The organism is Hafnia paralvei ATCC 29927 (genome assembly GCF_001655005.1).
In the GTDB taxonomy this organism is placed as follows: Bacteria; Pseudomonadota; Gammaproteobacteria; order Enterobacterales; family Enterobacteriaceae; genus Hafnia; species Hafnia paralvei.
Map to the genome: position 1 here is coordinate 57672 of NZ_LXET01000063.1, position 115343 is coordinate 173014.

111 protein-coding genes (2 of these 111 cut by a window edge) are annotated in these 115343 nt (G+C 47.3%); 44 read left to right on the top strand and 67 right to left on the bottom strand.

All coding sequences use genetic code 11. The features are described from left to right. Positions 1-1332 carry the 3' portion of a phosphoethanolamine transferase gene (locus M988_RS20295; protein ID WP_248846527.1) on the top strand. The gene continues 183 nt to the left of window position 1, outside the view, so the window shows 1332 of its 1515 coding nt (coding positions 184-1515); its start codon lies beyond the left edge, outside the window; the stop codon is at positions 1330-1332. A 72-nt stretch (positions 1333-1404) separates the two neighbouring features. Here the strand turns inward: M988_RS20295 and tdh are convergent, their stop codons facing one another. Further along, entirely contained in the window at positions 1405-2430 is a 1026-nt protein-coding gene (gene tdh / locus M988_RS20300) for an L-threonine 3-dehydrogenase (protein ID WP_008815778.1), read from the bottom strand. Positions 2431-2443: 13 nt separating this feature from the next. Continuing rightward, positions 2444-3640, bottom strand: coding sequence for a glycine C-acetyltransferase (gene kbl, locus M988_RS20305; protein ID WP_064575504.1), 1197 nt, complete (start codon positions 3638-3640; stop codon positions 2444-2446). 310 nt (positions 3641-3950) lie between these two features. Here kbl and rfaD point away from each other — a divergent pair, with 310 nt between their 5' ends. The 4 genes from rfaD to rfaL are packed head-to-tail and all read left to right on the top strand — an operon-like array spanning position 3951 to position 8178. Beyond that, positions 3951-4880 carry an ADP-glyceromanno-heptose 6-epimerase gene (gene rfaD, locus M988_RS20310; RefSeq protein ID WP_004094139.1) on the top strand — a complete coding sequence of 310 codons (930 nt, stop codon included), beginning with the start codon at positions 3951-3953 and terminating at the stop codon, positions 4878-4880. 34 nt (positions 4881-4914) lie between these two features. Continuing rightward, complete coding sequence (rfaF, locus tag M988_RS20315; RefSeq protein ID WP_008815776.1) at positions 4915-5964, top strand: ADP-heptose--LPS heptosyltransferase RfaF; 1050 nt, start codon at positions 4915-4917, stop codon at positions 5962-5964. After that, the gene (gene rfaC / locus M988_RS20320; protein ID WP_004094134.1) at positions 5964-6926 is read left to right on the top strand and encodes a lipopolysaccharide heptosyltransferase RfaC; all 963 of its coding nucleotides are present in this window, start codon (positions 5964-5966) and stop codon (positions 6924-6926) included. The genes rfaF and rfaC overlap by 1 nt, the downstream gene beginning before the upstream one ends. A 25-nt stretch (positions 6927-6951) precedes the next feature. Then, positions 6952-8178: an O-antigen ligase RfaL gene (rfaL, locus tag M988_RS20325; protein WP_064575506.1), complete on the top strand. Its 1227-nt coding sequence runs from the start codon at positions 6952-6954 to the stop codon at positions 8176-8178. 29 nt (positions 8179-8207) lie between these two features. Here rfaL and M988_RS20330 read toward each other — a convergent pair whose 3' ends face one another. The 7 genes from M988_RS20330 to rfaQ are packed head-to-tail and all read right to left on the bottom strand — an operon-like array spanning position 8208 to position 14916. Beyond that, positions 8208-9293, bottom strand: a complete 1086-nt coding sequence (locus tag M988_RS20330) for a glycosyltransferase family 9 protein (RefSeq protein ID WP_020303928.1) — start codon at positions 9291-9293, stop codon at positions 8208-8210. A gap of 45 nt (positions 9294-9338) precedes the next feature. Continuing rightward, positions 9339-10118, bottom strand: coding sequence for a 3-deoxy-D-manno-oct-2-ulosonate III transferase WaaZ (gene waaZ / locus M988_RS20335; RefSeq protein ID WP_064575509.1), 780 nt, complete (start codon positions 10116-10118; stop codon positions 9339-9341). 9 nt (positions 10119-10127) lie between these two features. Beyond that, the gene (gene rfaY, locus M988_RS20340) at positions 10128-10853 is read right to left on the bottom strand and encodes a lipopolysaccharide core heptose(II) kinase RfaY (protein WP_064575511.1); all 726 of its coding nucleotides are present in this window, start codon (positions 10851-10853) and stop codon (positions 10128-10130) included. Positions 10854-10881: 28 nt separating this feature from the next. Further along, the gene (waaO, locus tag M988_RS20345) at positions 10882-11889 is read right to left on the bottom strand and encodes a lipopolysaccharide 3-alpha-galactosyltransferase (protein ID WP_008815771.1); all 1008 of its coding nucleotides are present in this window, start codon (positions 11887-11889) and stop codon (positions 10882-10884) included. A gap of 39 nt (positions 11890-11928) precedes the next feature. Next, positions 11929-12726 (bottom strand): lipopolysaccharide core heptose(I) kinase RfaP, encoded by a 798-nt coding sequence (gene rfaP / locus M988_RS20350; RefSeq protein WP_061059363.1) that lies wholly within the window; start codon positions 12724-12726, stop codon positions 11929-11931. Continuing rightward, complete coding sequence (locus M988_RS20355; RefSeq protein ID WP_064575515.1) at positions 12719-13843, bottom strand: glycosyltransferase family 4 protein; 1125 nt, start codon at positions 13841-13843, stop codon at positions 12719-12721. Before M988_RS20355 ends, rfaP begins: the two co-directional genes overlap by 8 nt. Then, positions 13840-14916 (bottom strand): lipopolysaccharide core heptosyltransferase RfaQ, encoded by a 1077-nt coding sequence (gene rfaQ, locus M988_RS20360; RefSeq protein ID WP_074388469.1) that lies wholly within the window; start codon positions 14914-14916, stop codon positions 13840-13842. Before rfaQ ends, M988_RS20355 begins: the two co-directional genes overlap by 4 nt. Positions 14917-15352: 436 nt before the next feature. On the opposite strand from rfaQ, the gene waaA reads away from it, so the two are divergent. Together waaA and coaD are read left to right on the top strand one after the other, a co-directional pair. After that, the gene (gene waaA, locus M988_RS20365) at positions 15353-16630 is read left to right on the top strand and encodes a lipid IV(A) 3-deoxy-D-manno-octulosonic acid transferase (RefSeq protein WP_008815767.1); all 1278 of its coding nucleotides are present in this window, start codon (positions 15353-15355) and stop codon (positions 16628-16630) included. Between the two features lie 11 nt (positions 16631-16641). After that, positions 16642-17121 carry a pantetheine-phosphate adenylyltransferase gene (gene coaD / locus M988_RS20370; protein WP_008815766.1) on the top strand — a complete coding sequence of 160 codons (480 nt, stop codon included), beginning with the start codon at positions 16642-16644 and terminating at the stop codon, positions 17119-17121. 3 nt (positions 17122-17124) lie between these two features. Here coaD and mutM read toward each other — a convergent pair whose 3' ends face one another. From mutM to radC, 4 genes are all read right to left on the bottom strand, one after another. Then, positions 17125-17934 (bottom strand): bifunctional DNA-formamidopyrimidine glycosylase/DNA-(apurinic or apyrimidinic site) lyase, encoded by an 810-nt coding sequence (gene mutM, locus M988_RS20375; protein ID WP_004094113.1) that lies wholly within the window; start codon positions 17932-17934, stop codon positions 17125-17127. 117 nt (positions 17935-18051) lie between these two features. Then, on the bottom strand, positions 18052-18219 hold the full coding sequence (gene rpmG, locus M988_RS20380; protein ID WP_001051798.1) for a 50S ribosomal protein L33: 168 nt from the start codon (positions 18217-18219) through the stop codon (positions 18052-18054). An 11-nt stretch (positions 18220-18230) separates the two neighbouring features. Next, positions 18231-18467 (bottom strand): 50S ribosomal protein L28, encoded by a 237-nt coding sequence (gene rpmB, locus M988_RS20385; RefSeq protein WP_008815765.1) that lies wholly within the window; start codon positions 18465-18467, stop codon positions 18231-18233. A 238-nt stretch (positions 18468-18705) separates the two neighbouring features. After that, the gene (radC, locus tag M988_RS20390; protein WP_371272902.1) at positions 18706-19374 is read right to left on the bottom strand and encodes a RadC family protein; all 669 of its coding nucleotides are present in this window, start codon (positions 19372-19374) and stop codon (positions 18706-18708) included. Positions 19375-19573: 199 nt separating this feature from the next. Between radC and coaBC the strand changes: the two genes are divergently transcribed. From coaBC to slmA, 3 genes are all read left to right on the top strand, one after another. After that, entirely contained in the window at positions 19574-20788 is a 1215-nt protein-coding gene (gene coaBC, locus M988_RS20395; RefSeq protein ID WP_008815763.1) for a bifunctional phosphopantothenoylcysteine decarboxylase/phosphopantothenate--cysteine ligase CoaBC, read from the top strand. Continuing rightward, entirely contained in the window at positions 20766-21224 is a 459-nt protein-coding gene (dut, locus tag M988_RS20400; protein WP_004094096.1) for a dUTP diphosphatase, read from the top strand. The genes coaBC and dut overlap by 23 nt, the downstream gene beginning before the upstream one ends. A 100-nt stretch (positions 21225-21324) precedes the next feature. Then, positions 21325-21921 (top strand): nucleoid occlusion factor SlmA, encoded by a 597-nt coding sequence (slmA, locus tag M988_RS20405; protein ID WP_004094094.1) that lies wholly within the window; start codon positions 21325-21327, stop codon positions 21919-21921. Positions 21922-21985: 64 nt separating this feature from the next. Here the strand turns inward: slmA and pyrE are convergent, their stop codons facing one another. Beyond that, positions 21986-22627 (bottom strand): orotate phosphoribosyltransferase, encoded by a 642-nt coding sequence (gene pyrE / locus M988_RS20410; RefSeq protein ID WP_008815762.1) that lies wholly within the window; start codon positions 22625-22627, stop codon positions 21986-21988. A gap of 110 nt (positions 22628-22737) precedes the next feature. Next, a complete protein-coding gene (gene rph, locus M988_RS20415) occupies positions 22738-23454 on the bottom strand; it encodes a ribonuclease PH (RefSeq protein WP_004094090.1) in 717 nt (238 codons plus the stop codon). Between the two features lie 204 nt (positions 23455-23658). Between rph and M988_RS20420 the strand changes: the two genes are divergently transcribed. Continuing rightward, positions 23659-24522: a YicC/YloC family endoribonuclease gene (locus tag M988_RS20420; RefSeq protein WP_004094088.1), complete on the top strand. Its 864-nt coding sequence runs from the start codon at positions 23659-23661 to the stop codon at positions 24520-24522. An 84-nt stretch (positions 24523-24606) separates the two neighbouring features. Here M988_RS20420 and M988_RS20425 read toward each other — a convergent pair whose 3' ends face one another. Together M988_RS20425 and M988_RS20430 are read right to left on the bottom strand one after the other, a co-directional pair. Continuing rightward, positions 24607-25074, bottom strand: coding sequence for a DMT family transporter (locus tag M988_RS20425; protein WP_064575519.1), 468 nt, complete (start codon positions 25072-25074; stop codon positions 24607-24609). Positions 25075-25077: 3 nt separating this feature from the next. After that, positions 25078-25554 (bottom strand): DMT family transporter, encoded by a 477-nt coding sequence (locus tag M988_RS20430; protein ID WP_064575520.1) that lies wholly within the window; start codon positions 25552-25554, stop codon positions 25078-25080. Positions 25555-25784: 230 nt separating this feature from the next. On the opposite strand from M988_RS20430, the gene M988_RS20435 reads away from it, so the two are divergent. From M988_RS20435 to M988_RS20445, 3 genes are all read left to right on the top strand, one after another. Then, on the top strand, positions 25785-26660 hold the full coding sequence (locus tag M988_RS20435; protein ID WP_064575522.1) for an NAD(P)-dependent oxidoreductase: 876 nt from the start codon (positions 25785-25787) through the stop codon (positions 26658-26660). 114 nt (positions 26661-26774) lie between these two features. Continuing rightward, positions 26775-27707, top strand: coding sequence for a LysR family transcriptional regulator (locus M988_RS20440; protein ID WP_064575524.1), 933 nt, complete (start codon positions 26775-26777; stop codon positions 27705-27707). 200 nt (positions 27708-27907) lie between these two features. Further along, positions 27908-28525 (top strand): trimeric intracellular cation channel family protein, encoded by a 618-nt coding sequence (locus tag M988_RS20445; RefSeq protein ID WP_004094081.1) that lies wholly within the window; start codon positions 27908-27910, stop codon positions 28523-28525. Here the strand turns inward: M988_RS20445 and ligB are convergent. Next, positions 28452-30185, bottom strand: coding sequence for an NAD-dependent DNA ligase LigB (ligB, locus tag M988_RS20450; RefSeq protein WP_064575531.1), 1734 nt, complete (start codon positions 30183-30185; stop codon positions 28452-28454). The two genes, M988_RS20445 and ligB, sit on opposite strands and share 74 nt — an antisense overlap. 271 nt (positions 30186-30456) lie before the next feature. Between ligB and gmk the strand changes: the two genes are divergently transcribed. From gmk to recG, 5 genes are read left to right on the top strand one after another with little or no spacing between them, the layout of a single operon-like run. Then, a complete protein-coding gene (gmk, locus tag M988_RS20455) occupies positions 30457-31080 on the top strand; it encodes a guanylate kinase (protein ID WP_004094079.1) in 624 nt (207 codons plus the stop codon). Positions 31081-31134: 54 nt separating this feature from the next. Beyond that, a complete protein-coding gene (gene rpoZ, locus M988_RS20460; RefSeq protein ID WP_004094076.1) occupies positions 31135-31410 on the top strand; it encodes a DNA-directed RNA polymerase subunit omega in 276 nt (91 codons plus the stop codon). A gap of 19 nt (positions 31411-31429) precedes the next feature. Then, positions 31430-33529 carry a bifunctional GTP diphosphokinase/guanosine-3',5'-bis pyrophosphate 3'-pyrophosphohydrolase gene (gene spoT, locus M988_RS20465; protein WP_004094074.1) on the top strand — a complete coding sequence of 700 codons (2100 nt, stop codon included), beginning with the start codon at positions 31430-31432 and terminating at the stop codon, positions 33527-33529. A 4-nt stretch (positions 33530-33533) separates the two neighbouring features. After that, complete coding sequence (gene trmH / locus M988_RS20470) at positions 33534-34226, top strand: tRNA (guanosine(18)-2'-O)-methyltransferase TrmH (RefSeq protein WP_008815755.1); 693 nt, start codon at positions 33534-33536, stop codon at positions 34224-34226. A gap of 2 nt (positions 34227-34228) precedes the next feature. Then, positions 34229-36310: an ATP-dependent DNA helicase RecG gene (recG, locus tag M988_RS20475; protein ID WP_064575533.1), complete on the top strand. Its 2082-nt coding sequence runs from the start codon at positions 34229-34231 to the stop codon at positions 36308-36310. A 54-nt stretch (positions 36311-36364) separates the two neighbouring features. Here recG and gltS read toward each other — a convergent pair whose 3' ends face one another. Next, on the bottom strand, positions 36365-37579 hold the full coding sequence (gene gltS / locus M988_RS20480; protein ID WP_008815753.1) for a sodium/glutamate symporter: 1215 nt from the start codon (positions 37577-37579) through the stop codon (positions 36365-36367). Positions 37580-37812: 233 nt separating this feature from the next. Between gltS and M988_RS20485 the strand changes: the two genes are divergently transcribed. Both M988_RS20485 and M988_RS20490 read left to right on the top strand, forming a co-directional pair. Continuing rightward, positions 37813-39225 carry a nucleobase:cation symporter-2 family protein gene (locus M988_RS20485; RefSeq protein WP_004094067.1) on the top strand — a complete coding sequence of 471 codons (1413 nt, stop codon included), beginning with the start codon at positions 37813-37815 and terminating at the stop codon, positions 39223-39225. A 136-nt stretch (positions 39226-39361) separates the two neighbouring features. Beyond that, positions 39362-41038: an AsmA family protein gene (locus tag M988_RS20490; RefSeq protein ID WP_064575534.1), complete on the top strand. Its 1677-nt coding sequence runs from the start codon at positions 39362-39364 to the stop codon at positions 41036-41038. A gap of 41 nt (positions 41039-41079) precedes the next feature. Here M988_RS20490 and M988_RS20495 read toward each other — a convergent pair whose 3' ends face one another. The 3 genes from M988_RS20495 to M988_RS20505 form a co-directional block, all read right to left on the bottom strand. Further along, positions 41080-41655, bottom strand: a complete 576-nt coding sequence (locus tag M988_RS20495) for a DcrB family lipoprotein (protein WP_008815751.1) — start codon at positions 41653-41655, stop codon at positions 41080-41082. A 94-nt stretch (positions 41656-41749) separates the two neighbouring features. After that, complete coding sequence (locus M988_RS20500) at positions 41750-42208, bottom strand: GNAT family N-acetyltransferase (RefSeq protein WP_008815750.1); 459 nt, start codon at positions 42206-42208, stop codon at positions 41750-41752. A gap of 70 nt (positions 42209-42278) precedes the next feature. Beyond that, positions 42279-42944 carry a 7-cyano-7-deazaguanine/7-aminomethyl-7-deazaguanine transporter gene (locus M988_RS20505; RefSeq protein WP_008815749.1) on the bottom strand — a complete coding sequence of 222 codons (666 nt, stop codon included), beginning with the start codon at positions 42942-42944 and terminating at the stop codon, positions 42279-42281. Positions 42945-43208: 264 nt separating this feature from the next. Between M988_RS20505 and tusA the strand changes: the two genes are divergently transcribed. Next, the gene (tusA, locus tag M988_RS20510) at positions 43209-43460 is read left to right on the top strand and encodes a sulfurtransferase TusA (RefSeq protein WP_004094061.1); all 252 of its coding nucleotides are present in this window, start codon (positions 43209-43211) and stop codon (positions 43458-43460) included. Here the strand turns inward: tusA and M988_RS20515 are convergent, their stop codons facing one another. The 4 genes from M988_RS20515 to M988_RS20535 all read right to left on the bottom strand — a co-directional run bounded on the left by M988_RS20515 (position 43461) and on the right by M988_RS20535 (position 46495). Next, positions 43461-44480, bottom strand: a complete 1020-nt coding sequence (locus tag M988_RS20515) for a LacI family DNA-binding transcriptional regulator (RefSeq protein ID WP_008815748.1) — start codon at positions 44478-44480, stop codon at positions 43461-43463. Between the two features lie 118 nt (positions 44481-44598). After that, a complete protein-coding gene (locus M988_RS20520) occupies positions 44599-45258 on the bottom strand; it encodes an OmpA family lipoprotein (RefSeq protein ID WP_004094059.1) in 660 nt (219 codons plus the stop codon). Between the two features lie 202 nt (positions 45259-45460). Then, on the bottom strand, positions 45461-45913 hold the full coding sequence (locus tag M988_RS20530; protein WP_008815747.1) for an N-acetyltransferase: 453 nt from the start codon (positions 45911-45913) through the stop codon (positions 45461-45463). Positions 45914-45916: 3 nt separating this feature from the next. Next, positions 45917-46495, bottom strand: a complete 579-nt coding sequence (locus M988_RS20535; protein ID WP_064575536.1) for a DNA-3-methyladenine glycosylase I — start codon at positions 46493-46495, stop codon at positions 45917-45919. A gap of 221 nt (positions 46496-46716) precedes the next feature. Here M988_RS20535 and M988_RS20540 point away from each other — a divergent pair, with 221 nt between their 5' ends. The 8 genes from M988_RS20540 (at position 46717) to M988_RS20575 (ending at position 56209) form a co-directional block, all read left to right on the top strand. Continuing rightward, entirely contained in the window at positions 46717-47244 is a 528-nt protein-coding gene (locus M988_RS20540; protein WP_020303922.1) for an autotransporter domain-containing protein, read from the top strand. 163 nt (positions 47245-47407) lie between these two features. After that, positions 47408-48340: a glycine--tRNA ligase subunit alpha gene (gene glyQ / locus M988_RS20545; protein ID WP_004094047.1), complete on the top strand. Its 933-nt coding sequence runs from the start codon at positions 47408-47410 to the stop codon at positions 48338-48340. A gap of 7 nt (positions 48341-48347) precedes the next feature. Beyond that, complete coding sequence (glyS, locus tag M988_RS20550) at positions 48348-50417, top strand: glycine--tRNA ligase subunit beta (protein ID WP_008815744.1); 2070 nt, start codon at positions 48348-48350, stop codon at positions 50415-50417. Between the two features lie 147 nt (positions 50418-50564). Next, positions 50565-51284 (top strand): DUF3053 domain-containing protein, encoded by a 720-nt coding sequence (locus M988_RS20555; protein ID WP_008815743.1) that lies wholly within the window; start codon positions 50565-50567, stop codon positions 51282-51284. Positions 51285-51742: 458 nt separating this feature from the next. Further along, positions 51743-53728 (top strand): PTS mannitol transporter subunit IICBA, encoded by a 1986-nt coding sequence (locus M988_RS20560; RefSeq protein ID WP_008815742.1) that lies wholly within the window; start codon positions 51743-51745, stop codon positions 53726-53728. A 119-nt stretch (positions 53729-53847) separates the two neighbouring features. Beyond that, the gene (locus M988_RS20565) at positions 53848-55005 is read left to right on the top strand and encodes a mannitol-1-phosphate 5-dehydrogenase (protein WP_008815741.1); all 1158 of its coding nucleotides are present in this window, start codon (positions 53848-53850) and stop codon (positions 55003-55005) included. 165 nt (positions 55006-55170) lie between these two features. Beyond that, positions 55171-55725 carry an MltR family transcriptional regulator gene (locus tag M988_RS20570; RefSeq protein WP_223283597.1) on the top strand — a complete coding sequence of 185 codons (555 nt, stop codon included), beginning with the start codon at positions 55171-55173 and terminating at the stop codon, positions 55723-55725. A 115-nt stretch (positions 55726-55840) separates the two neighbouring features. Next, positions 55841-56209: a YibL family ribosome-associated protein gene (locus tag M988_RS20575; RefSeq protein ID WP_008815739.1), complete on the top strand. Its 369-nt coding sequence runs from the start codon at positions 55841-55843 to the stop codon at positions 56207-56209. Between the two features lie 64 nt (positions 56210-56273). Here M988_RS20575 and M988_RS20580 read toward each other — a convergent pair whose 3' ends face one another. The 3 genes from M988_RS20580 to ibpA form a co-directional block, all read right to left on the bottom strand. Next, a complete protein-coding gene (locus tag M988_RS20580; protein WP_008815738.1) occupies positions 56274-57557 on the bottom strand; it encodes a valine--pyruvate transaminase in 1284 nt (427 codons plus the stop codon). A 181-nt stretch (positions 57558-57738) separates the two neighbouring features. After that, positions 57739-58209 carry a small heat shock chaperone IbpB gene (gene ibpB / locus M988_RS20585; RefSeq protein WP_064575538.1) on the bottom strand — a complete coding sequence of 157 codons (471 nt, stop codon included), beginning with the start codon at positions 58207-58209 and terminating at the stop codon, positions 57739-57741. A 128-nt stretch (positions 58210-58337) separates the two neighbouring features. Continuing rightward, on the bottom strand, positions 58338-58751 hold the full coding sequence (gene ibpA, locus M988_RS20590; protein ID WP_004094024.1) for a small heat shock chaperone IbpA: 414 nt from the start codon (positions 58749-58751) through the stop codon (positions 58338-58340). 352 nt (positions 58752-59103) lie between these two features. Here ibpA and M988_RS20595 point away from each other — a divergent pair, with 352 nt between their 5' ends. Next, positions 59104-59439 carry a YceK/YidQ family lipoprotein gene (locus M988_RS20595; protein ID WP_020303920.1) on the top strand — a complete coding sequence of 112 codons (336 nt, stop codon included), beginning with the start codon at positions 59104-59106 and terminating at the stop codon, positions 59437-59439. A 40-nt stretch (positions 59440-59479) separates the two neighbouring features. On the opposite strand, the gene M988_RS20600 is transcribed toward M988_RS20595, so the two are convergent. The 11 genes from M988_RS20600 to dnaA all read right to left on the bottom strand — a co-directional run bounded on the left by M988_RS20600 (position 59480) and on the right by dnaA (position 73704). Beyond that, a complete protein-coding gene (locus tag M988_RS20600) occupies positions 59480-60763 on the bottom strand; it encodes a YidR family protein (RefSeq protein WP_064575540.1) in 1284 nt (427 codons plus the stop codon). Between the two features lie 186 nt (positions 60764-60949). Next, positions 60950-62242: an MFS transporter gene (locus M988_RS20605; protein ID WP_008815733.1), complete on the bottom strand. Its 1293-nt coding sequence runs from the start codon at positions 62240-62242 to the stop codon at positions 60950-60952. A 232-nt stretch (positions 62243-62474) separates the two neighbouring features. Next, complete coding sequence (gene dgoD / locus M988_RS20610) at positions 62475-63623, bottom strand: galactonate dehydratase (RefSeq protein WP_008815732.1); 1149 nt, start codon at positions 63621-63623, stop codon at positions 62475-62477. Beyond that, a complete protein-coding gene (locus M988_RS20615; RefSeq protein ID WP_008815731.1) occupies positions 63620-64237 on the bottom strand; it encodes a 2-dehydro-3-deoxy-6-phosphogalactonate aldolase in 618 nt (205 codons plus the stop codon). The genes dgoD and M988_RS20615 overlap by 4 nt, the downstream gene beginning before the upstream one ends. After that, positions 64221-65123, bottom strand: coding sequence for a 2-dehydro-3-deoxygalactonokinase (locus M988_RS20620; protein WP_064575542.1), 903 nt, complete (start codon positions 65121-65123; stop codon positions 64221-64223). Before M988_RS20620 ends, M988_RS20615 begins: the two co-directional genes overlap by 17 nt. Continuing rightward, positions 65120-65818 carry a D-galactonate utilization transcriptional regulator DgoR gene (gene dgoR, locus M988_RS20625; protein ID WP_008815729.1) on the bottom strand — a complete coding sequence of 233 codons (699 nt, stop codon included), beginning with the start codon at positions 65816-65818 and terminating at the stop codon, positions 65120-65122. The genes M988_RS20620 and dgoR overlap by 4 nt, the downstream gene beginning before the upstream one ends. A gap of 721 nt (positions 65819-66539) precedes the next feature. Further along, positions 66540-67355 carry a sugar-phosphatase gene (yidA, locus tag M988_RS20635; protein ID WP_064575546.1) on the bottom strand — a complete coding sequence of 272 codons (816 nt, stop codon included), beginning with the start codon at positions 67353-67355 and terminating at the stop codon, positions 66540-66542. Positions 67356-67498: 143 nt separating this feature from the next. Continuing rightward, complete coding sequence (gene gyrB, locus M988_RS20640) at positions 67499-69913, bottom strand: DNA topoisomerase (ATP-hydrolyzing) subunit B (protein WP_061059374.1); 2415 nt, start codon at positions 69911-69913, stop codon at positions 67499-67501. Positions 69914-69943: 30 nt separating this feature from the next. After that, on the bottom strand, positions 69944-71020 hold the full coding sequence (recF, locus tag M988_RS20645) for a DNA replication/repair protein RecF (RefSeq protein ID WP_004093995.1): 1077 nt from the start codon (positions 71018-71020) through the stop codon (positions 69944-69946). Between the two features lie 158 nt (positions 71021-71178). Next, entirely contained in the window at positions 71179-72279 is a 1101-nt protein-coding gene (dnaN, locus tag M988_RS20650; protein ID WP_004093991.1) for a DNA polymerase III subunit beta, read from the bottom strand. 24 nt (positions 72280-72303) lie between these two features. Continuing rightward, positions 72304-73704 carry a chromosomal replication initiator protein DnaA gene (gene dnaA / locus M988_RS20655; RefSeq protein ID WP_008815726.1) on the bottom strand — a complete coding sequence of 467 codons (1401 nt, stop codon included), beginning with the start codon at positions 73702-73704 and terminating at the stop codon, positions 72304-72306. 774 nt (positions 73705-74478) lie between these two features. Here dnaA and rpmH point away from each other — a divergent pair. From rpmH to mnmE, 5 genes are all read left to right on the top strand, one after another. Continuing rightward, positions 74479-74619, top strand: coding sequence for a 50S ribosomal protein L34 (gene rpmH / locus M988_RS20660; protein WP_004093983.1), 141 nt, complete (start codon positions 74479-74481; stop codon positions 74617-74619). Positions 74620-74634: 15 nt separating this feature from the next. Continuing rightward, on the top strand, positions 74635-74994 hold the full coding sequence (gene rnpA / locus M988_RS20665; protein WP_004093963.1) for a ribonuclease P protein component: 360 nt from the start codon (positions 74635-74637) through the stop codon (positions 74992-74994). Then, the gene (gene yidD, locus M988_RS22575; protein WP_008815724.1) at positions 74958-75215 is read left to right on the top strand and encodes a membrane protein insertion efficiency factor YidD; all 258 of its coding nucleotides are present in this window, start codon (positions 74958-74960) and stop codon (positions 75213-75215) included. The genes rnpA and yidD overlap by 37 nt, the downstream gene beginning before the upstream one ends. A gap of 1 nt (position 75216) precedes the next feature. Further along, positions 75217-76851, top strand: coding sequence for a membrane protein insertase YidC (gene yidC, locus M988_RS20670; protein WP_064575548.1), 1635 nt, complete (start codon positions 75217-75219; stop codon positions 76849-76851). Between the two features lie 89 nt (positions 76852-76940). Further along, positions 76941-78305, top strand: coding sequence for a tRNA uridine-5-carboxymethylaminomethyl(34) synthesis GTPase MnmE (gene mnmE, locus M988_RS20675; RefSeq protein WP_008815722.1), 1365 nt, complete (start codon positions 76941-76943; stop codon positions 78303-78305). Positions 78306-78342: 37 nt separating this feature from the next. On the opposite strand, the gene M988_RS20680 is transcribed toward mnmE, so the two are convergent. Then, the gene (locus tag M988_RS20680) at positions 78343-78903 is read right to left on the bottom strand and encodes a TVP38/TMEM64 family protein (RefSeq protein WP_008815721.1); all 561 of its coding nucleotides are present in this window, start codon (positions 78901-78903) and stop codon (positions 78343-78345) included. Between the two features lie 330 nt (positions 78904-79233). On the opposite strand from M988_RS20680, the gene M988_RS20685 reads away from it, so the two are divergent. Together M988_RS20685 and M988_RS20690 are read left to right on the top strand one after the other, a co-directional pair. Next, the gene (locus M988_RS20685) at positions 79234-79965 is read left to right on the top strand and encodes a 4'-phosphopantetheinyl transferase family protein (RefSeq protein WP_008815719.1); all 732 of its coding nucleotides are present in this window, start codon (positions 79234-79236) and stop codon (positions 79963-79965) included. Between the two features lie 100 nt (positions 79966-80065). Then, positions 80066-80632 carry an NADPH-dependent FMN reductase gene (locus tag M988_RS20690; protein WP_064575550.1) on the top strand — a complete coding sequence of 189 codons (567 nt, stop codon included), beginning with the start codon at positions 80066-80068 and terminating at the stop codon, positions 80630-80632. A gap of 45 nt (positions 80633-80677) precedes the next feature. On the opposite strand, the gene M988_RS20695 is transcribed toward M988_RS20690, so the two are convergent. Continuing rightward, a complete protein-coding gene (locus M988_RS20695) occupies positions 80678-82015 on the bottom strand; it encodes an NCS2 family permease (protein WP_008815717.1) in 1338 nt (445 codons plus the stop codon). 219 nt (positions 82016-82234) lie between these two features. On the opposite strand from M988_RS20695, the gene adeD reads away from it, so the two are divergent. Together adeD and yieH are read left to right on the top strand one after the other, a co-directional pair. Beyond that, positions 82235-84010 (top strand): adenine deaminase, encoded by a 1776-nt coding sequence (adeD, locus tag M988_RS20700; protein WP_064575552.1) that lies wholly within the window; start codon positions 82235-82237, stop codon positions 84008-84010. 70 nt (positions 84011-84080) lie between these two features. Continuing rightward, positions 84081-84746 (top strand): 6-phosphogluconate phosphatase, encoded by a 666-nt coding sequence (gene yieH / locus M988_RS20705; RefSeq protein ID WP_008815715.1) that lies wholly within the window; start codon positions 84081-84083, stop codon positions 84744-84746. Positions 84747-84766: 20 nt separating this feature from the next. On the opposite strand, the gene M988_RS20710 is transcribed toward yieH, so the two are convergent. The 23 genes from M988_RS20710 to asnC all read right to left on the bottom strand — a co-directional run bounded on the left by M988_RS20710 (position 84767) and on the right by asnC (position 107657). Beyond that, positions 84767-85501 carry an amino acid ABC transporter permease gene (locus M988_RS20710; protein ID WP_039185082.1) on the bottom strand — a complete coding sequence of 245 codons (735 nt, stop codon included), beginning with the start codon at positions 85499-85501 and terminating at the stop codon, positions 84767-84769. 1 nt (position 85502) lies between these two features. Next, entirely contained in the window at positions 85503-86243 is a 741-nt protein-coding gene (locus M988_RS20715; protein ID WP_008815713.1) for an amino acid ABC transporter permease, read from the bottom strand. A gap of 71 nt (positions 86244-86314) precedes the next feature. Next, complete coding sequence (locus M988_RS20720; RefSeq protein ID WP_064575554.1) at positions 86315-87148, bottom strand: ABC transporter substrate-binding protein; 834 nt, start codon at positions 87146-87148, stop codon at positions 86315-86317. Between the two features lie 417 nt (positions 87149-87565). Continuing rightward, the gene (phoU, locus tag M988_RS20725; RefSeq protein WP_004093937.1) at positions 87566-88294 is read right to left on the bottom strand and encodes a phosphate signaling complex protein PhoU; all 729 of its coding nucleotides are present in this window, start codon (positions 88292-88294) and stop codon (positions 87566-87568) included. A 14-nt stretch (positions 88295-88308) separates the two neighbouring features. Then, a complete protein-coding gene (pstB, locus tag M988_RS20730) occupies positions 88309-89085 on the bottom strand; it encodes a phosphate ABC transporter ATP-binding protein PstB (protein WP_004093921.1) in 777 nt (258 codons plus the stop codon). A 73-nt stretch (positions 89086-89158) separates the two neighbouring features. Next, entirely contained in the window at positions 89159-90046 is an 888-nt protein-coding gene (gene pstA / locus M988_RS20735; protein ID WP_008815711.1) for a phosphate ABC transporter permease PstA, read from the bottom strand. A 1-nt stretch (position 90047) separates the two neighbouring features. Next, positions 90048-91034, bottom strand: a complete 987-nt coding sequence (gene pstC, locus M988_RS20740; RefSeq protein ID WP_004093917.1) for a phosphate ABC transporter permease PstC — start codon at positions 91032-91034, stop codon at positions 90048-90050. A 63-nt stretch (positions 91035-91097) separates the two neighbouring features. Next, a complete protein-coding gene (gene pstS, locus M988_RS20745; protein WP_008815710.1) occupies positions 91098-92135 on the bottom strand; it encodes a phosphate ABC transporter substrate-binding protein PstS in 1038 nt (345 codons plus the stop codon). A 223-nt stretch (positions 92136-92358) separates the two neighbouring features. Beyond that, entirely contained in the window at positions 92359-94191 is a 1833-nt protein-coding gene (gene glmS, locus M988_RS20750; RefSeq protein ID WP_008815709.1) for a glutamine--fructose-6-phosphate transaminase (isomerizing), read from the bottom strand. Between the two features lie 231 nt (positions 94192-94422). After that, positions 94423-95790: a bifunctional UDP-N-acetylglucosamine diphosphorylase/glucosamine-1-phosphate N-acetyltransferase GlmU gene (gene glmU, locus M988_RS20755; RefSeq protein WP_008815708.1), complete on the bottom strand. Its 1368-nt coding sequence runs from the start codon at positions 95788-95790 to the stop codon at positions 94423-94425. 273 nt (positions 95791-96063) lie between these two features. Further along, the gene (locus M988_RS20760) at positions 96064-96483 is read right to left on the bottom strand and encodes a F0F1 ATP synthase subunit epsilon (RefSeq protein WP_004093913.1); all 420 of its coding nucleotides are present in this window, start codon (positions 96481-96483) and stop codon (positions 96064-96066) included. Positions 96484-96503: 20 nt separating this feature from the next. After that, on the bottom strand, positions 96504-97883 hold the full coding sequence (atpD, locus tag M988_RS20765; protein WP_004093912.1) for a F0F1 ATP synthase subunit beta: 1380 nt from the start codon (positions 97881-97883) through the stop codon (positions 96504-96506). 33 nt (positions 97884-97916) lie between these two features. Continuing rightward, the gene (gene atpG, locus M988_RS20770; RefSeq protein ID WP_004093911.1) at positions 97917-98780 is read right to left on the bottom strand and encodes a F0F1 ATP synthase subunit gamma; all 864 of its coding nucleotides are present in this window, start codon (positions 98778-98780) and stop codon (positions 97917-97919) included. 59 nt (positions 98781-98839) lie between these two features. Further along, positions 98840-100381, bottom strand: a complete 1542-nt coding sequence (gene atpA, locus M988_RS20775; protein WP_004093908.1) for a F0F1 ATP synthase subunit alpha — start codon at positions 100379-100381, stop codon at positions 98840-98842. Between the two features lie 12 nt (positions 100382-100393). Beyond that, the gene (gene atpH, locus M988_RS20780; RefSeq protein WP_064575555.1) at positions 100394-100927 is read right to left on the bottom strand and encodes a F0F1 ATP synthase subunit delta; all 534 of its coding nucleotides are present in this window, start codon (positions 100925-100927) and stop codon (positions 100394-100396) included. A 14-nt stretch (positions 100928-100941) separates the two neighbouring features. Beyond that, entirely contained in the window at positions 100942-101412 is a 471-nt protein-coding gene (gene atpF / locus M988_RS20785; protein WP_004093905.1) for a F0F1 ATP synthase subunit B, read from the bottom strand. A 65-nt stretch (positions 101413-101477) separates the two neighbouring features. Beyond that, the gene (atpE, locus tag M988_RS20790) at positions 101478-101717 is read right to left on the bottom strand and encodes a F0F1 ATP synthase subunit C (RefSeq protein WP_004093904.1); all 240 of its coding nucleotides are present in this window, start codon (positions 101715-101717) and stop codon (positions 101478-101480) included. Between the two features lie 50 nt (positions 101718-101767). Next, entirely contained in the window at positions 101768-102547 is a 780-nt protein-coding gene (gene atpB / locus M988_RS20795; protein WP_004093894.1) for a F0F1 ATP synthase subunit A, read from the bottom strand. Between the two features lie 65 nt (positions 102548-102612). Then, the gene (gene atpI / locus M988_RS20800) at positions 102613-102993 is read right to left on the bottom strand and encodes a F0F1 ATP synthase subunit I (RefSeq protein WP_004093893.1); all 381 of its coding nucleotides are present in this window, start codon (positions 102991-102993) and stop codon (positions 102613-102615) included. A gap of 641 nt (positions 102994-103634) precedes the next feature. Beyond that, a complete protein-coding gene (gene rsmG, locus M988_RS20805; RefSeq protein ID WP_039185044.1) occupies positions 103635-104255 on the bottom strand; it encodes a 16S rRNA (guanine(527)-N(7))-methyltransferase RsmG in 621 nt (206 codons plus the stop codon). A gap of 130 nt (positions 104256-104385) precedes the next feature. Beyond that, positions 104386-106275, bottom strand: coding sequence for a tRNA uridine-5-carboxymethylaminomethyl(34) synthesis enzyme MnmG (mnmG, locus tag M988_RS20810; protein WP_008815706.1), 1890 nt, complete (start codon positions 106273-106275; stop codon positions 104386-104388). A gap of 386 nt (positions 106276-106661) precedes the next feature. Then, positions 106662-107105: an FMN-binding protein MioC gene (gene mioC, locus M988_RS20815; RefSeq protein ID WP_008815705.1), complete on the bottom strand. Its 444-nt coding sequence runs from the start codon at positions 107103-107105 to the stop codon at positions 106662-106664. Positions 107106-107195: 90 nt separating this feature from the next. Beyond that, complete coding sequence (asnC, locus tag M988_RS20820; RefSeq protein ID WP_004093884.1) at positions 107196-107657, bottom strand: transcriptional regulator AsnC; 462 nt, start codon at positions 107655-107657, stop codon at positions 107196-107198. A 154-nt stretch (positions 107658-107811) separates the two neighbouring features. Between asnC and asnA the strand changes: the two genes are divergently transcribed. Then, positions 107812-108804 (top strand): aspartate--ammonia ligase, encoded by a 993-nt coding sequence (asnA, locus tag M988_RS20825; RefSeq protein WP_064575557.1) that lies wholly within the window; start codon positions 107812-107814, stop codon positions 108802-108804. A gap of 3 nt (positions 108805-108807) precedes the next feature. Here the strand turns inward: asnA and viaA are convergent, their stop codons facing one another. Together viaA and ravA are read right to left on the bottom strand one after the other, a co-directional pair. Beyond that, positions 108808-110262, bottom strand: a complete 1455-nt coding sequence (gene viaA, locus M988_RS20830; RefSeq protein WP_008815703.1) for an ATPase RavA stimulator ViaA — start codon at positions 110260-110262, stop codon at positions 108808-108810. A 1-nt stretch (position 110263) separates the two neighbouring features. After that, positions 110264-111772: an ATPase RavA gene (ravA, locus tag M988_RS20835; RefSeq protein ID WP_008815702.1), complete on the bottom strand. Its 1509-nt coding sequence runs from the start codon at positions 111770-111772 to the stop codon at positions 110264-110266. 261 nt (positions 111773-112033) lie between these two features. Here ravA and kup point away from each other — a divergent pair, with 261 nt between their 5' ends. From kup to rbsA, 3 genes are all read left to right on the top strand, one after another. Next, positions 112034-113902, top strand: a complete 1869-nt coding sequence (gene kup, locus M988_RS20840) for a low affinity potassium transporter Kup (protein WP_039185034.1) — start codon at positions 112034-112036, stop codon at positions 113900-113902. 278 nt (positions 113903-114180) lie between these two features. Continuing rightward, positions 114181-114600, top strand: coding sequence for a D-ribose pyranase (rbsD, locus tag M988_RS20845; protein WP_008815700.1), 420 nt, complete (start codon positions 114181-114183; stop codon positions 114598-114600). 7 nt (positions 114601-114607) lie between these two features. Beyond that, positions 114608-115343 carry the start of a ribose ABC transporter ATP-binding protein RbsA gene (gene rbsA, locus M988_RS20850; protein ID WP_004093870.1) on the top strand. 770 nt of this gene lie beyond the right edge of the window, so the window shows 736 of its 1506 coding nt (coding positions 1-736); its start codon is at positions 114608-114610; the stop codon falls past the right edge of the window.

Sequence of the window (115343 nt, forward strand, 5' to 3'; positions counted from 1 at the left end):
TTAGAAAGCAACCCAAGTGAAATGATCGCCATGCTGGGCGTGTATCTGCGGTTTGTGATTGTGTGTTTGGCATTGCTCGTTCTCTTTATCTTTGCAGTCAGACCCATTCCTGGAAAAATACCGTCCAAGAAAATAACAGGGACGCTTATTCTCATTATTTGCCTGATCGCGTTAGTTTCCTCACTAAAATTCGTTAAAAAGCGTCCCGTCAATGAAGGAGCGATCTCAGAGCTTAAAGTCGCCGCCCGATTCACAACTTATATGCCATTCTTTAATATCAGCTATTTCCTTACCGCAATGCAGGAGAGCCAGATTTTAAAGAATATTAGCGGCGCCACACCTCATTACACTCTGACCGTAAAAGATACCGGCATAGATACCTATGTTTTGATCATTGGTGAATCAGAACGAGCCAGAAACATGAGTATCTATGGCTATAAAAAACCGACTACCCCACAGCTCGAATCACAGAAACCCTATTTAAAACTGTTTACTCAAGCAATTAGCGGAGTGCCTTTTACATCGGTTGCTGTACCGATGGCGCTTAGCGCAGACAATATCCATAACCATGACCTGAAGAATTATGCCGACAACGTCATTAATCTAGCCAATCAGGCGGGTTTTCACACCACTTGGTTAAGTGCACAGACAGCCTTCGGCAACTATGGCTCCTCTGTGGCTGGTATCGCCATGAATGCTAAAGATAAATTGTATATCAAAGGCTATGACAAAGAGCTGATACCACATCTAAAAACAGCATTAGCTAAGCCGGGCCACGATAAAAAACTCATTATTCTGCATCTCTATGGTAGCCATGAACCAGCATGTGCTAGATATCCGTCGGATGAAGCGATTTTTGATAAAAACGGCGATATAGATGCTTGCTACGACAATTCCGTTCGATATACCGATAGCTTATTTGGTGAAATATTTAGCTTATTAAAGCGGAAAAACGCTTCCGTATTCTATTTCTCAGACCACGCTTTAGAGAGAGATCCTAAGCAAAGCGCCCCTTACTTCCACGGCGGTATAACTCCCAGCCAAGAGGCCTATCATGTTCCTATGTTTATCTGGTATAGCCCAGTATTGGAGCCACGTTACCAGCAGGAGATTGGACAGGTAGATTCCGTATATTCGACCAGTTATAACGATGCCGCAATCGCAACTTGGCTAGGTATTACCGATGCTAGCAGGGGAATATTTTCAAACGTTAACGATGTCGTTAACAAGTTTAAAAATGATTCAACCGTGCTCGATAACCTTTACCAAAAACTGGATTATCACTCTCTGCGCAAAACTGCGCAGGAGCCGCTGCCTGAGTCGTCCAGATAGTAAAAAAGCCCCGACTGAGGGGCTTTCTATTGATTGTCGCTACCCACAAGAGTGGCGTTGTCATGCCGGAAATTAATCCCAGCTTAAAACAACCTTACCTGACTGCCCCGAACGCATGGCGTCAAAGCCTTTTTGGAAATCATCAATCCCAAAACGATGAGTGATAATTGGGCTGAGATCCAAGCCTGATTGCAGCAATGCAGCCATCTTGTACCACGTTTCAAACATCTCACGACCATAGATGCCTTTGATAAACAAACCCTTAAAAATCACCTGATTCCAGTCAATTGCCATATCGGAAGGAGGGATCCCCAGCATGGCAATTTTACCACCGTGATTCATGGTGCTCAGCATCGCGCGGAATGCCGGTGGAGCACCGGACATTTCCAAACCAACGTCGAAACCTTCGGTCATGCCAAGCTCACTCATCACATCAGTCAAATTTTCTTTGCTGACATTCACCGCGCGGGTAACGCCCATTTTACGTGCCAGCTCCAAGCGGTATTCATTCACGTCGGTAATCACGACGTTACGCGCGCCAACGTGTTTGCAGACCGCCGCCGCCATAATACCGATCGGGCCAGCGCCTGAAACCAGCACATCTTCGCCAACCAAATCAAAAGAAAGCGCGGTATGAACAGCATTGCCAAACGGGTCAAAAATCGCCGCTAACTCATCAGAAATATTGTCTGGGATCTTGAACGCGTTAAATGCAGGAATAACGAGGTATTCGGCAAATGCGCCGGTGCGGTTAACACCTACACCCGTGGTGTTACGGCATAGATGCGTTCGCCCACCGCGACAGTTACGGCAATGTCCACAGGTAATATGGCCTTCACCAGAAACTCGTTCACCGATCTTGTAGCCTTTCACTTCCTGTCCAATGGCAACAATTTCACCGACGTATTCATGCCCAACAACCATGGGAACTGGGATCGTTTTTTGCGACCACTCATCCCAATTGTAGATATGAACATCCGTGCCACAAATCGCCGTTTTACGGATTTTAATCATGATGTCGTTGTGCCCAAGCTCTGGCTTAGGTACGTCGGTCATCCAAATACCTTCTTCGGCCTTCAGTTTTGACAATGCTTTCATGATGATGAATTCCTTACGCAATCACACCCAGTTGCTTGCCAATACGAATAAAGGCAGCCACAGCGCGCTCAATTTGTTCTGGAGTATGATCGGCAGACATTTGGGTACGAATGCGTGCCTGACCTTTCGGAACCACAGGGAAGAAGAATCCAGTCACATAGATCCCTTCTTTTAACAGCTCATTGGCAAACTCTTGCGCCAACTTTGCGTCACCCAGCATAACTGGGATAATCGCGTGATCCGCACCAGCCAGAGTGAAACCAGCAGCGCTCATTTTTTCACGGAATAAACGAGCGTTACTCCACAGGCGATTACGCAGCTCATCACCATCAGCCAGTAACTCAAGCACCTTGATTGAGGCTGCTACAATCGCTGGAGCCAAAGAGTTTGAGAACAGATAAGGGCGCGAACGCTGGCGCAACCATTCAATAACCTCTTTACGACCGGCGGTATAGCCACCAGACGCGCCACCGAGAGCTTTACCTAAAGTCCCAGTGATAATGTCAACGCGACCCATTACTTCGCAATATTCATGAGTGCCACGACCATTTTCACCTACAAAGCCGACGGCATGGGAATCATCAACCATAACCAACGCGCCGTATTCATCAGCTAAATCACACACTGACTTCAAGTCCGCGATAACGCCATCCATGGAGAACACACCATCGGTAGCGATCAGGATATGACGTGCTCCATCGGCCTTAGCCATCTCCAACTGCGCCCGCAGTTCGGTCATATCATTATTGGCATAACGATAACGTTTAGCTTTGCATAAGCGGACACCATCAATGATAGACGCATGATTTAGCGCATCCGAAATAATCGCATCTTCTGAGCCCAACAGCGTTTCGAATAAACCACCGTTAGCATCGAAACAAGAAGAATATAAAATCGAGTCTTCCATACCAAGAAACTCAGCTAAACGCTGTTCTAGCTGTTTATGGCTGTCTTGAGTTCCACAAATAAAGCGCACCGATGCCATGCCAAACCCATGGGAATCCATGCCTTTTTTCGCAGCTTCAATAAGTGCAGGGTGATTTGCCAAGCCTAAGTAATTGTTTGCACAGAAATTGATGACATGACGACCATCGGCTACCGCAATATCAGCCTGCTGAGCTGAAGTGATAATACGTTCATTTTTGTACAGACCTTCGGCACGGGTCGTTTCTAATTGCTGAGTCAGCTGCTGGTAAAAATCCGCAGACATGGTGTTATCTCCTGGATGGGCTAGTTCGTGAAACATATTACTGTTTTGTTGCAAATGAAACGAGTTTGTAACTCACAGAATGTGAAAAATGCAGCATATATCACGCTGCTGTAAGATACCGGGAAATAATTAGTTTCAGATATCAATTTAGTCGTCATACGCCCAGCATGAGAGTATTAGTCTTAATACTGAGGTTTTTGATTCAGATTCATACCCTATACGCTGAATGCTTAGGCATGAAATGCTATTATGACGTTATATAACGTGGGGCGTTGTGCGCCACTGTTCCGTTTATTTAAAGGTAAATCTCATGATTATTGTAACCGGCGGCGCTGGAATGATTGGCAGCAACATCGTTAAGGCACTGAATAATATCGGCTATAGCGATATTCTCGTGGTTGATAACCTTAAAGATGGCACCAAATTCGTTAATCTGGTCGATTTGGAAATCACCGACTACATGGATAAAGAAGATTTTATCGCAAGCGTTGTCGCTGGCGATGATTTCGGCGATATCGATGCGGTTTTCCATGAAGGCGCATGCTCATCCACAACAGAATGGGATGGCAAGTACATGATGGATAACAACTATCAGTACTCTAAAGAGCTTTTACATTTCTGTCTGGAACGCCAAATTCCATTCCTGTATGCCTCTTCTGCAGCCACCTACGGTTTAACCGAGCAATTCACTGAAGAACGTGAATTTGAAGGCCCGTTAAACGTCTATGGTTACTCTAAATTCCTGTTTGATCAGTATGTACGTCAGATTCTTCCGCAGGCAGAATCACAAATTTGTGGCTTCCGTTACTTCAACGTTTATGGCCCACGCGAAGGCCATAAAGGCAGCATGGCAAGCGTTGCTTTCCACCTGAATAATCAAATCAACAACGGCGAAGATCCAAAACTATTTGAAGGCAGCGATGGTTTTAAACGTGACTTCATCTACGTAGGCGACGTTGCCGATGTCAACCTATGGTTCTGGCAGAAAGGTATCTCCGGTATCTTCAACTGCGGTACTGGCCGTGCCGAATCCTTCCAAGCCGTTGCCGATGCCGTCGTTGCATATCATCAGAAAGGCAGCATTAGCTACATTCCTTTCCCAGATAAACTGAAAGGTCGCTATCAGGGCTTCACCAAAGCCGACACGACTAAACTGCGCGCTGCTGGCTACGATAAGCCATTCAAAACCGTCGCAGAAGGCGTGAGTGAATATCTTGCATGGCTGAATAAAAAAGCCTAAATACGCGACTTAACAGTAAGGAATGAAGCACGGTATGAAAATACTGGTTATCGGACCTTCATGGGTAGGCGACATGATGATGTCGCAGAGCTTATATCGAACCCTGAAGGCCGAGCATCCTGATGCTAAAATCGACGTGATGGCACCCAACTGGTGCCGTCCATTATTAGCGCGTATGCCTGAAGTTAATGAAGCTATTGCCATGCCTCTAGGACACGGAGCTTTAGCTCTGGGCGAGCGCTATCGTTTGGGGAAAAGCCTACGCGATAGCAACTATGATCGCGCCTATGTGCTGCCAAATTCATTTAAGTCGGCTCTGGTTCCCTTCTTTGCCCGCATTCCCGTCAGAACGGGATGGAAAGGCGAAATGCGCTATGGATTGCTGACTGATGTACGTCAGCTAGACAAAGCCGCATTCCCGCTGATGGTTGAGCGCTACGTTGCGTTAGCCTACCCATCACAGCAGATAAAATCAGCCAAAGATTTGCCTCAGCCTTTGTTGTGGCCTGCGCTCAGCGTAGCCGACGAAGAGATTGCTGAAACCGCTGCGGCATTTAATCTGACAGACCATCGCCCAATCATTGGATTTTGTCCTGGAGCCGAGTTTGGCCCAGCCAAACGTTGGCCGCATTACCACTATGCCGCGTTGGCTCAAAAGCTTATCGACCAGGGATATCAGATCGCGCTCTTTGGCTCAGCCAAAGATCATGAGGCCGGTGAAGAAATTTGCCACGCTCTAACAGAAGACGCTCGTGAATACTGCTTGAATGTTGCAGGGCAAACTAATTTAGATCAGGCAGTTATCTTAATCGCAGCGTGCCAAGCTATCGTTACCAATGATTCTGGTCTAATGCACGTCGCGGCTGCGCTTAACAAACCACTGGTTGCGCTTTATGGTCCAAGCAGCCCAGACTTCACACCGCCGCTATCTGATAAAGCCAAAGTGATCCGCTTGATTACAGGCTATCTAAAAATCCGCAAAGGTGATGCAAATCAGGGATATCACCAGAGTCTAATCGATATTCAGCCTGATGCTGTTATGCAAGCATTGAACGAGTTATTGCCAAAGGATACCCAGCTGTAATGCATGTCTTGATCGTCAAAACCTCATCAATGGGCGATGTTCTTCACACGCTACCAGCACTGACAGATGCCATGCATGCCATTCCAGATATCAAATTTGATTGGGTGGTCGAAGAAGGATTTGCACAAATACCAAGCTGGCATCCAGCCGTTGATCGCGTCATTCCTGTCGCGATTCGCCGTTGGAGGAAAAACTGGTTTGGTGCCGCAACCCGCCAAGAGCGCTGTGATTTCAAAAGAGAAGTTCAACGCCGTACCTACGATGCCGTTATTGACGCTCAAGGCCTGATTAAAAGCGCAGCGCTAATTACACGTATCGCGAAAGGCCCGCGTCACGGACAAGATTGCCAAAGTGCCAGAGAACCTTTTGCTAGCTGGTTTTTTAATCATCGCTACAATATCAGCAAAAAAATGCACGCGGTTGAACGAACCCGCGAGCTGTTTGCCGTCAGTCTAGGTTATACAAAACCACAAAGCAGAGGGAATTACGCTATTGCCCAACGTTTTCTTGAGCATCTGCCAGCAGATCATGGCAGTTATCTGGTTTTCTTACATGCAACCACACGTGACGATAAACACTGGCCAGAAGAGCACTGGCGTGAGCTGATTGCTTTAGTCGAGCCTACAGGCATCAAGATCAAACTTCCTTGGGGAGCAGAACACGAGCACCAACGAGCCCTGCGTCTCGCAGAAGGTTTTGGACATGTGGAAGTTTTACCACGGCTATCGCTTGAACAGGTGGCTGAGGTACTCGCGGGGGCAAAAGCAGTGGTATCGGTAGATACAGGTTTGAGCCATTTAGCCGCCGCGCTTGATCGACCAAATATAACGCTATACGGCCCAACCGATCCTGGGCTTATTGGTGGGTATGGTGAAAATCAGGTGGCGTGTTGTTCGCAGGACAAATCGCTGGCTAATCTAGCAGCTAGTACCGTATTTAGCTCTTTGGCTAAAAATTTATAAGAACAATTTTGTTGTTGGAGCACATATGAGTTTAGCGCTACCACTCCAGAGACGCGATCTCGATTGGCAGTCTATTTGGAATAGAACAATTGTATTTTTGTTTATCACTACATATTTTTTTGATGGCATAAGCCGATACAAACATATGATCAGTGCCGCCATATATATCACGGGGCTGGTTTATATTATCCAACAACGCAAAAAAATATTTAGCATTCTGAAGAACAATCTTTTTCTGTCATTAGCTATTTTTACTGTAGCGATGATATATGCCATAACAATATCCGTTGAGCCATCGCTAAGCTTAAAACGTGCGTCTAATAGTATTTTCGAAAAGCTATTTTTAGTCTCCATTATGATCGCAATGGTTCTCCACCGAGAAGATAACAAAAAAATAGCGCATATGCTGGTGCTCGCTCTTGCTACAACGCTAGTCATTTTGACAGGCACAGAGCTGCATCAGTATATTGAAGAGTATAAAGTAGGGATCATTCCATTCACGAGTTTCGAACATCGTCGAATCTCAGATACATTAATTTTTATATTCCCCGCAATACTCACCCTATGGACAATTCCAGGGGCAAAATATAAAACGATCTTCTTCGTGCTAGCAGCTATCTTCGCCATTCTGATGCTGGGCACTCTGCAACGAGGAACTTGGCTTTCATTACTCGTTCCAGCGCTCATCTGGGCCATAGCAAAACGCGAATGGAAGCTACCTTTACTTGCAGCTCTGGTTATTGGTGTAGGGCTATTTACTGTCCACCAAAAAGATCCACAGCAGGTGAAAACCCTATTCCATAAGCTACAGCAAACCGACAGCAGTGGTCGCTACGAAAACGGTACACAAGGTGCAGCGCTTGATCTCATCCTTGAAAACACGATAAAAGGTTATGGATTTGGTAACGATCTTTACCATCACGTCTACAACAAGCGCTCCCCAAGCTATCCTGACTGGCGCTTTAAAGAGTCTATTGGGCCACATAACCTAACGCTCTCTATTTGGTTTGCTGGCGGCGTTATCGGAGTCGCGGCACTTTATTACTTATTAGTATCAGCACTCGTTTCGAGCATAAAAGGATACCGTGAAAATAACGGTCCAGCACAAGATGCGTTTCTCATCCTGACACTTATATTGATTGGGGACTTTATCGTTAGAGGCGCTTTCGAAACGGTAAGAATTGAGAATATTGCCGTTATCATCGGCATTCTTCTCGCCTTACACGCAAAAAAATACTACGTAGAGAATTAATATAAAAAATGGCCCTGTAGGGCCATTTTTTAATTCCGCATTGAGAGCATGTTCTCTATAGCGCACTTTATTTTATCATCCGGAATGTCTTCAACATTACGTGTATCTGACAATATTTGGATTGCATACTCACTATTCGGCCCCCATGTCGAGGGCTGTGAGTTTATCTGAGTCTTCGACATCGGATAAAAAGCAACGATTGGCTTATTAAAGGCTGTTGCCGCATGCACTATAGATGTATCAACGGAAACTATGTAATCGACTTGCTTTACCAAAGATGTGGCGTGTATATAACGAGTAAAAGGCGTTTTTTCAACACCATCTATCTCTATATGCTTAATCTCAGATTCAAGACCCGAGATTATGATTACAGGGTTTTCGATTTTCTGCTTAATGATATCTACAATTGCATTAATTTTCGCAGTGCTAAACTTTCGGGTTTTGAGAGCACCAAATGGATTTAGCAACACCGTTGTTCTTCCACTAAAGCGCTCTAGATACTGCCTTACAATCGCATCGGCATCTTTTGGAATAGGTAAGTCATATGACATATCCACCTCATCGAGATCAATATTCGGCTTTAGCAACCTCAGTATTGATTTAGTCCTTTCAGAAGTATGGCGATTTAATGATAGATCCTCAGGCAGACTGATATCATATGTCTTATACTTACCCGCTTTATTAAAACCTAATATGTGCTTGGGATTGATAACCTGCATCATCATAATGCTACGATAGCTATGTACTTCGTTGAGAGGATCTATAACTAAATCATACTTCTTCTTTCTCAACTTAAGAGCTAGAGAAAACATATTAAAGAATTTCTCTTTACATACGAAGATGTGCTTAATATTTTTATTTTCTTTTATTAATTCAGCACATACTGCACCTGTAACAACTGAAACCTCAAGCCCTAACCGATGACACTCACGAAAAAGTGGAGTGAAAATGATCATATCTCCAAGCTTATTATTATCTCTCATGATTAATATATTTTTTATTTCACTCGTTTCAAAATTACGTTTTTTAAAACGAAAAAATAAAACCATCATCATGAAGATTTTAAAGTCTTTAATAAAAGCTTTCTTTCTTCTGTGAAAGGAACCTAATTTCACTGATGATACTCCGATAAAATTTCTTGATAAAACAGCTAAAGCTGATTAATTATTCACGTCTAAATACGGTATAATTTTGTAATCAATGGCCGTATTGTTTGATAAATTATATATGTTGATATCTTTAACGTTATCTTTCATAAAAATAAAGAATGGGATAATTTTACCTAGATCTCTGCTAAGCTCTGACGGCATAGACGGCTCACCATTCTTATCATAAAAGCGAGAACACGAATCAACCAAGTCCAAGCCAGAACAAATGATCTTAGTGTAACGCAAACTATAGGCAATCTGGATGGCTGCATAGGCCACGGTATGACAAGAGCAATATCCATCGCTAATGTCTAAGCTGAATCCAACCAATCTTCTTCTTTTAGATACTGGTACGTCAATTAAAATATTTTTATTTCTCATTGACAAAATTTTAAATCGTATCTTTTTTAAGAAACCGCCTTTCTCTCTTTTATAAAGCATCTTCATGATGAAGCAATTTTCTTGTAAAAATCGCTTATCTTCCAAGCTAGCTTTTTCAAATACATCACAATTGACTATAGTATATTGGCTGTTCTTAACGAAAAACTTGAAGTCATCATTTTTTTGGATTAAGAATCGGTCATCTGTTAAAACATAAATAAATGGTTTAATATCATTCTCAATCAAATAACGAGCTGATCCATTCACCGAAATAACATCTGATTCTTTTAACAATGAAATTGGTGTATTAACCGAGGTCGGCCCTGAAAGAAAAATAACAGTACTATCATGTTTCCTCTCATTAATAAGAGAGTCTACATCCTGTCTTGTAATATATTTGAAATCACTCATAGGGTTAACTCAGACTTTACGTTTTTTTAAACCCAGAAACATTTTCACCTTGGCTTTTATAGCTTTTATTTTTTGGCGTAAATTATTTCTATAAACAACAGAGAAATAGGCAAAATCATTAACCGTATTGCGGATATTAAGATGCCTTTCCATATCAATTCTGTCTTTTGCTTTTCGCTTTGCATTGCATGCTTTCCCAGACAGGTCAATAATTCTAACGCCATCTTGAGATAAGATAAAATTCCCTTTGTGAGGATCGCCTGAGACCATATTATGCTGATGCAGTTCGATCATCTTAGACTGAATTTCAGTACGGATATTCTCATCAAAATCCTGAACATCAGAAAGCTCAACGCCATCGACAAACTCAATTAACATGATAAATACGCTAGCATAATTAAATATTTTCTTCTCTGCTAGCAGATAAAAATCATTAGGGAATGTCACCCCCTCATTTCTTACTCTATCCGTTTGAAGTAATAGATTAAGATAATAGTCGCCCTTCACAAAAGATTTAAAAAAACGCTCAGTTTTTTTTTCTTTTGGTGCAAAGACTTTAAATACAAATTTACCGTGAGGGGTATTAATCAGTGATACCTTTGTATCTTCAATACTGCGGAATACTTTGATGACATCAAGATTGTTATTGAGAAAATCTCTGAAAATATTTTCATAAATTTCATTGTTGTCTTTAATGTAGACTTTGAAATTTTTAATGTTTTTACTAACTATCATGAAAAAATCCGAATGTTAATATTATTCTTTATCCAAGCATTTTCTTTATGAAATACATAAAGTAAAAGTAGATGCCCTCAAAGGATTTATGCTGGTTAAACTTATGTTTTGCGCAATAGCGAAATTGACTGCTACTCTTCGGCTTCATCAGCGGCACGGTATCCCACGGGGAGCGTTTCTTAGCTTGATAAAAAGGGGTTGCACTGGGGTATTGAGCCCACTCGTGCCAAGGCTTTGTCGGGCCAATGTAATGGATAAATACTGTGCTTTCCGTTATTGGATTTTCACAGTTCTTTTTAAGCTCATAATTTAAGCTGAACTGTGTGTTATATATCTTATCTAAAAACAATACACGGCCAGCCAAAACCATATTGAGAACATCCTGATCATAATAGGTTAGCTTACTTCTAATATTCTGATCGTTGAGTGATTTCATTGCTAACGTGCTGACATCCAGCCTTTTCCATTCAGGTACATTAATCACTAATACGCCTGTGTTGAAGTACCCATTAGCAATCTGACGGTCCCCTAATGTTTCAGCACGCTGGCGCCACCAACTCTCGTCACGCTCAGTCACCCCTGCAGCAACGACCCCGTCCAGAGAAAGAGTGCTAAGATCACGTATTGAGCCATTACACACGACATCAGAATCAACATAGACAATGCGTTCTAGTTTATCGCTAAAGTAATCTGCAATAATAAATCTGAAATAGATGGCATATGTCCAAAGTTTGTTCTCAGGCAATGACTTGAGATTCGCTGCATTGACTAAGTAAATTGAGATGTTCGTTTTATATTGTTCTGATAAAGCTTTAAATTTCGTCCGATCGTCCTCAGTAAATGAGTCCGTAAAAACATGAAAACTAAAATCTAAATCTTTATTTTCTATTAGTATGGACGTGATTGATACTGCACAACCGAATAGAAAATTCTTATCTGTTCCATATGCAATATTTAGGCTATGACTGTTATCACATCCATTGTTTCCCGAGTACGTTATGACTTCTTTTATGTACTGTTCTTCATTGAAAAACATGGTTTCTCACCTATCCTATCAATACACTAAAAGTGTTGATCATAGCGACTTTCGTATGGTTCGTTCTTTTATTCTCTCAGATTTAACTATCGCCTTTTCTAACAACGCTTTCTCTTGTACCAAGATTGTACGTAAAGGCGCATCAAAATAGATTTTTAGAAAATAAAGAATATCTTTTTTGCTTAGACCAATATTAGAAGATGAAAAATACAGTCCAATCAGATCCTTATCTCTCCAGCGTTTTGGAACGTGTGAACGGATCTGAGAACGATGTAAATCGATAACCGACAGCTTTAGCTGGCTCTCTTCACCGTTGAACGGCAAATGAAGTAAGAAATGGCAAATATAGCAATCCCGATGATTCACGCCACCACGATGCATTTTTCTAACCATCGTCGCAAGTCGTTTTATCAACATACGCTTGATACCGAAATCAGGCGGGTTTAGTGCCCAATCGGCACAATAGTCTTCCAAACTGATTGTTGGAGCCAAATCCTCAGTAATGATGAAAGATTTGCGCGTCAGTGGATTGATCCCTGTTTGACCAAACCCAACCCCAGTCATGGTATCAACATCTAACTGGTATAAACGGTGAATCGCTTTCCATTCACGATCGGCACCTAATACGGGAATGCGGAAGGAGATTAAATTTTTTAAGACTTCTTTTAGCGTTGTGCCATAGTGGATCTTAATAAAATATGATTTATCTGCTAGAGAGAAACGCAATGTACGACGAGTCTCTAAAGCCCGAAATACCTCCCCCTGAAGCTTTTCGACTTCAACAAAAGGATCTTTCCCTTTCCACAAGGTGGTTAAGGGCTCTTTTAACTCAATCATTTTTGCCACCTAAAATGAGATCGGCAGCCCTTTCTGGCAGACTGTACAGATCTTCACTATCTGCATATTTTTTAGCGTGTTCAGACCATGTTGCTCTAAGTTGCTTATTGCCTAATCCACGAGCTAAGGCTCCATTTAAAGCATTTTGTTCAAACGGTTCAGAAATAACGACTCCGCATTCAGCGCTTGCAACATGATGTGCATAACCACAGGTTTCTGTGGTTATTACTGGGAGCCCAGCCGCAATCGCTTCAATTAAAACAATGCCTGCCGACTCCTGATACGCTGGATGCATGAGTATATCTGCCGCAGCCATTAGCTCGGGAATATCATCGCGGCCAGAATAGAATGCCACCTGAGATGCGATACCCAGTTTCTCTGCCAACGCCTGATAGCGTTTCGGCTTATCTTGTCCAACAACGATAAGCTTGGTCTTTGCTTTAATTTCCGCTGGCAAGGCTGAAACGGCACGTAACGTTCTATCAACCCCTTTACGTTTGAAATCAGACCCAACTTGCAAAATCAAAAGCTCATCTTGCTCTGTATGATTTCTCTGCCGAAAATCTTCGCGAGCATTAGCTGGCCGATAATCGTATTTTCTATCTAAAGAAATCCCAGGGGGCACAATGTGAAAACGCTCAGGTTTCGTCTGATAGTGTTTTTTAAAATCAGCGATTTGTTTACCCGTTAACATCAACAATTCAGCGCGACTATCATTGGAAAATACCGCACGCTCAAACTCTGCATAATGCTTGTAACGCGACGTAAGGCGATATAAAAAGCCTTTTTCCTGCTCTACTTTTTCTGCATAGCACACGTCAGCTGCATAGTAATAATCTAGGCCAGGCATCTTATTGAAGCCCACGATGACATCAGCAGGATTACGCTGAAGCTCTTGGCTTACCCAGTCACTGTATTCTTTATTACGCCCATGATTCGTGTGTGCGCTGGTTGGCACCTGTATATACTCAAACTGCTCAGGCCGTTCCCCTTCCCATGACATCGCATAAACACGGATATGATGCCCACGAGCCTGACAGGCCAAAGCAATACGTAAAAAATCACGCTGCAATCCGCCATAGGGAAAATATTTATATAAACAAAACGCAATATTCATAATGAGCCATTCCTAGACATGGATTCATTGGAGCTACTTTTCAGTAGTTTTTCTGTAGCCTCAATGACTTCACTTGCTGGAATACACGATAAGTATTTATGGTGACGATCGAGATCTTCACGTTTAGGCATAGGCTGATAATCGCCAGCCCAAAACATAATAAAGTTATCGCTCCATGGCCGCCAAAATCGATGATCGGTTGCACCAAATAAGCAAATGATCGGCGTTTTTAGCGCTGCAGAAATATGCATCGGCGCAGAATCAACACCGATGAATAATGCCGCATGATCGATCAAAGCCGCGAGCTCAGGAAACGAAGTTTTGCCCGCCAATTCAGTGACTGGCTTATTCTGGCAGTGATTTTTAATTTTACTAACGCAAGTTATATCTCCAGCGCTAGGCCCAGAAGTCAGCACAACTCGATACCCGCGTGCCTCTAATGAGTCAATCACCGCAGAAAATTTCTCTTCATCCCAACATTTAAACACCTGACGTGCGGTTGGTTGAATGACCACATACCGATGGCTATCGACGCCAAGCTCAGAAAGTTTATTTTGGATATTATTCCAATGCTCTGGTTGATAGCCCATCGTGGTTTCGGTCACCACTTTTTTCAAACCGAGGGGAGCGAGCGTGGAAAGATTACGCTCAACAATATGTGACCCCTGCGGAGGAACAGACTCGCGAAAACAGCTTGTCCATAAAACAGAACGACGATGTTGAAACTGGAGGGAAATTTTATTTTTTGTCTGTAAGCATCGCACCAAAAAGGCAACAGGCCATTGATCAGTGAGATTAACGACTAAATCATAGTGATTTTTTCTTAATACGCCTATCGTAGTAAAAACGTTCTTCAATCTTTCGAGCGTCGGCGTCTTTCTGTTTTTGATTCCGTAAAGCGCGTTAATTTCAGGATTCTCTGAAAGAATTGGCATAGTGTCTTCATATAATAAGACATCAATCTGGGCATCTGGATAGTTTTGCTTCAGGGTGCTAATGACAGGTGTCGTCAACAGCATATCGCCGTGAAACCTGAGTTTGATGACTAGTATTCTTTTATATTGTTTATCCACTTGCCGCTCTTACCTATCCGGTTATAAGACACTGTATACGCAATTTTGGGTTTAGGGCTACTCGATCAGACATGCTACCGCCCTTGGCTCTACAGCAACCAATTCACTGATAAAATATTCTGCGTTTATAATTTTCTATTATACCACTAGTTACCGTAGTAGCCGAATCCATTATTTCAGATGTGATTTAAATTACCTCATAAAATCATAAAGATAGGTGAAACTTAAATCGTAAAGAAAAACAGACTCCTCTGAAATTTTATCGATTGCGTTGAAACTCTCAATTAATAATATAACGTTCTAAAAAACCACATTATTAACAATGAGTTGAAGTGGATTTATCAGTTTTTCAGGTAGTTGCAGTCCAAAAATGATGGCTTTGCCCTACTTAAATACTTAGAATCCCAACCAAGTTTCCCTACCATGCAAACCTCTTATGCTTCAAACGCTTTACACCATACTGCTTTACCTAATCCAGCCACTCATTTGGATCAGATTATGGATGCGTGGTCGTAAGGCTCCAGCCTATAGAAAACGTTGGGCGGAGCGCTATGGCTTCTGCTCAAACAAAATGCTCTCAGGCGGGATCATGTTGCATTCGGTCTCGGTCGGAGAAACACTCGCCGCGATCCCTTTAGTTCGAGCATTGCGTCATCGTTACCCAACTCTGCCGATCACGGTCACAACCATGACCCCTACAGGCTCAGAGCGTGTACAGTCGGCGTTTGGTAAAGATGTGCAGCATGTTTACCTACCCTACGACCTACCCGGCTCCATCAATCGTTTTCTGGATCGCGTCAATCCTAAACTCGTTTTGATTATGGAAACCGAGCTATGGCCGAACCTTATTACAGCACTCAACAAGCGCCAAATCCCGCTGGTTATTGCTAATGCACGTTTATCAGCACGTTCAGCCAAAGGCTATGCCAAACTGGGCGGTTTTATACGCGACATCCTGCGCCGTATTACCTTAATCGCCGCTCAGAATCAGGAAGACGGTGAGCGTTTTATCTCTTTAGGTTTGAAACCCTCGCAGTTAGCGGTTACGGGAAGTTTAAAGTTTGATATCTCAGTGACCCCACAACTGGCCGCCAAAGCAGTCACACTACGCCGCCAGTGGGCACCGCATCGCCAGGTATGGATCGCAACTAGCACGCATGAAGGCGAGGAAGATATTTTAATTGAGGCTCATAAACAGCTTTTAAAGCATTTCCCAGAGCTATTACTCATTCTGGTTCCTCGCCATCCTGAACGTTTTAACGATGCGATAGAACTCACCCAACAGGCCGGCCTATCCTATATAACGCGCTCATCGGGTGAAATTCCGTCGACAAAAACACAGGTCGTGATCGGGGATACTATGGGCGAATTGATGTTACTTTACGGGATCGCCGATCTCGCTTTTGTTGGCGGAAGCCTTGTGGAACGCGGTGGTCATAATCCTCTGGAACCTGCTGCGCATGCTATTCCCGTGCTAATGGGGCCGCACACCATCAACTTTAAAGATATATGTGCAAGACTAGAACAAGCCGATGGTTTAATTACCGTGACAGATGCCGCGTCTTTAGTAAAAGAAGTGACCACGCTGCTCACCGATGAAGATTATCGTAATTACTATGGTCGCCACGCCGTTGAGGTGCTTTATCAAAACCAAGGCGCATTGCAGAAGCTGTTACACTTGCTTGAACCCTATCTTCCCGTCAAGACACATTGAGAAGCAAAACCATGGAAAAGCGCGCCATCTACCCCGGCACTTTCGATCCCATGACCAATGGCCACCTGGATTTAGTCACTCGTGCAGCCAGCATGTTTGATCATGTTATCTTAGCGATCGCAGCCAGCCCGAGCAAAAAGCCTATGTTTACTCTGGAAGAGCGAGTGGCCTTAGCAACACAAGTAACGGCTCATCTTCCTAACGTTGAAGTCTTAGGTTTTAGTGAGCTGATGGCACATTTCGCTCAGCACCAGAATGCCCATATTCTGGTACGTGGTTTAAGAGCAGTATCTGATTTCGAATATGAGATGCAGCTCGCAAACATGAACCGCCACTTGATGCCTACGCTTGAAAGCGTCTTTTTGATGCCATCAAAAGAATGGTCGTTTATCTCATCATCGCTTGTCAAAGAAGTCGCTCGTCATGGCGGAGATATCGCGCCATTTGTGCCCGAGCAGATTGCTCAGGCATTAGGTGAAAAACTCGCATAACGGTTATTTCTGGCAGCGAGGGCAAAAGAACGTCGTACGCTGCCCATGTTTTCCACTCAATATTTTCTCGCCACATACCCTGCAGGCTTCTCCAGCGCGGCCATAAACTTGTAGTTCCTGCGCAAAATACCCAGGTTTTCCATCTGACTGCAAAAAGTCTTTTAGCGTTGTACCACCCTGCTCAATAGAACGCAGCAGCACCGCCTTGATCGTCGCGACTAATACTTCGGCATCTGCTTGAGTCAAATCGCCGGCGGGTCTATCGGGGCTGATACGCGCAGTAAATAATGATTCACTGGCGTAGATGTTCCCTACGCCGACAACCACTTTATTATCCATTAGCCACGCCTTCACGGCGGTTTTCTTACTACGCGACTTACGGAACAGATAATCACCGTTAAACTCATCGCTGAGCGGCTCAGGGCCGAGATGGGCAAGGACATTGGATGAATCTAAATCCTTGCACCAAAGCCATGCGCCAAAACGGCGTGGGTCGGTATAGCGCAGCATCATACCGCTCGATAGAATCATATCGACGTGGTCATGCTTTTGGGGAGGCTCATCTGCGGGCAGGATACGTACGCTACCAGACATACCGAGATGAACAATAATCCATCCATCGGCTAGTTCAATCAGCAAATACTTAGCACGACGCTGCACGCTAAGCACAGGCTTATCACTTAATCGAAGTAACTCATCAGAAACCGGCCAACGAAGCTTAGGTTGGCGCACCACAAGATGTTCAATTGAATTACCGACTAAATAGGGCTCAATCCCTCGACGGCTAGTTTCGACTTCTGGTAGTTCTGGCATTTCATTCCCCAGCGTTAAAGACAGTTTGCCATCTTACAATGGCGACTATCACCATGTGGGGGTGTTTTAGAATAAAAAAAACCCAGCCGAAGCTGGGTTTTCTTAAATCCACTAAAATTATTTAATTTTAGCTTCTTTGTAGATCACATGCTGACGTACAACCGGATCAAACTTTTTCAGTTCAAGTTTTTCTGGTTTGGTACGTTTGTTCTTGGTAGTGGTGTAGAAGTGACCAGTACCAGCAGACGAAACCAGCTTGATCTTCTCGCGAATACCTTTAGCCATGATTCAGTTCCTTAATACTTCTCACCGCGGGCGCGAATTTCGGCCAAGACCGTTTCGATACCCTTTTTATCAATAACACGCATACCTTTAGCAGATACACGCAGAGTTACAAAGCGCTTCTCGCCTTCAACCCAAAAGCGGTGTGAATGCAGGTTAGGCAGAAAACGGCGTTTGGTTGCGTTCATCGCGTGGGAACGGTTATTACCGGCCACCGGACGCTTGCCAGTAACTTGGCAGACTCGGGACATGTCTATTCTCCAAAAATCAAATCAGCTCGAGCTTCGTATAGGAAGTAGCCGCCTCGTCAGGCTTTAGAGCCCATCTCAGCAAACTTCACCGAGGAGACTCTGAGTCAGGTCGAAACCTGCTGAGATAGGCTCTTAACGCTACAACCAAGATTCTCAAAGGTGGCGTAGTATACGCTCTGAAGCGTAAGTGCTCAAGACCCGAACAGCAAAGATCCCAAAAGGATCGTGAAAAAAATGACTAAAGCCACCCTCTTTCGGCAAAAGACACGCTTTGGCCATGACCGATCACCATATGATCAAGCACACGGATGTCCAATAACGCGCAAGCTTTCACCACCCTTTCCGTGAGCACACGATCGGCTGCACTAGGCTCTGCTATTCCGGACGGATGATTATGTGCGAGGATTAACGCTACGGCATTAACCTTTAGCGCGCCACGCACAATTTCACGTGGATATACATCCACACAGTTTATAGTACCCGAAAACATCTCCTCAGAGCGAATTACGCGATGCTGGTTGTCCAAAAATAATACAAAGAAGGCCTCGCGTTCGTATCCAGAGAACACATTTTGCAAATATAGCGCCGTTAACTCTGGCCGAGTGATTACACTTTGTTCAGTTAGCTGTCGATGTAAAAAGCGTTTCGACAACTCCATCACGGCCTGAAGCTGGGCATATCTCGATATTCCCAAGCCGGGTTTTGTACAAAAAATGTCATAATCGGCCTGCATCAACGCATAAATTGAACCAAACTCTCGTATAAGTTGTGATGAAAGCGCCATCACATTGGTTCCTTTAATGCCTGTACGTAAAAATATCGCCAGCAACTCCTGATCCGATAGTGATTCTTTCCCTAACGATAATAATTTCTCTCTCGGTGCCAACGCTGAGGGCCAATAAGGCATTTCTACGACTTCATCCATCAACAAAAAATTCCTGTAACCCGCCTTGCCTCATCTTCGCAAATTCAAAAATAGCGTCGAGTACACGTTCTCATTGCTGCGAAACAGTGCGCAAAAAACGATCGCAACGACTGCAACACATGTCATCTTCTCCGCTTATGGTAAAATCACGTCAATTTCTGCCTCGACTGGGACAACAACCATGACTGCACTGACAGGCAAACGTATCGTATTAGGTATCAGCGGGGGCATCGCTGCGTATAAATGCCCAGAAATCGTGCGTCGACTTCGTGAGCGAGGTGCAGAAGTGCGCGTCGTGATGACCAAAGGCGCGGAGGCCTTCATCACGCCGCTGACCCTACAAGCGGTTTCAGGTTATCCCGTTTCGGATGATTTACTGGATCCTGCGGCAGAGGCTTCTATGGGGCATATCGAGCTTGGCAAGTGGGCCGACCTCGTCGTTCTTGCCCCCGCAACGGCTGATCTCATCGCTCGTATTGCCGCAGGCATGGCTAACGACCTTCTAAGCACCGTCTGCTTAGCCACTGCGGCCCCTATTGCGGTGGCTCCCGCGATGAACCAGCAGATGTATCGTGCAGCTGCCACCCAAGAGAACCTAAACACGTTAGAGCGACGAGGGCTTCTTTTATGGGGGCCAGACAGCGGTAGCCAAGCCTGTGGCGATGTTGGCCCGGGTCGGATGCTCGACCCTATGGTTCTTGTTGGGATGATTCAGGAACATTTTGCACAACAACAAGATCTTACCCAATACAGCTTCCTGATTAGCGCTGGGCCAACGCGGGAAGCCTTAGATCCCGTTCGCTTCATCACCAACCATAGTTCAGGAAAAATGGGGTTCTCCATTGCAGCAGCGGCGGCAAAACGTGGAGCAAAAGTGACCCTAGTCAGCGGTCCTGTTAATCAGAAAACACCTGCCGGCGTTGCTCGGATCGACGTAGAAAGTGCGTTAGAGATGAAAAATGCCGTGCTAACACAGGTTCCTGCACATCAGATTTTCATTTCCTGCGCTGCGGTGGCAGACTATCGCGCCGAACAAATTTGCGACGAGAAAATAAAAAAACAGGGCGACGAAATCACACTTAAGCTGGTGAAAAATCCAGATATTGTCGCTAGTGTTGCAGCACTAAAAGAGCATCGCCCCTATGTAGTAGGATTTGCTGCCGAAACCCAGAATGTGGAAGAATACGCGAAGCAAAAGCTTGCACGTAAGAATCTGGATATGATTTGTGCAAACGATGTTTCCCAAGCAGGGCAAGGGTTTAACACCGATACCAATGCCTTACACCTATTTTGGCCACAGGGCGATAAGCCGTTGCCACTCAGCAATAAGTCCTTGTTGGGCCACTATTTAATTGACGAGATTGTCAGCCATTATGAAGAAAAAAATAGACGTTAAAATTTTAGATCCGCGCATCGGTGAACAATTCCCACTCCCGACGTATGCAACGCCGGGTTCGGCGGGTCTAGATCTACGCGCTTGTTTGGATGAAGCCGTCATTTTGGCTCCAGGCGAAACGACTCTGCTGCCAACGGGCCTAGCCATTCACATCGAAGACCCGAGCTTGGCCGCTATCATCCTGCCTCGCTCTGGTCTAGGCCATAAGCACGGGATTGTATTGGGTAATCTGGTCGGCTTGATAGATTCTGATTATCAAGGTCAGTTGATGGTTTCTGTTTGGAACCGTGGCCAAACTACCTTTACTATTGAGCCGGGTGAGCGTGTTGCCCAAATGGTTCTAGTGCCGGTTGTACAGGCAGACTTCAATCTGGTGGAATCTTTCGAAGATAGTGAGCGCGGTGCCGGTGGTTTTGGCCATTCAGGTCGCCAATAAGCCGCTCACAACGCTATAAAAAAACCAAAAAGCCACCGTCTCATGGTGGCTAACTGTTTGGTGTGTCCGTTATCACCGCTTAGCAAGGATCTTGTCTGGCATGGCAGAAAAAGAAAATACGAAAAGGAACCGTCGCGAGGAAATTTTGCAGGCTCTGGCGCAAATGTTGGAGTCCAGCGATGGTAGCCAACGCATTACCACAGCAAAGCTTGCCGCGAACGTGGGTGTTTCAGAAGCTGCACTTTATCGCCATTTTCCAAGTAAAACGCGGATGTTCGATAGTCTTATCGAGTTTATCGAAGATAGCTTAATCACCCGCATTAATCTTATCCTGCAGGATGAAAAGGAAACCTTTAATAGGCTTCGTCTTATTCTGCTTTTGATTCTAGGATTTGCGGAGAGAAATCCAGGGCTAACACGTATCATGACCGGCCACGCGCTGATGTTTGAACAAGATCGCCTTCAGGGGCGCATCAATCAGTTATTTGAACGCATTGAAGCGCAAATCCGACAAGTCTTGAAAGAGAGAAAGATACGCGAAGGTCAAGGCTTTGCTCACGATGAAACGCTGCTAGCAGGACAACTTCTGGCGTTCTGCGAAGGTATGCTGTCGCGTTTTGTACGCTCAGAATTCCGCTATCGTCCAACTCAGGAGTTTGATCTACGTTGGCCATTGCTTGCGAGCCAGCTTCAGTAACAAAGGCACATTAAACAAACGGCCACACTAAGTGGCCGTTTTTATTTGGTACATCATTTGCCTGTTAAACGCCGTATTCTTCGCGATAGGCCTTCACCGATGCCAACGATTTAGCCATATCAGGCTGCTCTTCCAAATAACTGATTAAATCTTTCAGCGTGATAATAGAAATCACCTTACAGCCATAGTCACGCTCAACTTCTTGAATGGCCGAAATTTCCGCACGGCCGCGCTCTTGACGATCGAGAGAAATCAATACGCCTGCCAGTTGAGCATTATGGGCCTGAATAATCTCCATAGATTCGCGAATCGCCGTACCCGCCGTAATAACATCATCGACTAGCATCACTTTGCCAACTAGCGGACTACCGACAAGTGTCCCGCCCTCACCGTGAGATTTCGCTTCTTTACGGTTAAAGCAGTAGGGCAAATCACGATCGTGATGCTCTGCAAGCGCAACCGCCGTAGTTGTCGCAATAGGGATACCTTTGTAAGCAGGGCCAAACAGTAAATCGAATTCAATTCCGCTATCGACTAAGGCTTCCGCATAAAAACGCCCCAACAAGGCCAGATCGCGACCGGTATTAAACAGACCAGCGTTAAAAAAATATGGACTGGTACGGCCTGATTTCAGCGTAAACTCGCCAAACTTCAATACCTGTTTGCTTAACGCGAACTCAATAAACTGGCGCTGATAGGCTTTCATGCATGCATCTCCTACATTGTCGGTAATTAAATGATTCACTTAGTGGTACTGGTTTTTTTCATGCCGAACTGCGGGCAAAAAAAAGGCGACTAACAAGTCGCCTAAAACAATTAATTTTCTAGCGCCGCTTTCTGCGCCTGAATAATTTTATCTATCCCACCTCTGGCTAAAGCCAGAAGCTGTAAAAGCTCTTCATGACTAAATGGTTCGCCTTCTGCGGTCCCCTGCACTTCAATCATGCGACCATCTTCCAGCATCACAACGTTCATGTCTGTTTCTGCTGCAGAGTCTTCAACATATTCCAGATCGCATACGGCTTGACCATCAACGATGCCTACGGATACCGCTGCCACCATACCTTTCATTGGGTTGGCTTTCAGTTTACCCGCAGCAACTAAAGCGTTCAGCGCATCAGCCAACGCAACGCAAGCACCGGTAATGGATGCGGTACGAGTGCCTCCATCAGCCTGAATCACGTCGCAGTCTAGCGTAATCGTGAATTCACCCAGTTTTTTCAAATCAACAGCGGCACGCAGAGAACGCGCAATCAGACGCTGGATCTCCATTGTACGTCCGCCCTGCTTGCCCTTAGCCGCCTCGCGAGCCATACGGCTATGGGTGGAACGTGGCAACATGCCATATTCTGCCGTGACCCAGCCCTGTCCCTGACCTTTTAGAAAGCGCGGAACTCCTTCCTCAACGGTGGCGTTACATAGCACTTTTGTTTCACCAAACTCGACCAGAACAGACCCTTCAGCATGTTTAGTGTAATGACGGGTCAGTTTTAATGGACGGATTTGTTCGGCAGTTCGGCCTTCTGGACGCATACGCTTGTCTCCGGCTAGCAATCAGATTTATTTCAATGTGGCTGCGCATTATACCCAAATTAATCCGAGTTGCAGCAAGCCTACCACCGAAAGGGGTCCGTTAACTCATCGTTGACCAATGTAGACGTTCGTGAGCTTATGCCTATCATGGCAGACGGTGCGGGGCTATAATCCTGACATCATTCATTTTTACAGGTACGCAAAATGATCCGTAGCATGACCGCTTACGCCCGCCGTGAAATTAAAGGCAACTGGGGCAGCGCAGCTTGGGAGCTTCGCTCCGTTAACCAGCGCTATCTTGAGACCTATATTCGCCTGCCGGAGCAGTTCCGCAGCCTTGAGCCGGTGGTGCGTGAAAGACTGCGTACGCGTTTAACTCGCGGGAAAATCGAATGTAACTTACGCTTTGAACTTGACCCAAGCGCACAGAGTTCCATGATCTTGAACGAAAAACTAGCAAAACAGCTGGTTGAAGCCGCAAACTGGGTCAAAATGCAAAGCGATGAAGGTGAGATTAATCCACTAGAAGTATTACGTTGGCCTGGTGTGATGTCTGCCGCAGAGCAAGATTTAGACGTTATCAGCACCGAACTGATGGCTGCTTTAGAACTGGCTATCGATGATTTTATCGACGCGCGCGAACGTGAAGGTAACGCACTAAAAGCAATGATCGAGCAACGCTTAGAAGGTGTTTCTGCCGAAGTTGCCAAAGTTCGCCAGCAGATGCCTGAAATTCTGCAATGGCAGCGTGAGCGTCTGGTCAGCAAGCTGGAAGAAGCTCAAGTTCAGTTGGAAAACAACCGTCTGGAACAAGAACTGGTTCTGATGGCACAACGCGTCGACGTTGCTGAAGAGCTTGATCGTCTGGAAGCACACGTCAAAGAAACCTATGTGATTCTGAAGAAGAAAGAAGCCGTCGGTCGTCGCCTCGACTTTATGATGCAGGAATTCAACCGCGAATCTAACACCTTAGCGTCTAAGTCTATCAACGCAGACGTAACCGCATCCGCTATCGAGCTCAAAGTGCTGATCGAACAGATGCGCGAACAAATCCAGAACATCGAATAATGAACTGCCGATGTTAAACACCCAAAGCCCAGCTTATCTGCTGGGCTTTGGGTTATGGACAAAAACGTCTATGGGCGAAATCCATCAGACCACAGACTGTTCTTCCTCACGATTACTGCGATAAATCAGCACCAGCGCCAGAGCTAAACAGATTAAGGCAGCCATTCGGCTCATAGAAAACCCGATTGCCTGATTACCAAACCATCCAAAGGTATCGATCATCATCCCCATGGAAAGTTGCCCGCAAATCACAGCCACCGTCGCGGTTGCTACTCCAACCTTAGGCACTGATGCAACCATCACCAGCATATAAAACATCCCGAAAAGGGCACCCGCCAATTGCCATTTCGGCACTGTTAGCAATGTTTGCGTATGGGCGGGCTCAAAAAAGAAAATCAACAACCCACTCAGTACGGCACCCACGATGAAAGTTAGCTGGCTGCTACGTATTACACCCACACTTTCCCCTAGGCGCCCATTGATTGCTGCCTGCATACTTAAAACCGCGCCAGCAATGACCACCAGCGCAAGCATCACAATATGGCTAAACATAAATTACGCCCCCTCTGCGATTAAAACTAAAGCAGCAACTATCAACGCTAACGCGAACAGGCGCTGTATGCCGACTCTTTTACGCGGGATGCCAAACCAACCAAAATGGTCAATCAACAAGCTTTTAGCTACCTGTCCAGAAAGAATCGCAATCATCGTCATCGCAACGCCAATGATCGGTGTGGCTAGCGTTAGCATAATGACGTAGACCGGCCCAAGCAGTCCGCCGATCAATTGCCAACGAGGTAATGTACTGAATGGTCGATGCTCGCTTGGTTCCCCAGTTAATAACGATAGGAGGAATAGCAGAGCGGCACCAACACCGAAGATGCTCAATGTTGCCCATAAATGCCCCACTTCCTCTCCCAACGGCCCGAGCAATCCCGCCTCAGCGGAAAGCCCCATTCCAGCCATAATGACCAATGGAATATAGCCCGCACGTTTAATAGAGCCTGGTTCACATAGTCCCGACGCAGTCATCTCTCACCTCTCACCTCATATCACTAAAACGTTCAGCGCAAAACGCTGTTTCTGATAGCGAGCATTATCAATAGTTACCTTCTTTCGAAAAACAGCATGAGTTGCTAAACAGTTTTGCGTATTACGCATAGCATGAAGTCGCTTGGCTCCATTCCTGCCAAGCTCTAGGGTGATAAGACAAATAAAGTAAACCTGCCACCAGATCGGAAGACAATAATCAGGAGTTATCAATGAAAATCGCTTTTCTTGGATTAGGTTCAATGGGGCAACCCATGGTACAAAACCTGCTAAAAGCTGGATATGAAGTCAAAGTGTGGAACCGCAGCGCTGCTGCAGTAGAACCTCTTGTTGCGAACGGGGCATCATCGTGTAAAAACCCTGCAGATATCGCCGAATGCGAAATGGTGATATCCATGTTGGCCGATGACCACATTACCCATGATGTGATGGTGGCTCAGGGGGCACTGAGCGCCCTTGATAAAAATGCGGTGTACATCAATATGGCTACGGTATCTAACGATCTAACGCGCGAAATGACAGCCTACTGTGCTGAGCGAGGGCTTCACTATATTGCTGCCCCCGTGCTAGGACGCGTAGATGTTGCCGCTGCAGGCAATCTCAATATCTTGGCTGCCGGTGAACCAGAGCAGCTAGCGCGAGCGCAACCGCTGTTTGACGTGTTAGGCCAAAAAACATGGCACTTTGGCGATAACCCCGAACAGGCAAGCACAGTGAAACTTGCCGCAAACTTTATGTTAGCCACCGTCATTGAATCGGTGGGCGAATCCGCAGCGCTAGTTAAAGCTCATGGTATTGAGCCTAAAAACTTTATTGATATGCTCACCAGCACGCTATTTTCAGCCCCGGTATACAAAAATTATGGCGGAATGATCGCAGAAGAACGCTATACCCCCGCAGGCTTCAAACTCACTCTTGGTTTAAAAGATGTTCGCTTAGCGCAACAGGCTGCTGAGGAGAAAAACGTACCTATGCCTTTTGCTAGCGTATTGCGCGACAACTTTATTGATGCCATTGCACAAGGTGATGGAAACCTTGACTGGTCCGCGCTAGCTAATGTGTCCGCACGTCGCAGCGGTTTAAAATAACCATCCTCGACGCCCCTCTTCCAAGTGAAGAGGGGAAAGCACCACCGGTGAGCAACTAGAATAATTGAAGACCAAAACGCGCCATAGATAAAATCCTTTACGGAATAAGCAAGTATGCAAGCGTTCAACGAATTAAGTATCAAATCGCTGCGGCTTTTTGTCGCAGTCATCGACTACGGCAGTTTTTCTGCTGTTGCACGTAATGAAGGCATTGCACCATCTTCTATTTCGCGCCAAATGCAGCAGATGGAACAGGCACTTAACCAGCAATTGCTCTATCGTCATACCCGTGCAGTAACCGTAACAGAAAGTGGCCGGCTGCTGGCAACATACGCACGTCGCGTGCTTGAACAACTGGAAGAAGCTGAACAGGCATTACAAGAAAAGAAGCTTGAACCCGCGGGACTAGTTCGTATCAACGCGCCAGTGGTGTTTGGCCGATTACATATTGCGCCATATATTCCTGAACTCTGTCATAAACATCCAAAACTTTGCGTCGAACTTGTGCAAACGGATAATTTTATCGATCCCATGCAGGATGCGTCCGATCTCCTGTTTCGCATTGGGATTTTGTCGGACTCCAATCTGCAAGGCAGAGTTCTCGCTCAGCAAAACTATCGCATCGCGGCAAGCCCTGAATATCTTCGTCGCTTTGGTGTCCCCTCTTCGCCAGAAGAGCTAGAACACCACAACTGTCTGGTATTTAAAGGCTTCGCTGGCGCACAGAGATGGTTTTTCCAATGTAAAAACCAATGGGTTCCATACAACCTACACGGTTCTCTGACTGGAAATAATGCCGATTCGCTGTTAGATGCCGCCATCCAAGGGCTCGGGATTGTCGTGTTCCCAACATGGCTGCTAGGTGACGCCCTGAAGGATGGCCGCCTTGTCAGCCTGATGGAGAAATATCCCGTATCTACCCGACTAGAGCCACAACAGCTAGCGGCGCTTTATCCCCAAAGCCGACGTCTGCCCCTCAAAGTACGCGTTGTCATTGATTTCTTTGTGCAGAAGTTTGGCACACCTGCATATTGGGATAACATTTAGCTTTCAGGTTATAAATTCTAATCAATCATTAAATATGAAAATGAAATAATACTTACTTATTCAGCAATAAATACATTTTTTAGAATACTTAAATTAATCCGAAACCACATCCTTTAGAAAAACTCAGTCGAGATAGTTACATAAAGTCACTAACCTTCCTCCACTGCTATCTCTTTTCAGTTCTCAAAGGTTGTTGTGCCATGTTACTGAGTATTCTGTATATCGTTGGAATCACCGCCGAAGCCATGACTGGGGCATTAGCCGCAGGCCGCCGCCAAATGGATATGTTTGGCGTCATTATCATTGCCTCGGCAACCGCCATTGGCGGCGGTTCAGTACGTGACATGCTATTAGGCCACTACCCGTTAAGCTGGGTTAAACACCCTGAAAATATTGTCATTGTTGCCGTAGCCGCCATCGTCACAACATGGGCTGCACCATTAATGACCCACCTACGTAAGCTCTTTTTAGTCTTGGATGCCGTCGGCTTGGTCGTATTTTCTATTATTGGTGCACAGGTTGCCTTAGAAATGGGTCATGGGCCAATCATTGCCTCTATCGCCGCCGTTGTAACGGGCGTTTTTGGTGGTGTGCTACGTGATTTGTTCTGCAATCGCATCCCATTAGTGTTCCAAAAAGAGCTTTATGCTGGGATCTCGTTTGCTGCTGCGTGGCTATATATGGGACTCCTGTATATTGCTATCCCACAAGACCTGACGGTAATGATTACCTTATTTGCTGGTTTTACCGCTCGTCTACTGGCACTGCGCTTCCGTTTGGGACTACCGGTATTTGACTATCAGCAGCCAGATCACTAACGGAAAATGGGTTAAAGGCAGCGACGCCTTGCAGCCTTAACCTCTTCATTAATCCTAACCATTCTTTGTCCTGCCATATTTGGCGATATTGTTTGTTTTGCGTCACTGATAGTTTGCAACCGGTATATTCCCATCCGCAGTCAGCAAGTGTTGAGGGCATTCCCAATGCCCTCAACCATGCAGCGCTAGGCACAAGTTTTATCCTTTCAATGGCTGCACTAAGCCTTTGCGCTCGATTTATCCCCATTCCCCGACTCACCAAACGGTGTTCCGTGAGAGCCAAGACATCATCTAAATCAGACAACTCCCCGCTCTGTGCCAACTCACGCCAAAAAGCCTCACCGACGCCGGTAATGTCCAAACTTTGAGCCATCCAAACGACACGAGCAATAAACTGCTGTTCACAGCCTGGCGCATAGTGCCAACAGCTCAGAGAATGGTATTTCCCCCGATCTGGTGCATTCACAATGACCCGCTCAGGGCTACGCCAGATAACTTTTTCTAAATGGGGTGTACCCTGTCCAGCAAGCACCACCGAAACCTGATCGTGGGGTTGTACATCCCACTGCTGCCATCGCATAACCGAACCCAAACTCACGCGACTGACCCGCTTATCATCCACGGTTACGGGCTCAAGCAATAAAACCGCGTTAATACGTCCGCTACGACCAATGCTGAATTGCACATCTTTTACCTCTGTCACGGAGGATTTTAAGGGATATTTCCAAGCCGCAGCCCATCCAGGAGGCGAAGGTCGCCATAACACTGATGCTGGCTGCTGCGCCATATGTAGCACTATGCCGTCTGTCACAAATGGCAAAGGTTGCTGATACCAATATTCGCGCCATTTCTCAACATCAACAACATCGGTTACAGCATGAGTGTATTGTTCAGCTAACGGGAATCCCAAACGAGCAAGTTTATTCAGCCTTTGCGGCATTTCGGCGGGGCCATCAGGATAGCCCCAGATAAAAATCTCCAACTGATTCGCCGTTTCAGACGATAAAAATTTTAATCTCATTGCTCCTGCAACTTTTGAACGCGCATTAATGCCGCCGTCTCTTTTTTGTTGATGATCGGTCACTTTCAGAAAGAGCTCTCCCTGAAGCACCGTATATGCCTCATCGTCAGGGATCCTTTTAGGAATGGCACTAATAGAGGCCGATGCTTTAGTCCAATCTTGCCCGATTAAACCGTCGCCACGACTAATCATGCTTTTTAGGCGGCCATGCTGGTAATGAAGCGTAACAGCAACACCATCAATTTTGGGCTGAATCCACACGCTCTCCTTGCCTTTAAGCCAGTCTCTTACAGCCGCTTCATTCTCTAGTTTATTCAGTCCAGTATGCGCCACCGGATGACTTAACGTGTTGCGTGGGCTTGTCGGCTCAAGGGCAGAGTTCGAAGACGAGCTATTGGTTAAAAAACACTGCTTCCATGATTTTAATCGTTGTGCCATTTGATCATATATCTCATCTGGAACAGGTGAAGACCCCTGCAAAAAATAGGCCTCATCCCATTTAGCCATCTGCTGCTGTAGTGCGCTAATTTCATGGGTTGCACGTTCGGCAGCCCAATCAGGACACGGTGGTTGAGCCCAACTCCTACACAGACTTGAAATCAGCCACGCCACAAGCACCATCAATATATTCCATGCCATTTTTCACCTCCTGTTGCGCCAGTAATAGCGCAATGAAAACGGCATTCCATAGGGTGTGCAGATTTCTGCGAAATACATTCAGGAGAGTTTTAACGGTAGACAATGGTTCTTATATTCTTTGCAAAGACGATCGCAATGATGGGACGAGGAGAATAAATTCGCACTTTAGACTGAAAGTGGGCGCTGCATCACGACGAGTAGCCGTGTATACTACGCGGAGTTGTATCTTTCTTTTGTTCTTTTAACACGAACGACATCAATAAGACCCACTATGGTTCAAGGCACGCTTTATATTGTTTCCGCACCGAGCGGAGCAGGAAAATCCAGCCTGATTCAGGCATTGCTGAAAACTCAGCCGCTGTACGATACGCAGGTTTCGATTTCGCACACCACTCGTGCCAAACGTCCCGGTGAAAATCACGCTGAGCATTACTACTTCGTCTCTCATGACGAATTCCGCCAGATGATTGAGGAAGATGCCTTCCTCGAATATGCGGAAGTGTTTGGCAACTATTACGGCACATCGCGTAAAGCGATTGAGCAAATTTTGTCGACCGGCGTGGATGTCTTTCTTGATATCGACTGGCAGGGCGCACAACAGATTCGCAAAAAAATGCCGCAGTCACGCAGCATTTTTATTCTGCCACCATCGAAAGATGAATTAGATCGCCGTTTGCGCGGTCGTGGTCAGGACAGCGATGAAGTCATTGCAAAGCGAATGGCGCAAGCCGTTGCCGAGATGACGCACTATGCCGAATATGATTACCTCATCGTGAATGATGATTTTGATTTAGCGTTATCCGATCTCAAAACCATTATCCGCGCTGAACGCCTGCGTTTAGGTCGCCAGAAAATGCGACATGACGCGTTAATAACCAAATTGTTGGCAGACTGAAGACTCTTTCAGTATCATGCCCAGTCATTTCTTCACCTGTGGAGTAGCACATTTATGGCACGCGTAACTGTTCAAGACGCTGTAGAGAAAATTGGTAACCGTTTTGACCTGGTGTTGGTCGCTGCTCGTCGGGCGCGCCAAATGCAGTCTGGCGGCAAAGATCCGTTAGTACCAGAAGAAAACGATAAGTACACCGTTATCGCTCTGCGCGAAATCGAAGAAGGTTTGATCAATAACCAGATCCTCGATGTCCGTGAGCGCCAAGAGCAGCAAGAGCAGGAAGCCGCAGAGATCCAAGCGGTTACCGCGATTGCTGAAGGCCGTCGTTAATTAACACGAAGAGCTGCCTTTGTATCTGTTTGAAAGCCTGAATCTGCTGATTCAAAAATACCTGCCAGAAGAGCAGATCAAGCGCCTTAAACAGGCATACCTCGTCGCGCGCGATGCGCACGAGGGACAGACACGCTCCAGCGGTGAGCCTTACATTACTCACCCGGTCGCGGTAGCCTGCATTCTTGCAGAAATGCGCCTCGACTATGAAACCTTAATGGCGGCGTTACTGCACGACGTCATTGAGGACACTCCCGCAACCTACCAAGATATGGAACAGTTGTTTGGCAAAAGCGTTGCCGAACTGGTTGAGGGTGTGTCAAAGCTGGATAAGCTGAAATTCCGTGACAAGAAAGAAGCTCAGGCAGAAAACTTCCGTAAGATGATCATGGCGATGGTGCAGGACATCCGCGTGATCTTGATTAAACTCGCCGACCGCACTCATAACATGCGCACGCTGGGTTCTTTGCGCCCAGATAAACGTCGCCGCATTGCTCGTGAAACTCTCGAAATCTATAGCCCTCTGGCGCATCGTTTAGGTATCCATCACCTAAAAACTGAGTTGGAAGAACTGGGTTTTGAAGCTCTTTATCCAAACCGCTATCGCGTTATCAAAGAGGTGGTCAAAGCCGCTCGTGGTAACCGTAAAGAGATGATTCAGAAGATCCTTTCCGAGATTGAAGGTCGTCTTACCGAAGCGGGAATCGAGTGTCACGTTAACGGTCGAGAAAAACATCTGTACTCGATCTACCGCAAAATGCATCTGAAAGAGCAGCGTTTTCACTCCATCATGGACATTTATGCTTTCCGCGTCATCGTCAAGGATGTCGATACCTGCTACCGCGTTTTAGGTCAGGCGCACAGCTTGTATAAGCCGCGTCCAGGTCGCGTTAAAGACTATATCGCCATCCCTAAAGCCAACGGATACCAATCGCTACATACCTCGCTGATTGGCCCGCACGGTGTTCCCGTTGAAGTGCAGATCCGCACAGAAGACATGGACCAGATGGCAGAGATGGGGGTCGCCGCTCACTGGGCGTATAAAGAAGGCGAATCTAGCACCACCGCGCAAATTCGCGCCCAACGCTGGATGCAAAGCCTACTTGAGCTACAGCAAAGCGCTGGGAGTTCATTCGAATTTATCGAGAGCGTTAAATCCGATCTGTTCCCAGACGAAATCTATGTGTTCACGCCGGAAGGTCGCATCGTCGAACTGCCGGCGGGGGCTACACCGGTCGATTTTGCCTACGCAGTCCACACCGATATTGGACATGCCTGTGTGGGTGCTCGTGTTGATAGACAGCCATATCCGCTGTCTCAGGCGTTGCACAGTGGGCAAAATGTCGAGATCATCACCGCTCCGGGGGCTCGCCCAAATGCGGCATGGCTGAATTTTGTCGTTAGCTCAAAAGCACGCGCTAAAATTCGCCAGATGTTGAAAAACCTCAAGCGCGATGACTCTGTTAGCCTTGGTCGTCGTCTGCTTAATCATGCTCTTGGCAACGGACGCAAATTGTCTGATCTGCCACCAGAAAATATCCAGCGTGAACTGGATCGCATGAAACTACACTCGATGGATGACCTACTAGCCGAAGTTGGCTTAGGAAATGCCATGAGTGTGGTCGTGGCGAAAAACCTGCTTGGCGATCCGCAGCAAACCGGTACCAGCACAGGTCGTAAGCTGCCAATAAAAGGCGCCGACGGTGTATTGCTGACCTTCGCCAAATGCTGCCGCCCTATCCCAGGAGATCCGATTATTGCTCACGTGAGCCCAGGCAAAGGCTTGGTCATTCATCACGAATCCTGTCGCAACATTCGCGGTTACCAGAAAGAGCCTGAGAAGTTTATGGCCGTTGAATGGGATAAGGATATTGAGCAAGAGTTCATTGCTGAAATTAAAGTGGATATGTTTAACCATCAGGGCGCGCTAGCGAATCTGACGGCTGCAATCAATGCCACTGCATCAAATATTCAAAGCATGAATACCGAAGAGAAAGATGGCCGGGTTTACAGCGCTTTCATCCGCCTGACCACCCGCGATCGCGTCCATCTGGCGAATATCATGCGTAAAATTCGTATCATGCCGGATGTGATTAAAGTTAACCGCAACCGAAACTAATTCTATGACTCCTCAACGCTATGCGCGGATTTGTCAGATGCTTGCCACTCGACAGCCGGACCTGACCGTATGCATGGAGCAAGTGCACAAACCGCATAACGTTTCTGCCGTAATCCGCACCGCTGACGCCGTGGGTGTTCATCAGGTTCATGCCGTGTGGCCGGGTAAAACCATGCGCACTATGGTATCTACCGCTGCAGGCAGCAACAGCTGGGTATCAGTCAAAACGCATCCAGATATCTCTTCTGCCGTATCAACGCTCAAAGCGGAAGGGATGCAGATTCTGGCAACCAATCTCTCAAGCACCGCCGTTGATTTTCGCGAAATAGACTACACTCGCCCAACCTGCATTCTGATGGGACAGGAAAAATACGGCATTACGGCTGAAGCGCTCGCTTTGGCAGATCAGGACATCATCATTCCAATGATCGGGATGGTGCAATCACTGAATGTTTCCGTCGCTTCGGCGTTAATCCTGTATGAAGCTCAGCGTCAACGCCAAAACGCGGGCATGTACCAACGTGAGCACAGCCCTTTAAGCGACGAAGATCAACAACGTTTGCTGTGGGAGGGGGGCTACCCTGTATTGGCGAACGTTGCCAAGCGTAAAAAACTGCCGCGTCCGCGTATCGATGACGAAGGGCAAATAGATGCTCCTCAAGCATGGTGGGACGCCATGCAAGCAACCAAAGGCTAACGATGAAAGGCCGCTTGCTGGATGCGATTGCGTTAACCTCTTTAGCCGGCGTTGGTGCCAGCCAAGCAGGTAAACTCGCCAAAATCGGTCTCGAGAATATCCAAGATCTTCTGCTTCATTTGCCTTTACGCTATGAAGATCGTACTCGCCTGTATGCCATTAACGACCTTCTGCCTGGCCTCTTTGCTACGGTAGAAGGGGAAGTACTCCGCACCGATATCAGCTTTGGCCGTCGCCGGATGATGACCAGCCAGATTAGCGACGGTACCGGAATGCTGACCATGCGCTTCTTCAACTTTAATGCGGCAATGAAGAATAGCCTGTCACCAGGCAAACATGTCTTGGCCTACGGTGAAATAAAACGCGGAAATCTGGGTGCGGAAATCATACACCCCGAATACAAAATTCAAGGTGAAACAGAAAACGTTGAGTTGCAAGAAGCACTTACGCCTGTTTATCCCACCACTGAAGGTATCCGCCAAGCCACGCTGCGCAAGCTTACCGATCAGGCATTATCCTTACTTGACACCGTTCCTATTGCCGAACTCTTGCCAGATGAGCTACGCCGCGGGCTAATGAGCCTACCAGACGCACTGCGAATGCTGCATCGCCCACCTCCAGATATGCAACTGGCCGATCTCGAGCATGGTAAACATCCGGCACAGCGTCGCTTAATTTTAGAAGAACTACTGGCTCACAACCTCAGCATGCTGGCCGTGCGGGCTGGAGCACAAAGCCATAAAGCGCTATCGCTCTCAGCGGATGACCGCCTCAAAAAACTGATGCTCGCATCCTTGCCGTTCAAACCAACCGCAGCACAAGAACGTGTGGTGGCTGATATCGAAGCGGATATGGCAAAACCAGTACCGATGATGCGTTTAGTTCAGGGCGATGTTGGCTCAGGTAAAACCTTAGTGGCTGCACTCGCTGCGCTGCGTACGATTGCTCATGGGAAACAGGTTGCGCTCATGGCGCCTACCGAACTGCTTGCCGAACAACATGCCAATAACTTCCGCCAGTGGTTCGAGCCTTTGGGGCTAAAAGTGGGTTGGCTCGCGGGCAAGCAAAAAGGCAAAGCACGTCAAACTCAGATGGAGGCGATCGCCAGCGGCGAAGTCGATATGATCGTCGGTACCCATGCAATTTTTCAAGATCAGGTTCAGTTCTCTGGTCTTGCATTGGTTATCATTGACGAACAGCATCGATTTGGCGTGCATCAGCGCCTTGCTCTGTGGGAGAAAGGCGAGGAGCAAGGGTTCCATCCACATCAATTGATTATGACCGCCACGCCCATTCCACGAACGTTGGCGATGACTGCCTATGCCGATCTTGATACGTCTGTCATTGATGAACTTCCACCGGGAAGAACGCCGGTAACTACCGTGGCTATTCCAGACTCACGTCGCACTGACATCATTGAGCGCGTCAAAAATGCCTGCCTTAAAGAAGGGCGACAGGCATATTGGGTATGCACTCTGATTGAAGAGTCAGAGATGTTAGAAGCTCAAGCGGCAGAAGCCACAGCAGAAGAACTCAAACTGCTACTGCCCGAAATCAAAGTCGCGCTGGTTCATGGCCGCATGAAGGCAGCAGAAAAACAAGAAGTGATGCGTGCATTCAAGGCTGGCGAAACTCAGCTTCTTGTTGCCACTACGGTTATAGAAGTCGGCGTGGACGTGCCTAACGCGAGCCTAATGATCATCGAAAACCCTGAGCGCTTAGGCTTGGCTCAGTTGCATCAGTTGCGCGGTCGTGTAGGCCGTGGTGCGGTAGCCTCTCACTGCGTACTCCTATATAAAACACCGCTTAGCCAAACGGCACAAAAGCGTTTACAGGTACTGCGCGATAGCAACGATGGTTTTGTGATTGCTCAGAGAGATTTGGAAATACGCGGGCCTGGTGAACTACTCGGTACTAAGCAGACTGGTAGCGCGGAATTCAAAGTCGCAGATTTGCTACGCGACCAAGCATTGATCCCAGAAGTACAGCGTATCGCACGCCATATACATCAAAACTATCCCAAACATGCGCAGGCGCTGATTGAGCGCTGGTTGCCAGAGCGTAGCCGCTACACCAACGCTTAAAGAGGCATCCCTCTATTTCTCCGCCATGAGAGAAGATAGAGGGATAAACCTAAATTACCCCATCACCGCAGGAAACACCGGCAGCATTAGGTATAGCTTAATCACTATCGCGTTAACGATATCGATAAAGAATGCTCCCACCATCGGTACCACCAAGAAGGCCAAATGCGAGGGACCAAAGCGATCGGTAATTGCCTGCATATTGGCAATAGCAGTTGGTGTTGCACCTAATCCAAAACCACAATGCCCTGCAGCCAATACCGCCGCATCGTAATTTTTGCCCATAACGCGGTAAGTGACAAAAATCGCGTACAGCGCCATAACCAGCGTCTGCGCTAGCAAAATTGCCAGCATAGGCAACGCCAGTGAGGCCAGTTCCCATAGCTTCAAACTCATCAGCGCCATCGCCAAGAACAGAGATAGACTCACGTTCCCCAACACCGATACCGCACGTTCAAACACGCGATAGAAACCAATCGCATGCATGGTGTTGCTCAACACCACCCCGACAAACAGCACACATACAAACGTTGGGAGCTCAAACGAGGTGCCTCGCAGGAAGTCGGCAATAAAATGACCAGCGGTTAAGCAAATGGCGATCATTGCCAGCGTTTCAATTAATACCAACGAAGTGATCATGCGGCCACTGTATGGCTTCTCAAACGCTGTTGGAACCTCAGTATCATCAGGCGTGCCGTTCGGCGTTGAAGAGTGTTTAACCAAATAGCGGGCCACTGGACCGCCAATTAATCCCCCCAGAACCAATCCGAAAGTCGCACAGGCCATCGCTACTTCTGTCGCATTTTCAAATCCATAGCGCTCACTGAAGACCTTACTCCATGCCGCACCGGTACCATGACCGCCGGATAGCGTGATTGAGCCAGCTAAGAGTCCCATCAACGGGTCGAGCCCCAACATTTTAGCCATACCGATACCAATCGCATTTTGTACCAGTAGCAATCCCACAACGACAAAAATGAAAATACTAAGCGCCTTGCCACCTTTTCTGAGACTCGCCAGATTAGCGTTAAGACCAATCGTGGCAAAGAATGCCAGCATTAAAGGGTCTTTAAGCGACATGTCAAAACTGACCTCAAAGCCCATGGTCTGTTTTAACAAGAGAAACCCCAGAGCGACCAGCAAACCACCGGCAACAGGTTCTGGGATAGTATATTTCGTTAAGAAGGGGATTTTCTGTACCATTTGGCGCCCAAGAAGTAGCACCAGGGTCGCCGCGACAAGCGTACCGTAAACGTCCAGATGAATCATTTGATCACTCCATGTAATAATTATTTTAATTTCAAATAGTTATAGTTTTCTCACCGTTATAAAAAAATGATAAGCGATTAATTAGAAAGCAAAACCTAACGTTAGGGCAAGTTTCTTTAGCAAAAAATGCGATGTAAAAGTGTCCCTATTTTTAGGTAATTTTACACGCAACCGATTGCTTTTGTGACCGCTATCATTAAAATGCGTGCATTGTTGCTTCCGGAATATGGATTATGACCACGCCATCCACTGAGTTCGACCAAGTTCACTCTTCAACGGCGAAGCCTGCTACCACCACAGCGCCTGTCAAAAGTGAGCTAATTTATCGTCTCGAAGATCGTCCACCTCTTCCACAAACCCTTTTTGCTGCGTGCCAACATCTGCTGGCAATGTTTGTCGCCGTTATTACTCCCGCCTTACTGATTTGTCAGGCTTTAGGATTACCAGCACAAGATACTCAGCACATTATCAGCATGTCTCTGTTTGCATCAGGTTTAGCATCCATTCTGCAAATTAAAACCTGGGGACCTGTTGGTTCAGGTCTACTATCGATTCAGGGCACCAGCTTTAACTTTGTTAGCCCGTTGATTATGGGAGGCATGGCTTTAAAAAATGGTGGTGCCGATATTCCAACCATGATGGCAACGCTGTTTGGTACGCTAATGTTAGCGTCCTGCACCGAAATCATTCTGTCTCGCTTCCTGCATTTGGCACGCCGCATCATCACGCCGCTGGTTTCCGGTGTGGTCGTGATGATCATTGGTCTATCGTTAATTCAGGTAGGGCTAGTTTCCATCGGTGGTGGATACGGGGCGATGAACGATCACACCTTCGGGGCGCCGAGTAACTTGATGCTGGCAGGTTCCGTACTGGTTGTCATTATTTTGCTTAACCGCCAACGAAATCCTTATCTGCGCGTTTCTTCGCTGGTGATTGCAATGGCCGTGGGCTACGCACTGGCGTGGGCGACAGGTATGCTGCCAGACACTGGCAATATGGAAAAAACCACTTCGCTGCTGATGGTGCCAACACCGCTGTATTATGGATTGGGCATTGATTGGAATCTGTTGATTCCTCTGATGTTGGTCTTTATGGTTACCTCACTGGAAACCATTGGTGATATCACTGCCACCTCAGATGTGTCCGAGCAACCCGTATCTGGCCCACTGTATATGAAACGTCTCAAAGGCGGTGTATTAGCTAACGGCCTGAACTCGATGCTATCTGCGGTATTTAACACCTTTCCAAACTCGTGCTTTGGTCAAAACAACGGCGTCATTCAACTCACCGGCGTCGCCAGCCGCTATGTTGGTTTTGTGGTTGCACTGATGCTCATTGTGCTAGGCCTATTCCCTGCAGTAGCTGGTTTCGTTCAGCATATCCCTGAGCCTGTACTGGGCGGAGCAACCATTGTCATGTTCGGTACTATTGCGGCTTCAGGGGTGCGTATCGTCTCACGTGAGCCGCTTAACCGTCGCGCTATCATGATTATGGCGCTATCGCTGGCCGTTGGTCTTGGCGTTTCCCAGCAGCCGCTGATCTTACAATTTGCGCCTGATTGGATGAAAACCCTGCTGTCCTCTGGAATTGCTGCCGGCGGCATCACCGCGATCGTCCTAAACCTCGTTTTCCCGCACGAAGACTAGCGACGCCATAGCAGTGAAGGAAAGGTCGGATGTATCTGCATTCGGCCTTTTTTATTGCTGTTTACATTTCATCCCTTGAGCCATCCGGTTTAATACGGCATAAACTAAAGTACCTTTGGCCTGAAGGACTAATGCCGTGAAATTTATTGGAAAAATACTATTAACCCTGCTCGCTATCATCATAGCGTTGGTTATTGTGGCTTATGTCATAGCCCAAACGACATGGGGAGCGCGCCAGATCAGCGCTTGGGTAAACGAAAACACCCAATACCGTCTATCGTTGGGAAAAATACATCACGATATCCGCGAACCATCGGAGGTGATATTAAATAACGTCACATTAGCCACCGAAGGTCAGCCACCATTCTTGCGTGCAGAGAAAGTCAGTTTGTCGCTAGGCATACGCCAGTTCACTGCCCCCAAACATTTCGACAGCGTAACGCTGGAAAATGGTTCTCTGTCTCTCTCTGCGCCACCAAAAGCCTTACTGCCGATTCAGGCTGAAAGCCTTCGCCTAGCTAACATGCAGTTACAGCAAAATGATTCCCAGCAGAAACTGAATGCCTCACAGGTGAATGGCTATATCTCACCTTGGCAACCAACGGCAGGACAGATTCTGGGCAATAATAATCAGTTCCAGTTCAGTGCGGGTAAGGTATTGATTAATGACGTCCCAGCGCAAAATGTACTGCTACAGGGCAGCTTCAAACAAGGTTTACTGACAATCAATAGAGCGGGTGCTGATATCGCACAGGGGCAGATGACTAGCGACGGCGTGCGCAAAGCCGATGGCAGTTGGCAGATCAATAACCTGCGCCTAGGTAATATTCACTGGCAGACCAATAAATCCATAGACGCATTCTTTGCACCACTCGAGCAACTGCCGACCGTGACCTTCGGCAAAGTTAGCGTCACCGATGCCAAACTAGAAGGGGCTGGCTGGGCACTCAGCGATCTAGACGCCGAACTGGACGGTATTACATGGAGCAAAGGAGATTGGCAGAGTGAAAAAGGCACTATAGCCTTTAATGCTAACGACATTGTGGTGGGCAATGTGCATTTTGTTGAGCCTATCTTCAGTGCCGACCTCTCAAACGCAGGCGTTGCAATTCGTCAGTTAAGCACCCGTTGGGAAGGTAGCCTGCTGCGCGCAAGCGGTAATTGGCATTGCAATGACAAACGCTTAACCATCGATGATATGACCATTGTGGGCTTGGAATACACTCTGCCTCAAAATTGGCGGGAGATTTGGCAGACACCACTGCCAGCATGGTTGAACGATGTCATAGTGACCAAATTTTCTGGTAGCCGAAACCTGCTTGTTGATATCAATCCAGACTTCCCTTTCCAAATCACCGCACTTGATGGATTTGGCAGCAATATTCGCTTAGTACACAATCGCCTTTTAGGCCTGTGGGATGGACAGGCAACGTTCAACGCCAGCGGAGCAACCTTCAACAAAGTTGATCTCCAACGCCTTTCTATAACGCTAAATGCCAACGATCAGCAGATCGCCGTGAGCGAACTCAGCGCGCTGTCACAAAAGGGAATACTGGAGGCTACCGCGTCGCTCAATCAGACTGGACGTCAGCTAACGCTGGATATGAAGGGGCAAGCGGTTCCAGCTAATCAATTGGTTGAATGGGGTTGGCCTGCTCTCCCGTTAAGCGGGGACGTCAATATGCAGTTAGAGCTGCAAGGCGTACTCACCGGTGAAGCACCGCTGAAACCAAGCGTGAACGCAACGTTGAATGTGCAAAGCGCAAGTGGACAACAGCTCACACAGAAAATGGTGAATGGCGTAGTCAATTAATATGCTAGCCCTCCCTACATAAGGGAGGGCTTCATAACTATTTATTCTTTTATCTTCAAGGTGTTAACTACACCTTTAGCGATACTTGCTGCTTCTTGCTGATTTTCGCCTGGCAGGGCGACCTGCATGGTCATTAGTTGATCGCCTGCTTTGGCCAGTACGATGCTGGAATAGGAGACTTGGCCTTTCGCCGTTTGCACACTATTCACTTCTTGGGCTGGCTGCCCGCTGACTTCAATACTCTTATCAGAAAGCACATTCAGGCTGGGATCGCGCGCTTTCTGTTGCTCTACCAAGCGCCCACTCAGCGTACTCAGGCTGTCAGAAGGTAGCGGAGCCATAATTACAATTACTGCCTGCTGCCCACTCTTATTCGCATAAACGTGCATACTGTTTGACTGAGAGCCTAATTTACCGCTCTGATCGGTCAACCCTGCTGGCAGAGTAAAAGTCACTTTCCCGTCAAGTAGGCTAATATTTTCTCCCGCGGGTACGCTAGCTTCTGCCGAGGTAGAGCCTTTAGCTGCAGAGTTGGCGCTGTCGGTTGATTGACCGTCACAGGCAGCAAGCCCTGCTACTAACAATCCTACTCCCACAAACTTCACTAAATTACGCATGGTAATTCCTTATATTGTCCTAACGTCTCGATTGACCAATAAACGTATCGCACCTTATCAGTGCATTAAATGCAAGTAACATATTGTAGCTTCGCTACTTATTATTGGTTCCGTGCGTTAAGCATTTCACCAGTCGTACTCGGTTGTCGGCTAGATTCTCAGCCTGCTCCAAAGCAGTTAACTGATAGCCATTTTTTATTAGCATAATCAGCATAGCGGGAAAACAGTTTCTCGTTTTCACTTCGATATACTGATACCCATGATTTAAAGCCCAATTTTCCTGTGTATGCAATAGGACTTGGGCTATTCCGTCACGACGATAGTCAGGCAACACGCCGCCTAACCAACTATAGAAAGTGGTGTCATTCAGAGCATAACCCAACTTAAAACCGACAGGTTTTTCCTCTTTATAAGCAACAAGAGCACAAGTTTCTTTATTATTCAGTCGGTTAATTAGGTCTTGTCGGTTATGCAGTGCGGAAAATTCTGGCAACAAACTATAGAGGAAATGAATCTCTTCAATGTTGGAGTGCTTGACGGTAATTGCGGGCATGACATCCTCCGGGGCAGGGATATCAGAGTATACGATACCGAGCAAAAGTACTCGGCATCGTAAGAAGGTATTAATTTAACTGTGGTTGCGGTTCAGAACGATGCGTAGACAAATATTTCAGTACCACGTTGAGCATCACACCGTACATTGGCAAGAAGAAAACTAAACTGATCAGCAGTTTAAATGTGTAATCCACCAATGCAATTTCTACCCAATTGGCCGCCATGAACGGATCGGTACTGTGATAAAAAGCAATAAAGAAGAACGCCAGCGTGTCACTAATATTGCCAAATAGCGTCGATGCCGTTGGTGCAACCCACCATGCACTGCGCTGACGTAGACGGTTAAATACGTGCACATCAAGAATTTGCCCCAGCACATAGGCCATAAAGCTAGCAACAGCGATACGCGCAACCATCACATTAAATGAGCTCAGCGCAGCAAAACCTTGCCACTCTCCTTGGAAAAATAGTGCCGATATGCAGTAAGAAATCAGCAATGCAGGAGCCATCACCGCCAGAATAATTCGGCGAGCCAAAGGCGCACCAAATACACGGACGGTTAAGTCAGTCGCAAGGAAAATAAACGGGAATGTGAATGCGCCCCACGTGGTGTGGAAGCCGAAAATTGAGATCGGCAGTTGCACCAGATAGTTACTGGAAGTAATGATCAGAACATGAAACACCGAAAGCCAACAAAGGGCTTTCATCCGCTGTTGCGGAGTAAAATCAAACATATTTTAGCCTTTTTGGAGATTGGGGTGAGGGAACCCAAGAAAAATAAGTGCATACGAGATGCGGCAGGCATGATACCGCGATAATTTTCATGCGCAATGGTTAATTTTAACGCAAACGTTCACGTCTATTGCAGACTATTTCGCAACAGGTAAACTAGGGCTGTTTTAAACTTCACGACGCCGCAGCCCTTTATTAATACGATTGCGCATCTTTAACATTGAGTAGCGCTCATCGTTTAACAACGCGGCCTTTAGAGAACGACCATGACCGATCTTTTCGCTAATCCGGATAAAACGCTGGATGCTCTTGGGCTTCGTTGCCCTGAGCCTGTAATGATGGTGCGTAAAACTGTGCGCCATATGGATGATGGTCAAACGCTGCTGATTATCGCAGATGACCCAGCAACCACCCGTGATATTCCGGGATTTTGCCGCTTTATGGATCACCAATTGATTGCGCAAGAAACTGAGCAAACGCCCTATCGCTATCTGGTGCGTAAAGGTTCCGCTTCCTGATTAGCGTGATGTTGAACCACGTACAATCAGTTCACCCGGATACTTTTGCTCCACGGTAGGCTGACCATCACCTTGAATACGCTTCACCAAAAGTTCTAACGCAGCATAGCCGATCTGATAGGTCGGCTGCTTAAGCGTTGTTATCCCAACGCCAGCCAACTCTGCCCATTCCAACTCATCAAAGCCAAGTAATCCGATATCACTTCCCCAGTTCAGACCTAGACGCCGTAGGGAACGGGCAACCTGTAAAGTAAGCGCTCCGTTCGCAGACATGATGGCCTTGCGCATACCGCGGTGCTGGTGACAAAACTGAGTTAACGTTTGATCCAGCAACTCGCCTTTATTGAGCACGACTTCGGCATGACAAGCCGTCAATTCTGGATGTTCCTGCATTGCCTTTTGAAAAGCGTGTAAACGCTCAAGACGCGTATTCACTAGGCCAAGGGGCTCGCTTAAGAACATAACGGCTTCAAACCCTTGCTCTAGCAAATGCTGTGTGGCTTCTGTGGCTGCACGGTGGTTATCTAATCCCACCATATCGCAAGAGAAATCCGGAATTTTGCGGTCGATAAGCACCATTGGCAATAAAGATTGTTGCAGTTTAGACAGCGCTTCCTCACGCATACCTACTGCATTCACCACAAGACCTTCAACGCGATAACTGCTTAAAAGCTCAAGATAATGCTGTTCCTGATTAATTTCGTTGTTGGTATTACACACCAGAAGCGTGAAACCTTGCACGCGGCAGGCCTCTTCAACACCGCGCAAAACGTCTACGGAGTAAGGATTGGTGATATCAGCAATGATCATGCCGATGAGCCTTGTTTGCCCACCTTTCAGACTGCGCGCCATTTGACTAGGACGATAATTAAGCCGTTGAATAGCTTGCTCGATTCGCTTTTTGAGATCGTCTGATAGCAGGTGCTGTTCACCATTAAGGTAGCGTGAAACGCTGGTTTTACCGGTTTTAGCGGCCTTGGCGACATCACTAATGGTGGCTCGGGATCCCTGACTGCTCACGATATGCTCCTCACATATTCAACGAATACGCAAATTTAGCATAACCACAGGGGAACTGATGAGATAAGGTTTGCGAAATAGCCTCCCCTATAAACGGGGGAGGCTTAAAGAAAGGGAATTACATCGGGCTCAGCGTAATCTCTACGCGACGGTTCTGAGCTTTGCCTTCCGCCGTGCTGTTGGAGGCAATTGGATTTGCAGGCCCCATGCCCTGAGTACGAACACGGCTAGCTTCGACGCCCTGAACAATCAGCGCGCTTGCAACGCTATCTGCGCGCTGCTGAGACAAACGCATATTCAGATCCTGACTGCCGGTGCTATCGGTGTAACCCACCACGTTAACCGCCGTCTTAGGATATTCCTTAAGTACCATGGCCACGCCGGTCAGCGTATTCGCGCCCGCAGGTTTCAAAGTACTGCTGCTTGAGTCGAACGTCACATTATTTGGCATGTTCAGAATAATATTGTCGCCTTGGCGCGTCACGCTTACGCCCGTACCACGCATTTTGTCACGCAGTTTAGACTCCTGAACATCCATGTAGTAACCCGCACCACCCCCTAATGCAGCACCAGCGGCAGCACCGATCAACGCACCTTTACCACGATCGTGCTTAGAAGAGGACAGTACGCCAACGCCCGCACCAACTAACGCACCTAACCCAGCACCAACGCCAGCCTTACCCGCTTCAGACTCGCCGGTATATGGGTTCGTTGTACAACCAGACAGCAACAACGCTGCACATACTGCGCCAGCAATGCATAAACGGCTTTTACTCATTATGGAACCTCATCTTGCACAGAGCCTAATCGCTCAAATCATTTGCTGTAAAAAGGCTGGTAATACGCCAACCCAAAATCAAGACTTAAAAATCACGGACGACAAAGATCCGCGGGGAAGGCATTTCAGCAAATTATCGTTAAAAAATAATGGCTACAATTCCGAAAAATTGGCCGAAACGCATTAATAACCTAAATTTTGCTTAATCTTCCAACCAAGCACCTGGCCTTTTCTCCCACAACATAATCGCGGTCATATGCTGGGTATCTTCATTCAATTGGGTATCTTGTATCTCAAAACCTTCGTGACGATAAAAACGTAGCGCACGCTGGTTCTCGGTATACACCTCTAGCATTAGCTGCGGGAAAATCATTTTCACATGCTGCATTAGCAGTGGGCCAATCCCCTTACCGTGAAAACGTTTATCCACAAACAGAGCGCCAATAAATTGCATCTCAAGTACGCTGATAAAACCAACGATTTCACCATCGTTCTCAGCCACCCACGTCAAAGCATGAGGTAAATAGGTATCGCGCACTACGGCTTCACTTTCGCGCCAATAGTGGGAAGAAATAAACGGATGCGCTTCGGTCGTGCTCACCAGCCACAACGCCATTATGGCGTCCATATCTTGTTGTATTGCTGGGCGGATCATGACTTAACATTTCCCACAGAAGCAGGTTTTCACATGATCGTTCACCATGCCGCTTGCCTGCATAAAGGCGTAGCAAATCGTTGATCCTATGAATTTAAATCCCTTTTTCTTCAACGCTTTCGACATCAAATCTGAGACTTCGGTTTTTGCCGGAACATTCGCTAACGTATCAGGGCGATTCAGCACGGGCTTTCCATCGGTAAACGACCATAGGAACTGAGAGAAGCTCTCTCCTTCCTGCAGCATTTTCATATAGACACGTGCGTTAACGACAATGGCGTCTAGCTTCAAACGGTGACGGATAAGTCCTGCATCCTGCATCAACGCGTCTATATCGGCATCCGTCATGGCCGCAACTTTACGTGGATCAAAATAATGAAATGCTCGACGATAGTTTTCACGCTTCTTCAACACGGTTATCCACGATAACCCTGCCTGTTGCCCTTCTAAGCACAATAACTCAAAAAGATGCGCATCTTCGTATACTGGCTGCCCCCACTCCTCGTCGTGATAGCTGATGTATAAAGGGTCTGCAGAAACCCAACCACAGCGAATTTTTTGATCTTCAAACGTCTGGCTCATAATCTTAATCCTTACGTGAAAAAACAGGCTAATTGTCAGGCTTCATCCTTATGCCAACAGATTAAAACGCTGATGATATCGGGTATTACTATCATGCTTTTTACAGCATAAAGTTTTTATTTCAACCGACCTTGACGCCACGACAACCACGTCAAATAGTTAAGAGTGCAGCAACCTAAAAATAACAATGAAAACGCCTCCCTTTTGATGGAGTGGCATCAATGATTAAACCTCTGGTTATCGTATTTTTGATGGGCAGCATTTTGCTCTCGTCACCAGCTTTATCTTATGATTTAAAAGATATCTTTTTTAATCACGACGATGAAATCGTGGGTGATATTGTGCCCATCGATCGCGCATCAACCTCGATAGAACCGGGATTCTCAACGCATTGGGTGGGAAGCAATTCATTAGCCTCAGCGGCGTTGAACCCGACCACACAACAACAGGTTGGCACACTGGGTTGGCGGTTGGATTCAAACCTCGAATTATTCACCCCATACGCTGAAATCAGCTACCAGCGTTTATCCAGCAATGAATCCTACAAGCCGGCAGGCGAATTTAGCGCACCACAGAGTTTATTCAGCCGCGATATCCCTAATCAGGAAGCCCACTGGATCGATGTGACCGTTGGAGCCAATATTCCTTTGAGTGGAAATATGGCGGCATTTGCCGAGCTATCGCAAACCAATAGACTTAACAACAATGAACAATTTATGTACAACATCGGCGTCAGCGCAAACTTTTAGCCAGCCTTTTACGCCGAATGTTCCCGAGTTTTACCCAGCTTTATGGCAAAATAGACACAAAATCCCTCGCTTTGAGACGGGATTCGGGCTGTATATCTTACGTTCAGGCGGTATACTGCAACATTCTATATAAATCCACTTGTATCGCGCGAACTCATCCAATATGCAAAAGTTTGATACCAAGACCTTTCAGGGGCTGATCCTGACTCTGCAGGACTATTGGGCGCGCCAAGGCTGCACCATTGTTCAACCACTGGACATGGAAGTTGGCGCTGGCACCTCACACCCAATGACCTGCCTGCGCGCACTCGGCCCAGAGCCGATGGCAACTGCCTATGTGCAACCTTCACGCCGTCCAACCGATGGACGCTATGGCGAAAACCCTAACCGCTTACAGCATTACTACCAGTTCCAAGTCGTGATTAAGCCATCGCCAGAAAATATTCAGGAGCTCTATCTGGGTTCACTGAAAGAACTCGGCTTGGATCCATTGGTGAATGATATTCGCTTCGTTGAAGATAACTGGGAAAACCCAACGCTGGGCGCATGGGGTTTGGGCTGGGAAGTGTGGCTCAACGGGATGGAAGTGACCCAGTTTACTTACTTCCAGCAGGTTGGCGGCCTAGAGTGTAAGCCAGTTACCGGTGAAATCACCTATGGTCTGGAGCGCTTAGCGATGTACATTCAGGGCGTAGACAGCGTCTACGACTTGGTCTGGAGCGACGGCCCACTGGGCAAAACCACCTACGGCGACGTGTTCCATCAAAACGAAGTGGAACAATCCACTTATAACTTTGAATACGCCGATGTCGATTTCCTGTTCTCCTGCTTCGAGCAGTATGAGAAAGAAGCAAAAATGTTGTTGGAGTTGGAAAAACCTCTGCCTCTGCCAGCGTATGAACGCATTCTGAAGGCCGCACACAGCTTTAACTTGCTGGACGCCCGCAAGGCGATTTCCGTCACCGAGCGTCAGCGCTACATTCTGCGAATCCGTACCCTGACCAAAGCGGTCGCTGAAGCCTACTATGCCTCTCGTGAGGCGCTAGGCTTCCCAATGTGTAAAAAAAGCGACGATTCTAAATTAGAGAATATTTGAGGCAGCCATGACCCAACAAACTTTTCTGGTGGAAATCGGCACCGAAGAGCTGCCACCGAAAGCGCTACGCTCTCTGGCAGAATCTTTTGCAGCTAATTTTACCGCTGAACTTGATAACGCAGACCTCGCTCATGGCGAAGTCACTTGGTACGCGGCCCCACGCCGTCTAGCGCTGAAAGTTGCTGCGCTACATGAATCTCAGCCCGATCGCGAAATTGAAAAGCGCGGCCCGGCTATTGCGCAGGCATTTGATGCCGAAGGCAAACCGACTAAAGCCGCAGAAGGTTGGGCTCGTGGTTGCGGCATCACTGTCGATCAGGCCGAACGTCTGACATCTGACAAAGGTGAGTGGCTGCTGTTCCGAGCTCATCAAAAAGGCCAGAGCGCGCAGCAACTGCTGCCTACGCTGGTCACTAATGCGTTAGGCAAACTGCCAATTCCAAAACTGATGCGCTGGGGTAATAACGACACTCAGTTCGTGCGTCCGGTTCATACCGTCACGCTGCTGCTGGGCAGTGAAGTTATCCCTGCTACTATTCTTGGTATACCGTCAGATCGCGTGATCCGTGGTCATCGTTTCATGGGTGAACCGCAGTTCACCATCGACAACGCCGATCAATACCCGCAAATCCTGATGGAACGCGGAAAAGTCATTGCTGATTACGAAACCCGTAAAGCAATTATCAAACGTGATTCAGAACAGGCTGCACAGAAAATCGGCGGCATCGCTGATATGAGCGAAAGCCTGTTGGAAGAAGTGACCTCTCTGGTTGAATGGCCAGTGGTGTTGACGGCTAAGTTTGAAGAGAAATTCCTTGCGGTACCTGCCGAAGCGCTGGTTTACACCATGAAAGGTGACCAAAAGTACTTCCCAGTGTATGACGCCGCAGGCAAATTGCTGCCAAACTTTATCTTCGTCACTAACATCGAATCTAAAGATCCACAGCAGATAATCTCTGGTAATGAGAAAGTTGTGCGCCCACGTTTAGCCGATGCTGAGTTCTTCTTTAAGACTGACCGTAAGCAACGTCTGGAAGATAATCTACCCCGTCTAGAAACCGTATTGTTCCAGCAACAACTGGGAACGCTTCGCGATAAAACTAATCGTATTGAAGCGTTGTCTGGTTGGATTGCAGAGCAAATCGGTGCCGATGTGAATCTGGCAACCCGCGCAGGCCTGCTATCCAAGTGTGATTTGATGACTAACATGGTCTTCGAGTTCACAGATACTCAGGGTGTCATGGGTATGCACTACGCCCGCCACGACGGTGAAAACGAAGAGGTTGCCGTTGCGCTAAACGAACAGTATCAACCACGCTTTGCGGGTGATGCACTACCAGAATCTCTGGTGGCATGTTCTGTCGCGATCGCTGACAAAATGGATACTCTTGCTGGTATTTTCGGCATTGGCCAACATCCAAAGGGTGATAAAGACCCATTTGCTCTGCGTCGTGCGGCACTGGGCGTTCTGCGTATTATCGTTGAGAAGAAGCTACCGCTGGATTTGGTCACGCTGACCGAAGAAGCTGCTCGCCTCTATGGTCAGAAGCTGACCAACGCTAACGTCGTTGATGACGTGGTTGATTTCATGCTGGGACGTTTCCGTGCGTGGTATCAGGAAGAAGGTCATAGCGTAGATACTATTCAGGCTGTCTTGGCTCGTCGTCCAACCAAGCCCGCTGACTTTGATGCTCGCATGAAGGCAGTTTCTCACTTCCGTACATTACCTGAAGCCGCGGCATTAGCTGCTGCCAACAAACGTGTTTCCAACATTCTGGCGAAATCGACCGAAGTGCTGGCCGATCGCGTTCATGCATCTGTATTAAAAGAAGCAGCAGAAATCAAACTGGCAACGCATCTGGTTGTTCTACGTGACAAATTAGAGCCACTGTTTGCCGAAGGGCGTTATCAAGAAGCACTGTCTGAACTGGCTGCTTTGCGCGAACCTGTTGATGATTTCTTCGAGCAGGTTATGGTGATGGCTGAAGATGAGCAAGTGCGTATCAACCGCCTGACATTGCTGAGCAAGCTACGTGATTTGTTCCTACAGGTTGCTGATATCTCTGTTCTGCAGTAAACCTGAACGTAAAATAAAGCCCGCCTTTCGGCGGGTTTTTTACATTCTGGCTGTTATCCCTAAATTATCAGGTTAAACTAACTTGATGAGTAGAATTTCAACCGAATGATATTGACCCATTTTTCGCGTGGTTACAGGAGTAATTACATGTCACTTGCAGTAACTAAACAGGCACAGCGTTGGTTGATGCCAATTTTCGCCGTCATTATGGCGTTCCAACTGGCTGGCTGTGGCGACAACGATAAAGAACAACGTAAAGCTTTCATCGACTATCTGCAAAATACCGTCATGCGCGGTAGCATTACTGTGCCGACGCTGAGCGAAGACCAAAAGCAGAAACTCGGCAATTATGTCAGCGATTACGCGATTTTGGTGACCTTTTCACAGAATTTCAGTCGTTCGATGGATAGCAGCCTTAATCCGCTGTTTACCACTATCGATCAGATACGTGTTCCTCAGGACTATCTGCTAAAACGTGACGATCTACGACAGGAGTCCGGGGCTCTAAATCTGCTCGGTCAGCAGATTCAAAGTGCGAAATCAACCGCAGACACTGCGCGTGCTGCACTCAAACAGCCTGATGATGTAAAAGCGATTTATGACCAAGCCTTTGCGAAAGTCGTTACCGACCCAGCGAATGCCGTTATGCCTATTATCCCAATGGCCGCTAGCCTGTCACAAGACTTGATTCAAGTGGGTGATTTCCTGCAAAGCATTGGGACTCAGGCTCGCTTTGATAACCAAAGCATCCAGTTGCAAACCCAACAGCAGGTCGATCAGTACAATCAGCTCATGACCTCAATTGCAGCCAAACATCAAGAACTGTTAAATGCGAAAAACCGCAACGCGGCTATTTTTCAAAACTAATAGAGTCTAACGTTATACCCGCCCTGCCAGGGAAACCTTGCGGGGCTTTTTTACGCCTAAACATTCACGGATGTAATTTTATGACGCAAAGAGCGGAGGTGAATAAATAAATGAGGTTAGACGGGGGAGATGTAAAAGTATCTTGTGAAGAGAGTCACAATTTAAAAACAAAGATGCTAACAATAAAGGTGATTTTCATCACATAAATGAGGCCAGCGAGGACATTATTTTAACTTTGTAGGAGACTTTCAGCCTATTTATGTGATCTGAATCACTCAAAACACCCCTTAAGAGGGGGATGGAATGAGATCAGGATCACAAATACCCCACGGGGTACGCGAGATGAAAACGGCGTGATAGAGTCGATTTTGCATACAGAACGACAGGACGGTTTTTGGCGAAACCACCACAACTATTACGACGCGCAACATCTTAGCGCGCACCACGAGGGGTGTTTTATGTTATCACCAGATATCAAGGTCAAGGTACAGAATTTTGGCCGCTTCCTCAGCAATATGGTAATGCCCAACATTGGCGCATTCATCGCATGGGGTTTGATTACCGCACTATTTATTCCCACGGGCTGGTTACCCAATGAAACGCTAGCCAAATTGGTTGGCCCAATGATCACCTATCTGCTACCACTGTTAATCGGTTATACCGGTGGTCGCCTCATCGGTGGTGAGCGCGGCGGCGTAGTGGGAGCTATCACCACGATGGGCGTGATCGTCGGTGCAGATATGCCAATGTTCATGGGAGCCATGATTGCAGGTCCACTAGGCGGCTGGGCAATCAAGCATTTTGACCGTTGGGTCGACGGTAAAATCAAAAGCGGTTTCGAAATGCTGGTGAATAACTTCTCCGCAGGCATTATCGGTATGCTGCTTGCCATATTGGCATTTATGGCCATTGGGCCACTGGTTGAGTCGCTGTCTAAGATATTGGCGGCGGGCGTTAACATTATGGTGCAAAATAACTTGCTACCGTTAACCTCAATCTTTGTCGAACCCGCCAAAATACTGTTCTTGAATAATGCGATTAACCACGGCATCTTCTCACCGTTGGGCATTCAGCAAGCAACAGAAACTGGCAAATCCATCTTCTTCCTAATCGAAGCGAACCCAGGTCCGGGTCTGGGCGTCCTGCTAGCCTATATGTTCTTCGGTAAAGGCAGTGCGAAACAGTCTGCCGGTGGTGCCGCGATAATCCATTTCTTCGGCGGCATTCACGAAATTTATTTCCCATATGTATTGATGAACCCACGCCTCATTTTGGCCGTCATTTTGGGCGGTATGACCGGCGTCTTCACCCTGACCCTGTTTAATGCTGGCTTGGTATCTCCCGCTTCTCCAGGGTCTATCTTTGCCGTATTGCTAATGACACCAAAGTCTTCACTGGTTGGCGTTATATTGTCGATTCTAGCCTCCACTCTGGTGTCATTCCTTACTTCTGCCATGCTGCTTAAACGTGCTCGCGTAGGCGATGAAGAGAGCAATGGCTTGGCTGAAGCTACTCGTCGTATGCAGGGCATGAAACAGCAGTCTAAATCAGGTGGCAAGATTTCTGGTACCCAGCCTCAGCCCGTAATGCAGGCCGTAACGCTAGACTTATCTAAAGATCTGCATCATGTGCGTAAAATCATCGTTGCCTGTGATGCTGGTATGGGGTCTAGCGCGATGGGTGCAGGCGTTCTGCGCAAAAAGGTGAAAGATGCTGGCCTGAATCATATTTCGGTCGCTAACTGTGCGATCAATAGCCTGCCAGACGATGTGGATCTGGTGATCACCCATCAGGATTTAACCGAACGAGCAATGCGTCATGCTCCGCAGGCTATGCACATTTCACTGAGCAATTTCCTGGATAGCGGATTGTATACTGATTTAACCACCCGTTTGTTGGCCGCAAAGCTACCGCATGCAGCCAATGATAATCGCCTTATTAACCAAACAATTATTGCAGCCAACGATGATTCTTTCGAGTCAATCGAGCGCGAAGAAAACCTGTTCAAGCTTAGCGCAGATAACATCTTCCTTAACTTAACCGCAGAGAATAAAGAACAAGCTATTCGTTTTGCGGGTGAAATGCTGGTATCCGGTGGCTATGTCGAACCTGATTACATTGACGCCATGCTGGCACGAGAAGCGCTAACCACAACCTATCTAGGAGAATCTATTGCCGTCCCACACGGCACCGTAGAAGCCAAAGACCGCGTGCTCCGCACCGGGATTGTCATTTGCCAATACCCACAGGGCGTACGATTCGGTGATGAGCCGGATGACGTGGCTCGGCTGGTCATCGGCATTGCCGCCCGCAACAACGAGCATATTCAGGTTATAGCCCGCTTAACCAACGCACTGGACGACGAAGGCGTCATAGAAAAACTGGCGCAAACCACCAGCGTACAGGAAATCCTAGATCTCCTATCTGGAGAGCAAGCGGCTTAAGGCGATGACACGACACCGTTCACCGCAGCCAGCGGCCTAAAGTGCCTTCGCTGTCGGTGTCGTTCTTGGGGCCTCCCCCGGCCCCCTTTTTACGGATAGATTCTCTCGAGGTTAACATCATGAAAGCGATTCATTTTGGTGCAGGTAATATTGGTCGTGGCTTTATCGGTAAACTTTTAGCCGATGCTCAGGCAGAGTTAACATTTGCCGACGTCAACCAGCCTTTGGTCGATCAGCTTGCGCATCAACAAAGTTATCAGGTCAATGTCGTCGGCGAAAATGCGCGCGTTGAGCAAGTAAACCGCGTCAGCGCCATTCATAGTAATAGCCCAGATGCCATTCAGCAGATTGCTCAAGCAGACATTATCACCACTGCGGTTGGCCCACAGGTGCTCAGCAAAATCGCCAATACGCTAGCTCAAGGCTTGATTGTCCGTTACAACAGCGGTAACCATCAGCCAATGAATATTATCGCCTGCGAAAATATGGTGCGTGGTACCAGCCAGCTTAAACAGCACGTCTTACTGGCAATCCCTGCTGAACTCCATGCTTGGGTAGAAGAACACATCGGCTTTGTGGATTCTGCCGTAGATCGCATTGTTCCCCCTAGCGCCGCAGCTAACGACGATCCATTGGAAGTAACCGTTGAAACCTTCAGCGAATGGATTGTCGATAGCACCCAATTCAAAGGGCAGCTACCGCAAATTGCAGGAATGGAGTCCACAGCGAATCTTATGGCCTATGTTGAGCGTAAACTTTTCACACTCAACACGGGCCATGCTATCACCGCCTATCTCGGCCAACTGGCTGGCTATCAAACCATTCGTGAAGCCATTTTGGATCCGGCTATTCGCGATGTTGTTAAAGGGGCAATGGAAGAAAGTGGTGCGGTACTTATTAAACGCTACAGCTTTGACCCAGAACAGCATTCCGCTTATATCGAAAAGATTTTAGGGCGCTTTGAGAACCCTTATCTACATGACGATGTGGAACGCGTGGGACGTCAGCCATTGCGTAAACTGAGTGAAAACGACCGTTTAATCAAACCACTGCGAGGAACGCTGGAGTATGGTTTGCCAAACAACAATCTGCTTATGGGCATTGCGGCGGCATTAAGCTATCGCAGCCACCAAGACCCACAGGCTCAAGAAATGGCATATTTGCTTAATGAGAAAGGCATCACTCACACCGTGAAGCAGGTTTGTGGCCTAGAAGATCAGCCAGAGCTTGTCGCGCAGATCGCGAATGTGTATAACGCCATGCAACGTCAAGCATGATGTAACCCATAGGATTGGAGTTGCAGCGAAGCGGCAGCTCCAAATGAGAAGGGTATAATGAAATTGAATCGAATGCGCACTACTGCGCAACCAGAAATAAAAGAGCACCTTCCAAAAACCGAGGCACCAGAAAACCCGCGGTTATCGGAACGTGAAGCATCGATTATGGCAACAATAGAAGAAGCTGACCTTTATAAAAATCAGGCTTTTGAGAATCGAATTCTAGAAAGGCTCAATGCTCGTCAAACGGTCTCAGGGTTCATTCAGGCTACGGTCGGATTACTGGCTGAGGCGGTTGACCTGCTGATTATCCAAGCCTTTCGGAAAGATGATTACGCAGTGAAATATGCGGTGGAACCATTGTTGGAAGGAAGCGGTCCGCTGGCGGATTTACCGGTACGACTAAAACTCATCTATGCCTTGGGCGTGATTAGCCGCGATGAATATGAAGACGTTGAGCTTTTATTAGCGCTAAATAATGAATTAAAGCATGAGAATAAGATCTACAGCTTTACCGATGACGAGATCCTTGGCCCGATAAATATGCTGCACTGCATGACTACATTGCCACCACAACCCACGCTGCATCTGCCAGAAGAGGTTGTTGATGACTCATTAGCCAACATGCAGGAACAGCGCTATCAGCAGATGGTCCGTTCTACGCTAGTCCTTAGCATCACCGACTTAGTGACTCGTTTGTGCCATAAAAAAGCCTTTTAAGCTCCCAGTTTGCAAGACTGGGAGCGTCTTCTTTTCAGCCAATCCCCACATTAATGCCTACAACTGTTAAACTATCTCCTAATCCCCAAAAGTATTGATGACCGGAAGATACGTCATGAAAGAAAAAGCAGAAATTAAACGCCTTAGCGACAAGCTGGATGCCCTGCGTCGTAAAGAAGCAGGCCTGTTGTTACAAGAGATTGACACTGTAACCACGCATGCTCTGGATGAAAATCGCAGCGAGCAGGAAAAGCTGGCCGCTGAGATCGAGCGTCTGCGCGCAGTTCAAGCCAGCCATTTCAGTGCCAAAGCACAGCAGCTTTTAAAGATGCCATTCAGCCGCGAAATCACCAAAAAAGAACAAGCCGACATGGGGTCTTTGAAAAAGGCGGTACGTGGTATTGAAGTTGTACACCCAATGACGGCGTTAGGCCGTGAAATGGGCCTAAAAGTCGTTACTGGTTACGCTAAAAAAGAGTTCTAAATTATCAGACTCTGGCTAAAAAAAGCCCCGCAATTGCGGGGCTTTTTTTATTGATACAGATTAACTAACGCTTTCCAACATAACGTTTCTTCTTCCCCGCGTCTTCTCGGTGCGCACGCTCAACCTCTTCAGCCAAGATCTGTACGCCCTTCTCGATTTGGTCAAGTTCAGGCACATAGTTCATACGCATACACTGATGCGTGTGCGGCCATTCGTGTTCTAGTCCTGGGAAGAAATAGTGACCCGGAACCATCAGAACCCCGCGTTGTTTAAGGCGCTGATATAAAATCTCGGTACTTATCGGGAGATCAACGAACCACAACCATAGGAATATCGCTCCCTCCGGCTTATGAATTAAACAACGCTCTTCCGGCAAGTAACGGCGCAAGACCTCAATAGTTTGTTCTACTCGTTGGCGATAAAACGGTTTTATCACCTCATTCGATAAACGAAGTAAGTCACCACGCTCTATCATTTCGAGCGCAACGGCTGGACCGAGACTGCCAGGTGATAGGCTAATAATGCCGTTCATGTTACTGATGGCACTAATTATTTTTTCATCAGCAATAACAATTCCACAGCGCGATCCCGGCAGACCAAGTTTGGACAAGCTCATGCATAGAATAATGTTTGGATTCCACAGCGGATTGACGTCAGAAAATATAATGCCAGGGAAAGGCAACCCATAGGCGTTATCAATCAATAATGGAATATTGCGCTGCTGCGCCATGGCATCAAGACGAATGAGCTCTTCGTCTGTTAAAACGTTTCCTGTCGGGTTCGTTGGACGCGAAACACAAATCAGCCCCACATCGTCGCTAATGTTAAGGTGCTCAAAATCGACGTGATATTTAAACTGACCTTCAGGCAGCAGTTCGATGGTCGGCTTAGCAGAAACAAACAGATCTTCGTCTAATCCTGCGTCTGCATAGCCAATGTATTCGGGAGCCAGTGGAAATAGCACACGTCGACGTGAGCCATCAGCAAATCGTCCAGCATATAAATTAAATAAGTAGAAAAATGCACTCTGACTACCATTTGTTAGCGCAATATTTTGTGCTTCTATTTGCCAACCAAACTCATCGCGCAGCATTTTTGCCAACGCTTGCAGAAGCGCATCTTTACCCTGTGGGCCATCGTAATTACATAATGCGTCGGTTAACTTACCTTCGCGCAGCATATCCGCACAAAGTTGAGTGAAATAATCCGTCATCTGAGGGATTTTGGCCGGGTTGCCGCCACCAAGCATAATGGCGCCTGGTGTACGCAGGCCATCATTCAGATCGTCCATCAGACGGGTAATCCCCGCGTAGCGGGTAAATTTGTCGCCAAATACAGAAAAAGTCATGATAACAATCGCAGGTCATTATTATGGGAGCCAACCGACACCATACCTGCTACGCCTTAGGTGAACAACCCACGGGAAATTACCCTGTTTTTAGATAACTCTGGGAAAAATGAAAACTACGGAATAAAAAAAGGCGCAGTTTCCTGCGCCAAAAAGATAGAGAGGGGTACATCAATCGGTATTATTGGTTGCTGGTTTCTACATCGCTAGCCTGACTTTGCTCCAGCGCTGGAGGCGTTGTATGCCCACCTATCGCGATGCGCTGAGGCTGCAAGGCTTCAGGTACGTTACGCACCAGATCAATATTCAGCAGCCCATTTTCAAATTTGGCACCATCCACAGTCAGATGTTCTGCCAAGGTGAATGTCAGATCGAAGGCTTTGCACACCAGCCCCTGATGTAAATATTCAACCGGTTTCTCTGACTGAGCTGGGTTGCCACGCACGGTTAAGCGCGGGCCTTCAACTTCAATATCCAGCTCACTCTGCTTAAATCCAGCTAAGGCCAGAGAGATGCGATAGTGGTTGTCGTCACTTTTCTCAATGTTGTAGGGCGGAAACCCTTGGGGTTCTAAGCTGCTCTGCATCGCATTTGCTAACTTATCGAAACCAATCCACTGACGAAGTAATGGAGAAAGATCGTGATTACGCATAGATATATACTCCTTCTAAGAAGCGAGATAATATTTTCGGCTGCTTCATTTGATGATAACAGCCGACCTTCAGCCCCCCGCAGGCAGGCAAAATTATTTGTTCTTTACATATAACGGACTACACTAAATTACTTAATCTCAATTTTACGCGGCTGCAGTGTTTCTGGAACAATGCGCTCTAAATCGATATATAACAGCCCATTTTCCAAGTTGGCACCTTTAATTTGAATATGTTCGGCCAGTTGGAATTTGCGCTCAAAATTACGCTCAGCGATCCCCTGATATAAGTAGGTGCGTTCTTTGTCTGATGGCTGATGAGAACCTTTTACAATCAGAGTATTAGATTGCGCGGTGATATCCAGTTCATGCTCTGCAAATCCGGCCACGGCAATAGAAATACGATAGTGATTGTCGTCAACGAGCTCAACGTTGTATGGAGGATATCCACCGTTAGACTGGTTCTGACCAGACTCAATTAAATTAAACAGGCGATCGAAACCGATAGCAGAACGGTAAAGTGGTGCGAGATCGAAATTGCGCATAAAAAATATGCCTCCTAATAAAATCAGCGAGGAAAAATAGCCTTCCATCATGGACAGACTATATTTAAATCACGGCCGAAATACCCTTACGGCATATTTCTCATTGGCCTGCTAATAAGATGGTGTCAGTCAATAATTTTTCAAGACGCGAAATTTAAATTTTTTCAGAACGCACGATTCCCTAAAGCAGAGGTCATAAACTGGCAAGGCATAACTGGAATATTGTTACATTTTTGTATGAAATGAGAGAGCAACCACAGAGCGAATAGGTGGGTTTGTCGATTTTCCGACATAGATGCTATAACACAACAACTTTGGCTTTCGTATACACGGCCACTATTGGGATGGATTTATGAAACAACGGATTAGATGCTTGACGATATCTCTGCTTACCAGCTCCGCGCTGATGGCTGGAGGCTGTTCCAGCGTCATGACCCGTGTTGGACCGAATCAGGGATACTATTCGGGTGCAAAAAACGACGTCAAAATGCTCAAACATGAGGACACTGGCTGGGCTATGACGCCACTTCTCGCACTAGACCTACCATTATCTGCCGTAGTTGATACGCTATTGTTGCCTTACGATTATTATCGGTCGGATTCTAACCCCGAAGATGAGTCGCCACGCGCACGTGTTTTACGCAATGAGCAGGCATCCGGAGTCAATAACATTGCACCATCACATTGATTAGAGCGGTGTCTAAGCCGAATGCTCAGGCACGCTATTATCAGAGATTCACCACAAATAGCTGTGGCCAACCGTCTATCTCACGCATATAGGCAACTTTTTTTCCATCCGGTGAGACAACCACAGATTCAGCACATGGCGGTTGTTCAGAACGCAACGTCAAACGGGTAATCTCTCCAGATTTTGCACTACAGCGCACAATGCTGTTATCCATCGCGAAGAACAACGACTCGCCATTAGGATGCCAGCTTAGCGCAGACTGCACTGAATGTTTCCCATGTGTAATCTGACGAGGGTTGCCCCCGTTAGGGGATATTGTCCATAGCTGTACAATCCCCGCATCATCATGCATTAAAAAGGCAATTTCATCCCCGTTGGGAGAAGATCGCAGCCAATGGCGTGGTGTCGTGGCCAACCCTGGATACTTACGCTGATGGGTAAAAGTGATTCGTCTCTGCTGAACACTGGCTGGCGGAGCAGGTAATCTGTCAGCCGTGCCCTGAAGTGGATATTCTCCGGCCTCGGCGTAAGCCGAATCCTCCGCAGGTAAATCGACTACAAATATTTCAGGGATTTTTTGACCATCTTGAGCCACAGTGTCACCGATAAAAGCCAATGCCCAACGCTGACGGGTTCCGTCTGGCTTTAAATAGCCTTCGTCGCCAATCCAACCCTCTTCATAGGCTCGAGAAATTTGATCGCTTCCCACCTGTGGGTGAGGGGTTGTCTGGCTAACCAAAACACAGAAATGACTCCCATCATATTCACGGGGATGCTGTTTCGGCACGTTAACCGCATGCAGTGGTAAAGCAATACCAACATTACGCTGATCGAGCGCCACATCTTTTTCATGCATAACATGATCGTTGTAGGTAAAACTAAGGCGGGTCGCATCAGGGCTGAAAACATGCACATGTGTCCCACCACGTAAGGCACCTGCGGTATAAGGCTCGGTAATATCCATCGCGTCTAGCGTTTCAGCCAGTTCTCTATCGGGTTCACTGACAATCACTCCGCGACGATGGTGAAAATCGTAATGCCAGTGAGAATCTGGATGCTCTGGTCCGTGAATAAAAACGTAACGCGTTGGTTGTTGTGGGCTAACCGTCACCACGCCGACATGAGCCCCATGCTGAGCACGATACACCACGTCCACCTGACCATCAGCCACCCTGACCCGCTCAATACACAAGCCTGTAAAAGAGGAGCCGCTAGGGCGAACGTCGTAAGCTAACCATTCACTGTCAGGTGTCCAGACATTAATATTGGTGAGCTGATGCCCTCGCGGATCGAACGTGAGCTGTTTTTCAGCATAGCGAGACATGGTGGATTCCTTCAGCAAAATAAACGCATTATCTCACTAGCATAAACCAAGCGAAGACCTCAATCACAGAAGCTTACCGATGTATTTCTCATTCAGGCAGAAAATACCGACGAGAGGTCTTGTCGGGGATAGGCATTGACCAGAAACGACCTGCTCCCACAGAGATAATCCAAGGGAGCATTGGGTTTAATCAATACGTTTCACATCTCCGACTAACAATATGTAGGAAAGCGCCCCCATTAACGCCACCACCGCAATATAAGTTAATGATGGAGCAAAACCATAGTATTGGGCTAAATAACCAACAACTAATGGAACCGTTATTCCTCCTAAACCACCAATAAAATTAAATACGCCACCGGTGAGTCCGATCAAACGCATAGGTGCTAAAGAAGAAATGAGCGACCACGTAATAGATGCAAATCCGTTACCAAAAAACGCTAATGCCATCAGTATCATGATCCACACAGGGTCATTAGTATAATTGGCCCCCATAATGCAGGTTGATAACAATAGACCACAAATAATCGGCGTCTTACGCGCAAAACCAATCGACTTACCACTCTTTAGTAGTTTATCCGCCACAACTCCTGAAAGAATAACGCCCACAAAAGCGGCCATAAACGGTACGGTTGTCATAAATCCTGCGGTCAAAGCAGTGATATGCTTTTCTTGCGTGAGGTAATTAGGGAACCACGTCAGGAAGAACCACAACGTCGAGGCGATGGCGAACTGACCAATATAAACCCCGACCAGTTTACGATGAAATACCAATTTCCAGTCTGATATGGTTAACGGCGCAGCCATTTTTTTACCTGCCGCAACATCACCATCAATCATACCGCCACCGTTAGCAATATGGTCAAGCTCTGCCTGATTAGCATATTTACTTTTACGCGGAGGCTGATAGACAAAACGCCATAAAGCCGCCCAGAGAATACCTACCGCACCAGTAACAATAAATACCCAATGCCAACTGGTCATTTCCTGCAACCAAATCAGTAACGGTGTCAGAAATGCGAGCCCAACAAACTGGCCAGAAGTATAAAAACCGACCGCGGATGCTCTCTCTTGCTCAGGAAACCAACTGGTTACGATACGATTATTGGTAGGAAATGCGGGAGCCTCAAACATTCCAGTCACCGCTCGCAGTGTGATAAGCGAGACTAAACCATTCGCAAATCCCTGAAATAAAGTCCCTATAGACCATCCCATAATGGCAACAAAATAGGTTGTTTTTGCACCTACACGATCGAGAAAACGGCCACCAGGTATTTGGCACAGAGTATATGTCCATGCAAAAGCAGAAAAGAGATATCCCATTTCTGATTTACTAATACCAAATTCGGCCTGAATATGTGCCGAAGCCACGGCTAAATTAGCACGGTCAACATAGCAAATTACTACAGTCACAAAAATCATCAGTAGCGTTAAATAACGCCTTTTAGTTGGTGCGGAAGATAGTGTTATATCACTCATGTTCTTCTCACTTATCGGATTAATTATATTTTTATTAGCCTGTTAGCTCAGGCGATTTTTAGGCGCACGAATCCCCGGCGGAGAAAATACGCCATCGACTATTTGTTATTGTTATTCGTATTTTTAACTTCTATGGTTAACTAAAAAATTAGATTTGTATCACGGCGGCAAGCAAATGATTCGGGTGACCGAAAGTAGCTAACGCAGATACAAGTTCAATGACGAAAGTTAATTACCATTCAGCAACGGCACCATCAGAGTATCGCCAAACCGGGTTATGCCAGTCTGGTGGATTCTTACTGCATGCGATCACCTTCTCTTCATTAATTTCAACGCCAAGGCCTGGTTTCATGAGCGGTGAAAAATACCCATCAACCATGTTGAAGTCTTCTTTATTGACCACGTAGTCGAGGAGCTCTGCGCCTTGGTTGTAGTGAATCCCCATGCTTTGCTCTTGCAACACCGCATTGCGTGCAACAAAATCCAAATGCAAACATGACGCTAATGCAATTGGCCCTAGCGGGCAGTGCGGTGCTAAAGCAACGTCATAAGCTTCTGCCATCGCCGCTATTTTAAAGCATTCGGTAATTCCCCCTGCATGGGAAAGATCGGGCTGTACAATGGCTAAACCACCATCCGCTAGCACTCGCTTGAAATCAAACCGAGAATACATGCGCTCCCCCGCCGCTATAGGCAGATGCGTCTGGGCAGCAAGGCGTGGATAGTATTCTGCTTGTTCAGCAAGCACCGGTTCTTCGATAAAGAGCGGACGATAAGGCTCAAGTTCTTTGATTAAGATTTTGGCCATCGGCGCATCAACGCGGCCATGAAAATCGAGACCAAACTCAATCGTATTGCCAAACTTAGCTCGGATCTCAGCCACAACCGCTATAGCCGCATCAACTTTGCGAGCATTATCAATAATACCCATCTCTTCACAGCCATTGAGCTTGAAAGTATCAAACCCACCCGCCATCAGCTTCTTAATACCATCAATAACGTCGGCAGGACGATCCCCCCCCACCCAACTGTAAGCCTTAATTTTATCGCGTACCAAACCACCAAGCAGTTGATAGACAGGAACCCCTAACGCCTTTCCTTTGATATCCCACAACGCCTGATCGATTCCTGAGATTGCGCTCATCAGAATAGGGCCACCGCGGTAGAAACTTCCTCGATAGAGTGTCTGCCAAATATCATTAATTCGCGCTGGATCCTGACCAATAATATATTCGCCAAGCTCATGAACAGCAGCCTCAACGCTTTTGGCCTTACCTTCAATAACCGGTTCTCCCCACCCCACAATGCCTTCATCAGTTTCAATTTTCAGAAACATCCACCTTGGGGGTAAACGATAGGTAGTTAATTTAGTAATTTTCATTTCACCGCATCCTTATAGGCCTTCACATAAGCCTGTGCCTGTTGAGCCGTACGTTGCACATCCTGCCCAACACGATATAAATCGCTGCCTAATCCTGCTCCGACACAACCAGCATTAAGATATTCATGCAGGTTTTCCGGTGTGACGCCCCCCACCGCGAACACGGGTACCGTTTCAGGAAGAACCGCCTTAAGTGCTTTTACATAGTCAGAGCCAAATGCCGCCGATGGGAAAATTTTCAGCGCCTGAGCTCCAGCCTCTATTGCTTGAAATGCTTCTGTCGCCGTTGCACAACCACAACAGACCTGCATCTGATATCCAACAGCTCGGCGGATAACGTCGGGGGAAGTATTCGGTGTGACAATGAGCTTACTGTTGATGGAATGCAGCAGATCTACCTGCTCACCTTTCAGGACAGTACCAGCCCCAATTAAAGCGCGATGGCCAAAGAGCTTCACAGCTAGGGAAATACTTTTTTCCCATTCAGGTGAATTCAAAGGAATTTCTATAGCATCAAAACCAGCCGTCAATAATGCAGTAATATGTTCTTCAACTTCTTGTGGTTTAATCCCACGTAAGATCGCGATCAGCGGTAACTTAGTAACCCAAGGCATTGGCAATGCTCCTTATTCCAGTTTGAAACGCGATATCACCGTCAATCGTTTGATAGGCAATACCGGCGAAATTCAGAGCCGTGGCGTAACGTTCATTGAGTTTTGGGCTACCAATGAGCGTTACGCTGTCGCTGGCGTGTAATGCGTAAGTCTGTTGCATCTGTGCAATCTCATTACCAATCAACACCCCAGACAGCCAATCGCTCACCGTACCTTTACTTCTCTTTCCAAGGAGATGCGCCGCACGAACTTCAAACAGATTTCGTATCACGCCAGCATCATTAAATCCGATGTCCAACCCTTGCTGGAATGCATCCTGTGAGACATGTTGCTCACCGATACCTATGCCAATAAGTCCATGTTGAAGCAGCAAATAATGCAATTCGCCCGTGATTACCGTGCGAAAATCATCAACATAATCACCAGACATCTGCACCCATTTGCTATGTGTGCCAGGCATTAAATAACGTGAGGATTTGTGTAATTGGTGAGCGCCTATAATCTGAGTTTCCTCGCCACGCATCACATTGGAATTATCGGGACGATTAATGCATAACCCAGGAATAATATGGATCACTGAAGAATTTGGTGATCGGATTGTTGTCAGGTGTTGAGTGACCTCACCTAATGCAACTGGGCAGGACAGGTAAGGTACAACCTGCCATCCGGCATTGCTGCCAACCATTCCCGCCATAATAGCCGGAAGATCACCATAATCTTGGAACCACGGCTGCATCAGGTGACTAAAAACCTGTTGTGGCGTCTGCCCTTGTAAACGAGTGACACCGGATTCTGAGCTTAGAAAATCAACGCACAACCCTTGGACATAAAGCCATGCTCGTAAATTTGTCGAGCCCCAATCAATCGCTATAAAATTTTCACTCATGTCTCATCCTTTAAACGCCTTGTCGAGCTGGCGATCATGGCTAATGCTGCTTTCTCTGCTGCATCAGCATTCTGATGACGGATTGCGTCATACAGAGTTTGGTGCTCACGTAATGTTCTCGGCATGTTGTCTTCATCTGGCATATAAGTACGTTCAAATACAGCCCGTTGCAGAGAACTAATCGCAACGCTTAACTGCTGTAACACTGGGTTATGTACCGACGACAATACGGCTTCATGGAAACGAATATCTGCCTCGTTAAATGCATCAAAATCTTGGTGGTTCATTGTCATGTCATTTAATGCGGCCTCAATGACCGCCAACTCGCTAGACGTTGCTCTTTCAGCAGCCCAACGAGCAATTGACGGCTCGACCAGATTACGTACCTCACTCAATGCGCTAATCAGACGAGGGTCATAATCATTTGCAAGTACCCATTGCAGAACATCAGTATCCAAGTAGTTCCACTGGTTACGAGGCGCAACAAAAGCCCCTCGATATCGCTTCACTTCAACCAATCGCTTAGCGGTAAGCGCACGAAATACTTCGCGGATAATATTGCGCGATGTTTGAAACTCTTCGCATAACTCCGCCTCCGCAGGTAGCGCCGCTCCAGGGACATACTTCCCACTGATAATTTGTCGTCCCATTTCAACGATGATGCGGTCGGTTTTGCTCAATTCAGTCTTGTTCATTGTATTTTTCCGTTTGGATAGAGATGGGCTAATCGCTCAATACTTTACCGCCAAACGAATAAAATAACCGCATCAGTGAAGTACAAAACGAAAACCAATCACACTCACCAATGCACACATTGTATTGTTAAAATATAATTTAGTACTACAATTTGGATCACAAAATAGACAATTATTGACAGTTTACTGCTCTTAATCATCTGGGGTTTATTTGTCGGGCTAATTAGTTCAATTTGTAGGCGTTGATTTACTGATCTGTTTAGTATTGAAAAACAAGGAAACACGATGCCTACCCTATTCGAAAACATCATGCAGGCTCATCAGGCCTTGCGCCCGAAGGTACGAGTTACACCGTTTTGCTTTCTTCTCGTACGGGATGTGAGGTGTATTTGAAGTGTGAGCACCTTCAGCCGAGTAAATCATGCAGGTTAGGATTCGCCTACAGGGATGTAGGCGAAAGAACGGAGGAGCCAGGATGGCGATTGCCGTTCGTTCCGTTAAGACCGAAATGATGAAACGAGGGCACCCGCGCAGCGGGCTGGTAGGGGGTGCCAAGCCGGGATGCAAGGCGGCGGCGATTGAGCCGCCTTGCTCGGACGCAGACACGATGCTAAGGAGATACTCGGTGTTATAGGCGTACGAAACCTTTCACAGAACTGACGGTAACTGAAAGGTCAAAACCAGCACCCTGTTGCGAAATTATAAAAAACTCAATGACCTTCTACTTCTCAAATACAAATTTGTTGATTGCTACAGCCACGCCATCTTCCTGATTGGTCGTGGTAACAAACTGAGCGGCTTCTTTAATGGAGGGCTCGGCATTTCCCATCGCTACACCAACGCCAGCATATTTCACCATTGCCAAATCGTTGCCGTGATCGCCAATACACATCACATTTTCACGTGGAATATTTAGGTATTCCGCCATTTGAGCAACCCCTTTTCCTTTATCGGCATCTTTGTTTAAGATTTCGAGGAAGTTTGGGCTGCTTCTCACTATGGTATAGCGTTCATATGCTTCTGGAGGAATTCGTGCGATGGCTTTCTCCAACACCTCAGGATCATCGATCATCATCACTTTAGGGAAGCACGTATTTTTATCCATTTCATCAACAGGACAGAAATAAAGAGGTATTCCAGTGATGAATGATTCCTGCACCGTGTGCTTACTAATGTCGCGGTTTGCGGTATACAACTTGTGATGATCGAGTGCGTGAAAATGTGAGCCAATTTGGTGCGACAACGATTCGAGGTATAAATAGTCGTTAAAATCGAGCAGCGTTTCGAACAGCGGTTCCCCATTTTCGGCATGAACAATTAGACCGCCGTTATTGCAGAGGCAGTAGCATCCCGTTTTATCCAACTCCAACTCTCGTAAATATTGCTGTGCGCCGATAAACGGACGTCCCGTCGCCAGCAATACGTGTACGCCCTGAGCTTTAGCCGCCAAAATAGCCTGTTTCACCGCAGGGGCAACCGCCCGATCGTTATTAAGTAAGGTTCCATCCAGATCTATAGCAATCAGTTTAATCGACATCACATTTTCCCTTCGGATCAGAATAATAGTGTAACGGTAATCAATCTAGGCCAGGTTGTCATTGCTTATGCGAGGTAAAAATGAGGATCAAATACATAAAAAAAGGGACGATAAATCGTCCCTTCTCGCTAACTTCTTTAGGATTAGAAGTCTAGGTTTGCTGCACGCAGCGCATTCTCTTCAATAAATGCACGACGAGGTTCAACCGCATCGCCCATCAATGTGGTGAATAGCTGGTCAGCGGCCACAGCATCTTTCACAGTAACACGCAGCATACGACGGCTCTGCGGATCCATGGTGGTTTCCCACAGCTGCTCAGGGTTCATTTCACCCAGACCTTTATAACGCTGGATAGCCAGACCGCGGCGAGACTCTTTCACTAACCACTCCAATGCCTGCTCGAAGCTGGTAATCGGCTGGCGGCGTTCACCACGCATCACAAACGCACCGTCTTCGATCATATCACGCAACGTACCGCCCAAGTTGCAGATGCGACGGTATTCCGCGCCGTGAATAAAATCGAAGTCCAATGGGTAATCAGTATCAACCCCATGAGTACGAATACGCAGCGACGGTTCAAACATCTGACGCTCGCGGTTTTCAGTCACAATCGCAGAGTACGTACTACCGTGAACTTCTTTCTCGTTCAGGATATTCACTAGAGACTCAATCCACTGCTGAACTTTAGCCTGATCGCCAAGATCGGCTTCCACCAACGTTGGATGGTAGATCAACTGGTTCAACAGCGCCTTAGGATAACGACGCTCCATACGACCAATCAGTTTTTGAACCTGATAGTGCTCGGTCACCAACTTCTCTAAATGCTCGTTAGACATCGCTGGCGCATCCGCATTAATATGCAACTCAGCACCATCCAAGGCGATAGAAAGCTGGTACTGATCCATCGCATCGTCATCTTTAATGTACTGTTCCTGCTTACCTTTTTTCACTTTATAAAGTGGAGGCTGAGCAATAAACACATGACCACGTTCGATGATTTCAGGCATCTGGCGATAGAAGAAGGTCAACAGCAGCGTACGAATGTGCGAACCGTCGACGTCGGCATCGGTCATGATGATGATGCTGTGATAACGCAGCTTGTCAGGGTTATATTCGTCGCGCCCGATACCACAGCCCAGTGCGGTAATCAGCGTGGCAACTTCCTGAGAAGAAAGCATTTTATCGAAACGCGCTTTCTCAACGTTCAGGATTTTACCTTTCAGCGGCAGGATCGCCTGATTCTTACGGTTACGCCCCTGTTTTGCAGAGCCGCCCGCAGAGTCCCCTTCCACTAAGTACAGTTCAGAGTGGGCTGGGTCGCGTTCCTGACAGTCAGCCAGTTTGCCCGGCAGACCGGCTAAATCCAATGCGCCTTTACGACGTGTCATTTCACGCGCTTTACGCGCCGCTTCACGAGCACGAGCTGCATCAATGATTTTGCCAACGACAATTTTTGCATCGCCCGGATTTTCTTGCAGATATTCGGCCAGCAGTTCGTTCATCTGGGTTTCAACCGCAGTTTTCACCTCAGATGAAACCAGCTTATCTTTAGTCTGAGAAGAGAACTTAGGATCTGGAACCTTAACAGAAACGACCGCAATCAAACCTTCACGCGCATCGTCACCGGTGGCGCTAACTTTGGCTTTTTTGCTGTAGCCTTCTTTTTCCATGTAGCTATTCAGGGTACGTGTCATCGCGGCACGGAAACCGGCCAAGTGAGTACCACCGTCGCGCTGTGGAATGTTGTTGGTAAAGCAGTAGATGTTTTCCTGGAAACCATCGTTCCACTGCAACGCAACTTCAACGCCGATATCATCTTTCACGGTAGAGAAATAGAACACGTTTGGATGGATCGGAGTTTTATTCTTGTTCAGATACTCTACGAACGCTTTGATACCGCCTTCATAGTGGAAATGATCTTCACGGTTGTCGCGTTTATCACGCAGGCGGATAGACACGCCGGAGTTCAAGAAAGAGAGCTCACGCAAGCGCTTAGCCAAAATGTCATACTGGAATTCAGTATGATTGGAGAACGTCTCCATACTTGGCCAGAAACGCACGGTTGTACCGGTCGTTTCAGTGTCACCAACCACTTTCAGAGGGAATTGAGGTACGCCATGCGCGTAGGTCTGCTCGTGAACTTTACCTTCACGGCGGATAACCAATTCCAGTTTCTCAGACAAGGCGTTAACCACGGAAACACCCACGCCGTGCAAACCGCCAGAAACTTTGTAGGAGTTATCATCAAACTTACCACCGGCATGCAGCACGGTCATGATAACTTCAGCGGCAGAAACACCTTCTTCTTCATGCAGGCCAGTAGGAATACCACGGCCATCATCCTGCACCGACACCGAGTTGTCGCTATGGATGGTAACGATAATGTCTTTACAGTAGCCAGCGAGCGCCTCGTCAATCGCGTTGTCCACCACCTCGAATACCATATGGTGCAGACCGGTTCCGTCATCGGTATCACCGATGTACATGCCCGGGCGTTTACGCACGGCGTCCAGCCCTTTTAATACCTTGATACTTGAGGAGTCATAAGTATTTGACATCAGCCTTTCTCGCTCATTAAAAAACTGTGATTAAACCGCTATTTTACCTTGTTCCACGCGGAACATCTTGCCCTTTTCATCAACCATATCGGAGACCTGTTCTGCACTTACTGCGCTCACAAAAACCTGCGCGCCAGTTGCCTTCAAACGGTCGGCCAATAAACGTCGGCGACCGGTATCCAGCTCAGAAGCAAAATCATCGATAAGGTACAGGCAACGGCGACCGCTGTGGCGGGTAAGATATTCACCCTGTGCCAAACGCAGCGCGCACATCAGTAATTTCAGTTGTCCACGGGAAAGTAAATCCTCAACCGGTGTACCTTCTGCCCGGATGCGGAAATCAGCCTTGTGTGGACCCACTGCGGTATAGGTCAGAGCTCTGTCGCGTTCAAATTGACGCTCCAGCAACTCTCCGTAGTCGCTTTCTTTATCCCAACCACGCTGGAATGAAAACGTTAGCGCAAACTCAGGCAGAAACTGCGCGCAGGTAGCGCTAATATCTTCCGCTATCGCCGCGCTGTACTGCGCGCGTAATGCACTAATACGTTCAGCCAGCGGAATCAATTCCTGATCCCAAGGACGTAGTTGAGAGTAACGCGTAACCTGTCTAAGCGCCGCGTTACGCTGCTTGAGTAACCGCTTAAGATTGCTCCAAGCAACAAAAAAACCAGGGTCGCTGTGAAAACATCCCCAGTCGAGAAAAGCGCGCCGAAACTTTGGCCCGCCATTCAATAAAGTAAAACCTTCCGGCGTGATAAGCTGCATCGGCAACATTTGCGCGAGCTCAGCCACCTTATGCCCATCACTACCGTCAATACGCACTTTACTATCGCCCGCCCGACTTTTGCTCAGTCCGACCGAAAGCTCACGCTCGGCTCCGGTATCAATGCGGCCATGCAGCACAAATTCATTCTGATCGTGACGAATCACTCGCCCTGCTTGCAAGCTACGAAAAGCCCGCCCGTGCCCCAGCGTATAGATAGCTTCGAGCACGCTGGTTTTTCCGCTGCCGTTAGCACCGACCAGAAAGTTGAATCCCTCAGCGGGAGCGAGATCCGCAGACTCAATATTGCGAAAATCGCGGATCGTCAGACGCGTTAAAGCCATCAAAAGCTATTCCGAGCAAAGCCAACATTCATATACCCTAAATAATTCGGGCTGCAAGAAGGTGGTCACTGAGCGAATCCCCAGCATCTTACGTCAGTAAGTGACTGGGTGAACGAAGGCAGCCAACGCACGTGCAGTTCGAAGTATGATGGGTATGGTTACAAGCGCATTGGCATGACTACATAGGCCGCCGACTGGCTGGCCGCGTCTTCAATCTGTACGCTGGATACTGAGTCAGTCAGCAGCATATGCACGTCTTCGCATTTGAGAGCGTTGAGCACATCCAAAACGTAGCTCACGTTAAAACCGATTTCTAAATCGGTTCCTTCGTAGTTGACGTCTAGAATTTCTTCCGCTTCTTCCTGCTCAGGGTTATTCGCCGTAATTTTCAGCTGGTTATGGCTGACATACAGACGCACGCCACGGAATTTTTCATTGGATAAAATGGCAGCACGTGCAAATGCTTGCTTGAGCTCATCACAACCTGCTTTTAACGTTTTGTCCGGATTTTTCGGCAATACGCGGCGATAGTCAGGGAAACGACCGTCGACCAGCTTAGAAGTAAAGATGAAACCACCTACATGAGCACGAATATTGTTGCTACCAATTTGCAGGCGCAGCGGCGTTTCACCACCATCCAGCAAACGGGACAACTCCATAACACCTTTACGCGGCACAATGACGGAATGGCTCGGCACACTCTGACCAATAGGCATTGAACATACCGCAAGGCGGTGACCATCGGTCGCCACGGTGCGCAACTCTTCACCTTCGGTTTCAAACAGCATACCGTTCAGGTAATAGCGCACATCCTGATGAGCCATAGAGAATTGAGTTGCCTCAATCAGCTTTTTCAGCGTCGCCTGTGGCAGCGTGAATTCCACTTCGCTCTGCCAGTCATCCAAATTAGGGAAATCAGCAGCAGGCAGCGTAGACAGAGAAAAGCGGCTACGCCCAGAACGTACCAGCATGCGATCGCCGTCTAAAACAACGGTGATTTCCGCACCGTCTGGCAGACCACGGCAGATATCGAAAAACTTACGCGCAGGTACCGTTGTTGCCCCTGTCTCATGCTCTTGAGCAAGAGGAACTCGGGCGATCATTTCCATTTCAAGGTCTGTGCCTGTCAGCAATAGATGGCCGTCTTCAACCTGCAACAGCAGATTACCAAGAATAGGCAACGTTGGTCGGCCACCCAGCGGGCTGCTCACCTGTTGCAACGGCTTTAGCAGATGTTCACGTTCAACAATAAATTTCATATCGCTACGATGACTGTTATTTGATTAGGATGACAACGTTCTGATTAAATTAGAAAAATCTTCTTTGATGTCGTGGCTTTCTTCACGCAGCTGTTCAATCTTACGACAGGCATGCAAGACCGTTGTATGGTCACGACCACCAAAAGCATCACCGATTTCTGGCAAGCTGTGGTTAGTCAGCTCCTTTGCTAACGCCATCGCCATTTGACGCGGGCGGGCAACGGAGCGGGAACGGCGTTTAGACAGTAAGTCTGCCACCTTGATTTTATAATACTCAGCCACCGTCTTCTGGATATTATCGATGGTGACGAGTTTTTCCTGCAAGGCAAGCAGATCACGTAGCGCTTCACGCACAAAATCGATGGTAATAGCGCGGCCGGTAAAGTTGGCATTCGCAATCACTCGGTTCAGTGCGCCCTCAAGCTCACGTACATTAGAGCGTAGACGTTTTGCGATGAAAAAGGCGACTTCGCCCGGCAGACGAATGTCATTTTCATCAGCTTTTTTCATCAGAATCGCAACGCGTGTCTCTAACTCTGGTGGCTCAATGGCTACGGTCAGCCCCCAACCAAAACGCGATTTCAGACGATCTTCTACGCCATTAATCTCTTTTGGATAGCGGTCTGACGTCAGAATAATTTGCTGATTACCTTCAAGCAAAGCGTTAAAGGTATGGAAGAACTCTTCCTGCGAACGCTCTTTGTTGGCAAAAAACTGGATATCATCGATAAGCAGAGCATCAACGGAACGATAGTAACGTTTGAACTCTTCGATTGCGTTATTTTGCAGGGCTTTGACCATATCCTGAACAAAACGCTCAGAGTGCATGTAAACCACTTTAGCATTGGCTTTGCGAGCCATAATGCCATTACCTACCGCATGCAGAAGGTGAGTTTTACCTAAGCCCGTACCACCGTATAAGAACAGCGGATTATAAGCACCCCCAGGATTATCAGCCACCTGACGCGCCGCCGCGCGGGCCAGTTGGTTAGACTTACCCTCAACAAAGTTATCAAACGTATGCTTAGGATTCACATTCGAGCGATAAGACAATTCAGGCTGCGCGGGAGAGTTATCCCAACTAGGACGCATAGGCGCTACGTTGCGAGCCGCAGTCTGAATGACCGGCGCTGAAACACTGGCCATCACCGGACTTTGAACGGGTATAGCAGCCGTCGCAGGTTTGGTTCCAACTTCAAAACGGAGAACAGGTGCGTCGCTACCACAAAAATCGTTCAACAATCCGTTGATGTTGTTGAGATATTTGTCACGAACCCAATCCAATACGAAACGGTTAGGAGCATACAGCGCCAGGGTATTGTCACTCAGTTCCGCCTGTAAAGGACGGATCCACATACTAAATTCTGTGGCAGGTAACTCATCCTGCAATCGGGCAAGACACTGCTGCCAAAGCGAAAGTGACACGGCGGACTCCACTCGAACAAGATCAAAAAGAAATGAATAGGATACTTAGACTGACTTTTTTTGACGCATATGATCGTTTGAACCTCGTCAAGGCTCTGTTTCGCACAAAAGATGCTGGGATCTTAATAAATGGAAAGATCATAAACAGGTTACCCACAAGTAAACCATCACATACGAATCGCTTTTTAAACGCGATGTATAAAATTTCGTTATCTCCAACGCACCAAAGATCTGGATCGCAATCGGAATGGCGGATCATAGCGTAAATCACACAGAAGATCCTCCCCTTCTGCACAGATTAGATCGATTTTATCCACAGGCAAGATTCAAATGAAGAGTTTATACTTTTATGTCGTTTGTCCAGCGTTAAACCGTCCACAGATCCCATATTTTCAGATTTCGCTGGTGAATAATGCATCACGGATCGCCACATTATCTAGAAGGATCTTGGTTAGATCCTTGCGCTTTGATAGGGAGTCCGTATAATTTCCCACCCACGCGTTGCGCCTGAGTTCTGTTTGGTGGTTTTTTTCATCACTTTTACAGGCCTCAAACCTATGTATCTCTTAGGGACTATTTAGGGATGCGACGGTGATTGAGGCTCACGTTAGTGAAATTCGGTTGAGCTATCTTGCGATGAGAATTGACTCAGGACTGTACAATTATTACAATCCCGCCTCTTTATATATGCGATTGAGGCGTCGGTCGTTCTCACGCCGAGTAGCCAAACGCGTTTACTGATCAGTAATTATTTAAGTTTAGGTAGAAATCGCTATGAAACGCACTTTCCAACCGTCCGTATTGAAACGTAACCGTTCACACGGTTTCCGTGCTCGTATGGCAACCAAAAATGGTCGTCAGGTTCTGGCCCGCCGTCGTGCGAAAGGCCGTACTCGTCTGACCGTTTCTAAGTAATAAAGCTAACCCTCTGTGGTTAAGCTAGCATTTCCTAGGGAGTTACGTTTGTTAACTCCCAATCATTTCAATTTCGTCTTCCAGCAACCGCAACGAGCCGGCACTCCTCAAATTACCATACTCGGCCGTATGAACACGCTGGGGCATCCCCGCATCGGTCTTACAGTCGCTAAAAAATATGTCAAGCGTGCGCATGAGCGTAACCGGATTAAGCGTTTAACGCGCGAAAGCTTCCGTTTAAGCCAACATTCGCTGCCTGCCATGGATTTTGTGGTAATTGCTAAAAAAGGGGTTCAGGAGCTCGATAATCGGGCGCTGACAGAGATTTTGGAAAAGTTATGGCGTCGTCATTGTCGGCAAGCTCGCGTATCCTAATAAAGCTGATACGCGGGTATCAGCTTTTCATTAGTCCGCTGCTCGGACCACATTGTCGTTTCAGACCAACCTGCTCACAGTACGGAATTGAGGCATTGAGCAGGTTTGGAATGATAAAAGGCAGTTGGTTGACACTGAAACGCGTATTAAAATGCCACCCTTTGAACCCAGGTGGTGATGATCCCGTGCCGCCGAAAACTGACGATAACAGAGAACATTAAGATGGATTCGCAACGCAATCTACTCCTCATCGCTCTGCTGTTCGTGTCTTTCATGATCTGGCAAGCATGGCAAACGGATAACAATCCGCAGCCTACCGCTCAGACCGCAGGACAGACCGCGAACACCACGACAGCCGATGCATCTAGTCAGGCTGTGCCAGAAAGTGGCCAGGGTAAACTGATTACGGTTAAGACTGATGTTCTGTCTTTAACCATTAACACCCGTGGTGGTGATATCGAACAGGCCAACCTGTTAGCGTATCCAGCTACTTTAGGTTCTGATAAGCCATTTGAGCTGTTAGAAACCACCCCAGATTTCATCTATCAGGCTCAAAGCGGTCTGACAGGTAAAAATGGTCCAGATAATCCAGCTAACGGTGACCGTCCACTGTACACCGCTGATCAAACCAATTTTGAATTGGTTAACGGTCAGGACGAGCTGCGCATTCCTTTGACATACACAGCGAAAGACGGCGTGGTCTATACCAAGACCTTCGTTCTCAAACGTGGTGACTATGCTATCGGCGTGGACTATAAAGTTAAGAACAGCAGCGCACAGCCGCTGGATCTAACTCTGTTCGGTCAGTTGAAGCAGTCTATTGATTTGCCTAAACACCGCGACACAGGCAGCAGCAACTTTGCACTGCACACCTTCCGTGGTGCGGCGTACTCTTCAAGCGATGATAAGTATCAGAAGTATGCGTTTGATAAAGACCCGCTGAATATCACGACCAAAGGTGGCTGGGTTGCGATGTTGCAACAGTACTTTGCTACTGCATGGATCCCGCAAACCAACAGCACCAACCAGTTCTATACCGCAAATCTGGGTAATGGACTGTCAGCGATTGGCTTTAAAGCAGAGCCGGTTGTTGTTGCACCAGGCACTGAGAAAAACCTGAACGCAACGCTGTGGGTCGGTCCTGAAATCCAGAGTGATATGGCTGCCGTGGCGCCGCATTTGGATCTGACCGTAGACTACGGCTGGTTATGGTTCATCTCTCAGCCGCTGTTTAAACTGCTAAAATTCATTCACAGCTTTATCGGTAACTGGGGCTTCTCGATTATCGTCATTACCTTCATCGTTCGTGGCATCATGTACCCGCTGACTAAAGCGCAGTACACCTCCATGGCGAAAATGCGTATGCTGCAGCCAAAACTGGCGGCAATGCGTGAACGCATTGGTGATGACAAACAGCGCATGAGCCAAGAAATGATGGCGCTGTACAAGTCAGAGAAAGTTAACCCACTGGGTGGATGTCTACCGCTCGTCATCCAGATGCCAATCTTCTTGGCACTGTATTACATGCTGATGGGCTCAGTAGAACTGCGCCAGGCTCCATTTGCGCTGTGGATCCATGACTTGGCTGCACAAGACCCGTACTACATCTTGCCAATTCTGATGGGTATCACGATGTTCTTCATTCAGAAGATGTCGCCAACCACAGTTACTGACCCGATGCAGCAGAAGATTATGACGTTTATGCCTGTCATCTTCACGGTGTTCTTCCTGTGGTTCCCATCAGGTCTGGTGCTGTACTATATCGTCAGCAACCTGGTGACCATCCTCCAGCAACAGCTGATCTACCGTGGTCTTGAGAAACGTGGCCTACACAGCCGCGACAAGAAAAAATCATAATCCACGCGATGATTTGAGTTGAGTAAGGCGGTCAATTGACCGCCTTTTTTTATGGTACGCATTTAATTTTGTAACAAGAGAGTATGACTATGAGCCAATCCGACACCATCGTTGCTCAGGCAACCCCCCCTGGACGCGGCGGCGTAGGCATTCTGCGTATATCAGGCCGTCAGGCAGAAGAAGTCGCTATGGCGTTACTCGGTAAATTACCTAAGCCACGCTACGCAGATTACCTGCCGTTTAAAGACGCTGACGGCAGCGTATTGGATCAAGGAATTGCCTTGTATTTCCCTGGCCCAAACTCATTTACCGGTGAAGACGTGCTGGAGTTGCAAGGGCATGGCGGGCCCGTCATTCTCGATCTGCTACTGAAACGCATTCTTCTGATGCCCAATGTACGAATCGCTCGCCCCGGAGAGTTCTCTGAGCGCGCATTCCTCAACGATAAACTGGATTTAGCACAAGCCGAAGCGATTGCCGATCTGATCGATGCCAGCTCAGAACAAGCAGCTCGCTCTGCGGTAAACTCACTGCAAGGCGCCTTCTCTAATCGTGTTAATCAGCTGGTTGAAGCATTAACGCATCTGCGTATCTTCGTTGAAGCCGCTATCGATTTTCCTGATGAAGAAATCGACTTTCTCTCCGATGGAAAAATTGAGGCTCAGCTTAACGGTGTTATGGGGGAACTTCAGGCGGTACGCGCCGAAGCACGCCAGGGCAGTTTATTACGCGAAGGGATGAAGGTGGTGATTGCTGGTCGTCCTAACGCAGGTAAGTCCAGTCTGTTGAACGCACTCGCAGGTCGCGAAGCGGCTATCGTGACTGATATTGCCGGAACGACCCGCGACGTCTTACGTGAACATATTCATATCGATGGCATGCCATTGCATATTATTGATACCGCAGGATTACGCGAAGCAAGCGACGAAGTTGAACGCATTGGTATCGAACGTGCTTGGAACGAGATCGAACAGGCTGACCGCGTCCTGTTTATGGTTGATGGTACCACCACCGATGCCATTGAACCTGCGACTATCTGGCCAGAATTTATGGCTCGACTTCCTAAAACGCTGCCGATTACCGTCGTGCGCAACAAAGCAGATGTGACGGGAGAAACGCTGGGACTAAGCGAAGTAAATGGTTACTCACTAATCAGATTATCCGCTCGTACCGGTGAAGGCATTGATGTGCTGCGCGATCATCTAAAACAAAGCATGGGCTTCACCAGCAATATGGAAGGAGGGTTCTTGGCCCGCCGTCGTCACTTACAGGCACTGGAAACCGCGGCTATGCACCTTGAACAAGGCAAGGAGCAGTTATTGAGCGCCTATGCAGGTGAATTACTGGCTGAAGAGCTACGGCTCGCCCAGCAGGCTCTGAGTGAGATTACCGGTGAATTCACGTCTGATGATTTGCTAGGAAGAATTTTCTCTAGCTTCTGTATTGGTAAGTGATCACTTCCGCTTAAAAACCCGCCATCGGCGGGTTTTACTATTTGGCGAATCGTTTACTGAAAACTCTGCGCGTTATTTGTGTTAAAACAAACAGAACCACTCCGCAAAGAACCAACTTCATCGTTACTTCTAGAGTCACGCCATTTTCAGCTAACTCGCTCGCCATCAAAGTAAAAATAAACGTTCCTGGCAGAATGGTTAGACACGAAATCATACAGTAACGCCAAAAAGGAATTCCCGTTAAGCCGTAGGCATAATTTTGAATATTGTATGGAAATAGCGGAATTAAGCGGGTAAAAATCAAGAAATCAACACCATAATGCTGAATACCTTGCTCTATCTGCTCGAATTTTTTATTTCCACTAAAACGCTGTAACAACCATGAGCGGCCAAGATATCTCGCCAGCAAAAAGGAGAGAGAGGAGGACAAAGTTGCAGCAAACAATGAGATGATCGTTCCATAAAACGTACCAAAAACAATGCCCCCAGCGATCACTAACACGCTACCGGGGAACAAAAACAGTGAGGCAATAACAAACAACAATACATAAGCGATAATTCCTATCCACCCATGTACACTTATCCATTGCTGTAACATCTCGATATGTGAGAACCACTCACCTAGCGGGCTGTTGTGTAGAAGAATGGCGAGTACTAATAAAATTAGCCAAGCGACTCCCCGCTTAATCCTTCTTTTGCATCATAACTCCTCATTCCCATTTCATTTTCCGCTGACCAATATGCCATTGGGCTTACGTAGCGCTAACGATGAATTTGTTAGTTTAATCAGTGCGCTGCCGCACAGTTCACATAAAATCGAGTGACTAAATACTCTGCTTAGATAAATAATCCAGAGACCAGAAACGCTTACGCTATAGTTATTAGGTAGCATTCTTACACCAATTCATCCGTAAATCAGGGAGCGACTATGGAGAATCATTTTGCTTGGTGGTATCTATCCAACCGCCCCTTAGACGTTTATCGTCTTACCGAAGATCTGATTGCCACATCACTACACTATTCACCCAAACGTCGTGAACGATTTCTGCATGGCCGCGCGCTACTTGCAGAACTCATGTTTCAACTTTACGGTTACGAAAAGCTACCACGCTTAGCCATTGCTCCTAGTGGTAGGCCCTGTTTTGTTGATCCTACGCTGCCAGATTTTAGCCTCGGATATGCCGGTGGTGTCGTTGCGGTCATGCTCGGCTCCAATGGTAAAGTCGGCATGGACGTTGAAGTTATTCGCGCACGTCAGGGTGGTTTTATTCACCTTCAACAGCAGCATCTTACCAGCAGCGAAAAAATTTGGATCGATGGACAGGCCGACCGTTTAGAGGCCACAACGCAGCTTTGGGCTATTCGCGAATCAGTGCTTAAGATATCGGGGCTAGGAACAAGCGGCTTACAAACCCTGCGTCTTCAACCTAACGCAGGAAAATTACGTTCAACAGCAACGCCGCAGGTCGAGACCATTAGTGCGATACAGGGTGAAATTGCTTGGGCATGCAGTAAATCACCAACGCTTGGACAGCTTAATTACTGGTTAATGGATAAAAATAATCAGCTGATAAATATCACCGCAGAGAAAAATACAGAGCTAAAAGAGTCCACCACCTACTTACGCTTTACTAGTCATTCACCAATACAAACCCTGTGAATGATAAGTCTGATATCAACTTATCTACTCTATGATTGATTATTGATCTAAGATGACTTCAGTGAAGTTCGGTTATATTACATCAAGAAATGGAGAACTTATGTCAGATAAGCCACTGAAAATTGTTACTTTATTGGGTAGCCTACGTAAAGGTTCCTATAATGCGATTGTCGCAAACGCGCTCCCCGACCTTGCACCTAAACACGTAACTATCGAAGCGCTGCCTTCCATTCGCGATATTCCTCTCTACGATGCCGATCTTCAGCAAGATGAAGGTTTTCCTGCTCAAATTGAAGCTATCGCCGAAGAAATCCGTCAGGCAGACGGCGTGATTATCGTGACGCCAGAATATAACTACTCCGTTCCAGGCGGACTTAAAAACGCGATCGACTGGATTTCTCGCCTACCTAATCAGCCGCTGGCAGGTAAACCTGTCGCCATCCAGACCAGCTCTATGGGCCCCATTGGCGGCGCTCGGTGTCAGTATCACTTACGTCAGATTTTGGTGTTCTTGGACTGCCAAGTCATGAATAAACCAGAGTTTATGGGGGGAGTGATCCAGAGCAAAGTGGATGAGCAGAAGGGCATACTAACAGATACTTCAACCATCGAATTCTTAGGCAAACAGCTCTCAGCATTTGCAGATTATGTGCGTCGCGTGGGCTGATGCATTAAACCTCCCCTTGTAGGGGAGGTTTAGGCTAGCGAGTCATTAATGTGCGTCAACAAACACAATTTTCAGCACAAACAACAGCGCAACAATCACCACGCATGGGCTAATTTCACGCCAACGGCCTGTGCCTAATTTCATAATGCAGTAAGAAATAAAGCCAAGCGCGATACCTTCGGTGATAGAGAAGCTAAACGGCATCATCACCGCAGTGATAAATGCAGGCACCGCTTCGGTCAGGTCATCCCACTTCACGCGAGCCAAACTCGACGTCATCAATACGCCAACATAAATCAGCGCACCAGCCGCGGCATACGCAGGAACCATACCAGCCAGTGGCGAAAGGAAGATCACCAGTAGGAATAAAATCCCTACTACTACGGCCGTTAAGCCAGTACGACCACCGACAGAAACACCAGAGGTACTTTCGATATAGGCGGTAACGGATGAGGTTCCGAAGAAAGAACCGACGACAGAGCTGATACTGTCCACGTATAGCGCTTGTTTCATGCGCGGAAACTTGCCGTTTTTATCCGCCAATCCTGCTTTATCAGTCACACCAATCAATGTGCCTGATGAGTCGAACAGGTTTACCAGCATGAAGGAGAAAATCACACCCGCTAGACCAACATTCAGCGCTCCCGCCAAATCGACCTGACCCACGACGCTAGTTACGTTCGGCGGCATCGAGAACAACCCAGTATAATGTACGTCTCCTAAAGCCCAACCGATAAGCGTAGTGACAACAATGGAGACTAATACTGCGGCGTGAAAGTTGCGTGATGACAGGATCGCGATAATAAAGAATCCCAATGCACCGAGTAAAACGCTATGAGAAGTTAAACTCCCAACGGCAACCAGAGTGTCAGTATTCGATACGATGATACCGGCATTTTTCAGCCCCATCATGGCAATAAACAGGCCGATACCGCTGGTGATCCCTACACGCAGGCTCATTGGAATATTAGCAATCATCCAATAGCGAATACGGAAAATCGTTAGCAGCAATAAACCTACTGCCCCCCAGAAAATAGCCCCCATACCCACTTGCCACGTCAGCCCCATAGCACCGACGACGACAAAAGCAAAGAAGGCATTCAGCCCCATAGCAGGAGCTAAGGCAACAGGCAAATTAGCCAGCAACCCCATAAAAATACTACCGAAAGCGGCAATCAGACAGGTCGTAACAAACACGGCCTGAGTATCCATACCTGCAGCACCTAGAATCTGCGGGTTAACGAAAACGATATATACCATCGTCAAAAACGTCGTGATACCGGCGATCATTTCAGTTTTTGCAGTGGTACCATGCTCCTGCAACTTGAAGACACGCTCAAAAAGCCCCTGCCCTTGGGCAGAGTTTGAAGTTGAATTATTCATTCTATTAAATCCGGATGGATATTGGCTTTGGGAGAGTATCCTATACCAAAAGTGCCAAATAATGATCCCCATCACACATATTTCGAGATGTTTTTTTACTCACCAAATTAGTGAGCCATATCACGTAGACCTATTTACGGCGTCATATAATCAATCTAAATCAATAAAAATACTTTAATATCAAAATGATAATAACATTTTCAATAAGGGTGAATTCGCATGGAAAGCATTAATAATAAACATACGCAATCGCTTTCGCGCGAAGAAATGATCCGCCTTCTGGCGGTTTCACGCGGTGATGAGGCTGCCGACTGCATTATTGACAATGTTCGCATCCTTGACCTGATAAATGGCGGGGAAATATCCGGCCCAATCGTTATTTGTAATAACAGCATTGCTGGTGTTGGCTCAGCCTACGCAGGTGCCGTTGCCCACAAGCGAATTGATGCAAACAATGCGGTCGCAGTTCCCGGTTTTATTGATTCCCACCTGCACATCGAATCCAGCATGATGACGCCGGTGACGTTTGAGAGCGCCACTCTACCTCTTGGGGTAACCAGCATCGTCTGCGATCCCCATGAAATTGTGAATGTCATGGGTGAACAAGGATTGGAATGGTTTTTACGCTGTGCGGAACAGGCGCAACAAAACCAGTTTGTTCAGATCAGTTCATGCGTACCGGCTCTGTCGGGTAGCGACATCAATGGTGCTGAGTTCCCATTAAGTGAGATGCTTAAATATCGCGATCATTCTCATGTGCTAGGTTTGGCAGAAATGATGAATTTTCCCGGCGTGATTGCCGGTGATAGCGACATTATGGATAAGCTCGACGCTTTCCGTCATTTGACGTTAGATGGGCATAGCCCAATGCTAAGCGGCAAAAATCTCAATGGCTATCTCGCTGCGGGTATCGAAAACTGCCATGAAACCTTGGCGTTACAAGAAGGTCGCGAAAAACTGTCACTCGGTATGGCATTAATGATCCGCGAAGGTTCAGCGGCACGAAATCTGGATACGCTAGCACCGTTAATTTCTGAACTCAGCAGCCCGCAATGCATGCTGTGCACCGATGACCGTAACCCTTGGGAAATCGCGCATGAAGGACATATCAATGCACTGATTTATCGTCTGATTAATCAGCATAATATCCCTGCTCACGTGGCTTACCGCGTCGCAAGCTGGTCAGCGGCTCGTCATTTTGGTTTAAAACGTCTAGGTCTGATAGCACCGGGGAAAAGAGCCGATATCGTATTACTTTCCGATGTACAGCAGGTGGTAATCCAGCAAGTCATTGTGGGTGGCAAGGTCGTGGACGCGCAGCGATTGAAAGAAACCTGTGAACAGAAACACCAGCAAACCCAACCACCAGTGCAAAATACGATTCGCCGAAACCCTGTTAACGCAGCAGAACTCGCACTACCGCTGGAAGTCGGCGTTAGCTACCGCGCGATTCAGATTATCCCGAACGAACTCATCACCTGCACATTGCCGGTTACCTGGCTCGGAGAAAAATTTGATCACGACGACGTATGCCATATCGCCGTAATGGAACGTTACGGTCATCAAAAAACACCAGCACGGGGACTGCTGCAAAACTTCGGGTTACAACGCGGAGCAATGGCCGCAACGGTAAGCCACGACAGTCATAATATCGTGGTGATCGGTCACCATCCGCGTGATATGGCTGTGGCCGTAAATCAGCTAATCGCAAACGGAGGCGGACTCTGCGTCGCCGACGAGGGGGAAGTAAAAAGCCATCTTGCTTTGCCTATCGCAGGATTAATGAGCGATAAATCAGCCGCAGACATCGCCGATGATATTTCCTATTTGAAAACCGCCTGCCGCGCCTGCGGCGTTACGCTCAACGAACCTTTTATTCAGATGGCATTTTTATCGTTGCCTGTCATTCCATCACTGAAGCTAACAAGCTTAGGGTTATTTGACGTAGACCGCTTTGCATTTACAGAGACTCGCTTTTCTTCCCCAAGCGATTAAACTGGGCTCTGGTTTATCTCTGACGACGGCAACGCAAGCTTGCCGTCTGCCATGAAAACAAGGAAGCCCAATGACCCCCATCAGCTGTATTTTCTTCGACTGCGACGGCACGCTGGTAGATAGCGAATACCTGTGCAGCAAAGCCTACGTTCATATGTTCGCTCATTACGGTGTACATCTGTCATTGGATCGCGTTTTTAAGGAGTTTAAAGGCGTTAAGCTGTATGAGATCATCGAGCGAATCAAGCAGGAACATGAGTTCGAATCAGATCGTGACGAGATGGAACAGATTTACCGCGATGAAGTTGCTCGCCTGTTTAAAACCGAGCTAAAACCGATTCCCCATGCAGAATCTCTATTAGCGCAAATTACAGTACCGATGTGCACCACCTCCAACGGCCCCGTCAGCAAAATGCAGAACTCATTGGGCTCAACCGGCATGTTGGGCTATTTTGGTGACCGGTTGTATAGCGGCTACGATATTCAGAGTTGGAAACCAGACCCAGACCTTATGTTCCACGCGGCCAACGAAATGGGTGTAGATATTAAAGCGTGTATTCTAGTTGATGATTCCCCATCAGGCGTCCAATCAGGTATCGCGGCGGGTATTCCCGTATTTTATTATTGTGGTGATGCTCATAACCCAGTCATTGAACACCCGCTCGTTACCTCTTTTGACGATCTTCGCCAATTACCTGAGTTATGGCGCGCAAGAGGCTGGTCACTGACCAAGTAGCAAATGACGCATTAAGGGACTTAACTTGCAGGCAGCGCGGGTTTTAACTGCCACCAGCGGCGTTTTACCACCACATTTTGTGACGTAAAACGCCGGCTCAAGTGATTAGCGGCGAGATCCAAAGCCAGACACATCACAAAGTAAACGCCAGCCACAAACATAAAGACTTCCATTGGGTATACCATGCTGCGGTTGTTTACCTGCGTCGCCAAAAATGTCAGCTCACTCACGCCAACAATATAGGCCAGAGAAGTATCTTTAATTAGTGAAATCCACTGATTAATAAACGACGGCACCATCATTCTCAGCGCCTGAGGTAACACGACATTACCTAAAACCTGCCAGCGATTGAGCCCCAGAGAAAGGCCAGCCTGCCACTGTCCACGCCCTACAGCATGGATACCCGCCGCTACCGCATGAGCCAAATACGAAGAAGCAATCAACGCCAGCGCACAGACAACGGTAGTAATTTCAGGAATATCGACACCAAATACGATTGGCAGCAAAAAATAAGTCCAGAATATCAACATGATGACTGGGATTGCGCGGAAAAAGCCCAGCACAGTAGCCAATACCGCACCTAGCCAACCACGCGACATCGCTAAGGCCACCCCAAGCAAAGTGCCTAATATCGCAGAAGCTAGACCAGCAATAAGGCTCATCAACAGCGTTAATGCAGCCCCCCCTAAAGGGCCATCGGGAAATTGTCCCCATAGCAAATAGCTGAGGTTGTCATGAATAATGGTGAAATCCATTTTAATAACGCTCCTGCATCCGACGACGTTGCTGATACCACATTCCCCAACCTTCCATCAGAGCAATAATCAGCACGTATAACAACGTAGCGACACCAAAGGCCTGAAACGTTTTTAGCGTTTCGGTTTCAACCTGTCTTGAAGCATATGAAAGCTCAGCCACACCAATGGCCATCGTAAGGGATGAGTTTTTGATAATGTTCATGTATTGCCCTAACAGGGGCGGTAGAGCAATTTTCACCGCCTGTGGCAGCACCACATATCGCATACTTTGCCAAAGGCTAAGCCCTAAAGCCTGAGACGCCTGTTTTTGTCCACTTGCCACACCGCGAATTCCAGCGCGGATCTCTTCAGAAATAAACGCTGCGGAATACAGCGTCAGGCCAACTAAACCGGCCAAAAACTCAAACGATGGCCACGCGATCGTCCATCCATCAAACATCCACTCATGAGGCGTATTCAGCCACTGCATCACAACGGAAGGTAGGAGTTGACCTGCACCGAAGTACCAGAAAAAAAGCTGGACAAGCAGAGGGGTATTACGAAAAACAGAACTGTAGGCGATGACAGGCAAACTAAGCCAGCGGGATGAGCTATCTCGCAGCGCCGCTAAAATCAGTCCTAAAATTGTAGACAGCACAATAGTACAGGCTGAAATAACCAACGTGATGAGAAAACCTGACCATAGCCAGTGTAGATATTGCGGCGCGAGAATAAAATCGTAGAAAGATTGCCCGTTCATAATACTCACCAACCAAAAATAGAAATGCGACCACGCCTAGACACAGCAGCGCAGCCGCACTTATTCTTTAATTATGATTTACTGGTTTCTACTGGGCCGATTTTAAAATCGCCACGCGGCTGAGCAGATTTAGTTTCTGGTCCAAACCAGCGATCGTAAATCTTCTCGGCTTGCCCCTCTTTTTCCAAATTTTCCAGTGCAGTATTCACTTTATCCGTCAGGCGATCTTCGCCCTTCGGCAAGCCAATACCTTGATATTCTTTGGTTATGCTAAATGGTGATATTTCAAAATCAGCTTTAGCCGCATCGGGAACATTTGCCAGCAGCCCAACTAACTTAGCGTCATCTTGAGTAATTGCTTGCACGTTACCGTTACGCAGGGCAGCAAAAGCCAACGGGGTATCGTCGTATGAAATCACTTTTGCCGTAGGATATTTATCGCGCAGTGTAATTTCCTGCACAGTGCCTTTATCTGCGCCAATGCGCAGCTTAGCGATATCATCAGGCTGTTTCAGCACACCTTTGCGAGCAATAAACTTCTGCCCAGTACGGAAATAAGGCACGCTGAAATTCACTTCTTTGGCACGTTCCGGCGTGATAGTAAAGTTTGCAGCAATCAAGTCGACTTTCTTGGACGCTAACAATGGAATTCGGTTGGCAGGATTAGTCGCGCGTAGTTCAACTTTCACCCCTAAGGCTTTCCCGATAGCATCGGCAACATCGACGTCATAGCCCACCAGCTTCTTGGTTTGCGGGTCAACATAGCCAAACGGTGGATTGCTATCAAACACCGCGACACGAACCACACCTGCTTTTTGAATATCATCGAGTTTATCAGCATGAGCAAAACCAGAAACAGCGGGGAGGCTGGCCAGCAGGGAAAGTACGAGAACGCGTTGTTTCATGAAGAAGCTCCTAAAATATTTTGCCCAGAAGTATGTTTTTGCAGCTTTATTTTTTAGCGACAGGGTTAAATTACGCCCAATCAACATAGAACTGGAAATACTATTAGAGGATATAGATAGATGAATTTGTTGTAAGAAGATGAGCGGTATCAAGAAAGAACGGAGGAGTCAGGATGGCGATTGTCGTTCTATTAATACCGGAATGATGAAATAAGGTCACCCGCGCAGCAGGCAGTAGAGGTGATGCCAAGTCGAGGCGTCGGAGGGCGGCGATTGAGCCCCCCGACACGGACTCGGTCATTAAATATGAAAAACACTGCTTAAAAGTGGACGTAACCTGCCACCACAATCGGCATAGACTGACAAACGAAACCATATACAGGGTTTATATGTACGATTGGTACACTACCCCTTACATCAACTCGGCTTATTTCCATCCTTCGCCAACAGCTGATCCAATTCATCACCACCTAGGTGACGGAAATCCTGCCCTTTAACGAAGTAAAAAATGAACTCACAGATATTCTGGCAACGGTCACCAATACGCTCAATCGAACGGGCGCAGAACAGTGCGGTCAGCACGCTTGGGATGGTGCGCGTATCTTCCATCATGTACGTCATCAACTGGCGCACAATGCCTTCATATTCCTGATCGACCTTTTTATCTTCACGATAGATACGAACGGCTTCGTCCAAATCCATGCGCGCAAAGGCATCCAGCACATCATGAAGCATTTGTACGGTGTGCCGCCCTAATGACTCAAGGCTTACCAACAACGGTTGATGCTGGTGGGAAAATTTCTCCAACGCGGTACGACAGATTTTATCCGCAACGTCACCGATTCGCTCCAGCTCAGAGATAGTTTTGATGATAGCCATCACCAAGCGCAAATCACTGGCTGTGGGCTGGCGCTTCGCGATGATCTTCACACAGGCTTCGTCGATCGCCACTTCCATCATGTTAACTTTTTTATCACCTTCAATAACGCGCTTAGCTAGCTCACCATCTTGGTTATGCATCGCCGTAATCGCGTCTGAAAGCTGCTGTTCAACCATCCCCCCCATCGTCATAACCTGAGTGCGGATGTGCTCGAGCTCGGCGTTAAACTGACCGGAGATATGTTTATTTAAGTTTAAATTATCCATGATAAGTCCCGTAATCAGCCGTAGCGGCCAGTAATATAATCTTCGGTCTGCTTTTGCGCCGGAGCGGTAAATAGGGTGTCAGTATCACTAAACTCCACCAGCTCGCCCAGATACATAAAAGCGGTATGATCCGAACAGCGTGCTGCCTGCTGCATGTTATGCGTCACGATCACCACGGTGTAGTCTTCTTTCAACTCAGTGATCAGTTCTTCAATTTTGCTGGTGGAGATTGGATCCAGCGCCGAGCAGGGTTCATCGAGCAGCAGAACTTCTGGCCGAATGGCAATACCACGCGCAATACAGAGACGCTGTTGCTGCCCACCGGACAGGCTATAGCCGCTCTGGTGCAGTTTATCTTTTGACTCATTCCACAATGCCGCTTTCGTCAGCGCCCACTGCACTCGCTCATCCATTTCAGCGCGAGACAGCTTTTCAAACAAACGCACACCAAAGGCAATGTTGTCGTAGATAGACATCGGGAACGGAGTGGGCTTCTGAAACACCATACCGACTTTGGCACGTAGCAGCGCAATATCCGAGTTATCGGTCAAAATATTTTGCCCATCCAGCAAGATTTCGCCTTCTGCGCGTTGCTCTGGATACAGCTGGAACATTTTGTTAAAGGTACGCAGCAAAGTTGACTTACCGCAGCCTGATGGACCGATAAACGCGGTTACCTTGTTCTTTTCGATATCCAGCGAGATATTTTTCAGCGCGTGGAATTTACCGTAGTAGAAGTTAAGATCGCGAACCTGAATTTTGCTGTTGGTCGTGTCTGTAACAATACTCATCTCTTATCTCTCTTTTTCACGGCGCCGCATTTCCCTTTGGAACAGCCACGCCTGCAATGATTAGTGCTGTTGCTTAGCGCTTCTTCTGAGCAAAAACGACGCGCGCCAAAATATTCAGTAAAAGAACACAGAGGGTTATCAGTAATACCCCGGCCCAAGCCAGCTGTTGCCATTCGGCAAACGGACTCATGGCAAACTTAAATATGGTGACCGGGAGGTTCGCAATTGGCTGTGACATATCGGTACTCCAGAACTGGTTGGAGAGCGATGTAAACAACAGCGGCGCCGTCTCACCGGCAATACGTGCAATCGCCAGCAGTACTCCCGTGATAATACCGGAGACTGATGCTTTCAGCGTAATCGCTGAAATCATCTTCCACTTAGGTGTCCCTAGCGCATAAGCCGCTTCACGCAGGCTATCCGGCACCAGTTTAAGCATGTTCTCAGTGGTACGGATCACTATGGGGATCTGCAATAGAGCTAACGCAATCACACCGGCCCAGCCGGAGAAATGCTGCATTTTGGCAACCACAATGGTGTAGACGAACAACCCAACCACGATAGAAGGTGCAGACAGCAAGATGTCGTTAATAAAACGAATAAAGTTAGCCAGCCAGCCTTTGCGTCCATACTCAGCCAGATAGATACCCGCCATAATCCCCAGCGGAGTACCAATCACCGTTGCCCATAGGATCAGCAAACCGGATCCCGCGATAGCATTAGCCAAACCACCGCCTTCGCTATTGGGTGGCGGCGTCATTTCGGTGAAGAGCGCAATGGACATACCATCTACGCCTTTGGTTATGGTTGAGAAGAGGATCCACACCAACCAGAATAAGCCAAACACCATGGTTGCCATCGATAAAAACAGCGCGATGCGGTTTTTCTGGCGACGCCATGCCTGCATTTTGCGGCGTGAATTAGCCAGAGACTGTGCGTCATGCATATCAATCGTCGCCATATTAACGTCCCTCATTCTTATCAAGACGTAAAATCATCAGTTTAGACAGCGCCAGCACGATGAACGTAATGACAAACAGAATCAGCCCCAACTCCATAAGCGCAGCGGTATGCAAGCCAGATTCAGCCTCAGCAAATTCGTTTGCCAGCGCCGAAGTAATACTGTTCCCAGGCATGAACAATGAAGCACTGTCTAACTGGTAGGTATTACCGATCACAAAAGTTACCGCCATGGTTTCACCCAGCGCACGACCGAGCCCTAGCATGATGCCGCCAATCACTCCATTTTTGGTGAACGGAAGCACTATGCGACTCATCACTTCCCATGTCGTACAGCCGATACCATAAGCAGACTCTTTCATCATCACCGGTGTCTGCTCAAACACATCACGCATGACCGCAGCGATATAAGGAATGATCATAATGGCGAGGATCACACCCGCAGCCAGAATACCGATACCAAACGCAGGGCCAGCAAACAGCTCACCGACAATGGGAATACCCGACAAAACATCGCCTACTGGCGTTTGGAAATATTCGGCAAACAGAGGTGCAAATACGAACAGCCCCCACATGCCATATACAATACTCGGAATGGCTGCCAACAGCTCAATCGCCACGCCTAAAGGACGGCGCAACCAATTAGGAGCCAACTCCGTCAGAAACAGGGCGATACCAAAACTCACAGGAACCGCAATCACTAGAGCAATAATCGAGGTGACGATAGTGCCGTAAATCGGAACCAGCGCGCCAAATTGTTCGGCCGGAGCGTCCCACTCTTTGGACCACAGGAAGGAAAAACCAAACTTCTGAATACTCGGCAGCGACGCGATAAACAGCGAAACAATGATGCCGCCCAGCAGCAATAGGGTAATCAGTGCAGCTAGTTTAACTAGAGCACCAAAGATAACGTCACCGTTCTTGCTCGGTGGTTTTATTTTTGATTCTTTCTTGGGCAACGAAGGCTTAGATAACGGATGATCAGCCATGCGATTCTCTTCTTAAACTAGAGTTCCGCTTCCAGAACATCAGCACTGGAAGCGGATGAAACATTAGTACAATGCTTTACCAGAACTGTCTTTTACATTGGTTTTCCAAGCAGCACGGATCTGCTCAACAACGGAGCTCGGCAGCGGAGCGTAGTCGAGAGCGCTGGCTTCTTTGCCACCGTTTTTGTATGCCCAATCAAAGAACTTCAGTACTGCTTCGCCCTGCTCTGGCTTCTGTTGCTCTTTGTGCACCAGAATGAACGTTGTTGAGCTGATCGGCCATGCATTAGCACCTTTCTGGTTGGTTAGGTCTTGAGCAAAGGATTTACTCCAGTCAGCACCTTTAGCCGCATTGCTAAAGCTCTCTTCAGTTGGCAGTACTGCGTCGCCATCAGCCGAGATCAACTTGGTGTAAGCCAGTTTGCTTTGCTTAACGTAGGCATATTCCACATAACCAATAGAACCAGGCAGACGCTGAATGAACGCGGCCACGCCGTCGTTACCCTTACCGCCTAACCCTGTTGGCCAGTTAACCGTAGAACCCGCGCCAACTTTAGATTTCCAATCTGGATTTACTTTTGCCAGATAGTTGGTGAATACGTAAGAAGTACCTGAACCATCTGCACGGCGAACGACGGCAATATTGGTATCAGGCAGTTTCAGCCCCGGATTTAATTTCGTGATAGCTGGGTCATTCCACTTTTTGATGTTACCCAGATAGATATCGCCCAGCGTCTTACCATCCAGAGTCAGTTCACCTGATTTCAAACCAGGAATATTCACTGCCAGAACTACACCACCGATCACGGTAGGGAATTGGAATAGGCCATCTGCGGCTAATTTGTCATCGGTCAGGGGCGCATCGGAAGCACCAAAATCAACGGTTTTAGCAATGATTTGCTTAACACCGCCGGAAGAACCAATACCTTGATAGTTAACTTTATTACCAGTTTCTTTCTGGTAGGTATCAGCCCACTTGGCATAAACAGGTGCAGGGAAGGTGGCACCGGCACCGGTCAAGCTGGTAGCGGCAAATGCAGACATCGTAGTCAGAGAGCAGGTTGCAGCAACAATGGCAGCAACAGTCTTATTGGTAACCATCTTTTTAGTTACAACCAAGGAACGCATCGGCTTCATATTCCCTCCACAGGGAGTGTTATTCATCAGCTACTGTGTGAACAATCAAGTTTAAGTATGGTGCAGGAGGGAAAATAAGGCAGTTTGATGACACTAAAATGTATGGAATATGACAGTTTTGTGACAGGTGAAATATTTGTATCTGAACGCGAAAGAAAAAGCCCCGCGTACGGGGCTTGTGGAATGGTTACTCTACGGTCACAGACTTCGCCAAATTTCGAGGCTGATCGACGTCAGTCCCTTTAATCAGCGCAACATGGTAGGAAAGCAACTGTAGCGGCACGGTATAGAAGATTGGCGCTATCACCTCTTCCACATGCGGTAATGAAATGATTCGCATACCTTCACTATCGGTGAAACCGGCATCTTTATCAGCAAAGACATACAGTAAGCCACCGCGAGCACGAACCTCTTCAATGTTGGATTTTAATTTTTCCAACAGCTCGTTGTTCGGTGCAATCACTACCACTGGCATATCAGCATCAATTAACGCTAACGGCCCATGCTTCAACTCACCCGCAGCATAAGCTTCCGCGTGAATGTAAGAGATCTCTTTTAGCTTCAGAGCCCCTTCCATAGCGATGGGATATTGATCGCCACGCCCCAAGAACAGCGCGTGTTGCTTGTCCATAAAATCTTCGGCGAGATCTTCAATGCCTTGATCCATCGACAGCATCTGCTCAATACGTGCAGGCAGTGCTTGCAGCGCATGAACGATATCCTGTTCAACCTTTTCAGGCATCGTGTGCAAACGACCAATACGCGCCACCAGCATCAACAGTACGGTTAGCTGAGTGGTGAAGGCTTTGGTAGAAGCAACACCAATTTCAGTACCCGCTTTGGTCATGAGTGCTAAATCTGACTCACGAACCAGAGATGAGCTCGCCACGTTGCAGATAGCCAAAGAGCCTAAATAACCAATTTCTTTCGATAAGCGCAACGCCGCCAGTGTATCCGCGGTTTCTCCCGATTGGGACAGCGTAATAATGAGGCTATTTTTACGTACCGCAGATTTGCGATAGCGGAATTCAGAAGCTATCTCAACGTCACAAGGCACACCGGCCAAAGATTCAAACCAGTAACGCGCGACCATTCCTGAATGGTATGAAGTACCACATGCGATAATCTGGATGTGCTCTACTTGGGCCAACAGCGTGTCTGCTTTTTCGCCCAGTTCACTCAGATCAACTTTGCCATGGCTAAAACGGCCTTCCAACGTATTTTTAATTGCTAGAGGCTGTTCATAAATCTCTTTTTGCATGTAGTGGCGATATGCGCCTTTATCACCCGCGTCATATTGTACGTTGGATTCAATTTCGGCTCTCTCGACAGCATTACCGTCTTTATCGAAAATTTTCACCGTACGGCGAGTCACTTCAGCAATATCACCCTCTTCGAGGAAGATAAAGCGGCGAGTCACTGGCAGCAAAGCCAACTGATCGGAAGCAATAAAGTTTTCGCCCATACCGCAGCCGATGACCAGAGGGCTACCGGAACGTGCAGTTACAAGAACATCGGGATGACGACCATCCATTACCACAGTGCCATATGCACCGCGCAGTTGAGGGATCACGCGCTGAACCACTTCTAACAACGAACCACCTGACTGCTGTTGTTCCCAGTGCGTCAGATGAGCAATAACTTCGGTGTCAGTTTCAGAGGTGAAGTGATAGCCACGCTCAATCAATAGGGTACGCAGTGATTCGTAGTTTTCGATAATACCGTTATGTACCACGGCAATATGCTCAGAAACATGCGGGTGAGCATTTTGTTCCGTTGGTTCACCATGAGTTGCCCAACGAGTATGCGCAATGCCGGTGCCGCCGGTCATTGGGCTATCAACGACGGCATCACTTAATGCCTGAACCTTTCCGACACGGCGGATACGTTGCATATGCCCTTGATTATCCACCACCGCCAAACCCGCTGAGTCGTAACCCCGGTATTCTAAACGGCGCAGACCTTCTAACAGGATTTCTGCAATATCACGCTGCGCAACTGCGCCAACAATTCCACACATAGTGTTTGATTCCTATAACAAGAACAGCATTTCGTTTGCTGTTCTGTCGATGTCCGTACGATCTGATTTTGTGCCCCGAGCCTGTAGAGATTGGAGCGATTCCCCTTTGGGGATATTATTTTTTACTGCTGGTTTTGTTCTGTGCCCTGAGTGTTCAAGGCACAGTGCAAAACAGATTACTGAGGTAATCATCAACCGTGTCTAACGGGGATAACCTATCTTATTTGGCGATTATTTCTTTACTGGACGCTTCCAGCCTTGGATATGTGTTTGCTTCACACGGCTTAAGACCAGCTCTTTTTCCGCTACGTCTTTAGTCACTGTGGTACCCGCAGCAATGGTGACACCGTTACCGATAGTGACAGGAGCCACCAACTGAGTATCAGATCCAACGAACACATCGTCACCAATGATAGTCTTAAACTTATTTGCGCCATCGTAATTACAGGTAATGGTGCCTGCACCGATATTCACGTTATCGCCGATTTCAGCATCGCCCAGATAGGAAAGGTGCCCTGCTTTTGAGCCTTTGCCCAAGCGTGCTTTTTTCATTTCTACGAAGTTACCAACATGCGCTTTTTCAGCCAAATCAGCGCCTGGGCGCAGACGAGCAAAGGGTCCAACGGTACATTCAGCGGCCAGCGTGGCATTTTCGATGACGGTGTAAGGACTGATTTCGCAGTCATCACCAATAACGCAGTCTTTCAATACGCAACCCGTCGCAATGCGCACGCGATCGCCAAGCTTAACGTTACCTTCGATAATCACGTTGGTATCAATGGAAATATCACGCCCATGGATAAGCTCACCGCGCAGATCAAAACGAGCAGGGTCAAGCAGCATAACCCCCGCTAATAGCAGCTTCTGAGCTTGTTCGGACTGATATTCGCGCTCAAGTGCTGACAGTTGTAGACGGTTATTAACCCCCTCAACTTCGCTTAAGCGATCGGGATGGACAGCCTCGATTTTGTTTCCTTCCTGATGCGCTAAGGCAATAATATCTGTGATGTAGTATTCACCCTGCGCATTATTGTTATCCAGTTTACCCAACCAACGTTTCAGATCGCGTCCGCTGGCCACCAAAATTCCGGTGTTGATTTCATTGATTTTGTGCTGCTCAGCCGTGGCATCTTTATGTTCTACAATGCCAACAACATTGTCATTCTCACGCACGATGCGGCCATAGCCAGTAGGATCAACGAGCTTAACGGTAAGAAGACCAATTCCACCTTGCGGTTTAGCGGCTAACAAACGTTGCAGTGTTTCCTCAGAAATCAGAGGCACATCGCCATACAGCATCAAAACATCTTCGTCGTCAGAGAAGTGTGGAGCGGCTTGCTGCATCGCATGACCGGTACCCAACTGTTCTGCCTGTAACACCCAATTTAGCGGCTGGTCTGACAGTTTATCTTTGAGCAGATCTCCACCGTGACCGTAAACCAGATGCACGTTCTGTGCACCCAACTTTAGGGCCGTATCGATAACATGCTGAACCATTGGCTTTCCAGCCAACGGATGAAGCACTTTAGGAAGATCGGAATACATTCGAGTCCCCTTGCCAGCAGCAAGGATGACGACGCTTAAAGAACTGTTAGACATAAGCAACCTGATTCATTCAAATTGATGGGCAAAGTAAACCTGTTTGATAACAGAATTACTACATATTTCTCAGCACAAAACTTTCGCAAGCCGCGCTGGCCGCGGAATAGACACATAATAAATAACAGCACGCAGAATGGGAAAATATGTCTGCGAACAGAGACAAATAATAGGTTAATTGCACAACGTTTAGGCGGGTTTTGCTCTGGGGAAAGTCTTATTTTCAGAATAAAAAAAAGCGGCCTTTCAGCCGCTTTTCTATTTGGAGTCTGCTTACATCGCTTTCTTGGTCAATTCGATAACGCGAAGTTTCGCGATCGCTTTGGACAATTCCGCTGATGCCTGAGCATAGTCAACATCGCCGTGCGAGTTATTGATGTGTTCTTCCGCTTTACGCTTAGATTCCATCGCTCGCGCCTCGTCGAGGTCTTGACCACGAATGGCGGTATCAGCCAACACAGTTACCGAGCTCGGTTGTACCTCAAGGATACCGCCGGACAGGTAGATGAACTCTTCTTCACCGTGCTGTTTAACAATACGCACCATGCCAGGCTTAATGGCAGTAAGCAGCGGGGCGTGACCAGGGAAAACCCCTAGCTCACCTTCACTACCTGTCACCTGGATTTTTTGCACCAGCCCAGAGAACATTTTTTGCTCTGCGCTGACAACGTCCAGATGGTAAGTCATAGCCATATCAACCTCCTCTCAAGGCGTTACAGTTTCTTGGCTTTTTCCACTGCTTCTTCAATGGTGCCAACCATGTAGAACGCCTGTTCTGGCAGATGATCGTAATCACCATCCAGAATGCCTTTGAAACCACGGATGGTATCTTTCAGCGAGACGAACTTGCCCGGAGAACCGGTAAAGACTTCAGCAACGAAGAATGGCTGAGACAGGAAACGTTGGATTTTACGCGCACGAGCAACGACCAGTTTGTCGTCTTCGGACAGTTCGTCCATACCCAAAATCGCGATAATATCTTTCAATTCCTGATAGCGCTGCAGAATAGACTGCACGCCACGAGCCACGTCGTAGTGTTCCTGACCCACAACCAGTGGATCCAGCTGACGGCTGGTGGAATCCAGCGGGTCAACGGCTGGGTAGATACCCAGAGAAGCGATCTGACGGCTCAGTACCACGGTTGCGTCCAAGTGAGCAAAGGTGGTTGCTGGTGATGGGTCAGTCAAGTCATCCGCAGGTACGTAAACGGCCTGAACAGAAGTGATTGAACCGGTTTTCGTAGAGGTGATACGTTCTTGCAGAACGCCCATCTCTTCCGCCAGCGTTGGCTGATAACCTACCGCTGAAGGCATACGACCCAGCAGTGCTGATACTTCAGTACCGGCCAAGGTATAACGGTAAATGTTATCGATGAACAGCAGTACGTCGCGACCTTCGTCACGGAACTTCTCAGCCATAGTCAGGCCGGTCAGCGCAACGCGCAGACGGTTTCCTGGTGGCTCGTTCATCTGGCCATAAACCAGTGATACTTTATCCAATACGTTGGAGTCGGTCATTTCGTGGTAGAAGTCGTTACCCTCACGAGTACGTTCACCCACACCGGCAAATACAGAGTAACCTGAGTGCTCGATTGCGATGTTACGAATCAGCTCCATCATGTTTACTGTTTTACCAACACCCGCACCACCGAACAGACCAACTTTACCGCCCTTAGCGAACGGGCAAATCAGGTCCATTACTTTGATACCGGTTTCCAGCAGTTCTTGCGAGTTAGACAGTTCTTCGTAGCTTGGAGCTTCACGGTGAATAGCCCAGCGATCTTCTTCGCCGATATCACCCTTCATATCAATTGGCTCACCCAGTACGTTCATAATACGACCCAAGGTCGCCTTACCTACTGGGACTTCAATCGGGTGCTCCAGGTCAACAACGTCCAGTCCGCGACGCAGACCGTCAGAAGTACCCATAGCGATACAGCGTACAACGCCGCCGCCTAGCTGCTGCTGAACTTCCAGTACCAATTTGGCACCGCCTTTCACCTCAAGTGCGTTATACACTTTAGGCACGGCATCTTGCGGGAACTCGACGTCCACCACAGCGCCGATAACCTGGATAATCTTTCCAGTAGCCATCTTGAATCCTCTACGTAATTCGTAAAACCTAGCTTAAACCGCGGAGGCTCCACCGACGATCTCGGTGAGCTCTTGGGTAATGCTGGCCTGACGAGCTTTGTTGTATACCAACTGCAGCTCTTTGATCAGGCTACCGCCGTTATCTGTTGCGGCTTTCATCGCAACCATTCGAGCGGCCTGCTCACTGGCCAGGTTTTCCACGACGCCCTGATAAACCTGAGATTCCACATAACGACGCAGCAAGGTATCCAGCAGCGCCTTAGGATCGGGTTCGTACAGGTAATCCCATGATTTCTTCTTCAACTCGCCATCATCAGACGGTGGCAGAGGCAACAACTGAAGGATTTGAGGTTCCTGAGACATGGTATTGATGAACTTGTTGCTCACCACATACAATTTGTCCAGACGCCCTTCATCATAAGCCTGCAGCATCACTTTTACCGGCCCAATCAATTCAGACAGGGAAGGGTGATCACCCATACCGGTTACCTGTGCAACGATATTACCGCCCACAGAACCAAAGAAAGATGCCGCTTTGGAACCAATCAGCGCGAGATCAACTTCAACGCCTTTTTCGCTCCAGCTTTTCATATCCGTCAGCAGTTTTTTGAACAAGTTAATGTTCAAGCCACCACACAGACCACGGTCGGTAGAAACCACCAGATACCCAACGCGCTTAATGTCGCGCTCTTCCAGGTACGGGTGTTTATATTCCAGATTCCCAAGAGCAAGGTGACCAATCACTTTGCGCATGGTTTCTGCATAAGGACGGCTGGCCGCCATGCGATCCTGCGTTTTACGCATTTTGGAGGCGGCGACCATTTCCATCGCTTTAGTGATCTTTTGCGTATTTTGGACGCTTGCGATCTTACTACGTATCTCTTTTGCGCCGGCCATCTCTGCTTCTCCTCAAGACCTTACGGCCTGACAGCGTTTACCATCAGGCCGTAACGGTATTACCAGGACTGGGTTGCCTTGAAGGTATCGAGGATGCCTTTCAGCTTGCCCTCGATCTCATCATTGTAAGCACCAGTTTGGTTGATTTGTTGCATCAGGTCAGCGTGCTCGCGTTCAACATAAGCCATCAGGGCAGCTTCAAAGCTACCAATCTTAGCCAGTTCAACGTCTTCCAGATAACCACGTTCAGCTGCAAACAGAACCAGAGACTGTTCTGCAACCGACATCGGTGCATACTGTTTCTGCTTCAGTAACTCGGTCACTTTCTGACCGTGATTCAGCTGTTTACGGGTTGCATCATCCAAATCGGAAGCGAACTGAGAGAACGCAGCCAGTTCACGATACTGTGCCAGAGCAGTACGAATACCACCGGACAGTTTTTTCATGATCTTGGTCTGAGCAGCACCACCAACACGAGATACAGAGATACCCGGGTTAACCGCAGGACGAATACCGGCGTTAAACAGGTTAGATTCCAGGAAGATCTGACCGTCGGTAATGGAAATTACGTTGGTCGGAACGAACGCGGAAACGTCACCCGCCTGAGTTTCAATGATCGGCAGAGCCGTCAATGAACCGGTAGCGCCTTTCACTTCACCCTTGGTGTAAGCTTCTACGTACTCGGCGTTAACACGCGCAGCACGTTCCAGCAGACGGGAGTGGAGATAGAAGACGTCGCCTGGGAATGCTTCACGTCCTGGTGGACGACGGAGCAGCAGGGAAATCTGACGGTAAGCAACCGCTTGTTTAGACAGGTCATCATAAATGATGAGAGCGTCTTCACCACGGTCACGGAAGTATTCACCCATCGCACAACCAGCATATGGAGCCAGATATTGCAGCGCCGCAGACTCAGAAGCAGATGCAACAACAACAATGGTGTTTGCCAGTGCGCCGTGCTCTTCCAGTTTACGAACTACGTTTGCGATAGTTGAAGCTTTCTGACCGATAGCGACATAAATACATTTGATGCCGGAATCACGCTGGTTAATGATGGCGTCAACAGCCAGAGCCGTTTTACCGGTCTGACGGTCACCGATCACCAGTTCACGCTGACCACGACCGATTGGAATCATGGCATCAACGGACTTATAACCAGTCTGTACAGGCTGATCAACGGATTGACGTTCGATAACGCCAGGTGCAATAGCTTCAACGGCAGAGAAGCCGTCGTTGTCTACGGGACCTTTACCATCGATAGGTTCACCCAAGGTGTTAACCACGCGACCCAACAGGCCACGACCAACCGGAACTTCCAGAATACGGCCAGTACACTTAACTTTCATGCCTTCGGCTAAGTCAGCGTATGGACCCATAACTACCGCACCTACGGAGTCGCGCTCCAAGTTCAGTGCGATAGCGTAGCGGTTGCCTGGCAGTGCGATCATCTCACCCTGCATAACATCCGCTAGCCCATGAACACGGATAATACCGTCGCTCACGGACACAATAGTACCTTCATTGTGAGCTTCGCTCACCACATTGAACTGAGCAATGCGCTGCTTGATCAGTTCGCTGATTTCGGTGGAATTCAGTTGCATGCTCCAGTCCCCTTAAGACTGCAAGACGTCTGCCAAGCGTTCCAGACGACTGCGAATACTGCCGTCGATCACTAGGTCGCCAGCGCGAATAACCACGCCAGCCATGACAGACTTATCAATTTTGCAATTCAGCTTCACTTTACGTGACAGACGTTTTTCCATCGCGGCACTGATTTTATTCAGTTGTTCTTCGCTTAAAGTTGATGCTGAAGTGACTTCCACGTCAACCGTGGCCTCCAAGGCATCGCGCAGCGTATTGAATTGCTGCAGTACTTCAGGAAGAACTAATAAACGTCCGTTCTCAGCCATCACTTTAATAAAGTTCTGGCCGGATTCGTCGAGCTGATCACCACACAATTCAATGAACAAGTTTGATAATGTTTCTGGCGCTAAAGCCCCAGAAAGCATTTCAGCCACGTTCTCGTTGCGGGTCACCTCAGCGCAGAACGCCAGCATTTGCTGCCAACGCTCAACGTTCTGGTGCTCAACGGCAAAGTCAAAAGCTGCTTTGGCGTAGGGGCGAGCTACCGTGATAAATTCAGACATCAGCCCCTCCCTCCTTACAGTTCAGCGACCAGTTTATCAACGATGTCGCTGTTAGCAGCTTCATCCACGGAACGTTCGATAATTTTCTCGGCACCAGCAATAGCCAACGTAGCGACTTGCTTACGCAGCTCTTCACGAGCGCGTTTACGTTCTGCGTCGATTTCAGCCTGCGCCTGCGCCACAATTTTATTACGTTCCTGCTCAGCTTCTACTTTAGCTTCGTCGATGATTTGAGCTTTGCGTTTGTTCGCTTGTTCAATGATCACCTGAGCGTCGGCTTTAGCTTTTTTCAGCTGGTCGGTCGCATTGGCTTGAGCTAAGTCCAAATCTTTCTTCGCACGTTCTGCACTAGAGAGACCGTCAGCAATTTCTTTTTGACGTTTCTCGATGGCATCCATAATTGGAGGCCATACATACTTCATGCAGAACCATACGAACAAAATGAACGCGATGGCCTGGCCGAGGATTGTTGCGTTAAGATTCACAGCACAATGCCTCTTAAATAGTTAATTGGTATGTGTTTCTTTACGGTAGAAGAGCCGAGGCTCTTTTACGCGACAGCAAACATGACGTACAGACCCAGACCAACAGCGATCATTGGGATAGCATCCACCAGACCCATAACGATAAAGAACTGTGTACGCAGCAGAGGAATCAGGTCAGGTTGGCGTGCAGCGCCTTCCAGGAATTTACCACCCAGGATGCCGATACCGATCGCAGCACCGATTGCCGCTAAACCCATCATCACAGCGGCAGCCATGTACAGCAGATCCATACTCAGGTTTTCCATGACAGTCTCCAGTTTGTTTCAGTTTAAACGCAGTAGTGTTATTAAAAATATCAGTGCTCTTCAGACGCCATCGAGAGATAGACGATCGTCAGAACCATGAAGATAAAGGCTTGCAGCGTAATAATCAGGATGTGGAAGATAGCCCATGGAACATTGAGCACCCACTGTGACCACCACGGCAACAGACCGGCAATCAGGATGAAAATCAGCTCGCCGGCATACATGTTACCGAACAGTCGCAAACCCAGTGAAACTGGCTTAGACAACAGGCTGACGCCTTCCAGAATAAGGTTGATAGGAATAAATACAGGATGATTAAACGGCTGCATGGTCAGTTCTTTTACGAAACCGCCCACACCTTTCATCTTGATGCTGTAGAACAGAATCAGAATGAATACGCCCAGAGCCATAGACAACGTGATGTTTACGTCAGCAGTAGGAACGACGCGCAACGCTGGTAAACCAAGAACATGCTCACCGATATAAGGCAAGAAGTCGATTGGCAGCAGATCCATCAGGTTCATCAGGAAAACCCAGACAAACACCGTTAGAGCCAGAGGGGCAATAACCTTGCTTTTACCATGATACATGTCGCGCACGCTGCTATCGACAAAGCCGACAACCAGCTCAACCGCACACTGTAATTTACCCGGAACACCGCTAGTCGCGTTTTTAGCCACTTTGCGGAAGATAACCAAGAAGAGTAGGCCGAGGACAACGGAGAAAAACATTGAGTCAATGTTAATCGACCAAAATCCCGTCCCAATCTGAAGCTGTGTCAGATGGTGACCGATATACTCTTGTGGCGTAGAGATTTCTCCTGCAGACATGATGCCTCTTACCCTTTAAGTAGTTAAGTACGGTAACTGTTTTAATTAAGGCCGTTTATAACAGGTCAGTTGCTACGACCTATCATTGCTGGTGCCACGATTTGAACAACCAACACAGCGATATAAGTCAGGCCAAGCGGGAATAACGCCGCCTTAAACCACCCCAGTGACACGATCATGAGTACAATCGTGCTGACGACCTTTAACGCCTCACCAATAGCAAAAGACCATGCTACTCGGCCTCCTGCTGGAGTATGAGCTTGATGACGCAAAGCAAACAGCATGAAAACGACGCTTGGCAACCACGCTGACAATCCGCCGAGAACGGCTGAATAACCCCAGCTTATCTCTTTAGTTGCAAAGCCGATGCCGAACAGAACAAAAGTCAGTAACTGCAGAGCCAGTAATTTTCGCGCTGCCTTGCCGTTAAAAAGCGTTACAGACATGACGTTTGCTCTCTCCGTACCCCTTTAGGGTATGCTGATTGAGTGACGTAATAAAACTGCCTTTACGAGGCCGAGTCAAGCTAGAAAAACGTGCAAATTATACGGTTCACACCAGCAAATTCAATGGATAAGTAGCGAAAAAGTGAATAATAAATTAAATATTTTCACCTTTTAACTACGATCACTAAGAATCATCAGAATATCATATCTCATTCCTTTGTCCGACAATTCCACCATTACAATCCACGGGTGATCACAGATCACAAAAATAAAAACAGAGAAGTCTTATATACCATGTGGTCTCTCACCCCGTTTTAGCTAAATGAGCGCTTTAAACTATTTAAAATCATAACGTTAAATTTTGAATATTTGAGCTTCATTTATCAAACCGGAACGAAACATATTATTGACAAATCAGACAACTTTAATTGTTTATTCCTACCTCTAATCCACGTTGAATTAGTCGATGAAATTAATTAAATCACGTTAATGGAGAACCTGAATACCAATAATTTAATCGTTTAAAACGCTTATATGTGAAATAAAAGTAAAAAACAAAAAGCTACCACGCTAATGATTTAGTGTATTAATGGTTAGTTTTCATCGGTAACTTTCTTAACTTTTTTTGACAAAAGACAAAATTAGTTTGTTTTGAGAATGACCAAATGTCTTTCACCATCAAGCGTAGGCACATGCAAACGCTCAACGGAAACTAGCTCAACGCCATTTGGAAGCTGGGATAGCTCGTCATCAGGACGAACACCTTTCAACGCGTAAAAGCGGCCAGACTCAGCCTTTGGCAAATGATGACACCAAGAAAGCATGTCTTGCAGTGAAGCAAATGCACGACTGATAACACCGTCAAACGGTGGTTCCGGTAAGAACGCTTCCACACGACTTTGCACTGGCTCAATGTTGGTTAGCTTCAATTCATGCTGTACTTGGCGCAGAAAACGCACGCGTTTACCCAAACTATCTAGGAGGGTGAAATGGGATTCTGGACGAACAATCGCTAACGGGATCCCCGGTAGACCAGGACCTGTTCCGACATCAATAAAGCGGTTGCCTTGCAAGAAAGGGTTAACCACGATGCTGTCGAGGATATGACGCACTAACATCTCTTTAGGATCACGCACAGAAGTCAGGTTATAAGCCTTATTCCATTTATCCAACAAGCCTACATAACCTAGAAGCTGTTGTTTTTGCTGATCGGTTAGCGAAATCCCAGCCTGAGCCAGCAGCGTATCGAGTTGTTTTTGCACAGAAGAATCCTCAGTCAGACATCGACATCAGCCAATAAAAAGGCCTAATACGGTATGATGCAGCGAAAAGATGACATAGTGAAGCTTAGCTATAAAAAAACCGCACCGTTTGGTGCGGTTTTATGCAGATTTATGCACTCCGGCGCAATAAGCCCTGCTTTTTTAGCCAAATAAGCAAAATGGAAATAGCCGCAGGAGTGATCCCTGAAATTCGCGATGCTTGGCCAATAGAACTTGGCTTATGATCGTTAAGTTTCGCGATAACTTCGTTAGAAAGACCTGAAACCAGAGAGTAATCCAAATCCGCGGGCAGCAAGGTATTTTCATTGCGCAGATGTTTTTCAATCTCTTCCTGCTGACGCGCAATGTAGCCTTCGTATTTGACCTGAATTTCAACTTGCTCGGCTGCTTTCTCATCATCTAGCGCGGGAGCAAAAGGAGCTAACTGGGTTAACTTGGTATAATCAATTTCAGGGCGGCGCAGAAGATCTTCGCCGTTGGCCTCACGTGATAATGGGGCTTTCAACAACGTGTTCAGCTCAGCAACTTGCTCAGAATTAGGGTGTACCCAGATTTCACGTAGCCGTTGACGCTCACGTTCGATATTTTCCAGCTTCTGATTAAAGTGCGTCCAGCGAACGTCATCAACCAGACCAAGCTCTCGGCCAATAGCCGTTAAGCGCAAATCGGCGTTATCTTCACGTAGCATCAAACGATACTCAGCACGTGAAGTGAACATGCGGTAGGGTTCCTTGGTACCTAAGGTACACAGATCGTCCACCAATACACCTAAATAGGCCTGATCACGACGTGGTGACCAACCTTCATCTTCATTGGCAAAGCGACCCGCATTAAGACCCGCTAACAGTCCTTGGGCAGCCGCTTCTTCATATCCGGTAGTGCCGTTAATCTGTCCAGCAAAGAACAAACCCTGAATAAATTTGCTTTCAAGTGTCGGTTTCAAATCACGCGGATCGAAGAAATCGTATTCAATGGCATATCCAGGACGAACAATGCGCGCATTTTCCATACCTTCCATCGAACGTACAATTTGCATCTGAACATCAAATGGCAGACTCGTCGAAATACCGTTTGGATAAATTTCGTTGCTGGTCAATCCCTCTGGCTCAAGGAAGATCTGATGCGCATTGCGATCGGCAAAACGCATCACTTTATCTTCGATAGAAGGGCAATAACGAGGTCCGATCCCTTCGATGATCCCGGCATACATTGGGCTACGATCCAAATTATTTCGGATCACTTCATGGGTACGCTCATTGGTATGAGTGATGTAGCACGGCATTTGTTCAGGGTGCTGGGATGCGTTTCCCATAAACGAGAATACCGGAGATGGATTATCACCGTATTGCGGTGCTAATACCGAGAAATCAATCGTTCTTGCATCAATACGGGGTGGCGTACCGGTTTTCAAGCGGTTGACTCGCAGTGGCAATTCACGCAAACGGCGAGAAAGTGCAATTGCGGGAGGATCACCGGCACGACCCCCGCTGTAATTTTCCAAACCAATATGGATTTTGCCGTCGAGGAAAGTCCCTACGGTCAAGACAACCGCTTTAGCACGGAACTTTAGTCCCATCTGGGTTACAGCGCCGACGACACGATCGTTTTCAACAATCAGATCTTCAACAGCTTGCTGGAAGATCATTAAATTGGGTTGGTTTTCCAATGCAGTACGAACGGCCTGACGGTATAGCACGCGGTCAGCCTGAGCACGGGTTGCTCTTACAGCGGGTCCCTTGCTGCTGTTTAGTATCCTAAACTGAATACCGCCGTGGTCAATTGCGGTTGCCATTAGGCCACCTAACGCATCAACCTCTTTAACCAGATGTCCCTTTCCGATACCACCGATCGCAGGGTTACAGGACATTTGTCCAAGCGTATCAATGTTATGCGTTAATAATAGAGTTTGACGCCCCATGCGGGCTGATGCCATTGCAGCTTCTGTACCTGCATGGCCACCACCGATGATGATGACGTCAAAAATATCTGGATAGAACATGGTACTGCACCTCGCGAAAACCGGAAGGCTATGAACGATCGTTTTTGCCTTGGGGTGGGGATTCTACTCAAGTTTAGAGGAAGGTCAAACGGGTAGGAGAATCACTAAGTATTAAAAAGATCTTTTTATTTAAGGATCTTTTTATTAGATCTTACTACTAGGATCATGATCCTCTGTGGATAAGCCAAATTTCAATATTAAGATCAATCATCTAGTGTGGATCATTTACTGTGGATGATCGGTGATCCCAAACCGTATAAGCTGGGATCTAAATGGCATTTTATACACAGCCTGAAAAACGTACAAGGGTTGTTCTTGGGATAACTACCGGTTATTAGACCTATTTAAGCCTAGTTATCCACATACCGATCGCACAATTTGTACGCTTAATTGATAACTTTGACCCAATTCGTGAGCCAAATCTCAGCGGGATCTTCAGGAATCTCGTGTTTAGTCACATCGATCTCGAGTACTTCACCGATCCGTTGCGCTCCTGATGCGATCAAAACTCGATCCACTATTTTGATCCCACCACAGAAAGTGTCGTACTCGCTGCTTCCAATTCCGACTGCGCCAAAACGAACCCGAGTCAGATCGGGTTGTTGGGTTTCAATCTGTTCAAATAAAGGTTGAAGGTTATCTGGAAGCTCACCCGCCCCATGAGTCGAAGTGACCACCAGCCAAATACCTTGCAATGGAACTTCATCAAGTTCGGGTCCGTGAAGAGTTTCAGTTGAATAACCCTGCTCTTCTAGCTTTTCAGCTAGATGTTCAGCTACGTATTCGGCACTACCTAAAGTACTGCCACTGATCAGAGTAATATCAGCCATAACGATCCCAACCTTTATAAAGGCGGCTATTGTACGCCGGGAAAGGTCTGGGATCTACCTGTGGATAATGTGGGTATGAAAGAAAATAACTTAGGGGGTAATATCGCGCATAATCGGATTCTGTAAGGAGATCAGCGTTTCTGTTGATTGGATCTCATCAATGGTTTGGATCTTGTTGATAAGTACATGCTGTAGCGCGTCAATTGATCGTGTCATGACCTTAATAAAGATGCTGTAGTGCCCAGTGGTGTAGTAGGCCTCGACCACTTCTTCTAGACTTTCTAATCGTGCTAATGCTGAAGGATAGTCTTTAGCACTTTTTAAAATGATGCCGATAAAGCAGCAAACGTCGTAACCCAATTTTTTTGGGCTCACCTGTATGCAAGCGCCGGTAATGATCCCTGCCTGTTTCATTTTCTCTACGCGAACGTGGATAGTTCCAGGGCTTACGTTGAATACCTTGGCTAATTCAGCGTAAGGCGTGCGGGCATTTTCCATTAATGCGTTCAGGATGCCGCGATCGAGATTATCGATCTGGTAAATTTCTGCCAATTTATCACCTCTTTTTTAGCGATTTGTTATTTTTACCCTTTAGAAAATGATGGAATAAAACCTAAAAGGCAATATTTATTGTTGGATATTGAATCTTGATACCATTCTGTTGCTTAATCTGTTTTAACAAAGACAGGTTAATGTGAGAACGGCAATGAAAAAACAATTTATACAAAAACAACAACAAATCAGCTTCGTAAAATCTTCCTTCTCTCGTCAGTTGGAAAAACAGCTAGGTCTAATTGAAGTTCAAGCGCCAATTCTGAGCCGTTTGGGCGATGGCACACAGGACAACCTGTCTGGATGTGAAAAGGCAGTGCAGGTAAAAGTGAAAACGCTACCGAAAGATACGTTTGAAGTCGTGCATTCATTGGCTAAGTGGAAACGTAAGACACTCGGTATGCATGATTTCGGCCCAGGTGAAGGCTTATATACCCATATGAAAGCCTTACGTCCGGATGAAGATCGCTTGACTCCTATTCACTCGGTTTTCGTTGATCAGTGGGACTGGGAGCGAGTGATGGGCGACGGTCAGCGTACGCCTGAATTCTTGAAGGAAACCGTGCGTAAAATCTATGCTGCGATGAAGGCGACCGAAGCGGAAGTTGCCGCAGAGTTTGGTATCGAACCTTCCTTACCGGAAGAGATCCACTTTATTCACAGCGAAACGCTGCTACGTCGTTTCCCTGATCTGGATGCTAAAGGACGCGAGCGTGCCATTGCCAAAGAATTTGGTGCTGTATTCCTGATTGGGATCGGCGGCAAGCTGTCTCATGGTAAGCCACACGATGTTCGTGCTCCGGACTATGATGATTGGACCTCGGTTGGTGAAGAGGGCTTTGCCGGTTTAAACGGTGATATCGTGGTGTGGAACCCCGTATTAGAAGATGCGTTTGAGCTTTCTTCTATGGGGATCCGTGTTGATGCCGATACTCTGAAGCGCCAGCTGTCGCTAACTGATGATGAAGAGCGTATGAAGCTTGAGTGGCATCAATCGCTGGTTCGTGGCGAGATGCCGCAGACTATTGGCGGCGGCATCGGCCAGTCTCGTCTGGTTATGCTGATGCTGAAACAGAAGCATATTGGTCAGGTTCAGTGCGGTGTTTGGGCGCCAGAAGTTCGTGAACAAGTTGATGCGTTGCTGTAATCGCTAGCGTTTCCAACGGCGCAAAAGGCGCCCTTTGATCCCGGTGTTAAAACGCCAGATGTGATCAAAGATCTTCATAATGCCGGGTTTGCCGTGCTCAGACATAGCCACTGCGTGAAAACAGTGGCTATTATTTTGTTGTAGCTGGCGGATCTGCTTCACCATCTCTTCAGGTAATCGTTGGGCGATAAAGTCAGAGATAACGACTGCGTCAGCCTGTTTCCATGCCGATTGTTTCATCATAGCTACGGTATATGACAAACATTGGGCCAAATCCGTCCCTCCTCTAAATCGCTGAGAGAGAAAACGAATTGCCTGATCAATACCTGAATCTGCGGTTAGCTCATACTGCACGACGCTGCTGGAAAATAGCATGATGTAGCAGCGTCGGTTATCCGCAAGAGCTACGCGCAGTAGCGCCAAGCAAAATGCTTTTGCACATTGTTCGTTGAAGCCTCCCATGGAGCCGGAGGTATCCACGCAAACAATAAAAGGACCGCGTGGCTGTTGGTGTGTTTTCTGATAGGTGATCGGACGCTGAAACTCCTGTTCACGCCATACGTCACCCTGTAGACGATAGCTCAGCAGACGTTTTTCGAGTAATCGGCGATAGAATTCAAACTCCAGTTCATCCATGCCAAGCATAGAAAGCTCTGTGGGTAAAAGACGTAAAATATCGTCACTTTGATGAATACCGCTGACTTCCTCCGGCATGATGGCCGGTTCTCGCACCATGACTCGAGCGGTCTCCTGCTCGGTACTCTGCTTATCTTCGGCAGTAGACGCTCGGCTACGTCCCAGCTGTTCTGCCAGCTTTTTTAATTCTGGTTGCTGAGCAAGAAAATCACCATATTGCACCATCAGTTGATAGTCGCCGTGGTGCAGTTCTCCGCGGCTTAAGTCCCATAGCTTACCTGCAGCGTTTTCGTTATCCACCAGCACGGGCTCAAGTGCACCGCTGATTTGCATACGTTGCTGTAATTCGGCCTGTAATAGCTCGCGTTCTTCGTCTAACACCTGATGATGTAATGTCAGCGTTCTTGCTATCAAACTTAAGCGCCAGCGTTGTAAAAATAAGGTTTGGAAACTAATGCTACGGGGAGCGCTACCTTCGGGACATAGTGAGTCCGCCTCATAGATAAAAGGCGATTCTTGCTCGCGTAAGGTGGCCAAAGTGTTCGGGAGTTGTTGGAAGAAGTCCGAACTTTGTAAGCCGAGCTGGTGTTGATAAAGAGTGAATTCACGCGCTAGATCGTCCGGCACAGAAGTGTCTTTGATCCTTTGCTCTAAGCGTCGTCGCCAACTAGGGAGATCGCCTTCAAGGATCGTACGCAGACGCGGAAATTTTTCAAAAAAGACAGCCAGCTGCGGAGCCGCCATCAATCCAATTAAAAAATCCTGCATTAGCTCGTTTTCATTGACGACCAAAAAAGCTTCGACGGCTTCAAGACTCGGCATTTCACGCGCCCTTTAAGGTTGTTTTTAAAGTACGCAACTTTTCATCGATACCGGCCAGACTGGCTTCAATTTGCGCTAACCAATCACTACTTACAAATAAGCAAGGCTGGTGTGAAGCGAACAATCGGCGTTGTTCAGCTAGCGTATTTTCTATCTGCTGGATTTTTTCTTGAACGTCTGCGGGAACGTCACCGTTTCTTTTTCCCGGCAGTGAAAGCATAGTGCTTTGATAACTTACATCACGCACCTGTAATTGGTGCTTGTCGTCTAACGTGATGTCTACAGGCAGGGCAAATCCAATACCGTTGAGTTTGGCACGGAACTCCCCTCCTTTTTGTAACCAGCGGGATAGGTCGCCTGAATCCGTCACGATATGGGTTACTTGCATATCGTGAATTTTTAATGGCTTAAATAGCATTAACGTGACTTTGCCTACAGGGAAATCGTCTGGCAAAGAGTGCACCTGCTTACGGTTAAATAAGCCTGACTTTACTGGCAGAGTCATTGCTTGCTGTTGGCTTTGGTCACGTTGCGACTGTAACCAATTTGCCTCGGCCTGCTGTAGCTGCAATAACAGGTTTTGTTGTTGATAAGCCTGATCGGTCAGCATTTGTTGAATTTGCTGATTTAGCATCTGTCGTGATGCAAAGTCATGCCATAGGCAATCTTTGAGCAAAATAAGATCGAGTGGTGCCAGCTCCGAGCGGCCGCTGAAAAACGCACAGGCTTGTAGCAGGCGAAGCGCTTTTTTCCAGCGACGGTCAGAGATATATGGCGCATCATCTAGCGTATTGATTCTTTGACGAAGTTGGTAAATGAGCTCGAAGCAGTGAGTCGGTAATGTGACTTTGCCTATTTGCGGCTGCCAAGCATAAAACTCCTCATCTGAGATACTTAATGCTTCAGGAACAGGATTTGCGTTTTCATCCTGACTGCTGGTGATTAGCGCGCGGAAGTTTTGTTTTTCTTGCACCTTATCCAGCCAGAGTCGAATAAGCATACGGTCGTATAATGCTTCTAGGCTACTGTCTGCTTCAGGAAGTTCGTTAGATGCGGTAACCAACAAACGCATAGGAATGGGGTCTTCACTGTCCCCATTACGAAAGCGTCGCTCGTTAATCGCGGTAAGCAAGGTATTTAAAATGGCAGGCCCTGCTTTCCAAATTTCGTCCAAGAATACGATTTCGGCTTCTGGCAAATATCCGTGGGTTAAACGTAAGTAGCGACCTTCATCTTTGAGAGCCTGAATAGACAGTGGGCCGAAAACTTCTTCCGGAGTTGAAAAGCGAGTCATGAGATATTCAAATGCGCGAGCATGGCGAAACGCAAATTTTAAACGACGGGCGATCAGGCTTTTTGCAATTCCCGGCGGACCCAGTAAAAACACGCTTTCACCGCATAGAGCAGCGAGTAGACATAGGCGGATGGCCTCTTGTCGTTCGTAAAGTCCGTTTTCCAAAGCATGGCTGAGCCGTGAAATACGTTCGGCCAATTGGCTAGATTGCGTCATAATGGTCCCATTCATAACAAGGATTGTTTTGTTTTATCGACTTCTTGGCGCGTTGACCAGCTTTATTTTACTGCTTAGCTTGTTGATTTTTTTAAACCTTTCTAAGCTTGTTATAGGCCGGTTACCCTAGGCTCAGTCATATTTCCTTTATCCTAAATAGTAGGAAATTGTGCTGATTTATGCATACTGTGCGTTTCTTATAAGCGCTCGGTCTGTCAGTACACGCATCGCTTATAGATGTTACAGCAAAAGAAACAAGTTATGAGTTCAGAGCATAAACGTTCATTAACGACAGTCACACTGGCCGCAATCGGTGTAGTGTATGGCGATATAGGTACGAGTCCGTTATATACCTTACGCGAGTGTTTTTCTGGCCACTACGGTTTTAGTGTTGAGCCAGAAATAGTATTTGGTTTTCTTTCACTGATTTTCTGGATGCAGATCCTGATTGTATCCCTTAAATACTTAACTTTCGTTATGCGCGCAGATAATGCCGGCGAAGGGGGGATATTAACCCTAATGTCATTAGCGGGGCGGAATACTGCACCTAAAGTGACGGCAATATTAGTGATCTTGGGGTTAATTGGTGGCAGCTTCTTCTATGGGGAAGTGGTGATTACGCCAGCAATTTCGGTGATGTCAGCAATAGAAGGCCTTGAGATAGCAGCACCGTCTCTTGATCCCTATATTGTTCCGCTCTCCATTCTGGTTCTGACCATTCTGTTTTTCATTCAAAAACATGGAACGGGGAGTATCGGTAAACTCTTTGCGCCGGTCATGGTGCTATGGTTTCTCACGTTGGCCATCCTCGGCGCTCGCAGTATTATCGATAACCCGCAAGTGCTCACTGCGCTAAACCCTAAATGGGCTATTGGATTCTTCGTTGAACATCGTTCAATGGCATTCTTCGCATTGGGCGCAGTGGTGCTTTCTATCACTGGTGTTGAAGCTCTGTATGCCGATATGGGACATTTTGGGAAGAAGCCAATTCGTTTAGCGTGGTTTTTCTTTGTCATTCCGTCTCTTATCCTGAACTACTTTGGTCAAGGGGCGCTGCTACTGAAAAACCCAGAGGCGATTAAAAACCCGTTCTTCTTGCTTGCACCAGATTGGGCATTGATTCCACTTCTTATTCTGGCGACTTTTGCGACGGTTATCGCTTCACAGGCGGTTATTTCTGGCGTCTTCTCATTAACGCGGCAGGCTGTTCGTCTCGGCTATCTACCCCCGATGCGCATTATCCATACCTCTGATATGGAAGCGGGACAAATATACATACCAGCAATCAATTGGGCGCTGTATATCTCGGTGGTTATTGTTATCGCGAGCTTCGAACATTCCAGTAATCTGGCTGCGGCTTACGGTATTGCTGTGACAGGAACCATGGTATTAACCAGTATTCTCTGCTGTACCGTTGCAGTGAAAAACTGGCACTGGAACCGCTTTGTGGTCATGATTCTGCTCGCGGGTCTGTTATGTATGGATATTCCACTCTTTACAGCCAACGCGCTGAAATTCTTCTCTGGTGGTTGGTTGCCGCTTGCATTGGGGCTTGTGATGTTCATCATTATGACCACATGGAAAAGCGAGCGTTTCCGCCTGCTGCGTCGTTTACATGAACATGGTAACTCTTTGGAAGCAATGATTGCCTCATTAGAGAAATCCCCTCCGGTTCGTGTGCAAGGAACCGCGGTCTATATGTCGCGAGCGATGAACGTCATTCCTTTTGCGCTGTTACATAATCTCAAACATAACAAAGTGCTACATGAACGGGTGATCTTGCTTACGCTTCGCACGGAAGATGCTCCTTATGTACACAATGTTCGGCGTGTGACCATTGAGCAACTGTCGCCTACTTTCTGGCGAGTCGTAGCGAGCTACGGTTTTAAAGAAACGCCAAACGTAGAAGAAATCTTCCATCGCTGTGGTTTGGAAGGATTGCCGTGTCGGATGATGGAAACCTCGTTCTTCATGTCTCACGAATCTCTGATCTTGGGCAATCGTCCGTGGTATTTAAAAGCACGTGGCAAACTGTTTATGGCCTTAAGTCGAAATGCACTGCAGGCTGCCGATCAATTCGAGATCCCGCCAAACAGGGTGATCGAGCTTGGTACGCAGGTGGAAATTTAGGCATTGCATATACCTAGGTAGTTTTTCCGCAAGGTTTGGGATGTGCATCCAGCGCCCCCAAACCTTGTGAGACTCCTTTCCGTCGTTGGCTTTCTCTACCAATACTTAAACGCAGAAAATAATAAGTAGTTTCAGCTTAACGGCGCATATAAGCTGAAACGCTTCTGCTAGCGAAACGTTTCGATAGAGATCACATTTCTTCATATTATTTATTGTCTGTGTTTTATTAGCTCCTAAACTCCCTCTCAAGCGAAACGTTTCGCTGATGGAGCAAATAAATGAAAAAAGGCACTTTACTCAACTCTGAGATTTCCTATCTCATTTCTCGTTTAGGTCATACCGACGCCATTGTTGTGGGTGATGCGGGGCTTCCAATTCCTGATTCGACTCAGCGTATTGATTTAGCGCTGACTCATGGGGTTCCCGGTTTTTTGCAGGTTGTTGGTGTGATTACGCAGGAAATGCAGGTTGAGAAAGCGGTTATTGCGCAAGAGATGCCTAGTAATAACTCCGTGATTCATGAACAGTTACTTGATCACTTGAAACAACTCGAACAACACCAGGGAAATACCATCACGGTGGAGTATGTCAGCCATGAGCAATTTAAAGCGCTGAGCTCTGCCAGTAAGGCCGTCATTCGTAGCGGAGAGTGTTCTCCCTATGCCAATGTTCTGCTTTATTCTGGCGTAACCTTCTGAGGCCGCTATGCAACCTTTATTAGCCTTAAAAGGCATTGATAAAAGCTTTCCTGGGGTTAAAGCCCTGTCTGGTGCCGCGCTAAATGTTTATCCGGGACGCGTAATGGCGTTAGTCGGTGAAAATGGTGCGGGTAAGTCCACGATGATGAAAGTGTTAACCGGTATCTATCAAAAAGATGCCGGGACTCAGCACTTTTTGGGTAAAGAGGTCGTTTTTAATGGCCCTAAGTCTTCTCAGGAAGCGGGTATCGGTATTATTCACCAAGAATTAAACCTCATTCCACAACTCACGATTGCCGAGAACATTTTCTTGGGGCGTGAATTTGTTAACCGTTTGGGCTGTATTGACTGGAAAAAGATGTATGCCGAAGCGGATAAACTTCTGGCTCGTTTAAATATTCGCTACAGCAGCCATCGGCTGGTGGGCGATTTATCCATCGGCGATCAGCAAATGGTGGAGATCGCCAAGGTGCTGAGCTTTGAATCCAAAGTCATCATCATGGATGAGCCAACAGATGCTTTAACGGATACTGAAACTGAGTCACTGTTCAAGGTGATTAATGAGCTGAAGGCTGAAGGGCGCGGCATAGTTTACATTTCACACCGTTTAAAAGAGATCTTTGAGATCTGCGATGACGTCACTATTTTCCGTGACGGGCAGTTTATCGCTGAGCGCCCTGTCAGTGAGTTACAGGAAGACTCTCTCATTGAAATGATGGTTGGTCGTAAGCTGGAAGAGCAAT

What these genes read in the sequence shown, in the direction of transcription:
- dut (WP_004094096.1), top strand. Translation starts at nt 20,766, where the DNA reads ATGAAGAAAAAAATAGACGTTAAAATTTTAGATCCGCGCATCGGTGAA.
- M988_RS20595 (WP_020303920.1), top strand. Translation starts at nt 59,104, where the DNA reads ATGAAACAACGGATTAGATGCTTGACGATATCTCTGCTTACCAGCTCC.
- waaO (WP_008815771.1), bottom strand. Translation starts at nt 11,889, where the DNA reads ATGTTTTTCAATGAAGAACAGTACATAAAAGAAGTCATAACGTACTCG.
- coaBC (WP_008815763.1), top strand. Translation starts at nt 19,574, where the DNA reads ATGACTGCACTGACAGGCAAACGTATCGTATTAGGTATCAGCGGGGGC.
- coaD (WP_008815766.1), top strand. Translation starts at nt 16,642, where the DNA reads ATGGAAAAGCGCGCCATCTACCCCGGCACTTTCGATCCCATGACCAAT.
- M988_RS20715 (WP_008815713.1), bottom strand. Translation starts at nt 86,243, where the DNA reads ATGAACGGGCAATCTTTCTACGATTTTATTCTCGCGCCGCAATATCTA.
- pstC (WP_004093917.1), bottom strand. Translation starts at nt 91,034, where the DNA reads ATGGCTGATCATCCGTTATCTAAGCCTTCGTTGCCCAAGAAAGAATCA.
- M988_RS20530 (WP_008815747.1), bottom strand. Translation starts at nt 45,913, where the DNA reads ATGATCCGCCCAGCAATACAACAAGATATGGACGCCATAATGGCGTTG.
- M988_RS20605 (WP_008815733.1), bottom strand. Translation starts at nt 62,242, where the DNA reads ATGAGTGATATAACACTATCTTCCGCACCAACTAAAAGGCGTTATTTA.
- rpmB (WP_008815765.1), bottom strand. Translation starts at nt 18,467, where the DNA reads ATGTCCCGAGTCTGCCAAGTTACTGGCAAGCGTCCGGTGGCCGGTAAT.
- mnmG (WP_008815706.1), bottom strand. Translation starts at nt 106,275, where the DNA reads ATGTTCTATCCAGATATTTTTGACGTCATCATCATCGGTGGTGGCCAT.
- tusA (WP_004094061.1), top strand. Translation starts at nt 43,209, where the DNA reads ATGACCGATCTTTTCGCTAATCCGGATAAAACGCTGGATGCTCTTGGG.
- rpmG (WP_001051798.1), bottom strand. Translation starts at nt 18,219, where the DNA reads ATGGCTAAAGGTATTCGCGAGAAGATCAAGCTGGTTTCGTCTGCTGGT.
- M988_RS20555 (WP_008815743.1), top strand. Translation starts at nt 50,565, where the DNA reads ATGTCACTTGCAGTAACTAAACAGGCACAGCGTTGGTTGATGCCAATT.
- M988_RS20615 (WP_008815731.1), bottom strand. Translation starts at nt 64,237, where the DNA reads ATGCCTTGGGTTACTAAGTTACCGCTGATCGCGATCTTACGTGGGATT.
- radC (WP_371272902.1), bottom strand. Translation starts at nt 19,374, where the DNA reads ATGCCTTATTGGCCCTCAGCGTTGGCACCGAGAGAGAAATTATTATCG.
- dgoD (WP_008815732.1), bottom strand. Translation starts at nt 63,623, where the DNA reads ATGAAAATTACTAAATTAACTACCTATCGTTTACCCCCAAGGTGGATG.
- rph (WP_004094090.1), bottom strand. Translation starts at nt 23,454, where the DNA reads ATGCGTCCAGAAGGCCGAACTGCCGAACAAATCCGTCCATTAAAACTG.
- atpD (WP_004093912.1), bottom strand. Translation starts at nt 97,883, where the DNA reads ATGGCTACTGGAAAGATTATCCAGGTTATCGGCGCTGTGGTGGACGTC.
- M988_RS20680 (WP_008815721.1), bottom strand. Translation starts at nt 78,903, where the DNA reads ATGTTACAGCAATGGATAAGTGTACATGGGTGGATAGGAATTATCGCT.
- ibpB (WP_064575538.1), bottom strand. Translation starts at nt 58,209, where the DNA reads ATGCGTAATCACGATCTTTCTCCATTACTTCGTCAGTGGATTGGTTTC.
- M988_RS20355 (WP_064575515.1), bottom strand. Translation starts at nt 13,843, where the DNA reads ATGAATATTGCGTTTTGTTTATATAAATATTTTCCCTATGGCGGATTG.
- rfaL (WP_064575506.1), top strand. Translation starts at nt 6,952, where the DNA reads ATGAGTTTAGCGCTACCACTCCAGAGACGCGATCTCGATTGGCAGTCT.
- mioC (WP_008815705.1), bottom strand. Translation starts at nt 107,105, where the DNA reads ATGGCTGATATTACTCTGATCAGTGGCAGTACTTTAGGTAGTGCCGAA.
- recF (WP_004093995.1), bottom strand. Translation starts at nt 71,020, where the DNA reads ATGGCTTTAACGCGTCTGACGATCCGCGATTTTCGCAATATTGAGTCT.
- rpmH (WP_004093983.1), top strand. Translation starts at nt 74,479, where the DNA reads ATGAAACGCACTTTCCAACCGTCCGTATTGAAACGTAACCGTTCACAC.
- rfaY (WP_064575511.1), bottom strand. Translation starts at nt 10,853, where the DNA reads ATGATAGTTAGTAAAAACATTAAAAATTTCAAAGTCTACATTAAAGAC.
- glyS (WP_008815744.1), top strand. Translation starts at nt 48,348, where the DNA reads ATGACCCAACAAACTTTTCTGGTGGAAATCGGCACCGAAGAGCTGCCA.
- M988_RS20580 (WP_008815738.1), bottom strand. Translation starts at nt 57,557, where the DNA reads ATGACTTTTTCTGTATTTGGCGACAAATTTACCCGCTACGCGGGGATT.
- M988_RS20685 (WP_008815719.1), top strand. Translation starts at nt 79,234, where the DNA reads ATGGAGAATCATTTTGCTTGGTGGTATCTATCCAACCGCCCCTTAGAC.
- glyQ (WP_004094047.1), top strand. Translation starts at nt 47,408, where the DNA reads ATGCAAAAGTTTGATACCAAGACCTTTCAGGGGCTGATCCTGACTCTG.
- M988_RS20690 (WP_064575550.1), top strand. Translation starts at nt 80,066, where the DNA reads ATGTCAGATAAGCCACTGAAAATTGTTACTTTATTGGGTAGCCTACGT.
- mutM (WP_004094113.1), bottom strand. Translation starts at nt 17,934, where the DNA reads ATGCCAGAACTACCAGAAGTCGAAACTAGCCGTCGAGGGATTGAGCCC.
- atpA (WP_004093908.1), bottom strand. Translation starts at nt 100,381, where the DNA reads ATGCAACTGAATTCCACCGAAATCAGCGAACTGATCAAGCAGCGCATT.
- viaA (WP_008815703.1), bottom strand. Translation starts at nt 110,262, where the DNA reads ATGCCGAGTCTTGAAGCCGTCGAAGCTTTTTTGGTCGTCAATGAAAAC.
- glmS (WP_008815709.1), bottom strand. Translation starts at nt 94,191, where the DNA reads ATGTGTGGAATTGTTGGCGCAGTTGCGCAGCGTGATATTGCAGAAATC.
- atpH (WP_064575555.1), bottom strand. Translation starts at nt 100,927, where the DNA reads ATGTCTGAATTTATCACGGTAGCTCGCCCCTACGCCAAAGCAGCTTTT.
- yidC (WP_064575548.1), top strand. Translation starts at nt 75,217, where the DNA reads ATGGATTCGCAACGCAATCTACTCCTCATCGCTCTGCTGTTCGTGTCT.
- rfaF (WP_008815776.1), top strand. Translation starts at nt 4,915, where the DNA reads ATGAAAATACTGGTTATCGGACCTTCATGGGTAGGCGACATGATGATG.
- M988_RS20440 (WP_064575524.1), top strand. Translation starts at nt 26,775, where the DNA reads ATGCAAGCGTTCAACGAATTAAGTATCAAATCGCTGCGGCTTTTTGTC.
- yieH (WP_008815715.1), top strand. Translation starts at nt 84,081, where the DNA reads ATGACCCCCATCAGCTGTATTTTCTTCGACTGCGACGGCACGCTGGTA.
- M988_RS20575 (WP_008815739.1), top strand. Translation starts at nt 55,841, where the DNA reads ATGAAAGAAAAAGCAGAAATTAAACGCCTTAGCGACAAGCTGGATGCC.
- M988_RS20505 (WP_008815749.1), bottom strand. Translation starts at nt 42,944, where the DNA reads ATGTTTGATTTTACTCCGCAACAGCGGATGAAAGCCCTTTGTTGGCTT.
- recG (WP_064575533.1), top strand. Translation starts at nt 34,229, where the DNA reads ATGAAAGGCCGCTTGCTGGATGCGATTGCGTTAACCTCTTTAGCCGGC.
- M988_RS20540 (WP_020303922.1), top strand. Translation starts at nt 46,717, where the DNA reads ATGATTAAACCTCTGGTTATCGTATTTTTGATGGGCAGCATTTTGCTC.
- M988_RS20420 (WP_004094088.1), top strand. Translation starts at nt 23,659, where the DNA reads ATGATCCGTAGCATGACCGCTTACGCCCGCCGTGAAATTAAAGGCAAC.
- tdh (WP_008815778.1), bottom strand. Translation starts at nt 2,430, where the DNA reads ATGAAAGCATTGTCAAAACTGAAGGCCGAAGAAGGTATTTGGATGACC.
- ligB (WP_064575531.1), bottom strand. Translation starts at nt 30,185, where the DNA reads ATGGCATGGAATATATTGATGGTGCTTGTGGCGTGGCTGATTTCAAGT.
- yidA (WP_064575546.1), bottom strand. Translation starts at nt 67,355, where the DNA reads ATGTCGATTAAACTGATTGCTATAGATCTGGATGGAACCTTACTTAAT.
- M988_RS20620 (WP_064575542.1), bottom strand. Translation starts at nt 65,123, where the DNA reads ATGAGTGAAAATTTTATAGCGATTGATTGGGGCTCGACAAATTTACGA.
- yidD (WP_008815724.1), top strand. Translation starts at nt 74,958, where the DNA reads ATGGCGTCGTCATTGTCGGCAAGCTCGCGTATCCTAATAAAGCTGATA.
- M988_RS20535 (WP_064575536.1), bottom strand. Translation starts at nt 46,495, where the DNA reads ATGAGCCAGACGTTTGAAGATCAAAAAATTCGCTGTGGTTGGGTTTCT.
- pstB (WP_004093921.1), bottom strand. Translation starts at nt 89,085, where the DNA reads ATGAGTATTGTTACAGACACGACCAACAGCAAAATTCAGGTTCGCGAT.
- rfaP (WP_061059363.1), bottom strand. Translation starts at nt 12,726, where the DNA reads ATGATTGAGTTAAAAGAGCCCTTAACCACCTTGTGGAAAGGGAAAGAT.
- kbl (WP_064575504.1), bottom strand. Translation starts at nt 3,640, where the DNA reads ATGTCTGCGGATTTTTACCAGCAGCTGACTCAGCAATTAGAAACGACC.
- M988_RS20425 (WP_064575519.1), bottom strand. Translation starts at nt 25,074, where the DNA reads ATGTTTAGCCATATTGTGATGCTTGCGCTGGTGGTCATTGCTGGCGCG.
- M988_RS20710 (WP_039185082.1), bottom strand. Translation starts at nt 85,501, where the DNA reads ATGGATTTCACCATTATTCATGACAACCTCAGCTATTTGCTATGGGGA.
- glmU (WP_008815708.1), bottom strand. Translation starts at nt 95,790, where the DNA reads ATGTCTAACAGTTCTTTAAGCGTCGTCATCCTTGCTGCTGGCAAGGGG.
- atpB (WP_004093894.1), bottom strand. Translation starts at nt 102,547, where the DNA reads ATGTCTGCAGGAGAAATCTCTACGCCACAAGAGTATATCGGTCACCAT.
- atpG (WP_004093911.1), bottom strand. Translation starts at nt 98,780, where the DNA reads ATGGCCGGCGCAAAAGAGATACGTAGTAAGATCGCAAGCGTCCAAAAT.
- adeD (WP_064575552.1), top strand. Translation starts at nt 82,235, where the DNA reads ATGGAAAGCATTAATAATAAACATACGCAATCGCTTTCGCGCGAAGAA.
- asnA (WP_064575557.1), top strand. Translation starts at nt 107,812, where the DNA reads ATGAAAAAACAATTTATACAAAAACAACAACAAATCAGCTTCGTAAAA.
- pstS (WP_008815710.1), bottom strand. Translation starts at nt 92,135, where the DNA reads ATGGTTACCAATAAGACTGTTGCTGCCATTGTTGCTGCAACCTGCTCT.
- M988_RS20435 (WP_064575522.1), top strand. Translation starts at nt 25,785, where the DNA reads ATGAAAATCGCTTTTCTTGGATTAGGTTCAATGGGGCAACCCATGGTA.
- gyrB (WP_061059374.1), bottom strand. Translation starts at nt 69,913, where the DNA reads ATGTCAAATACTTATGACTCCTCAAGTATCAAGGTATTAAAAGGGCTG.
- mnmE (WP_008815722.1), top strand. Translation starts at nt 76,941, where the DNA reads ATGAGCCAATCCGACACCATCGTTGCTCAGGCAACCCCCCCTGGACGC.
- phoU (WP_004093937.1), bottom strand. Translation starts at nt 88,294, where the DNA reads ATGGATAATTTAAACTTAAATAAACATATCTCCGGTCAGTTTAACGCC.
- M988_RS20565 (WP_008815741.1), top strand. Translation starts at nt 53,848, where the DNA reads ATGAAAGCGATTCATTTTGGTGCAGGTAATATTGGTCGTGGCTTTATC.
- waaA (WP_008815767.1), top strand. Translation starts at nt 15,353, where the DNA reads ATGCTTCAAACGCTTTACACCATACTGCTTTACCTAATCCAGCCACTC.
- ravA (WP_008815702.1), bottom strand. Translation starts at nt 111,772, where the DNA reads ATGACGCAATCTAGCCAATTGGCCGAACGTATTTCACGGCTCAGCCAT.
- rfaC (WP_004094134.1), top strand. Translation starts at nt 5,964, where the DNA reads ATGCATGTCTTGATCGTCAAAACCTCATCAATGGGCGATGTTCTTCAC.
- pstA (WP_008815711.1), bottom strand. Translation starts at nt 90,046, where the DNA reads ATGGCGACGATTGATATGCATGACGCACAGTCTCTGGCTAATTCACGC.
- rbsD (WP_008815700.1), top strand. Translation starts at nt 114,181, where the DNA reads ATGAAAAAAGGCACTTTACTCAACTCTGAGATTTCCTATCTCATTTCT.
- M988_RS20495 (WP_008815751.1), bottom strand. Translation starts at nt 41,655, where the DNA reads ATGCGTAATTTAGTGAAGTTTGTGGGAGTAGGATTGTTAGTAGCAGGG.
- trmH (WP_008815755.1), top strand. Translation starts at nt 33,534, where the DNA reads ATGACTCCTCAACGCTATGCGCGGATTTGTCAGATGCTTGCCACTCGA.
- pyrE (WP_008815762.1), bottom strand. Translation starts at nt 22,627, where the DNA reads ATGAAAGCCTATCAGCGCCAGTTTATTGAGTTCGCGTTAAGCAAACAG.
- M988_RS20485 (WP_004094067.1), top strand. Translation starts at nt 37,813, where the DNA reads ATGACCACGCCATCCACTGAGTTCGACCAAGTTCACTCTTCAACGGCG.
- gmk (WP_004094079.1), top strand. Translation starts at nt 30,457, where the DNA reads ATGGTTCAAGGCACGCTTTATATTGTTTCCGCACCGAGCGGAGCAGGA.
- M988_RS20430 (WP_064575520.1), bottom strand. Translation starts at nt 25,554, where the DNA reads ATGACTGCGTCGGGACTATGTGAACCAGGCTCTATTAAACGTGCGGGC.
- M988_RS20720 (WP_064575554.1), bottom strand. Translation starts at nt 87,148, where the DNA reads ATGAAACAACGCGTTCTCGTACTTTCCCTGCTGGCCAGCCTCCCCGCT.
- dgoR (WP_008815729.1), bottom strand. Translation starts at nt 65,818, where the DNA reads ATGAACAAGACTGAATTGAGCAAAACCGACCGCATCATCGTTGAAATG.
- M988_RS20445 (WP_004094081.1), top strand. Translation starts at nt 27,908, where the DNA reads ATGTTACTGAGTATTCTGTATATCGTTGGAATCACCGCCGAAGCCATG.
- ibpA (WP_004094024.1), bottom strand. Translation starts at nt 58,751, where the DNA reads ATGCGCAATTTCGATCTCGCACCACTTTACCGTTCTGCTATCGGTTTC.
- dnaN (WP_004093991.1), bottom strand. Translation starts at nt 72,279, where the DNA reads ATGAAATTTATTGTTGAACGTGAACATCTGCTAAAGCCGTTGCAACAG.
- M988_RS20560 (WP_008815742.1), top strand. Translation starts at nt 51,743, where the DNA reads ATGTTATCACCAGATATCAAGGTCAAGGTACAGAATTTTGGCCGCTTC.
- M988_RS20695 (WP_008815717.1), bottom strand. Translation starts at nt 82,015, where the DNA reads ATGAATAATTCAACTTCAAACTCTGCCCAAGGGCAGGGGCTTTTTGAG.
- waaZ (WP_064575509.1), bottom strand. Translation starts at nt 10,118, where the DNA reads ATGAGTGATTTCAAATATATTACAAGACAGGATGTAGACTCTCTTATT.
- atpE (WP_004093904.1), bottom strand. Translation starts at nt 101,717, where the DNA reads ATGGAAAACCTGAGTATGGATCTGCTGTACATGGCTGCCGCTGTGATG.
- kup (WP_039185034.1), top strand. Translation starts at nt 112,034, where the DNA reads ATGAGTTCAGAGCATAAACGTTCATTAACGACAGTCACACTGGCCGCA.
- M988_RS20570 (WP_223283597.1), top strand. Translation starts at nt 55,171, where the DNA reads ATGGCAACAATAGAAGAAGCTGACCTTTATAAAAATCAGGCTTTTGAG.
- M988_RS20520 (WP_004094059.1), bottom strand. Translation starts at nt 45,258, where the DNA reads ATGAGTAAAAGCCGTTTATGCATTGCTGGCGCAGTATGTGCAGCGTTG.
- M988_RS20760 (WP_004093913.1), bottom strand. Translation starts at nt 96,483, where the DNA reads ATGGCTATGACTTACCATCTGGACGTTGTCAGCGCAGAGCAAAAAATG.
- atpI (WP_004093893.1), bottom strand. Translation starts at nt 102,993, where the DNA reads ATGTCTGTAACGCTTTTTAACGGCAAGGCAGCGCGAAAATTACTGGCT.
- M988_RS20600 (WP_064575540.1), bottom strand. Translation starts at nt 60,763, where the DNA reads ATGTCTCGCTATGCTGAAAAACAGCTCACGTTCGATCCGCGAGGGCAT.
- rpoZ (WP_004094076.1), top strand. Translation starts at nt 31,135, where the DNA reads ATGGCACGCGTAACTGTTCAAGACGCTGTAGAGAAAATTGGTAACCGT.
- M988_RS20500 (WP_008815750.1), bottom strand. Translation starts at nt 42,208, where the DNA reads ATGCCCGCAATTACCGTCAAGCACTCCAACATTGAAGAGATTCATTTC.
- slmA (WP_004094094.1), top strand. Translation starts at nt 21,325, where the DNA reads ATGGCAGAAAAAGAAAATACGAAAAGGAACCGTCGCGAGGAAATTTTG.
- gltS (WP_008815753.1), bottom strand. Translation starts at nt 37,579, where the DNA reads ATGATTCATCTGGACGTTTACGGTACGCTTGTCGCGGCGACCCTGGTG.
- rfaD (WP_004094139.1), top strand. Translation starts at nt 3,951, where the DNA reads ATGATTATTGTAACCGGCGGCGCTGGAATGATTGGCAGCAACATCGTT.